Source organism: Myxococcales bacterium (assembly GCA_016716835.1).
Lineage (GTDB): Bacteria > Myxococcota_A > Polyangia > Haliangiales > Haliangiaceae > JADJUW01.
The window spans coordinates 173,015-256,369 of sequence record JADJUW010000003.1 but is presented as its reverse complement, the minus strand read 5'-3'; the positions used below and the strand labels follow the sequence as shown (position 1 = coordinate 256,369).

Sequence of the window (83,355 nt, the reverse complement as noted above, 5' to 3'; positions counted from 1 at the left end):
CTGCATCCAGCACCACGCCGCGAACCTTTTGCGCCGGAGCCAACGCCACCTCGCCGACATCGACTCGCGGAGGCGTCACGTCAATGTAAGGGAGAAAGGCGACTTGGACGTTGTCGATACGCACCTGCAGCGCGGGTCGCCCCGGCGAGACGTCACGCACTACAAAGACGCCGTCCTTGGCCACAACAGATCGACTGCCGAGCTGCACCACCACTTCTTCGTTTGGCGCCGCGCCGACCACCGTGCCCACCACCTCGGCTAGATCGTCATACGTCAGCACCACGCCACGCGCGCCGCCCTTGGCCGTCACCGCGCCGGCCGCCCCGTGCAGATCAACATCGGCCTCGGCATGAAACGCGACGAGCCGATAGTCGTCCGCGCTCGCGCCATAGAGTCGAAAGCGCCCGTCGGCATCTGTCACCGCGGCGAGCTCGCCGCCGTAGTCGAGATCAGAAGAAGCTTCGCGGTACGCGGTCACGTGGGCACCTGCGACCGGCAACCCGGCGCGGCTCATTACCGTGCCCTCGATCGCAAGCGCATGCGCGACGACTAGCGCGACCTCGGCGCTCGGCACCGCCTCGGCGCTCCACAGCTCGCTGCGCGCGCCCTCGGTCGCCGCCTGCAGGCTCACCGCGCCCGCCTGTACCGTTGCAAATATAAATGTGCCGTCCGCCCCCGCGTTCGTGTGTCGCTCGCGACGCATCACCTCGTTGCTCGGTTCTTCGAATAAGGTCACACGCGCTGCCACGCCCGCGCCGGTCGCATCAACGACGCGCCCACGCAGCGCCGCGCCGCGCACCAACGTAATTCGCAGTGGCGGCGGCGACGCCGAGGCAGGCGACGCCTCGCCATTGGCTATCAACGGCTCGCTATAGCCGCGTAAAAAATCGGGATGCGTCGCCACCAAGCGCACGGCGTCTCCCGCCACCACCCGCGCGATGAACTCGCCATTGGCGTCGGTTACGGCCACGGGGGCATCGCCACCTGTCCCGAATGTGAGATCGGGCCGCGCCACGGCGATTTGCGCGCCAACCACGGCGGCCCCGGTTTCGTCGCTGACCACGCCGCGTAGCGACGCCGCGGCGATCATGTCGATTTGCACCCGCGCGCCGGTGCGAGGCACATGCGCATAGCGCGCCGCCTGCGCCAGGCCGTCGGCGCGCGCCCCTACCTTCACGGCACCGGGCAGCATGCCGCTAAATATCGCGCTGCCCGCCGCATCGGTTACGCCACGCGCTGCGATAACGCCTTCGATCGCAACCTCAGCACCCACCACCGGCTCGCCGCGATGCCGAACGTCGACCGTGACCGCGACGCCGGGCCGCACAACGATCACGGCGGGCTCAGTCAACGTGCCGAGTTGATAATGGACATAGCCCACCAGGCGCACGCCGTCGTCGCGCTGCACCTGCGCGCTAAGCAGATAACCGCCCGCGCCCAGCCCCTCCAGTGAAAACCAACCATCGGCTTCTGTCCGAATTTCGGATATTGGAACCGCGCCGGCCCACGTCACCACCGCGTCGGCAACCGGCTCACCTTCGCCGTCGACAACCACACCTTGCAACACGAGTGCCCCGCGCATCGGGGTGGCGTTCGTTGGGGGCGAATCACTGATTGTCGATCCATCGCCCGCGATCGCCTTGGCGATCGCCGCATGCGGCAACGGTCGCGCTGGCTTGCCGCGCTGCGCCACGGGGTTGCTGCGACATTGCCCCCATGCCATGACTGCTATAAGCGCCGCGACACAGATGAGAATGAACGAGACGCCCCAACGCTTCACAGGTGCACTTAATGTAGTGGCCGTTACTGTAAATGTACAACGCCGCGCTGCGCCGTCTGCCGCAGTGTGATCGTCCCGCGACACTTGCCGACCAAACTGCGTCAATTCTTACGCACTGTGGCAATCGCGTTACACATATAGATGCCCGAGATCACCTAGCTTTTCGGCATTTTTGCCACCAAAAACTAGCGACGCCAGATCCGACATAGTACGTAGGAGATAGAAGGGATTCCTTTATGAACTTACTCAAAAAAACTATCGCTACTCTTGGCCTCGTATCACTAGTTGGCTCCGCCGCGGCGGAAGTCAAGCAACCGCTTGAGGTGATCAACCGTCCGTTGACCGCGCCCGCAAGCCAGGCGGAAGTTGGCCTGGGTTTCTTTTTGTCCTTTTTCAAAATTGCTGACGAATCAGATTCGTCTAAAGGACTTGGCCTAACTGCCGCTTACGGCATCAACGATAAAATTGACGCGCGTGTTAGTTACGCTACGTTCCTTGAGGACGGCGTCGATTTTAAGGGTCCACTTACCCTCGAACTCGGCTATAGTCTGATGAATACCAGCCCACTGCACGTCGCCGCTGACGTCAATGTTGGCTACGACACACTCTTTGAAGCCATGACGCCGCTCGGACTTGGCGCCCGCGTTCGCTACAACCTGAACGACAAAATGGCGATTTTCTCAGGCGGCAACCAACTCACCATCACGCTCGATGGCGGCCCAGAATTAGCGCCAGGCGTAGACGCGCCAAAGCCAATCTACTTGTCGTTGCCAGTGGGCTTTGCCTATCAAGTAAACCCAAACCTCTATGTTGCTGCGGAGACAAACCTCGCCAACATCGAAATCTCCGACTCGGAAACCCAGTTTATCTTTGACAGCTACATCCCCGTCGGCTTGCACGGCATTTACGCCGTCAACGAGATGATTGATGCCGGCGTTTCATTCGACATCGACCTCGACAACACTGACGCGTTTACGCTCGGCGTCATGGCCCGCGCGTTCTTCTAGTCGACAGGCTTAGGCAGCAAACGCATCGGCCGCGACCTTCGCGCCCGGTGCGTTTTTTTTTACGTTCGCTTGCGCAGCTCGGCGCGCAGCGCCTTGGCTAAGGCGGGCGTCAACCACGCTGGAGCGGCTTGCGCCTCGCCGGCGCCCTGGCGCATACCCCACGCGATCCACGCGGCGTCGTCGACCAGGCCCTCGCGGGCGCGGCGATGCCACAACGTCGATGGGGGCAGCGATTTGGCAGCGACCGCCGCCAGCACGTGGCGCACAAACGTCGGGGGCAGCAACACGCCATGCGCCTCGACATAGTGAGCCAAGCCCTCGGGCCACACGTAGCGCGCATCGGCCAGATCGCGGCGGCCCATGTCGCGCATGGGGGTGCCGCAGTTAAAACGACAGTGCGAATGGGCGCGATAGGTTTCAAACACCGCGCCGGCGCGCAAATAGGCCAGCACCGCGCGGCGATCGCGCGCGGCCCATTTGCCAACTAGGAGCTGCGGCCGCGGGTACGCACTCGGCGCGCGCTCGTCGTACCAATAGCCAATTGCCTGCAGCCGGCCCTTCGCCGACGCTACAACGCTCGCAACGGGCGATGATGACGTACCGGCATTGCCACGTTTGCCGCGCGTTTGCATGCCGGTCCATCATAGTCGCGGCGCCCGATGCCGAGGCCATCAGGCCCCACAAACCGGCCGCAATATCGCTCAGGTGCGGCTAGTTGACATACCGCTAAGACTGAACAGCGCTAACCATTTCAATCAGTTAGCGTGGCGCAGACTTTGCTTAGTAGTCCTCCATGGCACGGGGCGCGGCAAACAACATCACTCGGCACAAACAGCACTCGGCGCTGGTGGCGACGTGCCTAAGCTCGCTGATCGCAACGGCCGCCTGCGTTGAGCAGCCGCCCGCCACAGAGGCAAGCCAGGCCGCCATCATAGGCGGCCTATCGGCCAAGATAGGCGACTATCCCGCCGTCGTCGCCATCTTCGACCAAGGCGATCGCACCATCTGCACCGGCACCCTCATCGCACCCGACGCGGTCCTCACCGCCGCGCATTGCGTTTCGCACGTTGACGACGCCGCGCGGCAACGCCTCATCGCCGATACCGTGGTCTACCTCGACACCCTATCGATGTTCGATCCAGTTACCACCATCAAGGTTGCCGATATCACCATCCATCCGAACTACATGGCGCTGGCGCAAGACCCCGAGCAAAATGGCTACCACGACGTCGCGATCATTCGCCTCGCGCAGCCCATCACCGATCGCCGCGTCGCGCACGTAAGCCGACAGGGCGTTGGAGCGATCGGCGCCGCTGACTTCACGCTCGTCGGCTATGGCATCTACGATGAGGCGAGCGGCAACACGGGTCGGCTGCACGCCACGCAAGATGCCAGCATCGATTGCGCGCCGCACGGCACGCCCAACGACCGATTCATCTGTTTCGATCGCGCCGATGGCACAGGCGCCTGCGCCGGTGATAGCGGCAGCCCGCTATATGAGGCCAGCGAGGCCGGCGTGCTCGCCGTTGTCGGCGTTCATTCATGGGGCAGCAGCGGCGGCACCTGCATCGGCATTGGCGCCGACACCAAGCTCGCGGCCGAGTTGCCGTTTATCAGCGAAACGCTGGGCGAGGCATTTCTATGCGCCGCCGACGGCGTTTGCGACGACGTCTGCGGCGACAAAGATATTGATTGCACCGCGGGGCCGAACGCCGCCTGCGCCGCCGACAACCAATGCGGCGAGGGCTATGCCTGCGACGCCGCCGCGTGCCAGCCAATCGCAAACTTGCTCATCGGCGGCCCCGGCGACGACGAGGCCCAAGCGGCAGGTTGCCGCGCGTCGTCAACGCCAGGCGCGACAAACACAAGTGGTTTGATCATCATGGCCCTGGCGTGCATAGCTATTGGGCGGCGCCGGCGATACGCTGCGCGCCAAGCCGCATGAGCACGCCTACCCAGTCTCCCGCCTCGCCTCCCGACCCCAGCACCGACTACCTCGATTACGCCGCGCTGACGGCGTATGTGAAGCACCTCGCGGAGACTCATCCGCGCGTGGTGCGCGTGCATAGCATCGGCATCTCGCCACAGGGTCGCGAGCTGTGGCTGCTCACCGTCGGCGTCGACCCCGAGCGCAGGAGGCCTTCGGTGTGGATCGATGGCAACATGCACGCGTGCGAGCTCGCGGGCTCGAGCGTCGCGCTGGCGCTGGCGGCGCGGCTGGCGACCATGCTCGACGGCGGCGGCATCGCGGGTGGCGGCGAGGCGGCAACCGCCAGCGTGCCGCCCACCGTCATCGCCGCGGCGAGCGCGCCCCTCTATTATATCTTGCCGCGCATGTCGCCTGATGGCGCCGAGGCGGTGCTCAAGACCGGACGCTTCGTGCGCTCGCTGCCGCGCGATCCTCGCGCCGCGCACACGCCGCCGCGTTGGCTCTATCAAGACCTCGATGGCGATGGCCTGGCGCTGGCGATGCGGATCCTTGATCCGGCCGGCGATTTTGTCGAGGCGCCAGGCTGCCCTGGCCTGTTGGTCCAGCGCGGCATTGCCGATCCAGGCCCATACTACAAGCTCTATCCCGAAGGCATCATCGAGCACTTTGACGGCCACAGCGTGCCGGCGTTCACCTTCATGGACGACAATCCGATCGATCTGAATCGCAATTTTCCCGCCGGCTGGGTGCCGCATCACCGCCAGGTCGGTGCCGGCGCCTTTGCCACCAGCGAACCCGAGAGCCGCGCCGTGGTTGAATTCGCCGTCGCGCACCCAGAGATTTTCATGTGGTTTAACTTCCACTGCTTTGGCGGCGTCTTCATTCGTCCGCTCGGTGATGGCCCCGATAGCAAGCTCAATCAAAGCGACCTCGCGGTGTTTCGCCAGCTCGGCGCGTGGGCAGAGGAGTTCACCAAATACCCCATGGTGTCGGGTTACGACGAATTCTTATATGAGCCAGACAAGCCGCTGCATGGCGATCTAAGCGACTTCGCCTTTGAGACCCGCGGCGCCTACGCGTTTGCCATCGAGTTGTGGGACCTCTTCGCGCGCCTGGGCATGAAGCGGCCCAAGCGCTTCGTCGAATACTACGAGCAGATGACGCGCGCCGAGGTGATCGCGCTCTATCGCTGGGATCGCGAACACAACGGGGGCCGTGCGTTTCCCGCGTGGCGCGCCTGCCAGCATCCGCAGCTCGGCGCCGTCGAGGTCGGCGGTATCGATCCGCGCCACACGGTGTGGAATCCACCGCCGGCGCAGCTTACCGAGATGTGCGGACAACACTTCACAATGCTGCTGCACGCGGCCGCCCTGACGCCAACGCTTCAACTCTCGCCCGGTCCCATCGAGCGCACTGGCGAGTTGGTGCGCGTGACCTGCATCGTGCGCAACCTCGGCTATCTACCCACGCACGTGCTCCACGGCGCCAAGGCGCTCGATATCGCGCAGCCGCTTGCCGTAGATTTCTCGGTCACCCACGGCACCCTGGTGGACCCGGGCGCAGCGCACCAAGTGATCGGACATCTCGCCGGCTGGGGACATGGGCTCGACGGCGCGGCGAACCTGCCGGCCTATATGCAGAGCGAGGGCAACGCCACACAAACCCGCGTCGCGGTCTGGCTGCGCGGGGCAGGCGCTGCGGGCAAAACCAAGGTGCGCATACGCGCAGGTGGCCTTCGCACCGGTTGGGTCGAGGCCACGCTCGAGGTTTGAAGGCGCCAGATTTCAGGCGTTTATGCGCGTGCGGCGATGTGTCGCCGCAGCATGTCCGACAATTGCTCAAATAAGCCCTGCGCCCATGCGTGGCCATAGGTTAGAGTCCGCGCGCTGAGAGGACCTACCGTGCAACACATTCATTTTGCGCCCAAAGGGCCGTTTTTTGCCGAACTTAAGCATCGCGCGCAGGCCGCGCTAGCGGCACGTGGGCTTCCACAACATGGCGGCGCGCGCATCATCTTTAAAGCGCTCGTTATCTTGGCGATGCTAGCGACGTCTTATATTGGTCTGGTTTTTTGGGCCCACACATGGTGGCAGGCGTTGCTATCGGGCTTTGTCCTCGCCAACTCGATCATCCTTGTCGGCTTTTGCATCATGCACGACGGCGGCCACTTCGCGTTTTCAGACAAGAAGTGGCTCAACCGCCTGGCCGGCCGCGGCCTCGATCTAGTCGGCGGCAACCAAACCATGTGGACCATCAAGCACGGCGTGCTGCACCACACCTATACCAACCTCGACGCGCATGACGACGATCTCGAAACCGGCGGCGTGCTGCGCCTGCATCCAGATCAGCCGTGGCGCCCGTGGCATCGCTTTCAGCACATCTACGCGTGGTTTTCGTACTGTCTGCTTGCGCTCATTTGGGCCGGCAACGACATTAAGAATCTAGTATCGGGCCGCATCAAGTCGCACAAGATTGGCGCGTTTGGCGCCGGCAATTGGATCATTTTTCTTACCTTTAAGGCGCTGTTTTTTACGCTCGGCTTGGTGTTGCCCATGATGTTCCACGCCTGGTGGGTGGTGGTGCTCGGCTACGTCGGCGTGCTCGGCTTTGTCGGCCTGGTGATGGCCATCGTGTTTCAGCTCGCCCACGTCGTCGACCACGTCGCATTCCCAACCCCCGACGCCGCCACCGGCAACGTGCAGGATGAGTGGGCGATTCACCAATGCAAGACGACGGCGAATTTCGCGCCCCGCAACCCGTTCGTGCATTGGTACACCGGCGGCCTCAACCGCCAGATCGAGCATCACCTCTTCACCAAGATTTCTCACGTCCGCTATGGCGCCATCACCGGCGTCGTCGAGCAGACCTGCCGCGAATACGGCGTGCCCTATTACGTCTATCCATCGGTGTGGGCCGCGCTCAAGGCGCATGCCCGTCAGCTCGCGGCCTTTGCCAAGCGTCCCGGGACCGTCGATGCGGCCGCACCCACCGGCGCCATGTCGATCGCCAATTAGCCTATTATTCGCCGCGAGTTGTGCGCTCGCCGCAACTCGTTGCCGGGCGGCCACGGTGTCGTCACGCGGCCGTCACATGGGTGCGAAAGGCTGTCTCATATGTGGTATGCCAACGCTCAACAACCGCCCGCGACCTCAACGTCGGCGCAACCCTCGGCGCACCCGCTACGCGAGCTTTCTATGACGGCCCAAATCCTAATCGTCGAAGATGAGGTGGATCTGGCGACCACCGTCGAGATCAACTTGCAGCGCGAAGGTTACGTCACCAAGGCCGTCACCACCGGCGCCGAGGCGTTGATCGCAGCGGCCGCAGACCCTCAACCAAACTTGATCTTGCTCGACCTCATGCTGCCCGATCTGCCCGGCACCGAGGTCTGCCGCCGCCTCAAGGAAAACCCGCGTACCCGCGATATCCCGGTGATCTTGTGCACCGCGCGAGGCAGCGAGGTCGATCGCGTCGTGGGTTTTGAGATCGGTGCCGACGACTACGTGGTCAAGCCTTTTAGCGTGCGCGAGCTAGGGCTGCGCGTGCGCGCCCTGCTGCGCCGCGTGCAGCACAGCGAGGGCGAGGCAGAGCAAATTAAGTTTGGCCGCTTGCGCGTCGATAAGCAGGCGCACCGCGCATGGATCGACGAACAAGAGATTTTTCTCACCGCGCTCGAGTTTCGCTTGCTCTCGACGTTCATCAGCCGGCGCGGCCGCGTGCAATCGCGCGACGCCCTGCTCTCCGACGTGTGGGGCATTGAGGCCGACGTCACCACGCGCACGGTCGACACCCACGTCAAGCGTCTACGCGAAAAGCTCGGCGAGCTAGGCGACTATATCGAGACCTTGCGCGGCGTCGGCTATCGCTTTCGCGACGAGGCGTAGGCACGTCGAAGCCGTGACGGTTTCGATCGGTTCCTGTGGTTGAGACGCAGGGCCGATCATCCGATTGCTGCGACCAAGGTCATCGTGTAGATTTGCCGTCATGTCGGCATCCACTGTCACGGAGTATCTTGCCGCGCTCCCCACGGAGCGGCGGGACGCATTGCAATCCGTGCGGCGAGGAATTAACCGCGCCCTTCCGCCAGGATACAAGGAGGGAATTCAGTTCGGCATGATCAGCTGGTTCGTCCCGCTGTCCAAATACCCCGCTGGCTACGGGGGAAATCCCAAGCAGCCCCTGCCGCTCATTAGTCTGGCCTCAAAGAAATCGTACATGGCGCTGCACATGATTTGCTTCTACGGCCAGCCAGCGTTGTTGGATTGGTTCAACACCCAGTACAAAAAGAGCGGCAAGAAGCTGGACATGGGCGTGGGTTGCCTTCGTTTCAAGACGGTGACGGACCTGGCGCTGGATGTGGTGGAAGGCACCATCGCTCGACTCCCACTCGAGAAATACGCAACTGGCTATCAGGCCACGCGTAACGCCATGGGCAAGGGAAAGAACAAATCGAAACCCGCGGCTGGCGCGTAGGCTGGCTGTAGCCCAAGGTCTCAGCTCGGCGCTGCTTGCCATCTCGTTGGGCTCGGGCGCATCGCCATGAAGCGACCTGGTTCGGTCTCGGCAAAGCCAAGCGGCCGGTAAACCTCGTGGACGTCGAGGGTGGCGAGCAGCCACAGCGGTACGATCTTTAGCGGCGCGCGCACCTCATACACGCCAAGCAACATGAACCCACCCTAGGAAAAATTGCCGCCTTGCGCTAGGTTGGCGCATGCGCAGGGTTCGTCTCCATCTCGCCCTCGTGGCGATGAACACCGCCTTCTTGGTCGCGCTGGCCCTTGCGGGCTTCGTGGCGTTCGAGGTGTCGGTAACGCTCGCGGGCGCGCTGGGCACCGCGTTGGTGGTGGCGGTTGCCGCATGGAGCCTGACGCGGCTGGCGGTCTACACCACCGAGCGCTCGCTACGCCGGCTGCTCGTGCCAAGTGAAGGCGCTAGCAACTCGGCCGCCATCCCGAGCCGCTTTGAGATCACCTCAGATGACTCGGGCATGTACGACCTGCGCTCGACGCTCGACCGCCGCCTTGCCAAGTCTGAGCAGCGCCGCGACGCGGCCCGCAGCGAGCGCGATGTCGCGATGCGCATTCTCGAGTCGCTGGCACACGGCGTGGTCGCGCTCACCCCCGAGCGCCGGGTCGAATTTTGCAACCGACGCGCCAGCGAATTGCTCGGCCTCGTTGAGATGGGCCGCGGCTCGCTGCTGATCGAGCAAGTGCGCATCTCGGCCCTGCATGAGCTCATCGATCGCGCCGTCGATGGCAGCACCTGTGAGCTAACCACCCCGCCCGGCCAACGCTTGCTTGTTACCTACCAGCGCTTGTCGGAAGGTGGCGTCATCGTGATCGAGGACGTATCCGAGGTCAGGCACCTCGAACAGATTCGCCGCGACTTCGTCGCCAACGTGTCGCATGAGCTGCGCACGCCGGTCAGCATTCTGCGCGCGACAAGCGAGACCTTGTCGCACGTCATTAGCGAACGCCCCGAGATGGCGGGCAAGCTGGTCGACAGTCTGTTGCGCAATTCCGAGCGCCTTAGTAACCTGCTCTCCGATTTGCTCGATCTGGCGCGCATTGAGGCCGGCAAGTTGCACTTGCAACCGGAAGTGCTCGTGCTGCCAGACTTGCTAGCCGAAGTTCAGTCGTTGCTCGCCGGCAAGCTCGCCGAACGCCAGCAAACCCTGCAAGTTGAGATCGCCACCGACGCCGCCTGCTTCGCCGATCACCTCGCGACGACGCAGGTGCTGATGAACCTCATCGACAACGCCATTCGCTACACGCAGGTCGGCGGCCACATCGCGGTGAAGGCCAGACAATCCGGAACGCGCTGCATTATCGAGGTCGCCGACAACGGACCGGGCATCTTAGAGCACCACCGCGCACGCATCTTCGAGCGATTTTACCGCGTCGACGGCGGCCGCGCGCGCGAGGCAGGCGGCACGGGCCTTGGCCTATCAATCGTCAAGCACCTTTGCGAGGCAATGGGCGGCGGCGTACAGGTCCATCCCAACGATCCGAGCGGCTCGCGTTTTGTCGTCGAGCTGCCGGCAAACGCGGCCAAGTAGGCAGCCAAACGGCAGCCAAAATACTTATTTAAGCCATATATTACAATTACTTACAATTGCCACACGGTTGTCACAAATGAGGCCTAGTGTGGCGCTTGTGTACGCCGCTAGCCGCGTCTTAACAGCAGTGATCGCGATGGCCGTGGTGGCAGGCGGGGTGCTCGTTGCCGGCTGTAGCAAGCGCAAGCAGGGCGCGATTCGCATCGATGGCTCGAGCACGGTGTTTTTGATCTCTCAGGCGGTTGCTGAAGACTTCTCGAAGGCCACCAACTCGCGCGTCGCCGTGGCGGGCTCGGGCACCGGCGCAGGATTTAAGAAATTTTGCCGCGGCGATCTGCAAATCACCGGCGCCTCGCGGCCGATCAAAAAAAGTGAAATCGAAGACTGCCATAAGGCGGGCATCGAATTCATCGAGCTGCCGGTGGCGTTCGATGGTCTCGCGGTCGTGACCAACCTAAAAAACGATTGGCTCAGCGAGATCACCGTCGCCGAGCTCAAGACCATGTGGGAGCCCGAGGCGCAAGGCAAGGTTACCAACTGGAACCAAATCCGCGCCGGCTTTCCCGACCGGCCGTTGCGGCTCTTTGGCGCCGGATCAGACTCGGGCACGTTTGACTATTTTACGCATGCCGTAAATGGCAAGGAGCGTGCCAGCCGCGGCGATTACAATGCGAGCGAAAACGATAACCAGTTGGTGCAGGCCGTCACCATGGACGACAACGCGATTGGTTACTTCGGCTACGCCTATTATCAAGAAAACCAAGACAAGCTCAAGCTCATCGCGATCGATGACGGCAAGGCAGAAAATGGGGAGGCCGCGGTCTTGCCATCAGTGGAGACCATCGCCAACGGCAGCTACACGCCGCTGGCACGGCCGATTTTTATTTACGTTTCACGCCAGGCCTTGGCGACGCCTCACGTCATGAATTTCTGTACGTATTACATCGAGCATGCCGGCGCGCTTGCGGCCGAGGTTGGCTACGTCGCCATGCCTGACAGCACCTATGCGCTCGTAAAGGAACGTCTGCGCGCGCAGACCGCCGGCACGATCTACGGCGGCGACAACACGCACGCCAGCCTGGAAGCTAGGTTGATCGCCGCAAGACCGGCGGCAGCGACGCAAGGCATCAGCCCGACAGGAGGCAACTAGCATGCCGCCAGCACTCGCCACCCCCGAAGCAGGCGCGTCCCAAGCCGCCACAACTAGCCGCGGCCTGCGAGGCCTCATCCGCATACCGCGACGCCTCGAACGCGCGATGGAGATCGTGCTCATCGCCTGCGCGGTGCTTTCGATTTTCGTCACCATCGGAATCGTCATCGTCTTAGCCTTCGAAGCCGTCGATTTTTTTACGGAGGTGCCGGTCAGCAAGTTCTTGGGCGAGCTGGTGTGGACGCCCCATACGGCGCATTTCGGCATTTGGGCGCTGGTGGCGGGCACGGCGCTTACCTCGGCGATCGCGATTGGCGTGGCCTTGCCGTTTGGCCTCATGGCGGCGATCTATCTCAGCGAGTATGCCAGCCCACGCGCACGGCGCATGCTCAAGCCCGCCCTCGAGCTGCTTGCGGGCGTGCCCACTATTGTCTATGGCTTTTTTGCGCTCACGGTGATCACGCCCTGGCTGCGCGGCATGTTCCCGCAGATCGCGGGCTTCAACGCCCTGGGCCCGGGCCTGGTCATGGGCATCATGATCATCCCCATGATCTCCTCGCTTGCGGAGGACGCGATCTACGCGGTGCCCAACCACCTGCGTGAGGCGTCGTACGGACTGGGCGCCAGCAAGCTGCCGACGATCACGCGCGTCGTCGTGCCAACCGCATGGTCGGGCATCGCCGCCGCCACGACGCTGGCGATTTCGCGTGCGGTAGGCGAGACCATGATCGTCGCGGTCGCCGCCGGCCAGAGCGCCAAGGCCACGCTGGATCCACGTGGGCCCGTCGAAACCATGGCCGCCTATATAGTTCGCATCTCGACCGGCGACGTGCCGACGGGATCGGTGGAGTACAAAACCCTATTCGTCGTCGGCGCCTGCCTGTTCTTGTTTACGCTGGTGATGAACCTCACCAGCTATCGCCTGTCGCGCAAACGGCGCACCCAAGGAGGGCTGTAGCCATGGAGCCGGCCGCGCCAATCACCCAACGCCACATCGTACGGATCTCTCATCCGCCGCTGCCCAGTTCACCGCCGAGCGCGGGCGCGGCACACGTGCCCATCACATCCAAGCGCCCTGGCAAGCTCGCCGAGACGGTGTTTCGCGCCGCCTGCGCCACGGCGGTGTTCGTGCCACTGCTCGTGCTTGCATGGCTCATTGGCGATGTCGTCGCGACGGGCCTGGGGCGCATCGACTGGTCATTTTTTTCCAACACCGACTCGATGCGTCCCGGGCGCGCCGGCATCTTGCCACCGCTCGTTGGCACCCTATGGTTGATGATCCTCACCTCTGTGATCTCATTGCCGCTGGGCGTCGGCGCCGCGGTTTACCTCGAAGAATACGGGAAGCGCTCGCGCATAGCGGGCGTGATCGAGGTGGCGATCGCCAACCTGGCTGGCGTGCCCTCAGTAATTTACGGCCTGCTCGGCCTGGCATTGTTTGTGCGGGCATTTGGCCTCGGCGAGGTGGTCATTGCCGGCGCCCTGACGCTTTCGCTGCTCGTGCTGCCGGTTGTCATTGTCTCGGCGCGCGAGGCGTTGCGCACGGTACCCGACAGCCTGCGCGAGGCCGCGCTCGGCCTTGGCGCAACCCGCTGGCAAATGGTGCGCAAGGTCGTGTTGCCGCAGGCGCTACCTGGCATCCTAACCGGTGCGATCTTGGCCACGTCGCGCGCCATTGGCGAGACCGCGCCGCTCGTGGTGGTCGGCGCGGCAACCTTTATGACCGGCATCCCCGACGGCATTGACTCCGATTTCACCGCGCTGCCGATGCAAGTCTATGTGTGGACCGCGAATGCCAAGCATGAATACATGGTGAACGCCGCCGCCGCGATCATCGTGCTGATGACGACGCTGCTCATCCTCAACTCCGCGGCGATCATGCTGCGCAACCGCTACCAAAGGCGAATCTAACCATGCCGCTAGCCCAACAAGCCGCCGCCCAGGCCACCAACCCCGCCAAGTTTTCGGTGCGCGAGCTGCGTGCCTTCTTTGGCACCAACGAGGTGGTCAAGGGCGTCACGCTCGACATTCCGCAAAACACCGTCACCGCGATTATTGGCCCCTCAGGCTGCGGCAAGTCGACGTTCGTGCGCTGCCTCAACCGCATGCACGAGCTGATCGCCAGCGCGCGCAGCAGTGGCACCGTGCTGCTCGATAGCGACAATGTCTACGACCCCAAGGTCGACCCCGTGCTCTTGCGCCGCCGCGTCGGCATGGTGTTTCAAAAGCCGAACCCATTTCCCAACATGACCATTCGCGAAAACGTGTTGTCGGGCCTGGTCATGACGGCACGCCTCGACCGCGCGCATGCCTCGGACATCGTGCAGCGCGCGCTCACCCAGGCGGCGCTGTGGGACGAAGTCAAAGACATCCTCGACAAGCCGGGCACCAGCCTCTCAGGCGGCCAGCAGCAGCGGCTCTGCATCGCGCGCACCTTGGCGGTGGATCCGGAAGTCATCTTGATGGACGAGCCGTGCTCCGCGCTCGACCCGATTGCCACCGCGCGCATCGAAGACTTGCTGCACGAGCTGCGCCACAGCTACACCATCGTCATCGTGACGCACAACTTGCAGCAGGCGACGCGCGTCTCGCATCGCACCGCGTTTTTTCTCAGCGGCGAGTTGGTTGAATTTGGCCACACCGGGCAGATGTTCACCTCGCCGAAAGACCGCCGCACCGAAGACTACATCACCGGCAAGTTTGGCTGATCGCGGGCGCTTAGGTACTTGCTAAGTGGTTGGCGTGCATGCTGCAATGCACCATGCGAATCTTTAGGCTCTCTCTTGTTTTGGCGTTTGTAGCGATTGCTAGTTGTCGAAGTGGTCATACGTCCGCGCCGGCAGCGCCACGACCGACCGCATCGGCGGATGTGCCCAGCGACCACTACTACGCGGGCACATCGATCATGACGATGGGCGGTCGGCACGTTGGGGAAACCAAGGTTTTAGCCAAGCGCACGCTCGACCCCAGCAGTTCGACAATTACAGAGGAGGTCGTTAGTGAAGATGGACGCTCGGGAAAGGCTAGCGTTTATGTGGTGGTGATGGCCGTCAATGGCGCCACGTTTACGATGACCGAAGCGTCAGGTGCCTTTGAAGGCAAGGGAACTCTTTCAGGAGCGCCATGGCAATGGACGTCTTGGGAATCGACCTCCACCATGCCGGACGGCGGACTCGTGACCTCTAAGGACTCGTTGACAACGGATGGGCTACGCGTAACCAAAACGTATGCCGGACAAGGCATCGAAGTTTTTTTTGAAGAAACCTTTCAGGAAGTCAGAAAGGAAGAATACGAGCTCGCCAAGAAAACCATGCTTGCCAAGTGAGGTACTGGTGCCGCTGAACTGCCCACTATTTGTGCAAATAGTGCCAAAAGCTTGGTTCCTCCCAGCTATTGGAAATTCAAATATCTGAATTTAATCATGTTTTATATCATGGTAGCTATAACTCCAATTTGCATGTAATTTGGAGTTATGTTTCACAGGGCGCTTACGCCGCCGCAGACCAAGAGCTTTTTTTTGCTCGGGCCACGAGGCACCGGCAAATCCAGCTGGGTGAGGGCTGGGTTTCCAGAGGCGCCCTACATCGATCTGCTCGATAGCGAGACCTATGCCGAATTGCTGGCCAACCCAAAACGACTAGAGGCCTATGTCGCCAAGCAGACCAAGCGCATCGTCATCGACGAAATCCAGAGGGTCCCCGAGCTGCTCAACGAGGTGCATCGGCTGATCGAGGGGAAACGCCTCGCCTTTGTGTTGACGGGATCGAGTGCGAGGAAACTGCGACGCAGCGGCGTCAATTTGCTGGCGGGACGCGCCCTGTCGCTAACCATGCACCCCCTCACGGCCAGCGAGCTCGGCGAGGCCTTCCAGCTTAAGCACTCGCTTCAGTTTGGCCAATTGCCTTTAGCATATACCGAGCCCGACCCAAGGGGCTTTCTAAAAAGCTATGTCAGCACGTACCTGCGCGAGGAGGTGCAGCAGGAAGGCCTCACCCGCAATCTGCCCGCCTTTGCGCGATTTCTCGAGACGCTCTCATTTTCGCAAGGCAGCGTCATGAACCTCAGCGCCATCGCGCGCGACGCGGCGGTAAATCGCAAGATGGTGGAAGATTACGTCGGCATCTTAGAAGATCTCATGCTCGGCCTTAGGCTGCCCGCTTTTACCAAGCGCGCCAAGCGACGCGTCGTGCAGGCTCCCAAGTTCTATTTTTTTGACTGCGGCGTATTTCAGGCCATTCGTCCGCGCGGGCCGCTCGATGCAACCACGGAGCTGGGCGGGCTAGCACTCGAAACCCTGGTCATGCAGGAGCTGCGCGCGGCGATCGACTATGCCCAGCGCGACGCGACGTTGCACTATTGGCGGACGGCGTCCGGCCACGAGGTTGATTTTGTGCTCTATGGCGCCGACGGGCTGCGCGCCATCGAGGTCAAGCATACCGATACCTTGCGCGGCGCCGATTTCCACGGCCTGAAGTCATTTCGCGAGGAGTATCCGATGGCGGCTTGTACGATTTTGTATCTCGGTCGCAAGGCCTCGATCGTCGACGATGTTGAGATCCGCCCGGCCGGAGACTTTCTGCAGCAGCTCCCGACATGGATCTGATATGCCGGTCGCGGCGCGCCAGACAGACGAGACCTAGCGCACCGGCGCGCCGTTGGCCGCCGCGGCGGCGCGCTCGCCTTGGGTGCCGAGGACCGTCGCTGGCGCCCGCGCGGTCTTGGCGAAGGCGCGCTTGGTAGCATCCGCCGTCACCGGCAGCACAAACGTTTGGCTGGCGTCGAGGCCGGTTACATCGAGCGTCACCGTCGGCCCCGTGGCCTCAACCGAGATGCAATTGCCGATGGCCGCAACAGGTGGCATGCCATCGATGCTGACTTCCCATGGCACGCCTAGCACGGTGTAAATGCCAAAGCGCCCCTCAAAGCAAACGACCTCAGAATAGCCGTCACTGAGTTCGTACTCATCCGCAAGCAAGATTTCTTCGAGCGCAGTGATAGTTGGCAGGTCGACGACATAGTCACTGACGCCCGCGGAAAAGGTTAGCGACGCGCTTTCACCGGCCGCGTCGACGGTGAAGGTGTCCCAGGCCGCGGTTGCGACCGTCGTTGGGCCGCCATTGACGATGACCGCCAGCGAGTCATCAATGAGGCGCTCGCCAGTTGCGCTCCGCAAGCCAACGACGATGCTCGCCGGTTCGCCGCGCGCCAACGCGATCTCGCCGGCATTGGGCAGCGATTCGCCAAGCGCCGGCAAGATATCGAGGGCAGCGAGAAAGGCGGTGTCGATCTGGATTCGATCGTAGAGCGCATTGGCGTCGTCGGTAATCCGAAGCCACGCCGTGCCGACCGCGGCGCCTTCGATGGCAACCTCGTCGCCATCCTGCCCCGTCACGACCAGGCTCGCGCCGCTGCTCGACGCGAGATACGGCAGATTGAAGAAGCCGCCGCCTGGCAGCAAAATTTCGATATGACTCGTTCCACCGTCGGCCACAGGTCGGATGGTGCCATCGAGAATCGTATCGCCAAGTGCGGGTCCGCTAAACAGGAGACCATCTGGTGTACTTGGTGAACACACTTCGTCGTTAGGGCAGCCGTTGGCGTAGCGATCGCCGGCGCTGACGCAGCCCTGCAGCGCGACCACGCCGATAGCTAGGCCTGCGCGTGCGGACCAAGTCGCCCGTCGCGAGCCCCGTGTGACCGATGTTGCGTGAGTCAAAGACTGTCGTTTGCGATTAGCTTGCATGGCTGACGACATCAGCATGAACCGTGCCAGCTACGCGTAGCCTTGTTCCCACCCGCTCGGCGCTGCGCGCCCGCAGCCGCGTTCACACCCTGGCGAAAATGTCCGACATGACGCGCGTTCGGGGGTGCAATTTCCGATTGATCTTCTTTCTAAACTGGTTTAACCATTAAACCAATGGTCGTGTCCGTCCGTCCCGTCGATGCCGCGCTGGCCAACCTGCGCGCCGCCATTCTCGCCGGCCGCCCGGCGCCCGGAGAGGCGCTCCCACCCGAGCGGCAACTAGCCGGCACGCTGGGCGTCAGCCGCTTGACCCTGCGCGCGGCCATCGCCCGGCTTGAGGCCGAGGGCCTGGTGCGCGCCCGCCAAGGCGATGCCGTGCGGGTGCTTGCGCCGGCGCAGCACGCCAATCTCGGCATGCTCGCGCACATCGACGTCCACCGCGACGTCACCAAGGTGGCGTCCTTTCTAGAGCTTCGACGGCTGCTCGCGGTTGAGACCGTGCTCAAGGCCGCGAGCAAACTCTCCACCGCGGGGCAAACCACCCTCGCCGCGCTGATCGATCGCCAGCGGCATGAGCCGGCGCTCGACGCGTTTATCGAACGCGACGTCGAGATTTCACGCGCGATCGTCGTCGCCGCCGATAATTTTGCGATGCTGCTGCTGTTTAATTCGCTCGCCGCGGTCTATCGCGCGCAGCCCGCGCTTGCCGCCGCGCTACACCACGATCGCAAGCAGGCCATGCGCAACTACGACGCGCTCCTCGCGATCGTACGCCACCAAGGGTCCGCGCCGAACGAGGCCCTGCGCGCCGGCTTGCGCACCGCGCTCGAGATCGCCGACCGCGCCGCCCTTCGCCGCCTCGCCAAGTGGGGGCCCAGCAGGTCGCCATCATGACGCGCGCGCCCTTGCTGCACGCCGATGCCATCGCATCGTTGCGGCACGCGAGCCGTGGCGAGCTGCGCCGACGTATCTCGCACGGCCATGCGATCGCGCCCAGTCAGCTAGCCGGCTGGACCTACCGCGGCACCGTGCTGGGCGCGGCGACGGTTGTCGAAACGCTGACGTGGTCGACCTTTCAAAAAGTCTTCCATCGCGATGCGATCACCGGGGCGCTGCTCGGCTGGAACGTGCGCCTGCATCAAGACGGCCTCGCTGCAGCGAGCAGGCCCATCGAGCACAACGGCGCGCCGCGCTGCGTTTGGTTCTACGAGGTGATCGAACCGCGTGGGGTCGCCGTGCCGCAAGGCCTCGATCGCGGGCTCATCATCGACTACGGGCGCAGCGCCTACAATCCACGCTGGGAGCCGATGCGCGCGATCAAAGACCCGCTGGTCGCGCTCACGCCAGGTGATCCGACATGCCTCATCGGGATGAGCTACGCCGTGATCGGCGGCGCCTGCGTCGAGACGCCGACATATTTCGCCTTGCAGCGCGAACATCGCACGACTTATGTGCCGGCATGCATCGCCGGCGCGCTTGCCACCGATGCCGTTGGCGCAGCTTCACCAAGCCCGGCGCGCGATAAGCATGCCACGTCGATCGCCACCCGTCTCAACGCCTTGACCGGCAACGAGCGCGCCTTAGCCGACGCGATCTTCACCGCCATCTACGCGACGACCACCGCCGACCTGCCACCACGACGTGACGTGTCGCCGGCGGTATGGGAGATCATGGCAGGCGCGACGGCGCCGACGTTTGGCCCCGGGCTGCGCGCCATGTTGCACGCGTTTAATGCCTTGCCGCTAGGCTATGCGGGCTTTCATCACCGCTTTGCGCGCCTGCCGCCTGCGCGGCAAATCGCCTTGCTTGAGGTGCTGGCCGCGGATCAGCGCTACCTCGTGCGCCAGCTCCTAGCGACCTTTAAGATGCTCGGCGGCTTTGGCTATTTCGACGACCCCGCGGTTCGCGAAAGGTTTACCGCGTGAGCGGCGAAGCGCACCACGCGCTGATCGCGCTTGACGGCGCCGACGTCCGACGACGCCTCACGCTGGCGAGCGAGGTCATCGTCGTGGGCAGTGGCCCCGCCGGCGCCACCGTCGCGCGGAACCTCGCGGCGGGGGGCCTCGACGTGCTCGTGCTCGAGGAAGGCGCCCATGTCACGCCCGCGCAGTTTCCCGTCAGCGCGGTGCGCGCGATGGGCCTGATGTATCGCGACATGGGCACCTCGATCGCCATGGGCAGCAGCCCGATGCCATATCTGCAGGGCAAGGTGGTTGGTGGCACCTCGGTCATCAACGGCGCGATCAGCTGGGCGTTTCCGCGCGAGATCTACGACGCGTGGCTGGCCGCCGATCCGGCGCTCGCCGAGGGGCTATCATGGGAGGCGCTGACCGCCGCCCAAGCCGAGATCATGAGCCGCTTGCATGTCGCGCCAACGCCACCTGCCATCGCGGGCGCGAAAAATCTCGTGCTCGCGCGAGGCGCCGAGGCGCTCGGCGTGGCGCATCGGCCGATCTCGCGCAACGTGACGGGCTGCATGGGGTCGGGCCGTTGTCTGCAAGGCTGCCCCAATGGCGCCAAGCTTTCCATGGAGCGTACGTTTTTGCCAGACGCCGTTCGTGACGGCGCACGCCTCATGGCCGGCATCCGCGTTACCCGCGTGCTCACCGATGCGCGCGGCGCGTATGGCGTCGAGGGCATCACCGCGGCCGGCGCGGCGGTCGAGGCGCGCGCACGTTATGCGGTCGTGCTCGCGGCGAGCGCGATCCAAACTCCGATGATCTTGCAAGCCTCCGGCATAACGCACGGCGCGGTTGGGCACGGCCTGATGGCGCATCCCGGCGTGTCGTTGACCGCGCGCTTTGACGAACCCGTCGACAATTTCCGCGGCGCCACGCAAGGCCACGAAGTCACCGGCTGGCTCCACGAAGGCCTCAAGCTCGAAGCGATTGGCTTTGACCTGCCCATCTTGGCGAGCCGCCTCCCGGACGTCGGGCCGGCCTTCGCGCGCCGCCTCACCGAGCTCAACCGCTATGCGGTGGCCGGGGCCGCCATTCATGCCGAGGCACGTGGCAGCGTGCGCCGTGGCCTCGCGGGGCGCGCCAGCGTGCGCTACTCGCTAACTAACGCCGACGTGCGCAAGGTGCGCCTCGGCGTGCGTCGGCTGGGCGAGGTAATGCTCGCCGCCGGGGCGCGCGAGGTGTATCCCGGGGTCGCCGGTTTTGATGCGGTCGTCAGCGATCCGCGCCGCATGGCGCAGCTCACCGACGAGGGCTCGCTGAATCCCAAAGCCTACGCGATGTCGATGACGCACCTCTTTGGTACCGCGCGCATGGGCAGCGATCCTGCCACCAGCGTCGTGCGCCCCGACTTTCGCCACCACACAACCCCAGGCCTCTACATCGCCGACTCAAGCGTCTTCCCGGGCAACCTCGGCGTTAACCCGCAAATCGCCATCATGGCCATGGCGGCCGTGATGGCGGCGTCGCTGGCCGCGGCCACCGCCTAAAGCGTCAACACGCTGCCATCGCGCGCAGCGTCGAGGGCGACGGACGTGCCGCCGGCGGCGTCGAGTTCGGCGCGGCAGGCGGCGAAGAGGGCGTCGATGTCGTCGTCGGTGTAGTCGGGGCCGTAGTGAAACATGACGAGAGTTTTGACGTTGGCGGCGGCCGCGGCCTGCGCGGCCTCACGCACCGATGAGTAGCCAAGGGCAAAGTTTTCGAAATCGTCGGCGACGGAAAACGTCGTGTCGTGAATTAGCACGTCGGCGTCGCGATACAGGGCGATGGTTTCGGCTGGCGCGCCCGCATCGGCATACCCCACGTCGGGCGCGAACACGAGGACCTTGCCGGTCGCGCGCTCCAAGATGCGAAAGGCCAGCGAGGTTACCGTGCCGTGGGGATTTGCGATCGCGCTGATGGTAAAGGCGCCCACCTCAAACGGCGCACCAACCGGGGTCGCCTTGATCGTGAACGCCGCGCCTAAATTGCGCAACGTCTGAAGCGGCGACACGTTGGGGTTCATGCCGCCTTCCATGATGCGCTCGAGGGCATCGGCCGTGGCCGCGTTGCCCCAAAGCGTAAACTGATTGCCAGGCACGAACACCGGCGCAAAAAAACCAAGCCCTTGCGTGTGATCCCACATGGCGTTCGCCATCAAGATGGTGGCGTGGCCCGCGCCGTCGCGAAACTCTCGCGTCATAAGGTGATTACCGAGATGAAACAGGCCGGTGCCCATGCTCAAAATGAGCAAATCGCCGGCCTCGCTCTCCACCGAAATACACGGCGTATTGCCGCCGTAGCGGTTATACGCCGCGCCCGCCACGGCGATCATGCCGCGCACGCCCCAGCATTGCACGCGCACTAGAGGGCGCCTCCCAGCGCCAGCTCTTGGCCTTCGTGCGCCGCGATCACCGCAAAGGCATCACCGGCCGCAGCGCTCTCGGCGCGCGTCGCGACCAAGATCGCATCTTGCTCGTCATCGCTGCGTAGCGGCGCGTGGTGAAACAGGCACAACGTCTTCACCTTGCCCAGCCGCGCCATCTGCAGCGCGTCGCTTGGCGTCGAATGGCCCCAATGCGGGCGTTGCGCATATTCTTGCGCGGTAAATTGCGTGTCATAGATCAGCAGATCCGCGCCTTGCATGAGCGCCACCAACTGGCCCTGCATATCGGCCAGGCGCGCGGCGACCTTGGCATCAAGCGGCGCGCCCGGCACGGGCGCCTCCTTGACAAAATCATACTCGAGCAGAACGTCGCGAAACGGCGCGGTGTCCGAACAGTAGACCAGGGAGGCACCGTCGCAATCGATGCGATACGCCATCGCGATCCACGGGTGGTTGAGCCGGGCACATCGGACGCGCGCCTCGCCGATCATAAAATCGGAGTCGTCGCGCAGCTCGCGAAAAGCCAGGTCGGCGCGAAACTTGGTCAGCGGCGCCGGCAGATAGACGTCATCGGTTTGCGAGGCGAACACCGCCTGCATCTTGTCGTCGTGGCGCTCCCGCGCGTAGATCTGAAAGCGATTGCCCGCGACGCGAAACGGCGCAAAAAACGGCAAGCCCTGCACGTGGTCCCAATGGGTATGACTAATGAGGATGTGGCCTTCCGCGCGGCCATCAGCAAAGCGCTGCGCGATCTCGTCCTGCCTGCCAGAAGCTGCCCCACCCATCAACGCCTTGCCCAGCGGCCGAAGGCCCGTGCCCGCATCGATAATGATCGGCAACGCTCCCCGCGGCGTGACCTCGACGCAGGAGGTGTTGCCGCCATAGCGGTTGGTCGACGGCCCCGGCATGGCGATCGACCCACGTACCCCCCAAAATCGAACGTGCATGGCTAGCCCCGTCACGGTAACACGATAGGACGCTAAAACTCTAGCCGCAGCGTGGCGCCAAAGGAGAGCTGCTGCGCTTTGGAGGTATAGTCGCCTACGAGATCGGCGGGCGATGCCTTGATATGCGCCTGCGTCGGCTGCACTGCCCACTGCGCAAAGACGTCGAAATATAGTGGCCGCGACAGAATGCCAAAACCTTCTGACCTCACGCCCATGCCCGCGGCAAAGGTCTGCAGCGCGCCATCTATGAAATTGTTGACGTTGGTCTGCGGCGCGCCGGCCGCGCTTTGATAGCCATACCCGCCGCGAAACGCAAAGCGCGAGGTGGGACCAGATGGCAAGAATTCAAACCCCACGCGCGCCGCATAGGCGTCTTTGAAACCCGGTTGTGGGCGGAGTGTGCTCGGCACAATCGGCACGTCAAACGTGCCGAAATCGCTTTCGACGGTGACGCTCGCCTGCGGATTGCGAAACGCGCTCCAGTCAAACCAACCAAGGTCGGTGGTCAGCTCAAGCCGCTCACTGGGTTGCACGGTCAGGCTGGCCCACGCGGTCGCCGGTTGAAAGGTCTTGATGGCCGCCGCCTGGACCTGCAGATACGCATCGTCAATTACGGGTGGCAAATCCGGGAGCCCAATGTCAGCATGCACCGTGATGCCCTGCGCCTCAAGGAACTCGAATTTTTGTCGATAGAGCCCCCCAAGCGTCACCGCATCGCTTACGCGCCATGTCGCGCCCACTTGGGTGTAGCGCGAATTCTTGACCTTGCCATCGAGGTTTAGCTGCAAGCGGCTGTCGTCGCCCGAGGGATAGCCCAAGGTGCCGTCGATGCCTAACTGCACCGACAGCCCGGCTAGGTGTTGCACGCTGACGCCGACCGAAAAGCGCTCGGTGATCGCAAACGCCGCGCTCGTGGCGAGCAGCACGCGCTTGGTCCGCCCCTCAAATTTCATGAACTCGGGCGAGTTGCTGCGGCGCAACGGATCTTTTTGCAACGGCGCCATGATGACAATGCCGCCGGCAACCGCGTGGCCAAACAACGTCCCCGGCGCCGCAAACGCCAAATACCACGCCTGCAAATCGCCCGGCCCAACCGGGACATCGTTGAGCGAGAGCTCGGGCAAGCCCACGGTGTAGCCGAGATCGAGATGTGCGCCGCCCAGCCACGCCAGCGCCGAAGGATTATAAAAGCTCGCCGAGGCGTCGCGCGTCGACGAAACGCCGGTGTTCGCCATGGCCGAGTTGCGCGCGCCGGCGCCAATATAGTCGGCAGGACTAGCCAACGCTGCCGTCGGCAGCCCACTCGCCACCAACATCGTCGCGGCCCACGTAAGCATGGTGCAACGCCCAGCCTTGTAGCCGTCCATGCGCCCACTCATAGCGACGATCCAATCGTGACGCCGCCGGCCTTGATGCTGCCGTCGCTGGTAAAATCTGCACCGAGCTGGAGATGACGCCGCTCCGCCAGCTCCTGCGCTTGCACCCAGGCATCTATGTACCAGCGATTGCCACCCATCGTCGCCGAAAAGCCGACGCCCGCACCGACCACGTGGCGATCGTTGTCGAGAATTGCCTGCGATGCGGGGGCATCCGGCGCGGGCGACGAAACAAAGCTATAGCCGCCGCGCAACGCGAACGCCATGGCTTTGGCGCGGCCGCCATCGCCGACGCGCAGGATCACGTCAAGACCTGCGCGCGGCACCACCGTATCTGCAAAATTGGGCCGCGGCAGCGCCGGCAAGGTATCGGGGGTGATGCTTTCGGCGGGACGAGGATACGCCCCCCACGCCGCATAGGTGACATCGGCAAAAAACCGTAGCGCCGGCACCGGACTCCATTGAACGCCAAACTCAAAATGGCTCGGCTCGTATTGGCCAACGCCTTGCAGCACCAACGCGGGCAGCGGCAACGGAAACGACGGCTCAGTGCGGCTGATAAAATCTATGTAATACGTCGCCGCTAGCGCACCGCGATAGGCGCCGCCAACGCGCAACTGGGACGTGATATCCCATTGCACCCCCACCAGCGGCGCGGCGTCGACCAAGACCGATTGGTCGGCCAAGGTATCGAGGCCGCCAAAGCCGTTCGAGCGCAGGATAATCAGGCCATTGAGCGACAGCACCGCCGACGCGCCGGCCCCCACGCGCAGGCGCGGCGACAACGCGTACGACAACGTGGCGCTAAGCTCGGTCATTTGCGTGCGTTGCTCGAGCAAGGTAAAGGCCGGCGTCTCGCCGCCTGGGTAGGACAGGGTGACGAGGTTTTCGCGGGGCAAGAATGCCTTGGCGCCGAGGATGAAACGTTTGTTGGCCCAGCCGTTGAGACGAATCGGCATAATCGCCGTCAGCGTGGTGCCGCGTGGCGCTTGTGCCGGCCGCGATTCGCCGCCCGCCACCAGCTCGATGGCGCCGAACATCTCGCCAATGCTGACCGCAATATCTGGCTCGGCGGCAACGCCGCTTGGGTTTGATCCCAGCGCCTCGCCGTCGACGGACGTCACTGCCCCGGCGCCGGCGCGTCCCGCACTTTTGGCGCCCTGCCCAAAGAGGTCCAAGGGTGAGGCAGCCGCGTACGGCAGCATCCCTCCAAGCTGCGTCACGCCGCTGGCGATGACGGCGATGACGCTCGCGCTCGCCGCAACCACGGCTCGACGACGCAAGCATTGTAGGCGGCAATCTCGCACGTGCGTGTACCCTAGCATAGCCGTCACTTCACTCAATCATGCGACGCCGCAAATGGCCGCCTGCCTTGCGTCATTGCGGCGAGGGATGCACCGCCAAGGCAATGCCGCTGCGCGCGCCCTTTTGCCCGCTAAACGCCATGATTCCCGTACGGGTCCCAACGACAAGCGAGGGTTCGCGCCCTGGCGCCGCAAGCACCGGACGCGATGTGGAATAGCGCTCCCACGTAATGCCATCGAACGTGCCAACGTAGCCAACCGACGCGGTATCACTATTGACGACGTCGGTGAGGCCGGTGAACCACACGCCAACCAGCACGCGACCGGCCGAGGTGGTGCGCGCAACGATCGTCGGCGAGCCGACGATGGCGCGATCAAAGGCGTCTTCCACCTCTCCGCGCGCCGTTGCGATCGGCTCGGCATCAAAGACCCACGCCTCGGGATCGGCCACCGGCGCCTTGGCGCGCCAAATACCCGGCATGTCGATGCGCTCCGCAACCAGCCACAATTCATCACCAACGACCGCCACCGACGGAGAGCGGACGTCGCTTAAGATTGGATCAGCCTCGGCCGTCCAGGTGGCGCCGTCGTCTGATGAGGTGGCCATCCCGACGCTGCTAGCCTCGTCGCCGCCGGTATAGAACATACGCAGCTGGCCGCCGATCTCGATTACGCTTGGCGTGCCGATCTCGGTTGCTTCCCACGGCCGCGTTGGCCCCAGCACCCTGCTCGGCGCGACGTCCGGCGGTTGCGCGTAATTGGCGAATTCGGCATACCAAATCTCTCTTGGCGCCGCCTGGCCGGATTCCTGGCGTGAGTACCAAATGCGAAAGCCGCCATCACCGCGCGGCATGATCCAAGGCTCGGCGAGGTCGGCCTGTAACTCGGTCAAGATCCACGGCTCTTGATTGGGCGTCTCAAAGACGTCCGGTGGCCGGACATACGGTCCGATGCCCGACGACGGCAGATTGTCGTAGCCACCCGCGGGGCTCTCGCTCAGCCCCAGGCCACATGCGGCCGTGAGCGACGCCGCCATCATCATGGCACTGACCAACACTCGACTGTTTGCTTGCGTCATAGCTTGCTCCCTTGCCTAGTCACTTAAAATTTCCATCTACTGGTGAGGCCAGCCGCCCACACCGTACCTGACGAGCGAAAATCACCAATCTCGTCGACCGGTGAGGTCTTTACATGCATGCGCGATTCGAGCACGGTGAATTGCACGAAGGCATCAAAGGCGACCGGCAACGGCACGATGGTGCCCAGCCCCGGCAGCTCAAGCCCGCCGCCCACCGAGGCAATATGCTTGTTGTTGTCGATAAAATTGGAATCCCCAGTTTGCGCCGGCGCCGGCGAGGGCTCATAGGCGTAGCCCGCGCGCAAGGCGATCAAATTCTTGCGCCATGGCATGACATATTCCGCGCCAAGCCGTGGCACCAAGATGTCGGCGAAGTTCGGATCTGAGATGGGCGCCGACGGCGGAATATCCACCTGATCGTTAAATTGACCGACGTCGAGCTCGACCTCGGTGATGGTCGAAGGGTTCTCGAATTGGCTCCATCGCTGATACGACAAATCGAGCGCCACCGCCAAGCGTGGCGTGGCCTGCACCGTCGCGCCGAGCACCAGCTGTGCCGGCTGAAAAAGATCTTGAAACGCGGTCTTGAGCGCGAGAAAGCCATCCTCGACCAGTGGCGTTCCGCCCGGCGCGCCGATGTCGCCGGTGACGCGAAACACCTGCTTGACGCGCAACGTGAACTTGTCGCGATAGACCGCGCCCACGCGCAGCCAGTCGGTGGCGCGAAACGCGAGCCCGACGTGGGCGTAGCGGATGGTGTTGAGATCGACGTCGATGTCGAGGGCCAGGTTGCTCTGCTCGGGTACCGGCACGGCGATCAGGCCATCGAGCACCACCTCACCTTCAGATTGCGACATCACCATCATGCCGGCGCCAAGGCTCAGCCGCTTGGTGATCGCGACGCCAAGGGCCGAGGAGACAAACAGGCGTTGTGGCCGATTGTGGTAGTAGAAAAACCTCGGCCTCGCCGCGCGCGCGCTCTGCAGTCGCGTCAAATAATTGTCGGGCGAGAAAAAGGTGAGCCCTAGCGCGACCCGGGTCTTGCCAATATTGCCGGGCTGCACCAGCGATACGGTGAAACCGTGCAGCGAATCGACGCCGACATTTTTGCCATTGAGGCGCAGATTCGGCTGCGCCACCATGTAGCCCAGATCGATGTGCGTGTGCTCGCCGCTCACCAGCAGCGCGGGGTTATAATAACTGGCCGAGCCGTCGTCGGCGTTGCTCACCGAGGCGTTGCCCATGGCGGCGCCGCGCGCGCCGTTGCCGTAAATGTCATTAGGATTGGCGCTGACGTGCGTTGCCAGCGCGCATGTCGCCAAGAGCGCCATCGCGGTCGCACGCGGCCACGTCGCGCGCATAGGGCCGCGTCGCGACCTCACAGGCTCACCCCCACGCTGACGCCGCCGGCATAAATTCGGCCACTCGTGTCGATCTGATCAAATCCAGGTGTTGTCCCCTCGGGTTGCAAGTCGGGGTCTTTTTGATGGGACCGCGACAAGAGCACATGCGCCTGCCACCATGCATCGATCGTAAACGTGTTGTGACCGGCGCGAATCGCCGCGCCCAGCCCCGCCGAGGTCACGATGCGGTGGTTATCGAGCAGCGATTGGAAGCCCGTCATCTCTGGCGCCGGCGATTGAAAGAACGCAACACCGGCGCGCGGCGTGAGGCGCAACCTGCGCCAGCCACGTGAAAATTCAACGCCTGCGCGTGGCACCACGATATCGTGAAAATCGGGTGATGGCTGGGCCGGCATGCTTGCGACAGGATTGAGCGTCGGCAACGGATATTTGCTCCACTGTTGCCACGCCAGCGCGGCGATGAGTTTAAGCGTGTTGTTGGGCGAGCCGGCGGGCAAGGTCCACGCGGCCTCGGCGTTGGCCGAGAGTGGCTCAAACTGTGGCGTGCCAGCGATCCGCATCTGCGGCAGCTCGATGGGCACAACCGAGCCAAAATCAGAGGAGACACTTAGGTCGTAGCCCGACGACGTCTTGCCGCGTACGCCAAGTCCCACCAACATGGCCGGCATGGAGTTGGGCGACCATTGCACGCCCACGATCGGCGCGGCCTTGGTGACCAGATTTTGCGCCGAGGTCGAGTTGAAGCGCCCGAGCTCGTCGGCCGTAATATTAACGTCGCCGGTGAGCGTCGCCAGCGCGGTGATGCCTGCGCCAACTTGCCATTCGTCATTTAGCCACACGCCCAGGCTGACGTTGGCCGATAAGATCTGGCTGCGCTGCTCGAGCAAGGCGAATTGCGGTTGGCCGGGAAACGGCGCCTTGTTGTGCGCGAGCGATTCGGTGGGCACGTAGAAGCCAATGCCAAGTGTCACGCGATCGCGCCATGGCCCGCCAAAGCCGATCGGGATGACACCGCCGATGACAAAGCCGTTGGCAGGCGCGACGTCGCGCGCTTCGCCATCGATGAGCAGGCGCAGCTTGCCGTAGAGGTTGCCGATCGATAATCGCTTGAGCCGCGCCGAGGCCAGGCCCGCGGGATTAAGCAACACCGAATCAAAATCGTTGCTCGTCACCAGCCCGGCCCCCGACATGCCCGAAGTGCGCCCGCCAAAACCATAGAGGTCAAGCGGCGAGGCTTGGGCCGTGGTGGCGTCGAGCGCAGGTAGCGCCGCGAGCAGGCTGACCGCGCCTAGGCACCCGAGCGCGGTGCAGAACCGGCGTTTTTCGCGCATGCGGCGCAATATATAGGTGACGCATGCGGGCACAAGCCCCGTGCGCCTAGAAACATTGACTTCGACTTAGGCGTCGCGAGGCCGCACCTTAAAAGCCACGCGCAGAATCGAGTAAAATGGTCACCGGCCCATCGCCACAAAGCGAGACTTGCATATCGGCGCCAAAGACCCCGGTCGCGACGTTCGCGACGCCCCTTTGACGCAACAGGTCAACGCCGCTTGACCACAGGGCTCGAGCCGGTTCGGGCGCCATCGCATCCGTGAAGCCGGGCCGTTTGCCTTTGCGCGCATCGCCATAGAGCGTGAACTGCGAGATCCACAACACGGCACCGCCACAGTCGAGCACCGATAAATTCATCTTGCCGGCGTCGTCGCCAAAGATGCGCAGGCCAACCAGCTTGTCTACGATATAGGCAAGCTCGGTCTCCGTATCACCCTGCCCGGCAGCGACCAAGGCGACCAGGCCCTTGCCGATTTCGCCAACCACGGCGCCATCGACTGTCACGCTGGCGCTGGAGACGCGCTGGAGCACCGCTCGCACCGGCGCACGCTCTCATATCGCTCGGGGGAGGGCAAGCGCACGCGGCGAGGCACCCCTCGGCGAGGCAACCGCGTCGCCTTGTCATGAGTCTGGTATCTCTATAGGATGCCGGCCATGAACGTGTTTGCCTCGTTGCCATCGCGACTGCGTCAGGTCGCCGCTGTGGCCGTACTCTTGGCCGCGGCCGGCGCCGGGGCTGCTTGCAGCAAAGAAATCGGCGACAGCTGCTTTATCAACAGCGACTGCGACATCAACGGCCTGCGCATTTGTGACAATGCCGCAAACGGCGGCTACTGCACCATCCTGGGGTGCGACTACGACACCTGCCCGGATGAATCCGTGTGCATACGATTTTACTCCGGGGTGTTCGAAAACCGCCCATGCGACCCCGCGACCGAAGACGCGCTCAATGACGGCACCGATGACTGCTCGCTTGACGAGGTGTGCACCCTCACCGGCAAGTGCGCGGTTCGCACCACCGAGGTGCGCTATTGCATGCGCCGCTGCGGCGACTCGGGCGATTGCCGCGACGACTATGAATGTCGCGACGAGGAGCTAATGATCGCCAATGGCGGCGAGCCGCTGCCGGCGCCTGAACAGTCAATCGATCCAGAAGGCCATAAATTTTGCGCCGAAGCGCCGTAGCGCCCGGATTGCGAAGCGCGCCTAGATCTTCTTGAGCACGAGTTGCACGGAGGCCTTGAGGTCGCTACCAACCTTGCCTTCGGCGTTGCCGAATTTAAAATCTGCGAGCGTAAAGGCGGCTTCGCCCTTCACCTTGACCGAGCCATCGGCGCCGACTTCGAGGACTTCTAGCTTGATCGGGAGTTTCTTCTCGATGCCCTTGAGGCTTACGGTGGCTTCGCCGGAGTAAGTCTTGTCGCCGTCTTTTTTCAGGCCGGAGACTTTGACCGAACCCTTGGCCGACTTGGCGACGTCGAGAAATTCGGCCGACGCGAGATGCGCGTCGCGATCGGCGATGCCGCTTTTGACGTTGGCGAGGTCGAGCTCGATTTCGAAGGTGCCGGCCTCGAGCTTGGCGGGATCAAAATCGGCCTTGACGATCTTGTAGCCGACGTCGACCAAGACTGGATCTGTTGGTTTGGCTGGCGTGTGCGAGGCTTCGATGCGGAAGTACTCGGCAGGCGCCGCCGCGGGCTCTGGGGTGGGCGCAGGGGCTGGGGCCGGTGCGGGCGCTGGCGCTGGCTCAGGTTGCTTGGCCTCGAGCTTTGGCTCGTCGGATTTGCTGCAGGCGGCCGAGGAGATTGCCGTGGCGAGGAGGAGGAGTGAGAGTGATTTGGTGATGAGTTTCATGGTGTATTCCTTTTTCTTTCGGGTTGCGGTGCGGTTTCGAACAAACGACTAAACTTAGTTCGCGGCGACATGCCGCAAGACGAGCGTAACTAGCACGGGTAGCTCATCGCGATCAAAGCTTGATTGGTGGGCGGCCAGCCCGGTCTCGCTGATTTTTAGCGAAAACGAGCCTTCAATGATGAGCGCGGCGGCCGCCGCGGCCAGGCCAAGTCGCTGCATCGCCGCGCCGTCGAGGCGCCCAATCGTTCCCGAGAACACGACCGGCTCTGCCTGCCCCATCAACGTCAGCGTCCCGCTGGCGCGCACTTGCAGCGAGGTTGGCGAGGCAATGCGCGTTGCGGTAAACGCGCCCAGCGCAAACGAGATGGTGGGGAATTCGTCGGCGTGGAAATACTCCTTGGCGTGGCCGTTTCGCATGGAGATGCCGGTGTCGATGACGTTGACCGGCACGGTAAAAGTGGCCTCGATGGGCGCGCCAGCCGCACCGATGTTGGCGAGATCGCCGCTCAAGGTGCCGCTGACCGCGCCGGCGAAGGCGGCGTCGAAGGCCTCCTTGCCCGCTTCGAGCTTGGCGACCAGCGTCGAATGAGCCGCGACCACCTCATACGTGCCAACCGGCGATGGCAGGCCGCCATCGATCACGTCGGGTAGTTGCGCCAGCGGAACCGCGGCCGGCAGCGCGTCACGTGCGCCAGTGGGGCGACCGCCCGACACAAACGCCCCGCCGGGCACGATAAATGACATCAGCGCGCCCAGCGTTAGCGCTGCGCGGGCGACGGCTTGCTTGCGCTGCCGCGCGCGCTCTCGCCGCGAGATGAGGTAGGCCGCCAGGGCCACGCCGAGCGCGCACATGCCGAGCACGCCGATCGCATCGAGGCCCAGCCACACGCGCTCAGTCTGCGCCGCCTGCCACCCAAGGTCGGGATGCGGCACAAAAAACCGCTTGGCCTGCGCCGTATAGAGATTGCCCGAGCCTTGCAGCAGCCAGCGCCCGCCAGCCGCAACGGCGGCCGCTATAGGCAGCCCAACGATCCAGTATGGACCACGTGCAGAATTGGAAACTGGCGCGGCCATCTTGCCGTACCTGTTATCACGATGTTGCGCTTCGACAAGGGTGCCTTTTACAGTGTAATCAGTTAGTTACACAACAGACTGTTGCATGGCTGGAACCGGCGGCCCTCTGGAGTCGCCCAAATTGTCGGCGTGCACTCATTCAGCAAATGCAAATGGATCGGTTCGTGCGTCCCAAGTGCAAATCTGCACTTATGTGCACTTACTTCCCTCGCGTTGCACATCGTATCTACCAGTAAACACGTAGAAATCGATTGGCATGCAGCCTGCACAGCTTCAACTCGGAGGCAATGAAAAATGAAAAAAATTAATGGCTCAAAATTGAAACTGTCGCGAGTCGCTGTGGAATCACTATCGAATGCAGCTGGTGCGTTGTACGACGCAGCTGGTCCTGCTCCGTGGACGGATCTTCGGGAGGGACACGTGGGCGAAGATACCAGGGCTCTTGGCGTACCAGTAGCCGACGCGAGAGCGACGGATATCGTCCGAATTCAGTTCTGCAAGGATCCTCAAGGGAGCCGACAAGCCCAAAATACGTGTGGCTGCTAGCACTTTGTCGACAATAGTCCGCGAAACCTAACCGACCCCAGCTACCGCTGGGGTTTCTTTCGTTTGAGCCGTAGCCGTGCGGTCGCACAAACAAAAAGCGCTACAATTCAGTTGTGTCATCCTCTTTGATAACAGGCACCCTTGCCGACACATGCACTGATGTGGTGCACCAACTTGCCACAACGCTGATCGCGGAACCTCCGCGCGATCCTATGTCCAACGCACTCTTTTTGGCCTATTACGCGGAGTTTTCGCAAGAACCGAAAATAGAGATCCTTCTAGAAAATGCTATTCGAAGGGCAATCACCTCGCTCGCGGATGGGTCATCACCGACTTTGCTGCTAACCGGCTCAATCGGCGCTGCATGGTCGATAGCTCACCTCGTAGATGACCCTGACTACGTTGATGAACTACTAGTAACTTTTGATCGATCGCTAGTTGATAGCTTACGGCACCAACATCCGCTGAGGGAAGATGCCGGCATCATTGCCGGCATGTCCGGAGTCATTGTTTATGCGCTTGAAAGGGCCACCAATGGCAATCAAGCCATCGCGTCTCAGCTCGCTCAGCTCGCCGTTGCGGGTATTAGTCGCCTCGCGACAACAGATAACAGCGGGACCCGTTGGATCACCAAAGCAACGGAACTACCTGCCGAAATGAAAACAAGCTTTCCACATGGGCTCACCTATTGCGGGCCTGGCCACGGCGCTGCCGGCGTAATCGCTGCACTAGCGTCCGTAAAATCCCTGGGGCTAAACAACGTAGATGAGCTAATTCTTGGCGCGGAAGCGTGGCTTTCATTTCTTGAAGCAACGGCCTCCCCCCCTTGGACCGCGGTGGGTACAATTGCGGAAGTGCCTGGCGAGAGGCGCCTCGCGAGTCGCCTGTCATGGTGTGAGGGCAGCTTAACCTCTGCCATTATGCGAATGCAGGGCGCGCTTTCCTTGAATGCCGCGGTTGAGCCTTACCTCGCAGCAATTCTCGCAAGCGCCGCTATTTCACCGACGGAACGACCATCCCTCAACGCCGAGCTCTGTCATGGCGCACTGTCTCATGCATATTTTTTCCATCGCTGTTGGTTGGACTATCCAATTGCCGAGCTGGCGGGTGCCTGCCTGGCGTGGGTGGAGGACGCGCTCTCCTTGAGGAGCATGGATGCAAATTTTTTACGTTTCAAGACCAACCGCACGCGGCCTGACGGCACCTTTCTCCAAGGTGAAGCGGGCATTGTGTTGGCTCTTATAGCGCTGATAAAAGGTGAAGCCCCGGGATGGGAACGACTACTCGGCATACTCACCCCGCTTCGACGCACCCTAACCGCGTAGTTTTCTTACGCGCTTAACGTTCACCTGAAAATTGTGCGCTAAGCTAGGGCGGCATGGGCGCCACCAATCACGACATCGGGCCAGGTCGCAGGCTAGGCGCATTTGTGATCGGCGAGCGCATCGGCGAAGGTGGCTTTGGTGCGGTCTACCTGGCGACCCAAGAAGTCTTAGACCGGCAGGCCGTCGTCAAGGTTTCTCATCCTTCGCTGGCTGCTGAAGCCGATCGCGTGGCGCAATTTCTCCGCGAGGCCCGCTTGGCCTCGCGCATTGATCACCCATTTGCCGCGCACGTCTACGACTTCGGCGCCGAGGCCGACGGCACGCTTTGGATTGCCATGGAACTGGTCCGCGGCACGTCGCTTTCAGACATGCTCAAGGCCGGCGCTTTGCCTCGCCAACGCGCCATCCCGCTGCTCAATCGCCTGTGCGAAGTCGTCCACACGCTGCACGAGCAAGGCATTGTACATCGCGATCTAAAGCCACACAACGTGATGGTTATCTCGCGCGCGGGTAATATGTTTCCCAAGCTCCTGGATCTTGGGATTGCCAGTGACCTCGCCAAATCCATTGGTTCTCAGGCTTCCTTGGCCGGCACGGCCACCGGCTCAGACGTCGCGGGTACGCCGATGTATATGGCACCGGAGCAATGGGTGCGAAACGGCCCGATTTCGCCCACCACCGACGTGTACTCAATCGGCGTGCTTGCCTACGAAGTGCTTACTGGCAAGACGCCCTTTACCGGCAACTCCCCGATGGAGCTGGCGACGCAACACGCGCGCAAGGCGCCGCCACCGCTTCCCGGTGACTTCGAAGCCGATCTGAGCGACGTGCTGATTAAAGCTATGGCCAAGCGGCCCAAAGACCGCTACCAGACCGCGCTGGCGCTTGGCGAGGCGCTGCGCGATGCGTCTGGGCTTGCAATTGATGCCGTCGATTTGCCCGCGTTAGATCCTCAGCTACGCGACGAACTCATGATTGCGGCGCCTCAGCCGCTTGCGGAATGTATCGCGGCCATCGATGGCGCGCGCACCCCATCGGCGCTCCGCGTGGCGATGTGGCAGGCGACGTACGTTATCGCGGCCTATGCGGGAAATCTCGCGCTTGCGGCCCGCCAACGAGCCACCGGCCGCCATGGCGACGCGCCTGAAACCCAGGCGCTGCTCGACAAACTTGCCACTAGCAGCCTAGACGCCAGCGATTGGTGGCAATTGTGCCGCGAACTGGTGCGCCCCTTCGCAGATGCGCCGGCGCTGTACCCATTACCCGAACTCGTCGAAGTATTTTTCACGGGTAGCAGCGCGTTGAGAAATGCGATGGACACCTTGCTGGCGACACACAAGGAAGACCCGGGACCAAAGGCTTCTGGCGATGCCATCCGTACCTACCTTGTTGGCGCCCTGCTCCTGCTAGGCAAAGTGCTGCAATCCGTGCGATTTCTCAGCGCCTATCCAGTTGTCGTCGTCAATAACGGCAGCGCCAACTATTGGATGGGCCTGCGCCGCGGCGCCGCCGCGGCTGGCGGCGTCGACGCTACGACCGACGCCGTGCTGCTGCTCGATGCCAACGATCAGCTCGTTTGCGATCTGAGCTCGGTGGCCGCGGGCGCCGAATCGAGCGCGGGCTCATCGGTAGAACTTTTTTGGCTCGTCGGTGCGCACCAAGACAAGGCAAAGTGCCAGGCGCTCCCAGGCAATCTTGAGCTGCGACGTGACGACATCTGGCCCATTCACTTGGGCCCAAATTTCGAAGCGCGTCTCCGCGGTGGCAAGCTCGAAGGCGAGGCCGATAAGCCCACCGAGGATGTGCCTCCATATCTTGGGTTGGCAACGTTTGGCACCGGCGACGTCGACCGCTACTTTGGTCGCGAAGCCGAGGTCGTCGGCTTTGTCAATCGCATGCAAGGGCGCCGACTCATAGCAGTCGTCGGCCCGTCAGGCTCTGGAAAGAGCTCGTTCGTTCAAGCTGGCGTACTCCCAAACTTGCCCTCTAAGCATCACGCCATCGTGATGCGCCCCGGCGGCAATCCGCTTGAAGCCTTGGCATTTGCGGTTGGTCAGCTGGGTATCACGACATCTCCGGACGAACTTAGATCAAACCCTCTCGGGCTTGCCTTGTCGCTCTCAGCGCTGCAGCAAAGCGGCAACGAGGTTGTGCCCTTGCTGCTCGTCGTCGACCAGTTTGAAGAATTGGTCACGATGTGCCTCGACACGCCGCAGCAAGCGATCTTCGCCGAAGCCATCCTTGGCCTCGCCAACCATGCAGCGCTTGATGCCCACGTCATTATTACGCTGCGCGACGACTTCCTGATTCGGGTCGCACAGGTGCCGGGGCTGCGAGAGCGGCTATCTGCCAGCCTTCATCTGCTGACGACGCCCGTCGAAGAAGATCTCCAGCGAATTCTTGTCGAGCCAGCGCGCCGCGTCGGCTACACGTTCGAGGACAAGGCACTTGTCGAAGAGATTGCCAAAGAGGTCTCGACCCAATCCGCCGCGATGGCGCTGTTATCTTTTACCGCATTCCAGCTCTGGCAATTTCGCGACAAACACTACAAAAAACTCACGCGCAAGGCATATCAGACGCTCGGCGGCGTCGGCGGCGCACTGGCCCACCACGCTGAGTCAGTCCTCGGCGCGCTGAGCGATGATGAACAAAAAAGCGTGCGCGAAATTTTTCGCCACCTCGTCACCGCCGATGGCACACGTGCCTCGCTTAGTCGAGACGAGATTTTGCAAGTCGCAGGCGGCCAACGCGCCAACGCCGTGCTGGAGCGTCTCATTACCTCGCGGCTCTTGGTCGCGCAGGAAGGCCCTGACAATTCCGAGCGCATCGAGGTTATCCACGAAGCGCTGCTCTCCGCCTGGCCTCGTCTCGTCAAATGGCGTCACGAAGACGCCGAAGGCGCCCGCCTGCGCGACCAACTGCGCGTCGCCGCCAAGCAGTGGGCCGATCGCGGCAACGACCGCGGCTTACTATGGCGCGGCGATACCCTCACCGAATACCGCATTTGGCGATCGCGCTATCCTGGGGCCGTCACCACCGTGGAGGACGCCTTTGCCACCGCCAGCCTCCGCGAGGCCCAGCGCACGCAACGCATTCGCCGCGGCATCTTAAGCGTGCTGGCGGTAGCACTCGTCGTAACCGCCATCGTATTCGCAGGCCTTCGTGAAAAAGCGGTGGCAAGCGAAGCCCGCGCAAATGAACAGCTAACAAGCAGCTATGTAGAACAAGGACGCCAGCTGCTCGTTTCAAACGAATACCAACCCGCCATTCTCTATCTGTTCCGAGCGTTTACACGACACTCAAACGATGAAGCAGTTCCTTTTATGCTGGCGCGCGCAATCGCGCCACTGAAAGCCGATCTCGGAACGATTGCGAAGCACACAAGCGGCGTTTGGAATCTCGAATTGTCTCCGGACCGCTCAAAGCTCTTATCAAGCAGCGATGATGGCACGGTCATAGTTTCTGACTTTGAATCAAAGAAAGCTATTAGAACCATAATCGTACAGCGAGGGCCGCTTGGATCTGCAATTTACGCAACCTGGATAAACAACATTGACATCGCAACGGCCGGACCTGATGGAATCGTACGCATATGGAATATCGAAACGGGCTCTCGAATTCACGAGCGTAAACTACACGATTCTTTCGTAACGTCGCTTTGGTGGCAGCCTAGTACCGGTTCAATTACAAGTGGCTCGACCGATGCAAGTCTGAAACGATGGACGCTAGCAACCAATGATGTGGCCGATATCATTACAAACAAGACGGAACCGGGCGGCATGTATTTTGTGTTTCCAAACCAAGATGCGGCCATCGCTATTCGAACGGGCCACGAAAAACGTGCTTGGGTCATAGCCAAAGATGGAACGACAACCTATCTTGGCACCCTCAAAACAAGTCGCGCGTGTGTCTCGGCCGATGGTGTTCTCGCTGCGGCTCCCAGCAAAGATGCGGCAGCCGTCGCCATTTTTAATGTCAAAACGGGAAAATCGCAATTCACAACAACACCACATGATCTCGGTGTAACGGCGTGCTCGATCAGTCCCGATTTATCGCGGATCGCGACTGGCAGTCTCGACAAGGCAATTCGCGTAACTGAGCTAGCGAGCGGAAACGTCAGCATTCTGAGGTCTCACACCGGGTTGATCTCGAGTCTAACGTTCCTCGATAACAATCGCCTCCTGTCTCTCTCCAGCGACGGCAGCGCGAAGCTCTGGGACACTCAGCGTGAGTTTCTCCTCGCAACGCTACCTCACGGCGGTGTCTTGACAGGTGCCGTTTATAGCGACACACGGCAAGAACTCGCGACATCATCAGGAATTGGAACGGTTAAGCTATGGGACACCTCAGGTGATTCGCTGCCCTTTTCGCTTGGAGCAGGCGATGACAATCGCTCCGATTTTTTTGCGCCACCAATTTTTACAACACCAAACTCTCTTATCTATGCCGACAATGGCGGCATCTCAAAGTGGGACCTCACAAGCCGAGCATTTGAGCGATTCAATACGGAACCGGGACTTGCAGGGCAGATTGGCCTCACCAATCAAATGAAAACGATTATTAGCCTCGACGGAACGGGGGTGTTAAGGCTACTAAATTTGCAAGATTTCGGAATTCAAAAAATTATCGGCAACGACATTTTAATGGTTGCCATTAACCCAGTCACACACGAATTTGCCACCGTAGGCAAGTCAAACCTCCTGACATGGCACGAAGCAAGCGGCGCAACGGCGGGAACGCATCAGCTAACAGAAGAGCCATTCCAACTGCTTTGGTCTGCGAATGGAAAAACGCTCGCAGCTGTTGGATTTTCGGCAGGAATTTCTATCTTCGATGCGAAAGCTAAGCAACTAACCTCTGTCATCCCAGGAGAGTTCACGGGAATAGATGTGCCTCCCGACGGAAGCTATATCGTGGCGAGTGGCACCCAATCAGAGAAACTATTTGGCCTCACAGGAAATCTCGTCGTCGAAATGAACCACACCGCATCAATAAAGGCGGACGAAATCTCTGCCGCAGGTGATCAGCTCTATGTTGGTCTCGACGACGGAACTATCGCGATATGGAGTCTTCCTGCCGGAGTACGAGTCGCAACCTTACAGGGAGGCGGTGGCATCATACGAACGATTTCAGCCAGCAAAAACTACTTGTTTTCGACGACCTACAACAATGAAATTCTGATCTACGACTTGTTCAAATTCCGGTTGGTCGCGAAATTCATTGCCCCGAGCCGGTCGCTGTGGGCGGGTACTGACCCAACCAATCACTGGCTTTTGAGCATTGATCGTGAAGGGTCTCTCACTGTGCGCGACATCGCCCCACTCACCAGCGAGGACCTTGCGTCAGGAAAAGTCGAAGAGATTATTAGCCACAAAATCGATAGCGAATTCAAGTTGCGCTCAGGACTGTACTAGGACTCCATAAAAATCTGACTTACGCGCGATTGCCGGCTCTTACCAAACAAGTAGCTACTGTTTAGGCATAATTGTTGTAAGCAACAATCGATCCCAGAGCGGTTCAACATCACCGATTGCCGCTAGCAATGCGGCGCCAATGCCTGATGTCCCGGTCAGGAAATTCCAAGATCCGACTTTTGCGGTCGTCATTGATTCCGATTGAGTATTCTTTCCAGTGAATATCGTTGCAAGATCTAAATACCCACCAAAGCCGATAGCAGGGTCAAACGCACCCACGCATGCCTCATAATACGATACGGCCGCTCGTTTAAATATCGGGTCATTTGTCGCATGATACATGCGATTGAATATGTGGGCGATCCCAGCAGACCCATGGCAAAGCGCATGGCTCCGAAGTTCAAAACTACTCAACGACACATCTGCGCAAGCGCGCGCAATATTTACGGCTTGACCGTGCCAATCACTCCTCGAAAATACTTGAGCGGCGCGCAAAACGGTTGCGGCTAACCCCAGGCCACCGTAGCACCACGCAACTTGGTTACCGGTGTAGGCATTTTTCCCATGCTCGACCCATGAGTCGTATCCAGGCCCGCCGTCTAAGACCCTAACACTCAGAATCCACTCCACGGCTTTGCCCGCAATGTCTAAGGCAACTTCGCGTGCGATACCACGCGCGTAACTTTCTGCTGCAAAGGCAATAATGCCGGGTACGCCATGGGCAACACCTAGGTCATAGACACCGTCCGGATATGCTTCACGATTGGACCCAAATAGTAGTTCTCGCGGTGTGAGCCAGCGCGATCGAAGCGAATCCACCGGCTCGCTGCGATCTGCGAGCAATGATAGAACCACTGAAACAATTTCTGTTCCTGCCTTAGTGTTGGTACTTTCTAACCCATAGATGCCGAGCCCCACCAAACCCGAAGCTAGATCGTACGCTCGAGGCGGGGCATCTTTTAGAAGCTTGCAGACAACCAAAGCGACCTCAATGTCATCGCTTGTCTCGTCTTCGAGATTCCCGTGCTCCGGATCCCGCTCAAAAAACTCTCTGCAATAATGCGAATAAACCCAATCGGCGGCGATGACACCAGAATTCGGACGCAAGCTGTTAGGCGCCGCTGCGCAACTAGCGGAGATGGCGTCGAGTAACTCAACAGCATACGCGGCAATGTCAGAACGTGACTTATCAGTTGCCCAAGCGTATGAAAAAAGGAGCGCGACATATGGATCAACCGGGCTATTCGCTACAACAATTCCCGCGGGAAGAAGCGTCGATTTCTCCAACTCGGCTTTCAACTCATCTATGATGTGTTGTACGATTTTTTGAGCTTTCAACGCTAACTCGCCCGATAATATTGGATGCCACGTCGACTGGGGACTCACGGGAGAGATCGTATCAACTTTTTGCAACTAGTGGCGAGGCGCACGAGAGAAACTAGGTCTTTACGCTTATTCAAGCCTCGTAACGTTTCGCGATCTATTATTTTTCGTGTGATTAATGACTAGCGACGCAAAATTTTTGTTGCCGAGCGACACCGCGTTCGCAGTTAAAACGGTTTGTGATAACGCTAAGCAACTGTGGTTACCTCAAGCTCTCCCCAGTTTTTATGGTGAATTGGCACTTTTGTTGCAAGCCACCGATTCTCCAGAGTATCCGTCGTTCCGATCCATAGCAGTTCAAGAACTCGTGCGGCATTTTGAGTCAAATGGCGCCGATAGCCAATTTTTCGAGGGCTCAATTGGGCACGCATGGCTCCTCGCAAACCTAATAGAAACTGATCACAATTCGGACGCAACCGAAATCCTTAGCCATCTCGACGCTATTTTGTTGGAGAGCATCTCTTCAAGTGAAGCTAGTAAAGATGAACGAATCCCGTTTGAACTTTTTGATGGGCTAGCTGGGATGTTGTTCTACGCAATCAAACGTCATAATTTTACGCTCGCCACGGCGTTATGCAATGCTTTGGCGTCTTCTGCCAGAACCAGTGGCAGTTCTGGTTGCTGTTGGACATCGGTGAAGCGAGGTGAAGAAGTAGTCGAAACAGGCCTTGCCCATGGCGTGGCAAGTCTCCTCGTAGCACTTTCGCACCTAACGTCGCTACCTGCGGCGCGGTCCATGCTTGAAGAGGCCACGACGTGGTTAATGGGCCGCATCCGCAGCGATGGCTACTCGTGTTTTTCTGTCTACGAGTTTCCAGAGCGTCCAAATAATTTGATCCGCTCGGACGCGGGATGGGGTCACGGTGACGCCGGGGTCGCACTTGCACTTCTTTGCGCGGCCACGGCTCTCGGCAACGATGATTGGCGAGAACGGGCAATTCAAGTCGGCCTGCGTAGTACGCTAAGGCCACGTAAAGACTATATTCAACCACCCTCTGTTAACATCTCGCACGGTGCTGCGGGAATGGCTCACATTTATCATCAGCTCTACAGGGCTACGAGCAACGAGCGGTTTAGCCGAGCGGCAAAGCATTGGTACGATGAATGTTTATATACGTACAAGTTAGCAAATCCAAATCTTCCTGCTTTGACAGCCAACGTCAAGTATGCGTTCTTGGCCGGCCATGTCGGCGTTGCCGCGGTGCTTGCAGCGGCTACGGTAAGTGAGCAGCCTGCTTGGGCAAACTATATCGCGACCGGCTTACCGCCTGCTTGAGCGACGATAGCGCGATCTATACACAAGGTTTTACCTCCGGGCGTTGCCGCGCACAGGCCATGCGGCTACAACCCGCGCGTGAGGTTTCGGGTTGAGGCGACGGCAGCAGGCACGCGGGCGCGTGCGGGCACGCTGACCACCGCGCGCAGCGAGATCTTGACGCCCGTGTTCATGCCGGTGGGCACGCGCGCGGCGGTGCGTTCGCAAAACCTCGGGCAGCTGCAGCAGCTCGGCGCGCAGATCATTTTGGGCAATACGTATCATCTTATGGTGCGACCGGGCATTGAGTTGTTTGAGCGGCTCGGGGGCCTGCACAAGTGGATGCGGTGGGACAAGTCGATTCTAACCGACTCCGGCGGCTTTCAAATTTTTTCGCTGCCTCACATCCGCGCCATGAGTGAGGATGGCGCGACGTTTCGTAGCCAACTCGACGGCACGGTGTTTCACTTAACGCCGGAGCGATCGGTCGCGATGCAGCTCGCCATTGGTTCGGACATCATGATGGTGCTCGACCAATGCATTAATTCAACGAGCCCACACGGCGAGGCCAAGGCGGCCATGGAGCTGACGCATCGCTGGGCGGCGCGGTCGCTGGCGGCGCGCGGCGACGCGGCGAGCGCGTTATTTGCCATCGTGCAAGGCGCGTGCTTCGCCGATCTGCGGCGCCAGAGTGCGGCGGCGCTGACTGACATGACTGGCTTTGACGGCTATGCGATTGGTGGGCTGGCGGTGGGCGAGAGCAAGGCCGAGCGCGAAGACATCGCCGAGATGACGGCGGACCTCTTGCCGCGCGACAAGCCGCGCTACCTCATGGGCGTTGGCACCCCGATTGATTTGCTCGAGGGCGTGCATCGCGGCGTCGACATGTTCGATTGCATCTTGCCGACGGCGTGGGCGCAACAAGGCACGGTGTTTTCGTCGCGCGGCAAGCTCGACTTGCGGCGAGGCGTGCACAAGTTTGATGAGGCGCCCCTCGATGAAGCGTGTGCTTGCGACGCCTGCGTGTTGTATGGGCGATCATACCTGCACCATTTGGTTAAGTGCAAAGAGCCGCTAGGCTGGCAATTGCTCGCAAACCACAACCTGCACTTCTATTTAGGGCTGATGGCGAAAATGCGCGGGCACATTATCGCGGGCACGTTTCCGGCTTTCTATGCCGAGCAACGCGAGGTGTTGATGCGCACCGATGAAGACAACCCGCCGCTGCGAGCCGAGCCTAAGAAGTCGCGTCACCGCGGGGCGGAGGCGCTTGGGAACTTTCGCGTCCACATCGCCAGGGGCGGTGACCATGGTGACGTCGCGGGTAGCAGCGCAGGTCCTGGCGTGGCGAGCATCGCGCATATTGCCTCGGGCGAAATCATGCATTCAGTGAACGACCCCAACGCCGAGGCCGAGCGGCTCTACGTCGCGCAGTCGGCGTGGATCGAATGGGCGTGCCGGGCTGCCGCGCCCGCACGCCCCTTGGTGGTATGGGACGTGGGACTTGGCGCCGCGCACAATGCGATGGCGCTGATCCGACGGCTCGGAGCGGTCAAGGGCACCGACGGCCCTCGCGCCGAGATCATTAGCTACGAGCACGACCTCGATGCGCTGCGCCTAGCACTCGACAACTTAAAATTGTTTCCGCACTTGCGTCACGGCGCGCCCCACAAGCTGTTGCTCGATGGCGCGTTTGCGCATCCGCAAGGTCGTTACACGTGGCGACTGTGCGCGGGCGATTATCACGCGCACTATGCCGCGCAGCCGCGACCCGACGTGATTTTCTGGGATCCGTTTTCGGCCAAGGTCGACACGCCGATGTGGTCGCTTGCCATATTTCGCGCGCTCTATGACGTCGTAGCCGCGCCGCCCTCGCCCGTCGAGCTGTTTACCTATACCAATTCCACCGCCGTGCGCTCGAGCATGCTGGCGGCCGGTTTTTACGTTGCATATGGCGTGCCGACAGGGCCCAAAAGCGAAACCACGGTGGCGCTCGCTCATCGAGTTACGGAGGGTTCTTCGCGCTTCCCGTCGCTCGCTCGCCATCGATTGCTCGATGCCGCGTGGCTCGTCAAGCGCGCGCGTTCGACCGCACGATTTGGGGCCGATGTAGAGCCGTCAACATTGGCAGCACTTGACCACGCCATTACGACCCATCCGCAGTTTGAAACGGCGCTAGGGCAACCTTAGAATGTGGTAATTACGCAGTGCGGGGGGCAACCTATTGTTATCGCTATACTATTTTGCCTATGGAGTGACCCTCAGTCAGGGTGGCGAGAATGGCGGCGGCGGCGGGGTGCTGGGTTTGGAAGAGGAAGGCGGCGAGGGTCGAGAGGATGGTGTTGCCTTCTTGCGGTACGAAGGCCCAGCCGCGGACCTCGGTGTTGCCATCGCGGTGGTGAATGAGCAGGTCGTTTGCGACAACGATGGCGTGGGCGTACAAACGGCCTTGCACGCCGTAGCGGCGGCCGAGTTCGAAGAGGCGATTTGCATCAAACTTTTGCGTCGTCGCGACCAACGGCTCGCGCGCGATGGCGGCCTGCAAGTCGGCGGCAGATTGCTCGCCACGCAGCGTGAGCGAGAAGCGCAGCGTGTGCATGAGCTGGCTCGGCGTGGTGACGTCTGAGCTCGTCACCTCGACGTTGATGCCGCGCGTCGCGTAGATGCGCTGCGCGGCGGCGGCGTGGTGCGTACCCAGCGGCTCGGCGTGCCGCGACACCACCGTGCCCGAAACGAGGCGCTCATGCGCGCCGATGTCTTCGCTGCGTCTCACCACCACAAAATCACCGCGCACGAGCCCCGCCAATTCGTCGCCGGCAAACACGCGCAGCAACGTCGCCACCGCGTGCGCATTGCACGAGGCCACTTGCACAAAGCGCTCGCCGCGCACCGCGGCGTCATTGACGCCCGTCACGTAGGGCACGCCATAGCCGTGTTCGCTCCCCTGGGCCACCGCGCCGCGTAGCTGCGGCATAGCCTCTAACGCGACTTTGTCTGCGAGAGGCATTCCAGCGCCACGGCAGTCAAAAACATAATCCATGCCATCGCCATGCGCAGCGAGCTCGCGCCCCGTAACAACCTCGGCGCCACGTGCGCGCAGCAAGTCGAGATCGGCCTCAAGATAGGGCTTGGGCGTGCCCTTTTGCAGGCGCAGCCGCGAAATGCCAAGCAGCTCGCGTTGCGCCAGCAGCACGTTTGCCAGCGTGGTGCCAATATTGCCTAAGCCTAAGAGCAAGACCTTCATGTGTAGCTTCGCCTCCGCCAACCTGCAAACACCTGGGCGACCCGCCTCTTCCCGAAAATCGCGCACAGGCCCGCGGCGCCCACCAAGGCGACATCGCGCGCCAGCGACGCCTGCCGCACATAGCCGCGGTCGTACACCCAGCTCAGCCGCGCATCGCACTGTCGCGTCGACCACAGCTGCACCGGGCCGACCACGCCCGGCCGCACGCTCCACCGAAGGTCATAGTCGGGACCATCCCATTTCAGCCGTGCGATGTCCGTATGCAGCAACGGTCGCGGCCCCACCAGGCTCATGTCGCCGCGCACGACGTTCCACAACTGCGGCAGTTCATCGAGGCCGGTCTTCCGCAGCACGTGCCCAACAGGGGTTACCTGGCCGTCGCGCATGGTGCGCAGCTTGTAGATCACAAATGGCTGCCGCCCCAGCCCGACGCGCGTTTGCGTGAACATCGGTTCGCCGCGATCAAACACGCAGATCGCCGCCGTCGCGGCGAGCCCCAGCGGGAGCGCAAGCGGCGCCAACAGCGCCACGCCAACCAAGTCTGCGGCGCGATTCATAACCTCATGGCTCCGCAAAGTAGGAGGCGAGCTCGAGCGCCGCGAGCGTAAGCAATTTTTTGGCATCGACCGCGCTGATGGACGTTGAAAACGCCAGCACGCGATCGGTTGGTTGCAGCGAAAAGTTGAGCAACGCGTTCTTGGCGCCGACCCGCGACAGCACGAGGCCCGCGATTGGATCGCCGACCGCCTCGGCCTGCTTGGCGATCACCACGCCCGCAAAGGCGCTTGCCGCCGCGGCGTCAGCAAAGACCAGATTGCCGCGCACGACAAAGCCGGTGGCCTCCATGATCACGGAAAGCGTCATTTGCGTCGGCAAGGCCAAGCCCGGCGTGCCGAGGCGCTCGCCCACCTTGGCCGATGGCTTAATCGCCGCGGTCATCATCAGGAGGGGCGCCTTGCCCGCAGGGGAATTCGCAACGACGTGGGCCTCGAGTTGCATGAGCTGCGACAGCCAGCCCGGCAGCGCGCCGTGGGCGACGCTGGTATCGATGGTCGACGAGGCGCTCGCCGCTGGCGCTGGCGCTGGTGCAGGCGCGGGCACGGGCACGGCGTCAAGCGGTGCCGTCGAAGCCGCCGCTGGTGTCGCCGCGGTGGCGGCAGCCTGCGTGCCGGTAGGCGGCGCCATCAAATCGCCGAGCTCACTGACGCGCGCGAGCAACATGAGGTCGAGCGCCGGCGCCAAGAACACGCGGCCATCGCTCGGCAGCCGTTCGCCGGCGGCGCCGCCGCGCACCACGCGCCAGAAAATTTTGTCGCCGTCGGCTACGGACCTGCGCACGACGTCGCGTGCTACGCGCGGCCGCACCGCCAACATCGTCGCGTCCACCCGCCGCGGCGACGACGTCGAAATCAAGATCGAGTCGAACAAGCGGCTGGCGGATTTATCGCCGGCGGCCTGCTTGCCGAGCAAGGCGCGGTAATCGGGCATTGGTCGCAAGATGGCCTCGACCATGGGCTCCCACGGCGTATCGCGCAGTAACGACAACCGCACGTAAACCGCAACGATATGGCGCGGCGGCGCATAGGCGAGCAAGTTTGCGCCCGTGGCGAAGCTCGCGTTGCCAATGCCGGCCACCAACACCGGCGCCACGCCAGGACCCGCACCACCGGCCGCTCCAACGCCCTCGCCACCGCCCAGCGCCGCATCTGCGGACGGCGCAGCCGTGGCGGGCTTGGCGCCCTCGACCGGTTTCGGCGGACGCTTGGGCCCTGGTACGTCCTTGAGTGCACCGGCCACGTTGGGCCCGGATAGTGCTGCTACCTCGACCGCCGGCTTCGGTTTTGGCTTGGGCGTGCTTGTCGGCTTCGGCGTTGGCCAGTCGATCAAGGCGACTTGCATCGGCACCACGGGCGTCGCCTCGCTTGCGCCCGCTGCCACGCCACCTTGGCCAATCGTTTCGACCTCAGGCTTGGCCGGGGCCAGCTCGGAATTGATATCAATAGCAGGCGTCGATGAGCCTGCCCGCGCCGCCCACCAAGCCGGGCCCCAAATGGCCAGCGCGATCAGCGCATGGGCGCACAGCGACAGCACGACCGCCGCGCGCACCCCTGCGGTTTCATGCCATCGTCGCGGACGCGTCGCCAAGCCCATTGCCCCCAAATCTGCTACCATTGTCGCACGGTTTTTAGATGAAAATTGAAAATGAACACATGGCCGCCGTGGTCGCTGAGGCCTCCAAACGCATGGCCGAGCCCGATTATTCCGCGACGCTGGTCGGCGAATTTGTGCAGGACCAGATGGCGCTCACCCAATACATCACCGCCCACGAAAACGAAATCGGCGGCGCCGAGGGCGTCATCTCGGTGGTCTTCCACGCCGCGCTGTTGGTGCGGGCTATCGAAAAGGCGATCGAGCTGCCCTGTCCTATCGCCGGGTTTGAAGACCTCGATCAGGCCGCCAAAGGCGATGCGAGCAAGGTCCTAAAAAAATCCCAGCCCGCGATGCACGAATTCATCATGAGCAATGTCGAAAACGCCGACCACCAGCGGCTGCTGTGTTTGGCCGGCGTTGCCATGACCATCGCGATCTCAGAGCTCTAGCCTCTAGCCCCAAGCCGGGGCGAGGCATGGCCGCGTCTACCAGATAGACATCAGCCGGCGCCCAAAGGCCTTACCAGATCGAACAGTCTTGAATGATGGCCGGGTTGAAGTCGAGGCTCCACCCAAAGATATAGCCGTTGTCAGCGCCCCACAGGTCGGTGACCTTAATCGACCACGCGCCATCCAGCGTGCAGCCTTCGAGGCTTTCAAACGAGCCGACGGGCTGATAGTCGCCGGCGGGAATCGTCGTGATGCCGGGGTTGGCGTTGGCGTACTCGAGCAGCGGTAGGTTGGTGGCGGTTGGCGTCCAGCAATACTCATACCCTACGCCTGGCTGCGGCACGTCGTAATCCGTATCGATGGGCTCGCCGAGAAAAACCTGACCACCGGTGGTGCCCAAGAATTCTTGCAAGACGACGATTTCGCCGGATGGGCAGACCATTTCGATTTGCAGATCGCGAATCCAAGAGTGTTCCATGATGACGCAGGCGCTGAGCAGATCGCCCGCGTTTTGCAACGTCGCGCCGGCGCCAAAGCCTTGTAGCTCGGCCGTCCCCAAGAAGTAGTCGAGCTCGTCGCCTGGCTGAGGGCCGTCGGGAAGCGGCAGTTCGAGGTCCGACGCCGTCACCGTGCCGCAGGGAGGCGGACACGACGGATAGCCCGCACAATCTGGATCGGAACAGTCGGTAAAGCCGTCGCAATCCTCATCGAGGCCGCCTTCGCAAATGTCCGTGTTGGCGACGGGTTCACACGTCGCACCGGGATTTATCCCTGTATCTTCGGGACCACATGCAGAGATTGCTGCCGCCAAAACCGTGAACAATACGCTTCCATACAATTTCTTCATGGGTCCTCTTTGATCTAGTTGTGGCCAAACGGGCCGTCTCTTGCTGGAATATTGCAAAAGGGATACCGCTTTTTTGAGGCCCATTTGTAACCCAGCTGACACTCGTAGGTATCTGTTTTTTTTTGCGAACTTGCCTAACAGCTGCTGACAGGGGGTGCCGCAGCGGCCAGTACAGTTGCCGTTACGGCGGGCGTGGGCGCCGGGGCTTACTGTCCGCATGGCCAGGTGCCCTGCCACCTCGGCGCTGCGTTATTACGAAGGCTTAACGTCGGTTGGCGTGACGCTGAGCACCCGACCGCTGTGCTCCATTTGCACCTCTAACATGTGTGGGGCGCTACGCGTCACGACGGCCGCCTGCCACCGCCCTCGATGATCCGCGACCCGTACCCGGGCGCCGAACGGATAGGCTGGATGCTCCACTGGTTCGGACCCGTGCGCCTCTTGGCTTGGTACGCCTGCGGCTGGCGCCGCGACCTCTATATCGGCATACGGCTCGCTGTCATCTTCGGTGGCCATCGCCGCGCGCGCCGCCGCGAGCGAGGGTGCCGTGATCTCGCTCGCCGCGCGTTCGTTATCGACCGCCGGCAGCACGTCTGAGCTAAACAAGACGATTTCGCTGTTGGTATCGCCCGCCAGGGCGCCGACCATGATCGACGACACATCGATTTCCTCGGTGTTCGTTAGGTCTTCGACGCGATGCGCCGCCGTCGCCGCCGTAACCGGTGGGGTATCGCCGGCGCGGCCCGCCTCACCGGCGCCCGCCGCCGTGGTCGCCCGCGGCGCCTGCCGCTCGCATTGCGAGATGATGACCTGGCGCAGCGCCACGCCGGGGCAAATCGGGCGAATGACATTCGTCCGAATTTCGGACACGATGACCCGCTGCAATTCGCTCCGCACCGGCCCCAACTCGGCGAGCAGCCACGACACCCGCCGCGACACCGCGCGCGCGACGAGCACCTCGACGATGTCGTCGGGTTCCTGCTGGTCGAGCAGCCAGGTTGCCAGCGCCGCCGCATCGACGACGACGAAAGAAATCTCGAGGTCGATCGCAAACCGATGTCGCTCGCGGCCGCCTTGCCAATCGATCGCAACCCACGCTAGCCGGCTCGGTGCGAAACCACCACAGGGCCTGGCCCGCGAGCGCGACCGCGGTGGTCGACCGCAACACCTGATCGATCGCGTGGCTGCGCACGACGACCGCGACCTCGCCTGCGCCCACCACGACCTCGTACCGCGACGGGCCCACAAAGGCTTGCTGCCATGTCGCGCGAACGTAAGGCGACGCTGGCCTGGCCACCATCGAGACGCCGCTGGCGCCGGGCCCGCTCACGCCACGAACTCCGTAGGCACGCTGCGGTCAGCAGTCGCCTCCGCGGGTTCGGTGATGCCAGCCGGCCAAATCCGCACCTTGCGCACCCGCCGCGGCGAAGCCTCGATGACCTCGATCACGCTGCCATCGCCGACGGCGATGCGTTCGCCCGTGGCCGGAATCGCGCCCGCAAGCCCCATGCAGAGGCCCGCAATCGTCGTGCGATCTCGTCCCACGGGCAGCGCTATGTCGAGCTCGCGATTCACCTTGCGCACCGACACCCAGCCCGCGACGATGGCGGCCCCGGTCGTCTCGCGCTCGACGATGACCTCGGGCTCTTCATCTTCGCTGAAGATATAACGTCGCGCGCCATCACGTAACCGATCAGCCGATCTGGCGAATCGCTAAACACGGGCATCCGGCTATGGCCTTCTTCGAGCAGCACGCGCTGCACCTCGTGGCTGGGCGTCGACTTGGCCAAGGCCACCACGCGCGAGCGCGGCACCATGAGCTCGGCCACGGTGACCTCGCCAAACTCGAGCGCGCGCGAGGCGATCTCGCTGACGCGCGGATCGACCGAACCGGCGACGGCGGCCTCCTCGACGAGCTGCTGCAGCTCATCGCGCGACAGCCGCGATTCAGAAAACGTAGTGCGATCGCCAAAGAACCGCAGCACGAGGTTGGAAGACGCCGTGAGCACCCAAACGATCGGGCGCGCCAACTTGGCGAGGCCGAGCAGCGGACGGCCGATCCACAGCGCGTAGATATCCGAGTAACGCAGCGCGAGCGACTTGGGGACCAGCTCGCCAAAGACGACGCTGAGAAACGCGATGCCGACGACCACCGTGCCGATCGCCAGCGGCTTTGCATACGTGCCAACGCCAAGGTCAAAAAGGATCGGCTCAAGCGCATCGCCGAGGGCGGCGCCACCAAAGGCCGCGGCGGCGGTGCTAATCAGCGTGATGCCCACCTGCACGGTCGCCAAAAAACGCTCGGGCTCGGCGCGCAAGGCTTGCACCGCGAGCGCGCGCTTGTCGCCCTTGCGCTGCAACTCGGCCAGCCGCGTTTTGCGCACGCTGAGCAAGGCAATCTCCGCGCCCGCGAACAAGCCGTTCGCGAGCATCAGCGCCATAATGATAAAGAAATCAGTGGCCATTGGCCGCGTGCCAGCATACTAGAGAAGCCCGGGCCCCTAAACGTTGGTAGGTATCTTTTGCGTGCCGTAAGCCTCCTAACCATCTAATTTTATTATGTCGATTCGCGACCGCATCCACCGCCCAAAAGGCAGCGCCTATATAACCGCGGCGGGAGCCCGGCGCCTTCGCGAGGAGCTAGCGCAGCTTTGGACGATCGAGCGACCTCGCGTCACCCAGGAGGTCGCGGACGCCGCCGCGCAGGGCGATCGCTCGGAGAATGCCGAGTATCAATACGGCAAAAAACGCCTGCGCGAGATCGATCGCCGGGTGCGCTTTCTTACCAAGCGCCTCGAAGAGCTGGTGATCGTGAGCGAGCCGCCGACGGATCCGCAGCGCGTGTTTTTTGGCGCCTATGTCGACCTTGAAGATGACGACGGGGAATGCGCGACGTATCGCATCGTTGGACCCGATGAGTTCGATCCTGATCGGGGCTGGATTAGCCTTGATGCCCCGGTCGCGCGCGCCTTGCTCGGCAAGCGCGTCGGCGATGAGGTCGCGGTGGTGCGGCCTAAGGGGACGGCGAGCTTTACCATCACCGAGGTGCGCTATGAGGCGTAAGCTCACGCCCACGCCGGCAGCGCCCGGGCTCCGCCCCGAGGCCACCGCGTTGCGGCGCTACACGCCGCGCCTGCTGCGCTGGCGCGCCGGCAATCACGTCGAGTTATTGCGCGCGGGCGCCGAGGCGTTTCCCGCCATGCTCACCGCGATCGCCGCGGCGACGAAATCGATCTGCCTTGAGTTCTACACCATCGTCGACGATTCGCATGGAAGGCCATTTATTGACGCGTTGGCGGCGCGCGCGCGCGCGGGCGTACCGGTGCGCGTGATGTTCGATGCGGTGGGTAGCTGGGATCTTTCTGACGCGGCCAAGACCATGCTGACGCAGGCGGGGGTGCAGGTGCTCGAGTATCGCCCGGTGGCGCCGTGGCGGCGGCGCTTTGGCCTGGTCAAGCGCAACCACCGCAAGGTGCTTATTGTCGACGACAGCGTCGGCTTTACCGGTGGCCTCAACATCTCCAAGCAATACGCGTCGATCGAGGATGGCGGCGAGGGCTGGCACGACTATCACACGTGCTTTACCGGCCCCGTCGTCGCCGACGTCGCGCAGCTCTTTGCGGGCACGTGGCGCGCGGCGGGCGGCGAGGCCTTCGCGCCGGCCGCACCGTCGGCCGCGCTGCCCTCACCGGCGCCGTCACACTACGATAGCCCGGTCGCAGGAGCAGTGCGCGCCGCGCTCGCCGAGCTGCGATGGTTTGGCCGCGCATCGCGTCGCGCCGCCTATGATCGCGAACGCAGCAACGAAGCGTTTAACGAGAGCTTGTTGGCGCGCGGCGACGACCAAACCGGCGTGCTGGCGCGGCTGATCAACAATGCCGAACACTCGCTGCGCGACGTGTTTCACCACGCCTACGTCGCCGCCGCCAACGCCGCGACGTCGTCGATCACCATCGAAAATGCCTATTTCTTGCCCAACGTTCGGATGCGCCGGGCGCTCTATCGCGCGGTGGCCCGCGGTGTCGTGGTGACCGTCATCGTCCCTGCCAACTCGGACGTCAAAATCGTCGAATACGCGGGCCGATACCTGCATCGCCAGATGGCGCGTGGTGGGGTGCGCGTGCGGCTGTGGTCGGGGCCGATGATGCATGCCAAGGTCGCGGTGGTAGACGGGAAGTGGTCGACCATCGGCAGCTACAACCTCGACAGCCAGAGCCACTACTTCAACCTCGAGGCCGCGCTCGAGGTGCTCGACGCCGATTTTGGCGCCACCATGCGAGCCGCCACCGAGCGCGATATCGCCAACACCACGCCGTACGATGAGCATGCGTGGTTCGCGCTGCCGTGGTGGAAGCGCGCGCTGGCATGGCTGGCCTTTCGCCTTAGGCGTTGGCTCTAAACGACCTAGTTTAGCGTCCGATCGCGCTGCGGATCGAAAAAAAACCTCAGCACACTGACCATCGACCTTAAATCGACCTTGCGCTACATTCTAAGGTAGTGACTGCGGCTGCAAGTGCTACTCAACCCGCAAATGAAACGTACAACCGTTAAGAAATTGCGACTGAAGGCAACCGCGATGCAGCAGCTGGGGGCGGTTTCCGCTGGCGACCATGGGGGATGGATTCGGTCAGAGGTGTCGCAATGTATAGTTTGTCCACCACCTCCGCCCGTTCCTAGCGATGCCAATGGCAACTGCCGCACCTACACACCATCGCGTTACTGCTAGGGTCAGCATCTCCCAACGTGATGCCACTCCTCAACTAGCGGCGACCGTCACGGCGCCGGCCAGCACTTGGTGAGCTGATCGAGCGTGCGCGCCTGCAATTGGCAAGCGACGGAGGCCGGCGAATAGTCGCGGCGGCAGCGCGCGACAAACCCGGCGCCCATTTTTTTGCGCATGCCGATGAGCGAGGCGTCGTATTGCGCCTTTTGTTCGGCGGTGAGCAACTTTAGCCCGCGCGGCGCGGCATAGAGCTCCACCGTCTTGTCGAGCAGGCGCTCGCATTGCGCGGTTGCGGCCTTGTCGCCGCAGCCGCCCCACGCGGCGAGGCTAGCGAGCGCGGCGGCCAAGGCGATCGTGAACGTGCGATGCGACATAGGCGTGGGGTGGGACTGCCGCTAGAGCGGGATGTTGCCGTGCTTGCGCGGCAGGTTGGTCTGGCGCTTGTTGCGCAGCATGTGCAGCGCGCGCACCAAGTGGCTGCGGGTCTCGCTCGGCACGATGACGCCATCGATGTAGCCCAGCGACGCGGCCTTGTACGGATTGGCAAACCGCTCGCGATAGTCGGCGGTAAACTGCGCGCGCGCCTCGCCCCGCGCCGTCTCATCGGCAATCTTGTCGAGCTCGCCGCGAAAAATGATATTGACCGCGCCCTCGGCGCCCATCACGGCGATCTCAGCCGATGGAAAGGCCAGATTAATGTCGGCGCGAATGTGCTTAGACGCCATGACGTCGTAAGCGCCGCCATAGGCCTTGCGCGTAATGATCGTCACCTTGGGGACGGTGGCCTCGGCAAACGCATAGAGCAGCTTGGCGCCATGCTTGATGATGCCGCCGTACTCCTGCGTGGTGCCGGGCAAGAACCCTGGCACGTCGACAAACGTCACCAGCGGGATGTTGAAGCAGTCGCAAAAGCGCACGAAGCGCGCCGCCTTGACCGAGGCGTCGATATCGAGGCACCCCGCGAGGTGCGCCGGCTGGTTGGCGACAAGGCCGACCGAGCGGCCGCCGAGATGCGCAAAGCCGACCACCATGTTTTTGGCGTAGTCTTTTTGCACCTCGACAAAATGGCCATCGTCGACCACGGCCAAGATGAGTTTTTTCATGTCATACGGGCGATTGGACTCTAGCGGGACCAAGGTGTCGAGTTCCTTGGCGACGCGCGCGGGATCGTCGTCGGTCGCGACCATCGGCGGCTCATCGTTGTTGTTGCTCGGCATGAACGCGAACAGTTCGCGAATACGCGCCAAACACGACAGCTCGTCGGTTTCGGTGAAATGCGACACGCCCGAGCGCGCGGCGTGGGTCTTGGCACCGCCGAGCTGCTCCTTGGTGACATCCTCGTGCGTGACGGTCTTGATGACCTCGGGCCCGGTGATGAACATGTAGGAGGTGTTCTCCACCATGAGAATAAAATCGGTAATCGCCGGCGAGTACACCGCGCCGCCGGCGCAGGGCCCCATGATGGCGGAAATTTGCGGCACTACGCCCGAGGCCAGCACGTTGCGGGTGAAAATGTCGGCGTAGCCCGCGAGCGATTCGACGCCTTCTTGGATGCGGGCGCCGCCGGAATCATTTAGCCCAATCACCGGCGCGCCAATCTTAGTGGCCAGATCCATGATCTTGGTGATTTTTTGCGCGTAGGCGCCAGAGAGCGATCCCCCAAATACGGTGAAGTCTTGCGCAAACACGCACACCGTGCGGCCCTCAATAGTGCCGTAGCCGGTGACCACGCCGTCGCCGAGGATCTGCTGCTCGCCCATACCAAAGTCGCTGCACCTGTGCGTGACAAACTTGTCCATCTCGACAAAGCTGCCGGCGTCGAGCAAGGCATCGAGGCGCTCGCGCGCGGTGAGCTTGCCGGCCTGGTGCTGCTTGTCGATGCGCGCCTGACCGCCACCTAGCTCGGCTTGGCGGTCGAGCTCCTGCAGGCGGGCAAAGGGATTGTCGATGAACTTGGTCATTACTGGCGGCGCTTATACCCCAAAGCGCGGGCGCGATCTATGGGAGGCCATGAGCTGGGTATAATGCTGGGCTTTCGTAGACGGCTGCCTTAGGATCTCGGCGTGCGCACCTCGGTGTCTCGACAATTGCTCTCACTGAGCGCACTTGCCGGCGTCGCGGCCTGCGGCAATGGCGCGCCAGCCCCGGTCGACATGCCCGGCGCGGACTTGGCGATCCATGCCGATGGTGAGTATCTGCGCGATCGCGAGGGCCGCGTCGTGATCTTGCGCGGCATGAATTACGCCGGCATGGAGTTTGGCAATTTTGTCGGCGCCCCAAATGGCCCCGCCGCCGAAGACTTTGCGCAAATGGCCAGCTGGGGCGTCAACGCGGTGCGGGTTGCGATTTCATGGCAATACCTCGAGCCTGAGCCTGGCGTATTTGACGAGAACTATCTCATCGACAATCTCGATCCGGTCATCGCCTGGGCGGCCGCCAATGACATCTTAGTCATTCCCGAGATGCACCAGTTTTATACCTCACCGTGCTTTGGCGATACCAACGAGCCCCCGCAGTGGAGCGGCATTGGCTTTCCCAGCTGGACCTGCGAGGGCCAATACACGCCAGAAGAGCACTTTAAGGCGATGTGCGAATTCTTTGCGGGCAAGCTCGCGCCTGATGGCCGCACCCTGATCGAGCATTTTACCGACGCCTGGCGCCTGGTCGCGACGCACTATGCCGGCGATCTGCGCATCGGCGGCTTCGATCTTTTTAACGAACCCATGTGCGTTGGCAATCTCCGCGACTTCCAGCGCGATCACCTTAACCCCGTGCTGCGCGACGTACGCGAGGCGCTGCGCGGCGCCGGCGCGGAGCACACATTTTTTTATAGCCCGGTGGTGACGCGCAACCTCGGCTTTGGCGTCGAGCCTGAGTCGATGGGACAAAATGTCGTTTATGCGCCGCATTTGTACACACAAACCGGCGGCCTGCCGACGTCCAAGTACGGCGGCAACATCGACCTCATCACTGCCGACTACGAGCAAGCGCGCCTCGAGGCCGCCGTCATGGGCGCGCCGTTCATCGCCGCCGAATTTGGCGGCAGCACGCAACCCGAAGATGGCTTCCTCGCCGCGACCACGGCGTTTTTGGCCGATTCGCAACGCGTGCAAGATGACTTCTTGGTCGGCGGCCTGTGGTGGGCTTTTTTTCCTGGCGACAATATCTTCAGCCTCGTCGACGCCGCGGGCACACCCAAGGGCGAGCTCGCGGCGACGCTGGCCCGGCCCTATGCGCAACGAATTGCCGGCGCGCCAACCGCGATGGCGTACGATCACGACGCCAGTCAATTTTCACTCACCTACGACACGCGATTGCCGGGCCTGCGCAGCGCGCCAACGCAACTCTATGTGCCGCCCGCGTGGTTTGACGCTGGCTTTGACGTCAGCCTCACAGACGGCGCCACCTACGAATCGTTGCCGGGCAGCCTGCGGGTGCACGTTACCACCGCCCTTGCGGGCGAGGTCACCGTTATCCTTCAGCGACGCGCGGCGCGCGGGCCGTGAGGCGGCGCACGGCGCCAATTGGCCGCTGCCGCCCAAAGCACCGACGCCCCCAGAAATCGTAGACTCGCGCGATACTGCCAGGCCGGGCCGTCTGCTAGGTTGCCGGCATGTCTAGCGCCTCTGATAGCCTGGCGAAGGGCCCCGCCACCGATGCCGTCGTGCGCGCCATGACCAACGACGGCGCCTTTCGCGTGATCGGCATCGTTTCAACGGGCACCGCGCAGGCGGCGGTCGCGCGGCAACAAGCAACCGGCGACGTGGCCGTGCGGCTCGCCGAGCTGCTCACCGCCGCCGTGCTGATCCGCGAAACCACGCAGCCAACGCGACGCGTGCAGGTGGTGTGGACCGACAACGATGGTCAGATGCTCGTCGCGGATGCCCTTGCCGACGGCAAGAACCGCGGCATCGTTTCGCCCGGTCGCGGCGAAGACGACGGCGCTGATGGCCACGGCGCGCGCAACGGCGACAACACCCTGCAAGTTAGCTACACCCTGCGCAACGGCTCGCTGCACCAAAGCATGATCGCGGTGCCCCAGGGCCAAGACATGAGCGCGGCGCTCATGCGCTACATGCAGGAGTCGGAGCAGACGGTGTGCATTGCGCAGCTGTGCGCGATGCCTCACGGCGGCGCCCGCCGCGACGACGACGCGCCCGCGGTGCGCGCCGTCGGTGGCTACCTGGTGCAATTGCTGCCTGAGGCCACGGTCGAGGTCATCGCCGAAATGACTGACAAGGTTAGCGCCCTGCCCGCGCTCTCGCACTGGCTCGAAAATGCGCAAGATGCCCGCGGCGTCGTCGCCACCTTGCTCGATGGGTTCGCCTACACCGAGCTTGCGGCGAGCGATATAACCTTTGGTTGCACGTGCAGCGAGGAGCGCTTCATCATGGGCATCCTCACCTTGCAGACGACCGATCTCGAGGAGATCTTAAACGATCCGATCATCGAGGTCAGCTGCGACGCGTGCGGCCAGCAGTATCACATCGCCGCCGAGACCGTGCGCGAGATGCAGGTTGCGGGCAAGCGACGCTATGAGGCGTAAGGCGCCACGTTAGCTCGCAGGGTCGCGATGCACCGCGAAGCCCGCCATGGCCTGCGCCGTGGGCATGAGTTCGATTGAATTAATGTTTACGTGCGCCGGCGTCGATAGCGCGTACATGATCGCATCCGCCACGTCATCGGCGGTGAGCGGCTCCATGCCCTGGTAGATGTCGCGGGCCTTGGCCGCGTCGCCGCCGACCCGCACCACGGAAAATTCGGTTTCCGCCATGCCCGGCTCGATCGACGTCACGCGCACGCCGGTGCCGAGCAGGTCGGCGCGCAGGTTGTATGAGAACTGCCGCACGAAGGCTTTGGTGGCGCCGTAGACATTGCCGCCGGGGTACGGATAGGTCCCCGCTACCGAGCCTAAATTGATGATATGGCCGCGCCGCCGCTCGGCGAGGCCTTTCACCACCAGCTGCGTCATGTGGACCAGCCCGGTGATGTTGGTCTCGATCATCGCATGCCAATCCGCAAGCTCGACGTTGGGCACTTTGCCAACGCCGCGCGCGAGGCCCGCGTTGTTGATCAAAATTTCGACGGGCGGCAAGGTTGCGGGCAGCGCCTGCACCGCCGCGGCCAGCGCGGCCTCGTCGCGCACATCGACCACCACCGGCACCAGCCGCGACCCGAGCTCGGCGGCCAAGGCGTCAAGCCGCTCGCGACGACGGCCGATCGCCACGACGTGCGCGCCTGCGCCATGGAGCCTGCGCGCGATCGCCGCCCCAAAGCCGGCGGTGGCGCCGGTCACGATGGCGGTGCCCGTCGTCGTCCACATCACAGACACTGCCGGATCGCGACGCAATCCTTGGCCGCGTCCATGCACGCGATGTGGGTATCGACGGATTTTTTGCCGACCACGTCGCGCTCAAGCGCGGCACAGGTCGAGACGCATTCGGCTTCGTCGAAGGCCTTGTTGTCCGCGGGTATGGCGCAATCGGCGCCGCGCGAGCAATACTCGCGACACCGTTCGCTCGCCGGCGTGCGGCAACCCGCGCTCGCCGCCACGATCAGCAGCAACGCCATCACGCGGCTAGCGCACGAGCTCATCGATGACCTCTCGCAATTCTTTTTCTTCGAGCGCGCCGCGCTTCATCGTCCGCCGATTGCCGGCGCGATCGTAGATAAACGTGGTTGGAATGGCCTCGGGATAGCCAAAGGCCAAGAGATTGTCATTGGTCGCGGGAATCACCGGATACGTCATTTCGTAGTCGCTCATAAAATTGAGCAATATGCCTGGCTCTGGCGCATCCGTCATGACGCCGAGAAACACCACGCCTCGATCTTTGTAAGCGGTATAGACGCGATTGAAATCGGGAATTTCTTTTTGGCAGGGCTTGCACCACGTGGCCCAGAAGTTCACCACGACCACCTTGCCTGCGAGCGAGGGGGCGGCAAACACGATGCCGTTGTGATCGACAAAATCGAGCTTGGGCAGGCAGTCGCCGCGCCCAGGATCGCACGCGGCGGCCGCGGCCGGCACGACCCGAGCCGCGACGCCGGGGGGGCCATCGCCCTGCGGCCGCGACGTCACTTGCACGACGATGAAGGCGATCAGCGCGAGCATCAGCACCACCGCGCCGCCTACGAGCACCTTTACCTTCATAGCCCCGTCACCATACCCTACCGCCGCGCCAGAAGGGAGGGCAACATGCCCTCAGGCGCCTGGTAGCCGAGCAATTCTAAGCATGTTGCCGCGACATGGCCAAGGCCGCCGGCAGGCGTTACCGCAACTTGTGGCGGGGCAGCGCGCCAGATGCGTTGCGGCGCCGCCAACGCGTACTCGCCTGCATAGCTCGGGTCGTAGATCATAAAGGGCACCGGCGCAAGGCTATGGCTGGTCTTGACCAGTGGCGCGCCCGTCTGCGCATCGCGCAGCGTTTGGCCGCGCTTGTCGCGCTGATACATCTCATCGGCGTTGCCGTGATCGGCGGTGAGCACCAAGATGCCCTGATGCTGCTGCACCGCGCGTTGCAAGCGCGCCAGCTGCAAGTCGACGGCCTCGATGCCAAGCACCGTGGCGTCAAACGCGCCGGTGTGCCCCACCATGTCGCCATTGGGATAGTTGACGCGGACAAAGCGCGGCGCGCCGGGCCCACGATCGGCAAGCCGCGTAATCAACGCATCGGTGATTTCGGCGCATTTCATCCACGGCCGCTCGTCAAAGGGCGCCCGATCGGAGTCGATCTGCACGTAGGTCTCGTAATGCGGATCGAACATGCCGCTGCGGTTGCCATTCCAGAAATAGGTCACGTGGCCAAATTTTTGCGTCTCTGATAGCGCGAGCTGTGGGACGGCGTTGCGGGCAAGGTATTCGCCCATCGTGTGCTCGATGATAGGCGGGCTTACTAAGTAGTGGCGCGGCAGCTGCAAGTCACCGTCGTATTGCATCATGCCGGCGAAAAAGAGGGAGGGAACGGGGCCGCGGTCAAACGGCGCCCACGGCGCCTCGGCGGCGGCCTCGAACGCGCGGGTGATTTCGATCGCCCGATCGCCGCGAAAATTAAAAAGAATGACGCTGTCGCCGTCACGCATCGGCGCGATAGGTGCGCCCCCATCGGCGTCCGCAATCACAAACGCCGGCAGGTCCTGATCAATGATGCCGGGCGCCTCGCCGCGAAACGTCAAGATCGCTTGCGCCGCGCTGGGAAACCGCCGCGCCTCCCCGTGCACGTGGGTTCGCCATCCGCGCGCGACCATGTCCCAGTCGGCCTCGTAGCGATCCATCGTGATCGACATGCGCCCGCCACCCGAGGCGATGGCCGCTTCACATCCACCCGCACGCAGGCTCGCCAGCTCGCGCTCGAGCACCTCGATATAGGTGAGCGCGCTGGTCGGCGCGACATCGCGCCCATCGAGCAAGATGTGCACGAACAAGCGCCGCACCCCTGCGGTGGCCGCCGCGCGCAACATGGCGATGAGATGATCGATATGCGCATGCACGTTGCCGTCGGACAATAAGCCAAGCAAGTGCAAGGCGCCTCCCTGCGCGCTGCGGCGAACACAGGTGACAAAGGCCTCGCTTCGCATGAGCGCGCCGCTGGCGATGGCCCGTTGCACGAGCGCCGCGCCCTGCGTAGGCACCATGCCCGCGCCGAGCGCGTTGTGGCCAACCTCGCTGTTGCCCATGTCGTCATCGCTCGGTAGGCCGACCGCCGTGCCATGCGCGGTCAGCGCACGGGTGTGTCCGAGCGCCGCGATCGCGTCGAGCGTGGGCGTTTTCGCCGCGACCACGGCATCGCCGGCGTCACCTGCCCCAAGCCCAACGCCATCGAGCACGACCAAGACCACTGGCCCTGGTCGCCCAGCAAACCGCGAATTGCGCGCCAACTGCCAATTCATGGCAACGGCTACCTTCGCTCCAACCGCACGGTGGGCGTCTCGTCAAAGTTCACAACCCATTGTACGCGCTGCCCGCCCGGCGTCGCGCTCTCGATCACGCTAACCCCGCGCGCCTCGACCGCTTGGGCCTCAAGCGGCGTCGTACCAACCATTTTGCCCTCGACATACACTTCATCGCCACGTGAACCATGCACCGTCAGCGTCGCCACCGGCTGCAACTCCGCCATGATGTACGTGGTCGTGCCGCGCGCCACGGTCACCTCGCGCACCACCTCCTTAAAGCCCGGCTTGCGCACCGCAATGGTATTTGGCTGGTCAGGCGTTAGGGCAATCGCGCCACCAGCTGCGTGGGGGGCACCGTCATTTACCGTTACGACCGCGCCAGGCGTTGTTGCATCGACCCAGGCGCGCGTCGGCCCTTGCTGCGCGAGATACCAGGCAAACCCAATGGCGGCTGCGCCGCCCATGGCGCCAAATGCCGCTAACCAGGCGATCAGCGCATGGGCCGTCCAACCGCTGCTCGGCGTGGCAAGCGATGCGTCCGAGGATGGCGTGGGCGCGGCGGCGGGCACGTACGGACTTGGCGCGTCCACGGCCGCGGACATTTGTTGCGAGGCAAACGGCGGCGGCGGTGGCACCGATGGCATCGCCGGCCGCGAGCCCGAGGTTAGGTGCGCCGGCAACGCGTGTGGTGCGGGCGTCGGTGACATGAGGACTTGCGGCGGCAAGCGCTCCGCGGTGAGTTCCGAGGCTCGCCGCGCGCGCGTCGACATATCGCGAGGCCTGGGCGCCGGTGGCGCGCCGAGCGAGTCGCGGCGAAATTGCGCGCGCGCCGCCTCCAGCTTGGCCGGCGCTTCGCCGATGCCCATATCCGTCTCGGTGAAGATTAGGCTGTTGGTGTCGCCGACCTCGCGGTCGTGCATCATCTGATTGGTTTCGGCGAAGCTCGAGATCTTGCGTGCCGAGGCCTGGCGCGGCGCCACGGGCCCTACCCGCATGGGCGTGGTTTGGGCCGCCACCACCGCGGGCGCCGCCGCGCCCTTTACCGCGGTCGCGCGCGCCGCAACCAAGGCCGCATCTTCCTGGGTAGGGACGTTCGAACCAAGGGACACGGCGTCGGCGGCGTCGCCACCCTCGGCGCCGACGCGAGTGCGAATGTAGTCGCTGAGCATGAGCGCGTTAAAGGGCGCGCTGCCGCGCAAGAACGCGTCGAGCGCGACGGCAAAATCGCGCGCCGAGGCAAAGCGATCGCCCGGACGCTTGGCGAGCGCGCGCATGATGATGGCCTCGAGCGCCGGTGGGATCTCACGACGCAGGGTGCTGGGCGGCGCGACCTCGGCCTTGCGCACCATCTCAAGCACAACCGCGAGATCGTCATCAACGAATAACATCTGGCCTACCAGCAATTCATACAGCACGATGCCCATCGAAAAAATATCGGAACGCGCGTCGATGGCCTCGCCCCACGCCTGTTCCGGCGACATGTAGTAGTACTTGCCCTTGAGCACGCCAATCGCGGTTTTCTTGGCGCGCATCGACGCCTTGGCGATGCCGAAATCGACCAGCTTGACCTCGCCGGTATAGGACACCAGGATGTTTTGCGGCGAGATGTCGCGGTGAACAATCCCCAGCGGCGTGCCATTAGGCGCCGTCTTGCGATGCGCGTAGTCTAGGCCTTGCAACGCCTCGCGAATGACGTACGCACACAGCGAGACCGGCAGCGGCACGTCGTTGTCACCGCTGTAGCGCAACACCCGGTAGAGATCGACGCCGTCGATGAACTCCATCGCGATGTAGTAAATGTCGCCGACGCGGCCGAGATCGAAGGTCTGCGCGATGTTGCCGTGCTGCAGCTGCACCGCCAGCTTGGCCTCTTCGACCAACATAGCGACAAACTCGGCGTCCGAGGCAAAATCGGGATGGATGACCTTGAGCGCCAGAAACTTCTCAAAGCCCGCAAACCCTTGGGCCTTGACCAGATAGAGCTCGGCCATGCCGCCCGAGGCGATGGGGCGGACCAGTTCGTATGGTCCAAACTGCTGCCCGCCCATAGGCCATAAAGTATACTGCAAGTTCGCGGCTAAATGCATGTTCCCCGGGCGGCCAAACCGGGTACCATTTTAGCTTCCATGGAGCGCGCACCAAGCGAAACCAAGCTCTCGGCGGGTTCGCCCGAGGCGCCGGCGCCGTTTGGCAAGTACTGGCTGTTTGGCCTGATCGCACGCGGCGGCATGGCCGAGGTCTATCGCGCCCGCGATGGCAAGGACCCCGAGGCACCGGTGGTCGCGATGAAAATCATGCGCCCCTCACTGGCGCGCCAAGCCAAATTCGTCGACATGTTCAATCGCGAGAGCAAGCTCGCCAAGCTGCTCAAGCATCCGTGCATCGTCGGCACCGTCGATGCGGGGCGCTGCGAGGGCCGCCATTTTTTGACGCTCGAGTACATCGCGGGCTGCGATCTATCCGAATTGCTGAAGCGGTGCCAACAGAGCGACACCCGGGTGCAGGTGCCACACGCGCTGTATATTGCGAGCAAGATCGCCGAGGCCTTGGCGTTTGCGCATGGCATGGTCGACGCCGAAGGTCGCCCCTTGCAAATCGTCAACCGCGACGTCTCGCCGGCGAATGTCCGAATTTCGTACGACGGCCAGGTCAAGCTCCTAGATTTCGGCATCGCCCAGGCGCAGCTGCGTTTCACCACCGAGATTGGCACCCTCAAGGGCAAATACAGCTACATGTCGCCCGAGCAGATTCGCGGCATGCCGCTCGACGCGCGCTCGGATATATTTTCGCTCGGCATCGTGCTGCACGAGCTGCTCACCACCGAGAAGCTCTTTCGCGGCGACACCGAATTTGGCCTGATGGAAAAAGTGCGCAAGGCCGAGGTCGCCGCGCCATCGGCGCAAAATCGCCGCGTGCCGCCTGAGATCGACACCATCGTGCTGCGCGCGCTTGCGCGCGATGTCGAGGCGCGTTATCAGACCGCCGCCGAGCTGCACCAAGATCTCGAGGCGGCGCTTAAGCCGTTTCATTTTGAGCCGCGCGAGCTGCGCCAGTTTGTGCGCCAAATGTTCCGCAAAGAGCTCGCCCTCGAGGAAGAGGCCATGGCGACGATCGCCGCCTACAAGATGCCCGAACCGTCCGCGTCACTTTCGATGAGCCGCACCATCACCAATCCACCCGGCATGGGCGCCGCGGTCAGCGCCAGCGACATCTCGGATGCGGTCAATACGGTGCGCTTGCGCGCGCTTGCACGCGACAAGGACAAGACCGATCTAACCACCACGCCGCCACCAATTGACTCGGGCCGCATTGCAACCGGTGCCGGCCGCGATCCGACCGCAACCGGCGTGTCAACCGGTGGCGCCGCCACGCCGCAGCTGCCACCCAAAAAGTGGTGGGAACGCATTATCGGGCGCTGATCCCGCTACAGCAAGCCCAAGCGCAGATACGTCTCCGCGCGGTCGCGCGCGATGTCATTAGAGATGGCCTGTACGTCGGCCGCCTGCGCGCGCATCGTTTCGTGATTGCGCGACGCAATCTCGTCCGCGGTGCTTTGGCCGATGAGCGTTTTGTGGCCGATCAGCGCGGCCAGCTGCTCGCTGGGTTCGATCATGTTGGCGCCACCTCGTGTAACCGATTCAATGGTGGTGCGCCGCGCGAGCTGCAACATCGGATCGGGCGAACGTCGCACGAACGGCAAGAGCCGACTGGGCGAACGCAGGTCGGGCTCGGCAGCCGCTGGATGAAAATCGGCGATGACGAGGCCGGGCCACGCGCCGAGTTTTTCTTGCACGCCCGCGTGCGCGAGCAGCAAATCCCGCACTTCGAGTAATTTCTTTGACGACATGTTCGAAGCGGCAAACACGATCATGCCAATGGTAGCAACCGGACGAGTGCGCCCGGTTGGCGACGTGCCATCGGCGGTTTCCACCACCGGCTCGCTGGCACGTACAAACTGGCCAAGCTGCGCCGCCAAGGTAGCCAGCGAGGTCGACACGGCGACTTCGATCCATAACTCCTCGCGGCTGCGCGTCGCCTTAGCCCACGGACAAAAGTTAAACGGCTCGACGACTTCTTGTAGGTACCTCATGAGCAAGCGCTCGGCCTCGGTGCGAAGCTCAAGCGGCACGATCGGAGGCACGACGGCGGACATGATGGTCGGCCATTGGTAGCAAGGCGCGCCCGCGATCGCATCAGGATTTGCGCGCCAAATGCTTTTGCTGCATGCTGCGATGCATTCCACATGGCGTTGCTGCCTGCCACCTCGCGTTTTGCGCCATCGCCGACCGGCGAGCCCCATCCCGGCACCTTGCTGTCGGCGTTGCTCGTCTGGCTTGATGCCAGGCACGACGGTGCGCAGGCGCTGCTGCGCCTCGAAGACGTCGATCATACCCGCAGCACCCCGGCGCTGGCACAGGCGATGATCGACGGCTTGGCATGGCTTGGGCTTACGTGGGACGCCGTGGTCTTGCAGTCAAAGCGGCGCGGCGCGCACGACGCCGCGATCGATGAGCTCGCGAGGTTGGGCGTTTTGTACGCGTGCACCTGCAGCCGCAAAGCTCGCGCGGGCGGGCGACGTGCCGCCGACGGCAGCTTGATTTATGACAACCGCTGCCGCGAAAGCGTGCTAAGCGCGGCGCAATGGCGATCGTCGCCAGCGGCGCTGCGCGTATGCCTGCCCGACGGCGTGGTGCAGGTTCGCGATGAAGGCGGCGCCGACCTGTCGCAAGCACCCGCGCGCGACCTAGGCGATCCGGTCGTGCGCAGCAACAACGGCGCCATCGCGTACATGCTCGCGGTTGTCGTCGACGACGCGGCGGACGGCATCACGCGCATCGTGCGCGGCCGCGACATCGCGCCGAGCACGGCGACGCAGGTGGCGCTGCAACGCATGCTCGGCTACCCCACGCCGACCTATCGCCATCATCCGTTGCTGCTCGCCGCCGAGGGCGAAAAGCTCGCCAAGCTGCACGGCTCGTATCCCTTATCGCATTTGCGTGCCGCCGGCCTCACCGCGCCGCAGCTCTGCGGCATGTTGGCCGCGCTCATGGGCCTCACCAGCGAGGCGACGTCCACCTCACCGGACGCCCTCGTGCGCGATTTTTCGTGGCAACGCGTCGCCGCGGATGACGTCGCGGTGCGCTTCGATCCTGCGCAAGCGCGCTTGTTGCCGGTTTAGGACGGACACAGATGCGACGCCGCGGCAAGCCCCGTGGCGCCCGCGTTCCCGCCGCTGCCGCCTACACCGCCCGCGCCAGGAGTTAGCGTTGAAGCTTCCACGGTCAGCGTCGTCGCGCCGGCACACACCAGCCCGATCGACGGACCACCGCCACCCCCGCCACCTTGGCCGCCACGACCACCACCACCACCACGCCCCCCGGCAGCGCCATTGCCGCCGTCGTCTTGTTCGCCGGAACCGCCGTACGGGCCACCCGCGCCGCCATTGCCGCCGTTACCGCCATTGCCGCCGACGCCGCCCGGCCCACCGGTGCCGCCACCACCCGCGGTGAGCCGCGATGAGGTCAACAACAGATTGCTGTCATATGAGATGACGGCGAACGAACCACCGGCGCCGCCACCACCTTTGCCGCCCGCACCCCCGCAACCGCCGCCGCCACCGCCGCCGCCCGATGAGCCGTAGCTGTTGCACGAGTCGTTGCCGCCACCACCACCACCACCGCCACCGCCACCATTGCCATGGCCGCCGATCACGCCATCGCCACCCTTGGCACCGATATAAGCGGCCAGCGTAAATGTGCCGAGCGCGCCACCGCCGGCGCCCGCCACGCCAAGCGTGCCCGCGCTGCCGATGCCACCGCTGCCACCATGACCGCCGCCGCCGCCATAACCGCCAAAACCACCCGCGGTGCCGATGCTGCCGATTCCGCCAGGATCTGCGGCGCCGCCACCTTGGCCTGGTCGTCCTCCGACGCCACCACTGCGGCTGCATGATGAATATCCGCTCGAGCCACCCGTTGGTCGCGCACAACCTGAGCAAAATAGACCTGCGTCCTGTTCACAACCAGGCCGACCAATGCCGCCCGCGCTGCCGCTTGCGCCAACCGTGCCGGCGCCGCCTACCGCGCCATCCGCGCCCCGTCCCGCCAGCACGTCGACATCGCGCAATTGCACGTCGCTGCTGCCGAGCAACACGATGCCTATCGAACTTTGGCCGGCGTACTCCGCATCCGCGCTCTTAACGACCACGCGATCGAGCACGGTTTTTGCTGACAGATTATTGAAGATCACCGCAATCAGGCCGCCGCGAATTTCGGTGGCGATGGCGGCATTTTCGGGACGCGCCCACGCGGCGTCAAACCCGCCATGCACCGCGACGCCACTGGCCATCGCGATCGACTCCGCATAGATGCCGGCGCGCACAAACACCGCGCGCGTCGTCGGGGTAGCTGCGGCGGCCGCGATGCCGGCGCCGATGGTCTTTTTGGGTGCCACCTTAGTGCCGGCCGCGGCATCGTCGCCGGCCGTTCCATCGACGTAAATGGCGTCACACGTAAGGTCGCCGCAATCGACCGGGCTGGGGGTTGGCGTCGGGTCGGCATCGGGCGTCGGCGCTACCGCCGAACCCTCGGCGCATGCCAAGAGGAGAAACGCGACCAGGCTGGCAAACGCTCGCATGCGCGCAGCATCACAAAGTTGCCTGGGAGGCGCAATTAATTATCACCCCGTTCGGGGTGCCAGGGCCCGTGGTACGGTATGGCGCACTGCACGGACACGGCTTGGTATGACACTTCCCACAAAACCTCGTGGCAATGCACGACGCCTACGCGTTTGGCGGCTGAGGTGCGTAAACACACGGATCAGGCGTGGACGCAGGTCAAACGATGGATCGAAGGCGGCAAGCTGGCCGTCAACGGCCGCGTCGTGGTCGATCCGGGGTTTTTACTCCATGCGGGCAACATGATCGAGCTGAACCTGGGCGCGCCCAGGCCCATCGACCTCTCGCGCGAGGCCGTGCTCGCGTATGATGATGCGCACGTCGTCGTCATCGACAAGCCGAGCGGCATCTCGAGCGTGCCGTACGACCATCGCGAGGGCAACACGGCGATGGACATGATCCGCGCCGCTTGGCGACGCGGTGGCAAGGGCGCCACGGAGATTCCGTTGCACGTCGTGCATCGCATCGACAAGGCGACCTCGGGCCTGCTCGCGTTTGCCAAGTCTAAGCGCGCCGAGCTCGGGCTGGGCACGCAATTTCGAGATCACTCCATTTCGCGGCATTACCTTTGCCTGGTGCACGGCATGGCGGGCAGCAAGCGCATTGAGAGCTACCTCGTCGCGGATCGCGGCGACGGCATCCGCGGCTCGACGCGGCATCTCAATCAGGGCAAGCGCGCCGTCACGCACGTCACCGTGCTCGATCACAACCAGGATGTGTCGCTGTGCTCGGTGCGGCTCGAAACCGGCAAGACGCACCAGATTCGCATCCATCTCTCCGAGGACGGCCATCCCTTGCTCGGCGAAGAGGTTTACATCCGCAATTGGCGCAAGCACGAACACACCGAATATCAGGCGCCGCGCCTCATGCTGCATGCGGCGTCGCTTGGCTTTGTGCATCCGGTGACCGGCCTGCGCGTCGACTTGAGCAGCGCGCTACCCGCCGATTTCGTGCAGACCATGCATCGCTACGGGCTTAAATTTCCGGTCACCACGGCGACGTAAGTCGCTGGCACCATCGTCACCAAGACTGAACGTTACCCACCGCTTAATTGTTCGCCCTCGTTGATGTTTTTCGTTGCAAGCCAAGGGCTTCGATCATAACCACGGTGGCCCGCCGCTCCGCCACACCAACGAAGAAAGCGAACCCCGCCATGCAACGTAGGCATCGAACTTTACACAGCGTCGCCCTCCTCATCGCAACGTCAGCCCTCGCCGGAGGGTGCAAGCAGTCATCTAGCTCCAAAACCGAACCGCCTTCCGCTCCAGCGAACGCTGCCCCGACACCCGCGACGACCGCGGCCGCACCTATCGCAGCGACCGAGTTTCCCACGGGGCGCTTTAAAATGACCCAGGAGCCCAACGGGACTGAATTTTGGATCGAGATTTCTAAGTCAGGTACAAACTACGCGGTCAACCAATGGCAGACCGATAGCGGGAGCAGCGAATCGCAGCTCCGCAAGGCACAAGCGGAGCGCGCGACATGGCTAACGCTTGCCGCTTCCACCCCCCAAGCGCTGAAATTTAAATATCAATGCGAAAACAGCGACCATCAAGGCAATAGCACCGTGGAAGGCTTCGCCACCTTGACCCGCGTTAGCGACGGCGAAATCCGATACGCGCTCGTCTCACCTCCCAGCGTTGGTGCGGCGTGGGATTGCAATGGCGACTTCGATGTCGAGTTTAACAGCTACAAAAAGATGGGCGAAGCGCTCGGCGAAGCCAAGCCTCTCGCCGCGGCGCCCTCATCAAGCGACGCCTCGTTCATTGCGGGACGCCCATACGAAACGCTTTTTGTGAAAGGCGCGACCTGGACCATCAAGAGCCGCGTCCAGCTGACCCGCGGCGATGAGATTCAGAAGGGCCCTAGCTTCAAAAAAGAAGCCAACGCGCTCAGCAATACGTGCATCGTCGAAGCGGTGGCCCAGCGACCGGGCAAAATTGGCGCCACGATCAGCTGCTCACCGCACACCTGGCAGCCCAAGGCGACGAACGGCGCGATGCTTGGCGCATGGCCGCTGCCGGGTGGCTTCTGGATCGCGAGCGAAAAGGGCCTGCAGCTCGTCTCCGGGGCGGAAACCCTCGAGACCGCGATCACCATGGACCTTAAACCGGACGGCGATGCCGTTTCGCAAGTGCTGGTCAAGCCCGCGCCAAGCGACGCCAAGGCGTGTTTTCCCGTAAAGTTATTTACCGAGGAGAGTGCCTACGAATTTTCGCTATGCATCGAACGCGCCCTTGGTTTTTCCATGGTCGAAGCCTCAATCAATTGGAGCGCCGACGTCGAACCCGAGGGGTTAACCGGCAAGACCACGGCTATCAGCTATGCGGCACCTACCGCCGCCAAGTGACAGGGGCGCGCGTTAGACTGACGCGCCATGCCTAACATTACCTGCCCCAACTGCCAGCACGCGTTCGAGCTCACCGATGCGGTGCGCAGCGAGCTGGAAAAGCAGGTGCGCGGCGAGCACGCGGCGCGCTTAGCCGACGAGCGCAAGGCGCGCGAAGCAGAATTTGCGGCGCGCGAGGCGGTGCTGGTCAAGCAAGCCGCCGATGCGCAGGCTGCGCTAGAGGCGAAGTTTGCCAAGGCCAAGGCTGAGGGGGCGGCCGCGCTCGAGGCCGCGGTCGCCACGCGTCTAAAAGACGAATATGAGGTCAAGCTCGGCCTGCTCACGCAAACCAGCGCGGATAGCGCCGCCAAGCTCAAAGCCGCGCAAGCACGCGAACTTGAGTTTCTCAAAAAAGTCGAAGCGCTGACGTCAAAAGAGGCCGAGCTCGAGCTCCAGCTGCAGCGCACGCTCAGTGAAGAGCGCGCCAAGCTCGCCGAGAAAATCCGCCAAGAAGAAGGCGAAAAAGCCAAGCTCAAGGAATCCGAGTGGGATCTACGCCTTAAGGAAATGGCCTCCAAGCTCGAACAGCAAAAGGCGCTCGCAGATGAGATGCAGCGCAAGGCCGAACAGGGGCTCACCCAACGCCAAGGCGAGGTCATGGAGGTCGCGCTCGAAGAGCTCTTGCGCGCCACCTTTGTGCATGACGAAATCGCCGAGGTCGGCAAGGGCGTGCGCGGCGCCGACTGCGTGCAGACGGTTCGCAATCGCCAGGGCCAACCTTGCGGCACAATTATTTTCGAGAGCAAGCGGACGGCAGCCTTTGCCGGCGACTGGATCGAAAAACTCAAGACCGACATGCGCGCGTGCGGCGCCGATGTCGCCGTGCTCGTGACGCAGACGTTACCCAAGGGCGTCGAGCGCTTTGGCGAAAAGGAGGGCGTGTGGGTGTGCACATTTGCCGAGGTGGGCGCGCTCACCCACGTGCTGCGCGAAGGCCTGTTGCGCGTCGCGGCGGTGCAGAAGAGCCAAGAAAATCGCGGCCACAAGACGCTGATGCTTTATGAGTATCTCACGGGCAACGAGTTTGCCGAACAGTGGAAGGCGATCCGCGAGGCCTTCGCCGCCATGCAGGGCAGCATTCAAAAAGAGCGCGATGCCATGGAAAAACTGTGGAAGGCGCGGGAAAAGCAGCTGGCCAAGGCCCTTATTAATATGGCCGGCATCAAGGGCTCCATCGAGGGCATCTCGGGCCAAGATGTTGGCCTAGAGTTGCTGGACGAGGCAGCGCCGGCGGAGCTGCCAGAATTGGTTTGACGCGGCGGCTGGCCGGCGATCCCCAGCGCACGAGGTGTCTGTTTTCGACAATTAGCGTAGGATGGCTTGATGTCCTCGACGCACGGTTCCACCTTCCAGCGACTATGCCGCGGCGCCGCCTGGGCGATTCGACCTTGGATCTTGCTGGGCGCGGTGCTGCTCGTAGGCGCGCCACAAACCGCCCATGCGCAGGTCATCTGCGCCAACTTCTTTGTGCCCGTCGACGGGACTTACGGCGACATGTGCGGCGTTACGCTCAGCACCACGCCGACGGTGGTCACCGAGAGCGGCGTGACGGGCTATCAACTGCAAACGCCGGGCGGCGGCGGCGCACCCGCATGCTTCACGCTGACCTACGACCAAACCGTTATTCGCTTTGACCTCGAAGTCGTCGGCGTCGATCCGGGCGAAACGCTCAGCGTGTACTCAAATGCCGTGCAGGTGCCGCAGGCCAGCTTCTTGGCGGTCGCTAATCCGCACCCGAGCGCTTCGCTCCAACCCGTCAGCATCGCGACGGGCGGCGATATCACGAGCGCAGGCGTCGGTGGCTCCATCTTCTTCGAGCACATCAATGTTGCGGCCACCTCATTTACCATGTGCTTGGCGCCCGCCAACGCCTCCTCGGTGGTGGTGCGCGTCATCACCAACTCGGCCTGCCAGTGCGCCAACGGCAACAAGCACGTCAACGAAGATTGCGACGACGGCTTCGAAGTATCAGGCGACGGCTGCTCAGACGTTTGCGCGATTGAGAGCGGATGGGCGTGCAACGGTAACCCGAGCGTCTGTTCGCTGTTGTGCAGCAACAGCGCGCTCGACGCGGGCGAGGCCTGCGACGATGGCGATATTGATGATGGCGACGGCTGCTCGGCCACGTGCGCCATCGAAGCCGGCTGGGGCTGCGCTGGCACGCCTAGCACCTGCGCCCTGCTTTGCGGCAATGGCGCGCTCGACGGCGACGAGGCCTGCGATGATGGCAACGCCGACAACAACGACGGCTGTTCAACGGCCTGCGCGCTCGAAGCCGGCTGGATCTGCGACGCCAATGCGCCCACCGTCTGCGTTGCGGATGGCGATGAAGACGGCGTCGCCGACAGCGGCGACAACTGTCCGCAGGACGCCAATGACGATCAGCTCGATACCGACGACGACGGCATCGGCGATGCGTGCGACGAGCCGGCTGAGCCGCCGCCGCCCCCTCCTCCACCGCCGCCCCCTCCAGACGATGTAGACCTAAAAAACACCGGCTGTGGTTGCGGCACCACCGACGCGCCCGGCTTGCTGTGGCCGGTCTTGGCGCTCCTCGGCTTGGCACTCAGACGCCAACGCGATATTCGTCGCACGCGATAACGCGCCAGGCCTCGCCGCTGCGTTGCCGCGTTTCCACCACCCGCGTGGCGCTGCCGTCACGCGTTCGCACAAATTCGATGTGGGTAGGCAACAACGCGCGATCTGCCAAGGCGCGCGCAATCAACGCGTGTCCCTCGCAGCGCACATCAAACACGAGATTCGCCTCGGTTGTGTTTAGCAACCGCAAATCTTTGTAGCCAAACACCACGGCGGCATCGGCGCCGAGCGGAGTGAAGCGATTGTCGTCTTGATACAGGTCCACGCTATGCGCATGGCGCTCAACGATGCCTAACCCCAGCGTAAGGCCTACATGATAAAGCAGGCCGGAGAGCTGACAAATGCCTCCGCCAAGCTCTTGCCGCAGTTCGCCGCCAACTAAGTTGCGGCTGCGCAGGTAGCCGCGGCGCGCGGTCGCCCTGCCGACGGCGCGCCAAAACGAAAATGTCTCGCCCGGCGCGATGCTTATGCTTGTAACCGCGCGCGCGGCGACCGCAATATTGTGAATTTTGCGCTCGGGATTTGGCGTTGTATAAAGCGGCTGCGCGAGTGCATGCTGCAAGGTCAGGCCCTCGCGCCACCTCGTGGCCGCGGCGCGCGAAGCAAATTTAGTCCCGGCGAACTCGTCGCGCAGGCGGCGTTGCGCGTGCCGCACATAGGCGCGGCCCTCGGCCGGAAGCACGTGCCCGACCTTGCGCAGCGCCGAAATGAAGTCGCTCGGAGCGATCATAAAGATAGCGCGGCGTGAGGCGCAAAAGGCTTCTGGCACTTAACGAGATAGTAGCTTGCCAACCGCGGCGCGACAGCACCCAACCACGCGTCGACGGCCACCAACGCCCCGCGCCACCGCGAGGGTAGGCGATGCACCGGAAGTGCCAGCAAGCCCTGTACCTCGGCAACGTCCAAGCCTGCCGCCAACGCTCGTAGTTTGCTTAAGGCATACGACGTGCTGCCGTGCCAACTCGCGCGGCGACGCCCAGTCATCGCCCGCCGCTCGGCCGCCGGCACATCAAAGATAATGGTGCCGCCTGGTCTTATGACGCGGCGAAATTCGCGGACGCACGCAGCGACCTCCGGCCGCGGTAAATGCATAAACACATGCAAGCAAATCACCGCGTCAAACGTTGCGTCGGCATATGGCAGCCGCCGCAGTTCTGAAACCACTAGCTCTCGATCGGGCCATTTTTGGCGCGCGACGTCGATCATGTTAGCGCTGCCATCAACCCCATGCTGTGCCAAGCTCAACATGCGGCCCGTGCCACAGCCCGCATCAAGCGTGGCAGCAGCGGGCACGCCTTGCAGCCAAGCGGTTAGAATGGTCCGCTCACGGCGATCGATGAAAGCGCCATAGCTGTTGCCAAAGCGACTGGCATCGTACGTGGGCGCCAACTCCTCGTAGTAGCGCCCTACCTCGTCCACCGCCCAGAGCCTAACACGAGAGGGCGTGCGCCGCTCGAGCCCTCAGAACGCGTTTAGCTGACGCATCGCAACCACGCTGAAATGAAGGAGCACTGCAAGCGGCGGCGCGGCGGTGGGTGCACGTCTCTTCCGCGAGCGTAGATTGCACTTCGGTGTTGGTAGCACCGAAGGATGTGGATACCACAGCGGTCTCGTAATGCTCCGGAGGGCCGCTATCCGCGAGCAGGAAGATATGTGCACCCGCCTGCCAGCCGCCGCGCCACATTGCTCCTACGGCACCCGATCCGCGAGCAGGAAGATATATGCCCCACCGCCCTGCCGCTTCATCGTGATCCGGTGCGACGCTGCCAGTCTGCGCTTCGATCTCAACGTATTGTTTATATTGAACATTCTGCTACTGTGTCGTCGTCAGCGCGCAATTAGCCGCTTGCGCTTCCAAACCCGCGCGCAATGAGTAGACTCCGCGCAAATGGCGCAACAATTCGTCTATGTCATGAAAGATCTGCGCAAGGTGGTGCCACCGAAGCGCGAGATCCTCAAAGGTATCTGGCTCTCGTTTTATCCCGGCGCCAAAATCGGCGTGCTCGGCAACAACGGCGCGGGTAAGTCAACGCTGCTGCGCATCATGGCGGGCGTCGACAAGGATTTTACCGGCGAGGCGTGGGCGGCCGACGGCGTCAAGATTGGCTACCTGCCGCAAGAGCCGCAGCTCGATCCAAACAAGACCGTGCGCGAGAATGTCGACGAAGGCGTTGCGGTGCAACGCGCGCTGCTCGCCAAGTTCGAAGAGGTTACTGCCAAGCTGGGCGACGACCTAACCGACGCGCAGATGCAAAAAGTGATGGACGAGCAGTCGCGCCTGCAAGATCAGATCGAAGCGCAAAATCTGTGGGACCTCGACCACACGGTCGAGCTCGCCATGGACGCGCTGCGCTGCCCCGATGGCGACGCCGACGTCACCAAGCTCTCGGGTGGTGAGCGCCGCCGAGTCGCGTTGGCGCGCCTGCTCCTCTCCAAGCCCGACATGCTGCTGCTCGACGAACCGACGAACCATTTGGACGCCGAATCGGTGCAATGGCTCGAAAAGACGCTGGAAGATTTTCCAGGCACCGTGGTGGCCATCACGCACGACCGCTACTTTCTCGACAACGTCGCCAAATGGATCTTGGAGCTCGACCGAGGTGAGGGCCATCCGTTCGAGGGCAACTACTCGACCTGGCTCGAGCACAAGGCCAAGCGCCTGGCCGACGAAGAGAAACAAGAATCCGCGCGCCAACGCATGCTGCTCCGCGAGCTCGAGTGGGTGCGCTCGTCCGCCAAGGCGCGTCACGCCAAGAGCAAGGCCCGCCTCTCGCGCTACGATGAAATGGTCAGCGAATCGCAAAACGACAAGCGCGACCCAACCTTGGAAATCTACATTCCACCTGGGCCGCGCCTGGGCAACGACGTCGTCATCGCCGAGGGCGTCAGCAAATCGTTCGGCGAACGTTTGCTCATCGACAACCTCAACTTCAAGCTGCCGCGAGGCGGCATCGTCGGCGTGATTGGCCCCAACGGCGCCGGCAAGACGACGTTGTTTCGCATGATTATGGGCGTCGAAAAACCCGACAAAGGCACGCTCAAGGTTGGCGAATCGGTCAAGCTTGGCTACGTCGACCAAAGCCGCGATTCGCTCTCGGCCGATAAAAACGTATGGGAAGAAATCTCCGACGGCCTCGACAACATGATTCTCGGCGAGCGCAGCATCAACTCGCGCGCCTATGTGTCGAGCTTTAACTTTCGCGGTGGCGACCAACAAAAATTGGTTGGCCAGCTCTCGGGCGGCGAGCGCAATCGCGTCCACCTCGCGAAGATGATCCGCACCGCCGGCAACGTCTTGCTCCTCGACGAACCTTCCAACGACCTCGACGTCGACACCTTGCGCGCGCTCGAAGATGGCCTGTTGCAGTTTCCCGGTTGTGCGGTGGTCATCAGCCACGACCGGTGGTTTCTCGATCGCATCGCGACGCACATCTTGGCGTTTGAGGGCGACAGCCACATCGAATGGTTCGAAGGTAACTTCCAAGACTACGAAGCCGATCGCCGCCGCCGCATGGGTGCCGATGCCGACAAGCCGACGCGATTTAAGTACAAGGCGATCCGTTAGTAGGCAAATTCGACGGCTTACGCGAATGACGCGCTCAGTCGGACGTGGCTCGCTGAACGCGTTCGCCCACATCACCGCGCATGTAGATTTGAATCTAGGCTGGAAATAGGTTTCGCCCACCGCGTCGTTGCCGATATGATTGTCATTGGTGAGCGACAACCGTCCAGCAAACGCGAACGACGCGCCTCCTGGCGAGGTGACGATCGAGGCCGAGCCACCGGCGCTCGAGGCCGTCGCCGACCCACACGCCGACGAACGCGAGTTTGACTTCGGCCCGCAGATGGTTGCGGAGGGCTCTGGCACCGCGTTGCCCCCGCTGCATACCCAGTCCAAGCAACGCATCATCGGCGGCAAATACGTGGTGCTCGAACGCATCGCGCAGGGCGGCATGGGGCGCGTCTATCGCGTGCGCCACCAACACTTAGAAAACGAGTTCGCGCTTAAGATCATGATGGAGCAAGTCGCCGGCACCCCCGGGGCGCGCGACATGTTCTTTCGCGAGGCGAAGATCGCCAGCAGCTTCTCGCATCTCAACATCGCGCACGTCGTTGACTTCGGCGACGACCCTGACATGGGCATGTACATGGTGATGGAGCTCGTCGACGGCGAGCCGCTGCACCGCATGCTGCATCGCGAGAAACGGCTTTCGATCCGCTTTGCCTGCGACATCGTCATGCAAGTCGCCGATGCCCTCCATCATATTCATCAGCGCGATATCGTGCACTGCGACATCAAAACCGAAAACATCTTGATCACCGAGGTGACGACGCAGCGGCGCAGACAACGCGTCGCCAAGCTGCTCGATTTTGGCTTGGCGCGCCGCTTAAGCGGCAAATCTGATGGACCGTTATCGGGCACGCCGCAATACATCGCGCCCGAACGGATTCGCGGCGAACAGCCAACCCCTGCCAGCGATGTCTATTCGCTTGGCATCTTGCTCTACGAGCTGATCTGCGGCCGGGTGCCATGGGAAGGCAGCGTCGAAGAAATCTTGCGCGGTCATCTCGAGCGCCCACCCGCGGCGCCGTCGACCCTCGTTGCCGGCGTCGACCCCGCGCTCGATCGGCTCATCCTGCACGCGCTCGCCAAGAAGCCAACGGATCGCCACCACGATTGCGCCCAGTTTCAATACGAACTCAAGACGGCCATGGACATGATGGGCCTTCGCGCGCGCCAGCCACGCGTCAGCCGCGGCGCGATCGAAGTCAGCCCCGTCGATCAGCTCGACCTGACGTCGCGTGGCTTCCGCCGCTGTCGGCTGCCCCTGGCTATGGTGGGCGCAAACGGCACGATCTCCGCCGCCAATGACGCATTTTCCATCTTTGTCTTAGGGCGAATTGAATCGATGGTGGGCATGTCTCTGAGTTCGACCGCGTTGCCGGCCTTCTGGCCGTCGTTTGGCGAGGACCTCGCCACCATGTTTGGCGATGCAACGTTGGCGCAGGTTGAGCGGGTGCTGGTGGTCGCCGACGAACACGGCCAAAAGCAAATTCTCGTGTGGATGGAGCGCGTCGATGACGCCACCATGCAGATTGGCGCGCACCAGCTAAACGTGACGCTGCCGGCACCTGCCCTGCCGTCGAGCGGGCGCTCGATTCACTAGCGGTTTGGCTCCGAAATCGCACCGTCGGCGTGCCTATTTTGGCCGCAGATCTATATGCTCCGCGCATTGCAGTTTGCTGGAGAAACCATGATTTGCACCACATCTTCTAAAGCCAGGCGCGCTGTCGCCACGACCCTCATCGCCTTAAGCGGCGCGCTACTCTGCTTGGCCGCTAGCGCCACCGCCGACGCGCCAAGGGCGACGGCGGCGCCCAAGGCGCCAAACATCCCCCACGAAAAGTATATGCTTGCCAACGGCCTCGAGGTCATCTTGGCGCCCGACAGCTCGATGCCGCTGGTCACGGTCGACGTTTGGTACCACGTTGGATCAGGTGACGAAGTCGTCGGCAAGAGCGGGTTTGCCCACTTGTTCGAGCACATGTTGTTTCAGGGTTCGACTCACGTTGGCGCCGATCGTCACTTCGAGGTGCTCTCAAACGCCGGTGCAGGGCCACGCTCGGTCAACGGCTCAACCAACACCGATCGCACCAACTACTACGAGATTGTGCCGTCTAATCAACTCGAAACCGCGCTATGGCTCGAAAGCGACCGCATGGCGTACCTGTTGCCAATGCTCAGCGAAACCAGCTTTCGCAATCAGGTCGATGTCGTGCGCAACGAGCGGCGCCAACGCTACGATAACCAGCCGTACGGCAAGACGCTGCTGGCGACCTATGCGGCGCTCTATGACGCCGACCATCCGCACAAATTCATGACCATTGGACGCCACGAAGATCTAGAAGGCGCCTCGCTCGCCGACGTCGTCGGCTTTTTTAAGGCGTGGTACGTACCCTCAAACGCCACGCTCGTGCTCGCTGGAGACTTCGAACCGGCTGTCGCCAAGGCGCTCATTGAAAAATGGTTTGGCTCGTTTCCACGCAGCGAGAAGCCCACCCGCCACAAGCGGGCCATCCCTAAGCAAGCCGCCCAAACCGTTGAGCTCTCGGATGCCTTGGCCAAGCAAGTCGATATTCGCTATGCATGGCACACGCCTGCCAGGTTTGAGCCAGGCGACGCCGAGCTCGATATTCTCGCCGACACCTTGGCGCAAGCCGGAACGGGCCGGCTGTATCGCCGCCTCGTCGTCGAGAGCAAGCTCGCCACGAGCGTCGTCGCCTACCAACAAAGCATGCGGCACTCGAGCGTCTTTGTTGTCAACGTGCAATTGGCCGGCGGCGCCGACGCCAAAAAGGCGATGGCTATTATCGATGAAGAAATCGAGCGCGTGCGGAATGAGCCAATCGCCGCGCGCGAGCGTGCGCGCACCCTGGCGACCCTCGAAATGGTCAATGCGACCCGCCTGCAATCGTTTCTCGGCCGTGCCGAGGCACTGCAAGGCTATAACCAAATGCTAGGCACGCCCGACGGCTTTGCCCGCGATCTGGCGCGCTACCAGGACGCCACCGTCGAAGGCATCCGCGCCACGGCCGCGGCCTATCTCACCGACGCCACCCGCCTCACCGTCATTACCTCTCCAGGAGCCAACTAACCATGTCGCATCCATCTTACGCGGTTCGCAGCCTGCTTATCGGCGCGGCCATGCTCGCGGGCACCGCGGGCTGCAAACACGGCAACGGAACCAACACCATGACCACCACTGCTTCGCGCCCCGACGGCGCCGCGCCCACGCCAGGCGAGGCGGCATATGTGCCACCAGCCCCCCAAGAACTCGCATTTCCCGACGAGCCCTTTCGCAAGTCACAGCCCGGTGCCTCGGCCGAGCGGCCGTTTCAGCTGCCCGCGATGAATACGTTCCGCCTAAGCAATGGGATGAACGTCTACCTTATCGAGCAGCATAACCTGCCGCTGATCTCGATCGATTTGGAATTTGATGGCGGCAGCCTCGCCGAGCCCGCGGCGAAGCGCGGTCTGGCCGGCATCTGCATGCAGGCCTTGACCGAAGGCACCAAGACGCGCGATACGCTGGCGTTTAGCGAGGCCGTCGCGGACATCGCGGCGCAAATTGGCGGCTACGCCGGCCGCGAAACGATGGGGCTATCGCTCGACATCTTGAGCACGCGTTTTGACGCGGGCTTTGAGCTGTTTGCCGATGCGTTGCAAAATCCAGCCTTTGCCAGCGCCGATATGGCGCGGCTCCTCACCCGCGCCAAGGAGAGCATCAAGCAGAGCAAGGGCGCGCCTGATCGCATCGCGGCACGAATTGGGGCGGGCCTCATCATCGGCCCGCAAAACCCATTGGCGGCCTTTTCCACGGAAGCCTCGATCGCCGCCATCACGCCCGAAGACTGCGTCGCCTTTCATCAGACATGGTTAAAGCCTGCGGGCGCGCGCCTCTTTGTCGTCGGCGACTTAACCGAGGCGCAGGTTCGCAGCGCTTTTGGCGATGAACGCATGGCGGCCTTTGCGGGCAGCGCGCCCAAGCTTCCTGTCGCCAAGCCCGCGGCCATGCCAACTGGCACCATCTATTTCGTGCACGTCCCGGGCGCGGCGCAATCGCAGGTTTCATTTAGCCATCTCGGGCCTCGTCGACAGGCCAAAGATTATGCCGCCACCAGCATTGCGGCGTCGATTTTTGGCGGTTCGTTTTCTAGTCGCATCAACATGAACCTGCGCGAGGATAAGGGCTATGCCTACGGCGCGCGCGGGGCATTTACGTATTGGCGAGGACTCGGCCGCTTCACGGCGGGTGCCTCGGTGCGCGCCGATGCGACGTATCAGAGCCTCGTCGAGCTCCAAAACGAGCTCACCGGCTTTGTGTCGGGCAAGGCGCCCATTAAGGCTGACGAATTGACCCGCGAGCTGTCGAGCGAAATTTATGGCTTTCCCGGTCGCTTTGAAACCGGGCGTTCGGCGCTCGGCATGTACAGCACCCTCGTCTATTTTGGCTTGCCGCTCGATACCTATAAATCGTATGCTGAGACGCTGCGTAGCCTCACCGCCGCCAGCGTGGCCAAGGCCGCCAAGACCCACCTCAAACCCGGGGCCGCGGTCGTTTTGGTGGTTGGCGACGGCGACGCGCTCATGAAGCGGCGTGTCGAGGGCACGGGTGTCGCGTGGGAAATGAATGGCCAGCCAGTTACCCTGCGGGCTGCGTTGTTGCATGCGGCCAAGACCGGCGCCCTGGGCAAGCGCGCCTTTGTCGAGCTTGATGTCGACGGAAACCCCATCAAGGCGATTAAATAAGCGCCACATGCGACGGCGACGTCGCCCTACCTGTAGGCGATGTAGGCCCCGTGGAGCACAACGTTTGGTCGTGACGCGGCCGCCGAATCCGTGCGAAAATAAAACGGTATCGGGGGCTTAATGGCTTTTTTTCGTCACATAGATCAACCTTCTCACAGCGACGATAAGCTGGCGTCGCAACGCGGCAATATCATCGTCATCGCGGTGATTGTGGTGGCCTCGCTGATCGGCGTCGCCGGCATCGCTGCCATGTCTGTCCAGAGCAATATCGCATCAACCGGTACGGATCGCGCCAAAGTCATCGCGCTCTATGCCGCGGAATCGGGCGCCGTCGCGGCGATGTCGGTCTTGCACTCAAACTACTCGGATACGGACCATTGGCAGGTGTGGTTTGGCACGGCGCGCGATAGCCTCATTGACTCAATTCCTTCAAACAATCAACCAGCCTGCGCCGAAGACGGCGACTCTGATTGCAACAGCTATTTTGCCGCCGATCAACAGGCGCGCTATGAGGTCTTGGTGCTTAACAATCAAACCGACCCGCAGGCGGTGTGGGACGCCACGGTCGGTGGCTTTCTCGGCACCGACTCTGACGGTCGCGTCGTGATCCGGTCGACCGGGTTTGGCCCCAACAACGCCACGGCCCGCATCGAATGGGAGGTTGGCAATCCCTCGGGAACCGGCGCCGTTGCCGATTGCCCCAATTACGCGCAGCGTGGCATGAGTGAACTCGGCGCCGGCAGCAATGGCTGCATGAGCAACGTCGACCTCGGCGGCAGCTTCGCGACCTTTACCCCCAACAATTAGAAAGCGCATTTATGACCGTATCGCTCGCTTCGCTGCGCAACCACCGCCAAGACGGTTTCACGCTGATCGAGATCCTGGTCACGCTGGCGCTCACGATGGTGGCGCTGGCCGGCCTGCTCTCGCTCAACGTCGCCATCACGCGCGGCAACGCCACCGCGGCCCAGAGCTCGGAAGCGGTCGCCTTCACCAAGTCGGTCATGGAGGAGATTCGCACCGCGCCCGCGACGTCGTTGGGTTCAACCGGGCCCTTTTCAACGCCCTCGCTGCGAGATGGCCGCAACACGACGTTCGTGATTCAGGCGATCTATCAGGGCATGACCTTGATCATCGGCGATCCGCCCAACTCGACCTTTAAAATTCGAGTCGAGGTCTCGTGGCTCGAGAATGCGGAGAAGCTGCCAGCGGGCGCCACGGCTTCGGATATCCTGCAGTTCGGCCCTGGCGGCGCCGCCGCCAACGGCGTCGGCTGCGATCCCACGGTGGGTTGTTCCAATTTCCACCGCATTGCGCTCGAGTCGATGCGCTCCACGCGCAACGGTATTTAGCCCGCACCACCGGGCCTGATCACGCGAGATTGGGCTACTATGGCGGCATGCAACGCAACCCACGTGTCTCGCGCTCGACTTGGATGAGCCTGTTTGTCGCGATGGTCGTGCTCGCCAGCTGTGGCAAGCCACGAGCGCCTGACTATCCGTATGATAAAGAGCCCGATCCGCGGCGCGCCGAATACGTGCTGGGCGTAGGCGACCAAGTCTACATCAATGTGTGGGAGAATTCGGCGCTCACCACCGATGCCACCGTGCGGCCCGATGGCACGATCACCATGCCGTTAATTGGCGATTTGGTGGCCAGCGGCGAGACGCCGTCGTCGCTCAAGACCACCATCCAGAAGCGCCTCGTAGACTACGTCAAGCTCGAGGGCACAGAGATCACCGTTTCGGTGCGCGAGGTCAACAGCTATCGCTTCACGATTTCCGGCGAGGTTGTGCGGCCTGGGATTTTCACATCGGCGCAGTACGTTACCGTC

69 protein-coding genes and 2 pseudogenes (1 of these 71 running past the window's edge) are annotated in these 83,355 nt (G+C 62.7%); 39 read left to right on the top strand and 32 right to left on the bottom strand.

The features are described from left to right. On the bottom strand, positions 1-1,780 hold a 1,780-nt coding region (locus IPL79_19835; GenBank protein MBK9073226.1), incomplete at its 3' end, for a carboxypeptidase regulatory-like domain-containing protein. 236 nt (positions 1,781-2,016) lie between these two features. On the opposite strand from IPL79_19835, the gene IPL79_19830 reads away from it, so the two are divergent. After that, positions 2,017-2,787, top strand: a complete 771-nt coding sequence (locus IPL79_19830; protein MBK9073225.1) for an outer membrane beta-barrel protein — start codon at positions 2,017-2,019, stop codon at positions 2,785-2,787. 59 nt (positions 2,788-2,846) lie between these two features. On the opposite strand, the gene IPL79_19825 is transcribed toward IPL79_19830, so the two are convergent. Beyond that, a complete protein-coding gene (locus IPL79_19825; protein MBK9073224.1) occupies positions 2,847-3,419 on the bottom strand; it encodes a hypothetical protein in 573 nt (190 codons plus the stop codon). 161 nt (positions 3,420-3,580) lie between these two features. Here IPL79_19825 and IPL79_19820 point away from each other — a divergent pair, with 161 nt between their 5' ends. The 5 genes from IPL79_19820 to IPL79_19800 all read left to right on the top strand — a co-directional run bounded on the left by IPL79_19820 (position 3,581) and on the right by IPL79_19800 (position 9,190). Next, the gene (locus tag IPL79_19820) at positions 3,581-4,732 is read left to right on the top strand and encodes a trypsin-like serine protease (GenBank protein ID MBK9073223.1); all 1,152 of its coding nucleotides are present in this window, start codon (positions 3,581-3,583) and stop codon (positions 4,730-4,732) included. Next, positions 4,729-6,489: a peptidase M14 gene (locus IPL79_19815; GenBank protein ID MBK9073222.1), complete on the top strand. Its 1,761-nt coding sequence runs from the start codon at positions 4,729-4,731 to the stop codon at positions 6,487-6,489. Before IPL79_19820 ends, IPL79_19815 begins: the two co-directional genes overlap by 4 nt. Before the next feature lie 129 nt (positions 6,490-6,618). Next, positions 6,619-7,731 carry an acyl-CoA desaturase gene (locus tag IPL79_19810; GenBank protein ID MBK9073221.1) on the top strand — a complete coding sequence of 371 codons (1,113 nt, stop codon included), beginning with the start codon at positions 6,619-6,621 and terminating at the stop codon, positions 7,729-7,731. A gap of 180 nt (positions 7,732-7,911) precedes the next feature. Further along, positions 7,912-8,601 (top strand): response regulator transcription factor, encoded by a 690-nt coding sequence (locus IPL79_19805; protein MBK9073220.1) that lies wholly within the window; start codon positions 7,912-7,914, stop codon positions 8,599-8,601. Between the two features lie 100 nt (positions 8,602-8,701). Beyond that, positions 8,702-9,190, top strand: a complete 489-nt coding sequence (locus IPL79_19800; protein ID MBK9073219.1) for a DUF1801 domain-containing protein — start codon at positions 8,702-8,704, stop codon at positions 9,188-9,190. Between the two features lie 20 nt (positions 9,191-9,210). On the opposite strand, the gene IPL79_19795 is transcribed toward IPL79_19800, so the two are convergent. Further along, entirely contained in the window at positions 9,211-9,384 is a 174-nt protein-coding gene (locus IPL79_19795) for a hypothetical protein (GenBank protein MBK9073218.1), read from the bottom strand. A gap of 44 nt (positions 9,385-9,428) precedes the next feature. On the opposite strand from IPL79_19795, the gene IPL79_19790 reads away from it, so the two are divergent. The 7 genes from IPL79_19790 to IPL79_19760 all read left to right on the top strand — a co-directional run bounded on the left by IPL79_19790 (position 9,429) and on the right by IPL79_19760 (position 16,528). After that, the gene (locus IPL79_19790; GenBank protein ID MBK9073217.1) at positions 9,429-10,775 is read left to right on the top strand and encodes a hypothetical protein; all 1,347 of its coding nucleotides are present in this window, start codon (positions 9,429-9,431) and stop codon (positions 10,773-10,775) included. 136 nt (positions 10,776-10,911) lie between these two features. After that, a complete protein-coding gene (locus IPL79_19785; protein MBK9073216.1) occupies positions 10,912-11,925 on the top strand; it encodes a PstS family phosphate ABC transporter substrate-binding protein in 1,014 nt (337 codons plus the stop codon). A gap of 106 nt (positions 11,926-12,031) precedes the next feature. Beyond that, entirely contained in the window at positions 12,032-12,883 is an 852-nt protein-coding gene (gene pstC, locus IPL79_19780; GenBank protein ID MBK9073215.1) for a phosphate ABC transporter permease subunit PstC, read from the top strand. A 2-nt stretch (positions 12,884-12,885) separates the two neighbouring features. Beyond that, positions 12,886-13,836 (top strand): phosphate ABC transporter permease PstA, encoded by a 951-nt coding sequence (gene pstA, locus IPL79_19775; protein ID MBK9073214.1) that lies wholly within the window; start codon positions 12,886-12,888, stop codon positions 13,834-13,836. A 2-nt stretch (positions 13,837-13,838) separates the two neighbouring features. Continuing rightward, on the top strand, positions 13,839-14,633 hold the full coding sequence (gene pstB / locus IPL79_19770; protein ID MBK9073213.1) for a phosphate ABC transporter ATP-binding protein: 795 nt from the start codon (positions 13,839-13,841) through the stop codon (positions 14,631-14,633). A 38-nt stretch (positions 14,634-14,671) separates the two neighbouring features. After that, entirely contained in the window at positions 14,672-15,250 is a 579-nt protein-coding gene (locus IPL79_19765) for a hypothetical protein (GenBank protein MBK9073212.1), read from the top strand. 147 nt (positions 15,251-15,397) lie between these two features. Continuing rightward, complete coding sequence (locus tag IPL79_19760) at positions 15,398-16,528, top strand: ATP-binding protein (protein ID MBK9073211.1); 1,131 nt, start codon at positions 15,398-15,400, stop codon at positions 16,526-16,528. Between the two features lie 33 nt (positions 16,529-16,561). Here IPL79_19760 and IPL79_19755 read toward each other — a convergent pair whose 3' ends face one another. Then, positions 16,562-17,566 (bottom strand): hypothetical protein, encoded by a 1,005-nt coding sequence (locus tag IPL79_19755; protein ID MBK9073210.1) that lies wholly within the window; start codon positions 17,564-17,566, stop codon positions 16,562-16,564. A 282-nt stretch (positions 17,567-17,848) separates the two neighbouring features. Between IPL79_19755 and IPL79_19750 the strand changes: the two genes are divergently transcribed. The 3 genes from IPL79_19750 to IPL79_19740 are packed head-to-tail and all read left to right on the top strand — an operon-like array spanning position 17,849 to position 21,116. Beyond that, positions 17,849-18,562 (top strand): FadR family transcriptional regulator, encoded by a 714-nt coding sequence (locus IPL79_19750; GenBank protein ID MBK9073209.1) that lies wholly within the window; start codon positions 17,849-17,851, stop codon positions 18,560-18,562. Continuing rightward, a complete protein-coding gene (locus IPL79_19745) occupies positions 18,559-19,593 on the top strand; it encodes a hypothetical protein (GenBank protein ID MBK9073208.1) in 1,035 nt (344 codons plus the stop codon). Before IPL79_19750 ends, IPL79_19745 begins: the two co-directional genes overlap by 4 nt. After that, entirely contained in the window at positions 19,590-21,116 is a 1,527-nt protein-coding gene (locus IPL79_19740; protein MBK9073207.1) for a GMC family oxidoreductase, read from the top strand. Before IPL79_19745 ends, IPL79_19740 begins: the two co-directional genes overlap by 4 nt. On the opposite strand, the gene IPL79_19735 is transcribed toward IPL79_19740, so the two are convergent. The 8 genes from IPL79_19735 to IPL79_19700 form a co-directional block, all read right to left on the bottom strand. After that, positions 21,113-21,970, bottom strand: coding sequence for a hypothetical protein (locus tag IPL79_19735; protein ID MBK9073206.1), 858 nt, complete (start codon positions 21,968-21,970; stop codon positions 21,113-21,115). The two genes, IPL79_19740 and IPL79_19735, sit on opposite strands and share 4 nt — an antisense overlap. Then, positions 21,970-22,953, bottom strand: coding sequence for an MBL fold metallo-hydrolase (locus IPL79_19730; protein ID MBK9073205.1), 984 nt, complete (start codon positions 22,951-22,953; stop codon positions 21,970-21,972). The genes IPL79_19735 and IPL79_19730 overlap by 1 nt, the downstream gene beginning before the upstream one ends. Positions 22,954-22,970: 17 nt before the next feature. Then, positions 22,971-24,317: an outer membrane protein transport protein gene (locus tag IPL79_19725; GenBank protein MBK9073204.1), complete on the bottom strand. Its 1,347-nt coding sequence runs from the start codon at positions 24,315-24,317 to the stop codon at positions 22,971-22,973. Next, positions 24,314-25,597: a hypothetical protein gene (locus IPL79_19720; protein MBK9073203.1), complete on the bottom strand. Its 1,284-nt coding sequence runs from the start codon at positions 25,595-25,597 to the stop codon at positions 24,314-24,316. The genes IPL79_19725 and IPL79_19720 overlap by 4 nt, the downstream gene beginning before the upstream one ends. Positions 25,598-25,691: 94 nt before the next feature. Further along, positions 25,692-26,696 carry a hypothetical protein gene (locus IPL79_19715; GenBank protein ID MBK9073202.1) on the bottom strand — a complete coding sequence of 335 codons (1,005 nt, stop codon included), beginning with the start codon at positions 26,694-26,696 and terminating at the stop codon, positions 25,692-25,694. Positions 26,697-26,719: 23 nt separating this feature from the next. Then, on the bottom strand, positions 26,720-28,057 hold the full coding sequence (locus IPL79_19710; protein MBK9073201.1) for an outer membrane protein transport protein: 1,338 nt from the start codon (positions 28,055-28,057) through the stop codon (positions 26,720-26,722). A 17-nt stretch (positions 28,058-28,074) separates the two neighbouring features. Next, positions 28,075-29,391: an outer membrane protein transport protein gene (locus IPL79_19705; protein ID MBK9073200.1), complete on the bottom strand. Its 1,317-nt coding sequence runs from the start codon at positions 29,389-29,391 to the stop codon at positions 28,075-28,077. Positions 29,392-29,479: 88 nt separating this feature from the next. After that, positions 29,480-29,932, bottom strand: coding sequence for a D-tyrosyl-tRNA(Tyr) deacylase (locus IPL79_19700; protein MBK9073199.1), 453 nt, complete (start codon positions 29,930-29,932; stop codon positions 29,480-29,482). 114 nt (positions 29,933-30,046) lie between these two features. On the opposite strand from IPL79_19700, the gene IPL79_19695 reads away from it, so the two are divergent. Next, positions 30,047-30,577, top strand: coding sequence for a hypothetical protein (locus tag IPL79_19695; protein ID MBK9073198.1), 531 nt, complete (start codon positions 30,047-30,049; stop codon positions 30,575-30,577). Between the two features lie 21 nt (positions 30,578-30,598). On the opposite strand, the gene IPL79_19690 is transcribed toward IPL79_19695, so the two are convergent. Together IPL79_19690 and IPL79_19685 are read right to left on the bottom strand one after the other, a co-directional pair. Beyond that, complete coding sequence (locus tag IPL79_19690; protein MBK9073197.1) at positions 30,599-31,246, bottom strand: YceI family protein; 648 nt, start codon at positions 31,244-31,246, stop codon at positions 30,599-30,601. Between the two features lie 54 nt (positions 31,247-31,300). After that, positions 31,301-32,320, bottom strand: a complete 1,020-nt coding sequence (locus IPL79_19685; GenBank protein ID MBK9073196.1) for a YceI family protein — start codon at positions 32,318-32,320, stop codon at positions 31,301-31,303. 659 nt (positions 32,321-32,979) lie between these two features. Here IPL79_19685 and IPL79_19680 point away from each other — a divergent pair. Then, on the top strand, positions 32,980-34,191 hold the full coding sequence (locus tag IPL79_19680; protein ID MBK9073195.1) for a hypothetical protein: 1,212 nt from the start codon (positions 32,980-32,982) through the stop codon (positions 34,189-34,191). Between the two features lie 53 nt (positions 34,192-34,244). Further along, positions 34,245-39,605, top strand: coding sequence for a protein kinase (locus tag IPL79_19675; protein MBK9073194.1), 5,361 nt, complete (start codon positions 34,245-34,247; stop codon positions 39,603-39,605). A 54-nt stretch (positions 39,606-39,659) separates the two neighbouring features. Here IPL79_19675 and IPL79_19670 read toward each other — a convergent pair whose 3' ends face one another. Beyond that, positions 39,660-40,943 carry a lanthionine synthetase C family protein gene (locus tag IPL79_19670; protein ID MBK9073193.1) on the bottom strand — a complete coding sequence of 428 codons (1,284 nt, stop codon included), beginning with the start codon at positions 40,941-40,943 and terminating at the stop codon, positions 39,660-39,662. A gap of 163 nt (positions 40,944-41,106) precedes the next feature. On the opposite strand from IPL79_19670, the gene IPL79_19665 reads away from it, so the two are divergent. Further along, complete coding sequence (locus IPL79_19665) at positions 41,107-42,264, top strand: hypothetical protein (GenBank protein MBK9073192.1); 1,158 nt, start codon at positions 41,107-41,109, stop codon at positions 42,262-42,264. A gap of 18 nt (positions 42,265-42,282) precedes the next feature. After that, entirely contained in the window at positions 42,283-44,433 is a 2,151-nt protein-coding gene (tgt, locus tag IPL79_19660) for a tRNA guanosine(34) transglycosylase Tgt (GenBank protein MBK9073191.1), read from the top strand. Between the two features lie 43 nt (positions 44,434-44,476). Here tgt and IPL79_19655 read toward each other — a convergent pair whose 3' ends face one another. The 3 genes from IPL79_19655 to IPL79_19645 are packed head-to-tail and all read right to left on the bottom strand — an operon-like array spanning position 44,477 to position 47,659. Beyond that, positions 44,477-45,487, bottom strand: coding sequence for a hypothetical protein (locus IPL79_19655; protein ID MBK9073190.1), 1,011 nt, complete (start codon positions 45,485-45,487; stop codon positions 44,477-44,479). After that, on the bottom strand, positions 45,484-46,044 hold the full coding sequence (locus IPL79_19650) for a sugar transferase (protein ID MBK9073189.1): 561 nt from the start codon (positions 46,042-46,044) through the stop codon (positions 45,484-45,486). Before IPL79_19650 ends, IPL79_19655 begins: the two co-directional genes overlap by 4 nt. Before the next feature lie 4 nt (positions 46,045-46,048). Then, the gene (locus tag IPL79_19645) at positions 46,049-47,659 is read right to left on the bottom strand and encodes a hypothetical protein (protein MBK9073188.1); all 1,611 of its coding nucleotides are present in this window, start codon (positions 47,657-47,659) and stop codon (positions 46,049-46,051) included. Positions 47,660-47,676: 17 nt separating this feature from the next. Here IPL79_19645 and IPL79_19640 point away from each other — a divergent pair, with 17 nt between their 5' ends. Continuing rightward, a complete protein-coding gene (locus IPL79_19640; GenBank protein ID MBK9073187.1) occupies positions 47,677-48,087 on the top strand; it encodes a hypothetical protein in 411 nt (136 codons plus the stop codon). 70 nt (positions 48,088-48,157) lie between these two features. Here IPL79_19640 and IPL79_19635 read toward each other — a convergent pair whose 3' ends face one another. The 3 genes and pseudogenes from IPL79_19635 to IPL79_19625 form a co-directional block, all read right to left on the bottom strand. Next, entirely contained in the window at positions 48,158-48,934 is a 777-nt protein-coding gene (locus tag IPL79_19635) for a hypothetical protein (protein ID MBK9073186.1), read from the bottom strand. A 252-nt stretch (positions 48,935-49,186) separates the two neighbouring features. Then, positions 49,187-50,182: a hypothetical protein gene (locus IPL79_19630; protein ID MBK9073185.1), complete on the bottom strand. Its 996-nt coding sequence runs from the start codon at positions 50,180-50,182 to the stop codon at positions 49,187-49,189. A 78-nt stretch (positions 50,183-50,260) separates the two neighbouring features. Beyond that, positions 50,261-51,375 (bottom strand): annotated as a pseudogene (locus tag IPL79_19625) (HlyC/CorC family transporter). 118 nt (positions 51,376-51,493) lie between these two features. Here IPL79_19625 and greB point away from each other — a divergent pair. Further along, entirely contained in the window at positions 51,494-51,997 is a 504-nt protein-coding gene (gene greB, locus IPL79_19620) for a transcription elongation factor GreB (protein MBK9073184.1), read from the top strand. Continuing rightward, the gene (locus IPL79_19615; protein ID MBK9073183.1) at positions 51,987-53,333 is read left to right on the top strand and encodes a phosphatidylserine/phosphatidylglycerophosphate/cardiolipin synthase family protein; all 1,347 of its coding nucleotides are present in this window, start codon (positions 51,987-51,989) and stop codon (positions 53,331-53,333) included. Before greB ends, IPL79_19615 begins: the two co-directional genes overlap by 11 nt. Positions 53,334-53,707: 374 nt before the next feature. Here the strand turns inward: IPL79_19615 and IPL79_19610 are convergent, their stop codons facing one another. Beyond that, entirely contained in the window at positions 53,708-54,031 is a 324-nt protein-coding gene (locus IPL79_19610) for a hypothetical protein (GenBank protein ID MBK9073182.1), read from the bottom strand. 21 nt (positions 54,032-54,052) lie between these two features. After that, on the bottom strand, positions 54,053-55,618 hold the full coding sequence (locus tag IPL79_19605) for an acyl-CoA carboxylase subunit beta (GenBank protein MBK9073181.1): 1,566 nt from the start codon (positions 55,616-55,618) through the stop codon (positions 54,053-54,055). A gap of 102 nt (positions 55,619-55,720) precedes the next feature. Here IPL79_19605 and IPL79_19600 point away from each other — a divergent pair, with 102 nt between their 5' ends. Then, positions 55,721-57,163: a cellulase family glycosylhydrolase gene (locus IPL79_19600; GenBank protein MBK9073180.1), complete on the top strand. Its 1,443-nt coding sequence runs from the start codon at positions 55,721-55,723 to the stop codon at positions 57,161-57,163. A gap of 107 nt (positions 57,164-57,270) precedes the next feature. Then, entirely contained in the window at positions 57,271-58,203 is a 933-nt protein-coding gene (locus IPL79_19595) for an Hsp33 family molecular chaperone HslO (protein MBK9073179.1), read from the top strand. 9 nt (positions 58,204-58,212) lie between these two features. Here IPL79_19595 and IPL79_19590 read toward each other — a convergent pair whose 3' ends face one another. The 5 genes from IPL79_19590 to IPL79_19570 are packed head-to-tail and all read right to left on the bottom strand — an operon-like array spanning position 58,213 to position 63,595. Further along, positions 58,213-58,980: an SDR family NAD(P)-dependent oxidoreductase gene (locus tag IPL79_19590; protein ID MBK9073178.1), complete on the bottom strand. Its 768-nt coding sequence runs from the start codon at positions 58,978-58,980 to the stop codon at positions 58,213-58,215. Next, positions 58,980-59,252 (bottom strand): hypothetical protein, encoded by a 273-nt coding sequence (locus IPL79_19585; GenBank protein ID MBK9073177.1) that lies wholly within the window; start codon positions 59,250-59,252, stop codon positions 58,980-58,982. The genes IPL79_19590 and IPL79_19585 overlap by 1 nt, the downstream gene beginning before the upstream one ends. Then, the gene (locus IPL79_19580; protein MBK9073176.1) at positions 59,236-59,808 is read right to left on the bottom strand and encodes a TlpA family protein disulfide reductase; all 573 of its coding nucleotides are present in this window, start codon (positions 59,806-59,808) and stop codon (positions 59,236-59,238) included. Before IPL79_19580 ends, IPL79_19585 begins: the two co-directional genes overlap by 17 nt. A 17-nt stretch (positions 59,809-59,825) precedes the next feature. Continuing rightward, positions 59,826-61,544, bottom strand: a complete 1,719-nt coding sequence (locus IPL79_19575) for a 2,3-bisphosphoglycerate-independent phosphoglycerate mutase (protein MBK9073175.1) — start codon at positions 61,542-61,544, stop codon at positions 59,826-59,828. Positions 61,545-61,552: 8 nt separating this feature from the next. Next, positions 61,553-63,595 (bottom strand): serine/threonine protein kinase, encoded by a 2,043-nt coding sequence (locus IPL79_19570; protein ID MBK9073174.1) that lies wholly within the window; start codon positions 63,593-63,595, stop codon positions 61,553-61,555. Positions 63,596-63,673: 78 nt separating this feature from the next. Here IPL79_19570 and IPL79_19565 point away from each other — a divergent pair, with 78 nt between their 5' ends. Next, a complete protein-coding gene (locus IPL79_19565; protein MBK9073173.1) occupies positions 63,674-64,966 on the top strand; it encodes a serine/threonine protein kinase in 1,293 nt (430 codons plus the stop codon). 5 nt (positions 64,967-64,971) lie between these two features. On the opposite strand, the gene IPL79_19560 is transcribed toward IPL79_19565, so the two are convergent. Continuing rightward, positions 64,972-65,700 carry a hypothetical protein gene (locus IPL79_19560; protein MBK9073172.1) on the bottom strand — a complete coding sequence of 243 codons (729 nt, stop codon included), beginning with the start codon at positions 65,698-65,700 and terminating at the stop codon, positions 64,972-64,974. 99 nt (positions 65,701-65,799) lie between these two features. On the opposite strand from IPL79_19560, the gene IPL79_19555 reads away from it, so the two are divergent. Then, positions 65,800-66,726, top strand: a complete 927-nt coding sequence (locus IPL79_19555; protein MBK9073171.1) for a hypothetical protein — start codon at positions 65,800-65,802, stop codon at positions 66,724-66,726. A gap of 170 nt (positions 66,727-66,896) precedes the next feature. Here the strand turns inward: IPL79_19555 and IPL79_19550 are convergent. Then, positions 66,897-67,097: pseudogene (locus IPL79_19550) on the bottom strand (hypothetical protein). Between the two features lie 1,251 nt (positions 67,098-68,348). Between IPL79_19550 and IPL79_19545 the strand changes: the two are divergent. The 4 genes from IPL79_19545 to IPL79_19530 all read left to right on the top strand — a co-directional run bounded on the left by IPL79_19545 (position 68,349) and on the right by IPL79_19530 (position 73,213). After that, positions 68,349-69,227, top strand: a complete 879-nt coding sequence (locus IPL79_19545) for an RluA family pseudouridine synthase (GenBank protein ID MBK9073170.1) — start codon at positions 68,349-68,351, stop codon at positions 69,225-69,227. A 341-nt stretch (positions 69,228-69,568) separates the two neighbouring features. Further along, complete coding sequence (locus IPL79_19540; GenBank protein ID MBK9073169.1) at positions 69,569-70,573, top strand: hypothetical protein; 1,005 nt, start codon at positions 69,569-69,571, stop codon at positions 70,571-70,573. Between the two features lie 27 nt (positions 70,574-70,600). Further along, entirely contained in the window at positions 70,601-71,866 is a 1,266-nt protein-coding gene (locus tag IPL79_19535; GenBank protein MBK9073168.1) for a DUF2130 domain-containing protein, read from the top strand. 69 nt (positions 71,867-71,935) lie between these two features. Then, positions 71,936-73,213, top strand: coding sequence for a DUF4215 domain-containing protein (locus IPL79_19530; GenBank protein ID MBK9073167.1), 1,278 nt, complete (start codon positions 71,936-71,938; stop codon positions 73,211-73,213). Here the strand turns inward: IPL79_19530 and IPL79_19525 are convergent. Both IPL79_19525 and IPL79_19520 read right to left on the bottom strand, forming a co-directional pair. Next, positions 73,179-73,940 (bottom strand): VanW family protein, encoded by a 762-nt coding sequence (locus tag IPL79_19525; GenBank protein ID MBK9073166.1) that lies wholly within the window; start codon positions 73,938-73,940, stop codon positions 73,179-73,181. The two genes, IPL79_19530 and IPL79_19525, sit on opposite strands and share 35 nt — an antisense overlap. Further along, positions 73,937-74,629 (bottom strand): class I SAM-dependent methyltransferase, encoded by a 693-nt coding sequence (locus IPL79_19520; protein MBK9073165.1) that lies wholly within the window; start codon positions 74,627-74,629, stop codon positions 73,937-73,939. Before IPL79_19520 ends, IPL79_19525 begins: the two co-directional genes overlap by 4 nt. Before the next feature lie 469 nt (positions 74,630-75,098). On the opposite strand from IPL79_19520, the gene ettA reads away from it, so the two are divergent. The 7 genes from ettA to IPL79_19485 all read left to right on the top strand — a co-directional run. Further along, positions 75,099-76,775, top strand: a complete 1,677-nt coding sequence (ettA, locus tag IPL79_19515; GenBank protein MBK9073164.1) for an energy-dependent translational throttle protein EttA — start codon at positions 75,099-75,101, stop codon at positions 76,773-76,775. 148 nt (positions 76,776-76,923) lie between these two features. Continuing rightward, complete coding sequence (locus tag IPL79_19510; protein MBK9073163.1) at positions 76,924-78,378, top strand: serine/threonine protein kinase; 1,455 nt, start codon at positions 76,924-76,926, stop codon at positions 78,376-78,378. A 165-nt stretch (positions 78,379-78,543) separates the two neighbouring features. Continuing rightward, positions 78,544-79,866: an insulinase family protein gene (locus IPL79_19505; GenBank protein ID MBK9073162.1), complete on the top strand. Its 1,323-nt coding sequence runs from the start codon at positions 78,544-78,546 to the stop codon at positions 79,864-79,866. Positions 79,867-79,868: 2 nt separating this feature from the next. Next, positions 79,869-81,521 (top strand): insulinase family protein, encoded by a 1,653-nt coding sequence (locus IPL79_19500; GenBank protein MBK9073161.1) that lies wholly within the window; start codon positions 79,869-79,871, stop codon positions 81,519-81,521. Positions 81,522-81,641: 120 nt separating this feature from the next. Further along, complete coding sequence (locus tag IPL79_19495) at positions 81,642-82,328, top strand: hypothetical protein (protein ID MBK9073160.1); 687 nt, start codon at positions 81,642-81,644, stop codon at positions 82,326-82,328. An 11-nt stretch (positions 82,329-82,339) separates the two neighbouring features. Next, a complete protein-coding gene (locus IPL79_19490; protein MBK9073159.1) occupies positions 82,340-82,873 on the top strand; it encodes a prepilin-type N-terminal cleavage/methylation domain-containing protein in 534 nt (177 codons plus the stop codon). Between the two features lie 47 nt (positions 82,874-82,920). Next, on the top strand, positions 82,921-83,355 hold the 5' portion of the coding sequence (locus tag IPL79_19485) for a polysaccharide biosynthesis/export family protein (protein MBK9073158.1). It continues 189 nt past the right edge of the window; the window shows 435 of its 624 coding nt (coding positions 1-435); the start codon lies at positions 82,921-82,923; the stop codon falls past the right edge of the window.

Excerpts from the sequence above, each read along its gene's own strand:
- IPL79_19830 (MBK9073225.1), top strand. The coding sequence starts at position 2,017 with ATGAACTTACTCAAAAAAACTATCGCTACTCTTGGCCTCGTATCACTA.
- IPL79_19825 (MBK9073224.1), bottom strand. The coding sequence starts at position 3,419 with ATGCAAACGCGCGGCAAACGTGGCAATGCCGGTACGTCATCATCGCCC.
- IPL79_19820 (MBK9073223.1), top strand. The coding sequence starts at position 3,581 with ATGGCACGGGGCGCGGCAAACAACATCACTCGGCACAAACAGCACTCG.
- IPL79_19815 (MBK9073222.1), top strand. The coding sequence starts at position 4,729 with ATGAGCACGCCTACCCAGTCTCCCGCCTCGCCTCCCGACCCCAGCACC.
- IPL79_19805 (MBK9073220.1), top strand. The coding sequence starts at position 7,912 with ATGACGGCCCAAATCCTAATCGTCGAAGATGAGGTGGATCTGGCGACC.
- IPL79_19800 (MBK9073219.1), top strand. The coding sequence starts at position 8,702 with ATGTCGGCATCCACTGTCACGGAGTATCTTGCCGCGCTCCCCACGGAG.
- IPL79_19795 (MBK9073218.1), bottom strand. The coding sequence starts at position 9,384 with ATGTTGCTTGGCGTGTATGAGGTGCGCGCGCCGCTAAAGATCGTACCG.
- IPL79_19790 (MBK9073217.1), top strand. The coding sequence starts at position 9,429 with ATGCGCAGGGTTCGTCTCCATCTCGCCCTCGTGGCGATGAACACCGCC.
- IPL79_19785 (MBK9073216.1), top strand. The coding sequence starts at position 10,912 with ATGGCCGTGGTGGCAGGCGGGGTGCTCGTTGCCGGCTGTAGCAAGCGC.
- pstC (MBK9073215.1), top strand. The coding sequence starts at position 12,032 with ATGGAGATCGTGCTCATCGCCTGCGCGGTGCTTTCGATTTTCGTCACC.
- pstA (MBK9073214.1), top strand. The coding sequence starts at position 12,886 with ATGGAGCCGGCCGCGCCAATCACCCAACGCCACATCGTACGGATCTCT.
- pstB (MBK9073213.1), top strand. The coding sequence starts at position 13,839 with ATGCCGCTAGCCCAACAAGCCGCCGCCCAGGCCACCAACCCCGCCAAG.
- IPL79_19765 (MBK9073212.1), top strand. The coding sequence starts at position 14,672 with ATGCTGCAATGCACCATGCGAATCTTTAGGCTCTCTCTTGTTTTGGCG.
- IPL79_19760 (MBK9073211.1), top strand. The coding sequence starts at position 15,398 with ATGTTTCACAGGGCGCTTACGCCGCCGCAGACCAAGAGCTTTTTTTTG.
- IPL79_19745 (MBK9073208.1), top strand. The coding sequence starts at position 18,559 with ATGACGCGCGCGCCCTTGCTGCACGCCGATGCCATCGCATCGTTGCGG.
- IPL79_19725 (MBK9073204.1), bottom strand. The coding sequence starts at position 24,317 with ATGAGTGGGCGCATGGACGGCTACAAGGCTGGGCGTTGCACCATGCTT.
- IPL79_19715 (MBK9073202.1), bottom strand. The coding sequence starts at position 26,696 with ATGACGCAAGCAAACAGTCGAGTGTTGGTCAGTGCCATGATGATGGCG.
- IPL79_19710 (MBK9073201.1), bottom strand. The coding sequence starts at position 28,057 with ATGCGCGCGACGTGGCCGCGTGCGACCGCGATGGCGCTCTTGGCGACA.
- IPL79_19705 (MBK9073200.1), bottom strand. The coding sequence starts at position 29,391 with ATGCGCGAAAAACGCCGGTTCTGCACCGCGCTCGGGTGCCTAGGCGCG.
- IPL79_19695 (MBK9073198.1), top strand. The coding sequence starts at position 30,047 with ATGAACGTGTTTGCCTCGTTGCCATCGCGACTGCGTCAGGTCGCCGCT.
- IPL79_19690 (MBK9073197.1), bottom strand. The coding sequence starts at position 31,246 with ATGAAACTCATCACCAAATCACTCTCACTCCTCCTCCTCGCCACGGCA.
- IPL79_19685 (MBK9073196.1), bottom strand. The coding sequence starts at position 32,320 with ATGGCCGCGCCAGTTTCCAATTCTGCACGTGGTCCATACTGGATCGTT.
- IPL79_19675 (MBK9073194.1), top strand. The coding sequence starts at position 34,245 with ATGGGCGCCACCAATCACGACATCGGGCCAGGTCGCAGGCTAGGCGCA.
- IPL79_19665 (MBK9073192.1), top strand. The coding sequence starts at position 41,107 with ATGACTAGCGACGCAAAATTTTTGTTGCCGAGCGACACCGCGTTCGCA.
- IPL79_19655 (MBK9073190.1), bottom strand. The coding sequence starts at position 45,487 with ATGAAGGTCTTGCTCTTAGGCTTAGGCAATATTGGCACCACGCTGGCA.
- IPL79_19650 (MBK9073189.1), bottom strand. The coding sequence starts at position 46,044 with ATGAATCGCGCCGCAGACTTGGTTGGCGTGGCGCTGTTGGCGCCGCTT.
- IPL79_19645 (MBK9073188.1), bottom strand. The coding sequence starts at position 47,659 with ATGGTAGCAGATTTGGGGGCAATGGGCTTGGCGACGCGTCCGCGACGA.
- IPL79_19640 (MBK9073187.1), top strand. The coding sequence starts at position 47,677 with ATGAAAATTGAAAATGAACACATGGCCGCCGTGGTCGCTGAGGCCTCC.
- IPL79_19635 (MBK9073186.1), bottom strand. The coding sequence starts at position 48,934 with ATGAAGAAATTGTATGGAAGCGTATTGTTCACGGTTTTGGCGGCAGCA.
- greB (MBK9073184.1), top strand. The coding sequence starts at position 51,494 with ATGTCGATTCGCGACCGCATCCACCGCCCAAAAGGCAGCGCCTATATA.
- IPL79_19615 (MBK9073183.1), top strand. The coding sequence starts at position 51,987 with ATGAGGCGTAAGCTCACGCCCACGCCGGCAGCGCCCGGGCTCCGCCCC.
- IPL79_19610 (MBK9073182.1), bottom strand. The coding sequence starts at position 54,031 with ATGTCGCATCGCACGTTCACGATCGCCTTGGCCGCCGCGCTCGCTAGC.
- IPL79_19605 (MBK9073181.1), bottom strand. The coding sequence starts at position 55,618 with ATGACCAAGTTCATCGACAATCCCTTTGCCCGCCTGCAGGAGCTCGAC.
- IPL79_19595 (MBK9073179.1), top strand. The coding sequence starts at position 57,271 with ATGTCTAGCGCCTCTGATAGCCTGGCGAAGGGCCCCGCCACCGATGCC.
- IPL79_19590 (MBK9073178.1), bottom strand. The coding sequence starts at position 58,980 with ATGTGGACGACGACGGGCACCGCCATCGTGACCGGCGCCACCGCCGGC.
- IPL79_19585 (MBK9073177.1), bottom strand. The coding sequence starts at position 59,252 with ATGAGCTCGTGCGCTAGCCGCGTGATGGCGTTGCTGCTGATCGTGGCG.
- IPL79_19580 (MBK9073176.1), bottom strand. The coding sequence starts at position 59,808 with ATGAAGGTAAAGGTGCTCGTAGGCGGCGCGGTGGTGCTGATGCTCGCG.
- IPL79_19575 (MBK9073175.1), bottom strand. The coding sequence starts at position 61,544 with ATGAATTGGCAGTTGGCGCGCAATTCGCGGTTTGCTGGGCGACCAGGG.
- IPL79_19570 (MBK9073174.1), bottom strand. The coding sequence starts at position 63,595 with ATGGGCGGGCAGCAGTTTGGACCATACGAACTGGTCCGCCCCATCGCC.
- IPL79_19565 (MBK9073173.1), top strand. The coding sequence starts at position 63,674 with ATGGAGCGCGCACCAAGCGAAACCAAGCTCTCGGCGGGTTCGCCCGAG.
- IPL79_19560 (MBK9073172.1), bottom strand. The coding sequence starts at position 65,700 with ATGTCCGCCGTCGTGCCTCCGATCGTGCCGCTTGAGCTTCGCACCGAG.
- IPL79_19540 (MBK9073169.1), top strand. The coding sequence starts at position 69,569 with ATGACCCAGGAGCCCAACGGGACTGAATTTTGGATCGAGATTTCTAAG.
- IPL79_19535 (MBK9073168.1), top strand. The coding sequence starts at position 70,601 with ATGCCTAACATTACCTGCCCCAACTGCCAGCACGCGTTCGAGCTCACC.
- IPL79_19530 (MBK9073167.1), top strand. The coding sequence starts at position 71,936 with ATGTCCTCGACGCACGGTTCCACCTTCCAGCGACTATGCCGCGGCGCC.
- IPL79_19525 (MBK9073166.1), bottom strand. The coding sequence starts at position 73,940 with ATGATCGCTCCGAGCGACTTCATTTCGGCGCTGCGCAAGGTCGGGCAC.
- ettA (MBK9073164.1), top strand. The coding sequence starts at position 75,099 with ATGGCGCAACAATTCGTCTATGTCATGAAAGATCTGCGCAAGGTGGTG.
- IPL79_19500 (MBK9073161.1), top strand. The coding sequence starts at position 79,869 with ATGTCGCATCCATCTTACGCGGTTCGCAGCCTGCTTATCGGCGCGGCC.
- IPL79_19495 (MBK9073160.1), top strand. The coding sequence starts at position 81,642 with ATGGCTTTTTTTCGTCACATAGATCAACCTTCTCACAGCGACGATAAG.
- IPL79_19490 (MBK9073159.1), top strand. The coding sequence starts at position 82,340 with ATGACCGTATCGCTCGCTTCGCTGCGCAACCACCGCCAAGACGGTTTC.